The organism is Caulobacter sp. SRI_008, from assembly GCF_057586355.1.
In genome coordinates, this window is record NZ_JBYCZS010000001.1 from 224,313 (window position 1) to 335,833 (window position 111,521).

Below are 111,521 nucleotides of genomic sequence, written 5' to 3' on the forward strand. Positions count from 1 at the left end.
TCGCCAAGTTCGCCAACGCCACCGCCCAGGTGACTGGCCGCCCCGTCACCTTCCTGGCCTGCCTGGGCCTGGTGATCCTGTGGGCGGTGTCCGGGCCGGTGTTCAAGTTCTCCGAGACCTGGCAGCTGGTGATCAACACCGGCACCACGATCATCACCTTCCTGATGGTGTTCCTGATCCAGAACACCCAGAACCGCGACAGCGAGGCCGTCCAGGCCAAGCTCGACGAGCTGATCCTGACCTCGACCGCCGACAACGACTTCGTCGGCATCGAAAAGCTGTCGGAGAAGGAGCTCGACGCCTACCACGCCCAGTGCAAGGCGGCCGCCGAGCGGGCCCACGACCGGCTGGAGAAGGTCACGGCCCTGCGCGAGAAGAAGGGCAAGGCGACGCCCGCGAAGAAGCCCGCCGCCAAGGCCGCGCCCCGCAAGCGGGCGGCCGCGAAGGGATAGAGCCGTTAAGCCCCTCTCCCATAGGGAGAGGGAGGGGCCCGCCGCGAAGCGGTGGGAGGGTGAGGGGTTTCACCGCTTGCCGGCAAATCCACGCCTCACCGAAGCCGTACCTTGTCCGGAGAGAATGTAACCTCTCACCCTCCCACGCCTTCGGCGCGGGCCCCTCCCTCTCTCAAAGAGAGAGGGGTTAAAGCGCCGCGCCCTACTTCTTCTCCAGCAGCAGCGTCCCCTGCTTCTTGACCTGCCCCGTGATCTTGCCGGCGATCATCCCCAGGAACCCAGGCAGAACGACCTCGACCAGCACCACATTGGCCGCGACGTTGAGCTTCCCGGTGATGGTCTGGCCCATGATCACGGCAGAGAAATCCATCACGTCGTCGCGCCAGGCCTTGGTGACGTTGGCCAGGCCGCCGGGGATCTGGGCGCCCAGCTGCTCGAAGCCGCTCTCGATCCGCCGCTTGGCCTCGGCCACGCCGAGTTCGTGGGGGATGTTGATGGTGACCGGCTTCGACATGGGAACTCCAGAAGGACGTATTTCGCCCCAGACATAGGGACGACATGGCAGTTCGACTATACGTCCAGTTCTGACGCATCCAAGGCGCAGGTTCGGCAGCGTCCACGGAGGAAGCCATGACCGACATCGCCATGACCCAGTACTTCGACGCCCCCGTCCGCACCGCCCGCCGCGTGCGCGCCGGCCGCCCGGGACGTCCGACCGGGATCTGGGGATCGATCTCCTACGCCGGCGTGCTGCTGGTCTGGGCCGGCCTGTTCGTGATCCGCCCGCGCCTGGCCCTGCAGGTGATGGTCCAGCGCCGCGCCGACTCGCCGATCCCGCGCTTCGACAAGCGCTGATCCCTCTCGCAAAAGCGCTCGAACGGCGCCAAGCCAGGGACATGAGCCGTCTCGTCGCCGTCCGCCCCGTCAGCCACCCGCTCGCCGCCCCGTTCCGCATCTCGCGCGGGGTCAAGACCGCCGCCGAGGTCGTGGTGGTCGAGATCGCCGAGGGCGGCCACATCGGTCGCGGCGAGAGCGTGCCCTACGCCCGCTACGGCGAGACGGTCGCGGGCGTCGAGGCCCAGCTGGCCCCCGCCGCCCGCCTGATCGCCATGGGCGCTGACCTTTCCGAAGCCCTGGCCCTGCTGCCGGCCGGCGCCGCGCGCAACGTCCTCGACTGCGCCATCTGGGACCTGCGGGCCAAGACCACCGGCGTCTCGGTCACCACGAGCACCGGCCTCGCCGTTCCGCCGTCCCTGGTCACCGCTGTCACCGTCAGCCTCGATACGCCAGACGCCATGGCCGCCGCCGCCCGCAAGGTCGCCGACGCACCGCTGATCAAGATCAAGCTGTCGGCCGAAGACCCCGCCGCGCGCCTGGCCGCAGTGGCCCAGGCCGCCCCCGACGCCGCCCTGATCGTCGATCCCAACGAGGGCTGGACCTTCGAGATCCTGCGCGGCCTGGAAGACCAGCTGTCGCGCCTGAACATCGCCCTGGTCGAGCAGCCCCTGCCGGCCGGCGAGGACGCCGCGCTTGAGGGCTACACCCCGCCCTTCCCGATCTGCGCCGACGAGTCCGTGCACACCGCCGCCGACCTGCCGGCCCTGCGCGCGCGCTACCAGGCCGTGAACCTGAAGCTCGACAAGTCCGGCGGCTTGACCGAGGCGCTGTCGATGCTGCGCGCGGCCAAGGATCTCGGCTTCACCCTGATGACCGGCTGCATGGTCGCCTCGTCCCTGGCCATCGCCCCGGCCCTGCACCTGGCCGCCGACTGCGCCTTCGCCGACCTCGACGGGCCGTGGTGGCTGAAGGAAGACCACCCGGGCGGCCTGCGCGTCGAGGCCGGCCGGATCGTGCCGCCGGCCGCCGGGTTCTGGGGGGATGCGATCGACGCCGAGGGGCTTTGGCTCTGAGACGATAAACTCGTCCACCTCCCCCTTCTCTCCCGTCATTCCCGCCCTTGTGGCGGGAACCCCTGGTTCAGATCGCACGTGAAGCGCCAGCGGCGTGCCGAGCACGCCGCCCCTCCTGCCCTTGCGGCTGACAGAGGGGTTCCCGCCACAAGGGCGGGAATGACGGGAGTTTAGGATGGTCGGGAATCGCCCCCTTGACCGCCCCCGCATAACACCGTGCTCTCTGCGGCATGACCGACGCCCTCGCCGACGCGCCGCCTCCGCCCTCGCCCCCTGGCCGCAGGAACCCATTTCAGGTCTGGTTCGGGATCTCGCTGTGGAAGCGGATCCTGGCCGCCCTCGTGGTCGGGGCCGTGGTCGGCTATTTCTGGGGCGAAGGCGCCACCAGCCTCAAATGGATGGGCGAGATCTTCGTGCGGCTGATCCGCATGATGGTGGCCCCCCTGGTGTTCGTGATTATCGCCTCGGGCGTGGCCCAGCTGGGCGACGCCAAGCGGCTGGGCGGCATCGGCGTCAAGACCATCGCCATGTACGTGCTGACCACCCTGATCGCGGTGACCATCGGCCTGATCATCGCCAGCCTGCTGGGTCCCGGCGTCGGCGCCGATCTGCACAACGCCGCCCCCCAGGCGGTGGCCACGCCCAAGTCGCCGGCCGAGCTGTTCATCGGCATCGTGCCGCTCAACCCGATCAAGGCGTTGGCTGAAGGCGAGACCCTGGCGATCATCTTCTTCGCCGTGCTGGTCGGGGCCGGAGTGATCGTGGCGGGCGAGAGTGGCGAGCCGGTCGCCAAGCTGCTGGCCAGCGCCAGCGAGGTGATGCTGCGCATCGTCGGCTTCGTGATGGAGGCAGCCCCGTTCGGGGTGTTCGCCCTGATCGCCGTGGTCATGGGCACCAACGGGCCCGAGACCTTCCTGCACGTGGCCAAGCTGGGGGTCTGCGTGATCATCGGCGCGGCCATCCAGACCTTCGTCACCCACGCCGCCGTGGTGCGGCTGGGGGCCTGGCTGCCGCTGGTGCCGTTCTATCGCGGCTGCATGGACGCCATCCTGGTCGGCTTCTCCACCTCGTCCAGCTCGGCGACCCTGCCGGTGGCGATCCGGGTGGCGGAAGACAATCTGGGCATCAAGCCGTCGATCTCGTCGACCGTCCTGCCGCTGGGGGCGACCATCGGCATGGACGGCACGGCCATGTACGTGGCCATGCTGACCCTGTTCGCCGCCCAGGCCTTCGGCGTGCCCCTGACGCTTGCCGACTACGCCCTGGTGGCGGTGACGACCACCATCGTGGCCATGGGCGTGGCGCCGGTGCCGTCGGGCTCGCTGTTCGTGCTGGCGGCGGTGCTGGCCACGATCGGCATCGGCCCGACCCAGACGGCGATCATCGTCGGCTTCATCCTGCCCTTCGACCGCATCCTCGACATGATCCGCACCGTGCCGAACGTGACCTGCGACCTGTCGATCGCCACGGCCGTGGCCCGGTGGGAGAAGGAGATCGACGTGGAGGAGTATCTGTCGAAGAAGGACGTGTGAAGCCCCCTCCGGCCCTCCGGGCCACCTCCCCCAGAGGGGGAGGATCTACTTGTGCGACCTCAGATGCTCCCCCTCTGGGGGAGCTGTCGCGGAGCGACTGAGGGGGCCGGCCGTCAGGCCGGGCGCCCAATCCGCTTGATTTCCCAGTCCAGCTGGACGCCGGTCTTGGCCAGCACGTCGGCGCGGACGGTGTCGCCCAGGCCTTCCAGGTCGGCGGCCGTGGCCTCGCCGGTGTTGATCAGGAAGTTGCTGTGCAGGGGGCTGAACATCGCGCCCCCCTCCTTCCCACTTACGGAGAACAGCTTGCCGCGCCAGCCGGCCTCGTCGACCAGCTTCCACGACGAGTGACCCGGCGGGTTCTTGAAGGTCGAGCCGCCGGTCTTTTCGCGGATCGGCTGGGTGGTCTCGCGACGCGACGTGATCTCGGACATGCGGGCCTTGATCGCGGCCGGTTCGTCGACGGTTCCCTCGAACACGGCGCTCAGAACGATCAGGTCCGTGCCCTGGATCGCGCTATGCCGATAGGTGTGCTTCAGGTCGTCGTCTCCCATCAGGAAGACCTTGCCCTTGCGGTCCATCACCGTCGCGGTGGCGATGATGTTGGTGGTCTCCGAACCGTAGCAGCCGGCGTTCATGACCACCGCGCCGCCGACAGTGCCAGGAATACCGGCGAAGAACTCCAGCCCGGCGATCCCGAACTCGGCCGCCTTACGCGCCACGACCGCGTCGGGCACGGCGGCCCCCGCATGAATGCTGACGTCGTCCAGCTTGCGGACGTCGTTGAAGCCCTTGCCCAGCCGGATGATCACGCCCTCGACGCCGCCGTCGCGGACCAGCAGGTTGGAGCCGACGCCGATGGCCATGACCGGCACGGCCGGATCCAGGGCCTTCAGGAAGTCGGCCAGGTCCTGCTCGTCGGCCGGCAGGAACACCACGTCGGCCGGCCCGCCGACGCGGAACCAGGTGAACGGGGCCAGGGCCTCGTCGATCAGCAGCTTGCCGCGAACGGCGGGGAGGTTGGTCTTCCAGGTCATTGACGTTACTTCGCCAGCGCTTCCAGCTGGCCCGGCAGGGCGTAGGCCCAGGACGTGATGTCCCCGGCCCCCAGCAGCACCACAAGGTCGCCGCTCGTGGCTTCGGCCGCGATCAGGGCCGGCAGGGCCGCCGGGCTTTCCAGCGGCAGGGCGCGGCGGTGGCCGAACTTCTTGAGGCCCTCGACCAGATGGTCGCGGTCGACGCCCTCGATCGGCTGCTCGCCGGCCGTATAGACGTCGGCGACGACCACGGTGTCGGCGTCGTTGAAGCAGCTGGAGAACTCGGTCATCAGGTCGCGCAGGCGGGTGTAGCGGTGAGGCTGGACCACGGCGATCACCTTGCCCTGGCTGACCGCCCGGGCGGCCTTGAGCACGGCGGCGATCTCGACCGGGTGGTGGCCGTAGTCATCGACCACGCGGATCCCGTTGGCCACACCCGTGGTCGTGAACCGGCGCTTGACCCCGCCGAACCCGGCCAGGCCGGCGCGGATGCTGTCGGCGTCGACGCCCAGTTCGCGGGCCACGGCCACGGCGGCGGTGGCGTTGAGCACGTTGTGGTGCCCGGCCATCGGCATCTTCAGGCCCTCGTAGCGGACCTGATCGCCCTCCAGCGGCGAGATGACGATGTCGAAGCTGGCCCCCTCGGGACCCATCTCGACGTTGGAGACACGGACTTCGGCCTGCGGGTTGGTCCCGTAGGTCACCAGACGGCGGTTCTCGATCCGCGAGGTCAGGGCCTGCACTTCCGGATGGTCGGTGCAGACGGCGGCGAAGCCGTAGAACGGGATGTTCTCGATGAAGTCCTGGAAGCCGCGCTTGACCGCGTCGAAGTCGCCCCAGTGGTCCAGGTGCTCGGCGTCGATGTTGGTGACGATGGCCACCGTCGACTTCAGCTTCAGGAACGAGCCGTCGCTCTCGTCGGCCTCGACGACGATCCAGTCGCCCTCGCCGACCTTGGCGTTGGTGCCGTAGGCGTTGATGATGCCGCCGTTGACGACCGTCGGGTCCAGGCCGCCGGCGTCAAGCAGGGCCGCCACCATCGAGGTGGTCGTGGTCTTGCCGTGGGTGCCGCCCACGGCGACCGAGAACTGGAGCCGCATCAGCTCGGCCAGCATCTCGGCGCGGCGGACCAGCGGCAGGCGCTTGTCGCGGCCGGCGACCATTTCCGGGTTATCGGCCTTCACCGCCGTCGAATAGACGATGGCCGAGGCGCCTTCGACATTGGCCGCGTCATGGCCGACGAAGATGCGCGCGCCGAGCTTCTCGAGCCGCTCGGTGTTGGCGCTGGCTTTCGCATCGCTGCCCTGCACGGTGTAGCCGATGCGGATCATGATCTCGGCGATGCCGGACATGCCGATGCCGCCGATGCCGATGAAGTGCACGGGGCCGAGTTCGAAGGGGACGGGTCGTCGACGCTGGATCATCGGGTCGGATTAGACGATTTGACGCCCGCCGTGAACGGGGTCGATGACGCAAACCCGTCACGGCCCCTCGCGAAGCGGATCAAATGTGATAGACGCACGCGCATGAGCTCTACGCCCCTGGATAAAATCCGCAATTTCTCGATCGTGGCCCACATCGACCACGGCAAGTCGACGCTGTCCGATCGCCTGATCCAGACCACGGGCGGCCTGACCGCGCGGGAGATGAGCGCCCAGGTTCTCGACAACATGGACATCGAGAAGGAGCGCGGCATCACCATCAAGGCGCAGACCGTGCGCCTGAACTACAAGGCCAATGACGGCGAGACCTACGTCCTCAACCTGATGGACACGCCCGGACACGTCGACTTCGCCTATGAGGTGTCGCGCTCGCTGGCCGCCTGCGAGGGCTCGATCCTGGTCGTCGACGCCTCGCAGGGCGTGGAAGCCCAGACCCTGGCCAACGTCTACCAGGCCATCGACAACAACCACGAGATCGTTCCGGTCCTCAACAAGGTCGACCTGCCGGCCGCCGACGTCGAGCGGGTCAAGGCCCAGATCGAGGACGTCATCGGCCTGGACGCCTCGGACGCCGTCGAGTGCTCGGCCAAGACCGGCATCGGCATCCCCGACGTGCTGGAAGCCATCGTCAAGCGCCTGCCCGCCCCCAAGGGCGACCGCAACGCGCCGCTGAAGGCCCTGCTGGTCGACGCCTGGTACGACGCCTATCTCGGCGTGGTCGTGCTGGTGCGGATCTTCGACGGCACGCTGAAGGCCGGCCAGCAGGTTCGCATGATGCAGACCGGCGCCACCCACCGCATCGACAAGGTCGGGGTGTTCACCCCCAAGGCCACCGATGTCGCGGAACTGGGTCCGGGCGAGGTCGGCTTCTTCACCGCCTCGATCAAGGAAGTGGCCGACGCCGCCGTCGGCGACACCATCACCGACGAGAAGAAGCAGACGGCCGAAGCCCTGAAGGGCTTCAAGGAAGTCGTGCCGGTGGTGTTCTGCGGCCTGTTCCCGGTCGACGCCGCCGACTTCGAAGACCTGCGCGCCGCCGTCGGCAAGCTGCGCCTCAACGACGCCAGCTTCACCTACGAGATGGAAAGCAGCGCGGCGCTGGGCTTCGGCTTCCGCTGCGGCTTCCTGGGCCTGCTGCACCTGGAGATCATCCAGGAGCGCCTGTCCCGCGAGTTCGACCTCGACCTGATCGCGACCGCCCCTTCGGTGGTCTACAAGATCAAGATGCGCAGCGGCGAAGAGATCGAGCTGCACAACCCGGCCGACCTGCCGGACGTGATGCAGATCGAAGAGATCGCCGAGCCCTGGATCAAGGCGACGATCTTCACCCCGGACGAGTTCCTGGGCGGCGTCATCAAGCTCTGCCAGGACCGTCGCGGCATGCAGCGCGAGCTCAGCTACGTCGGCAGCCGCGCCATGGTCGTCTACGACCTGCCGCTGAACGAGGTGGTGTTCGACTTCTATGATCGCCTCAAGTCGATCTCGAAGGGCTACGCCAGCTTCGACTACGCGCTGGAGGACTACCGCGCCGGCGACCTGGTGAAGATGTCCATCCTAGTCAACAGCGAGCCGGTCGACGCCCTGTCGATGCTGGTCCACCGCAGCCGCGCCGAAAGCCGCGGCCGCGGCATGTGCGAGAAGATGAAGGACCTCATCCCGCAGCACATGTTCGTCATCCCGATCCAGGCGGCCATCGGCGGCCGGATCATCGCCCGCGAAACCGTCCGCGCCCTGCGCAAGGACGTGACCGCCAAGTGCTACGGCGGCGACGCCTCGCGTAAGCGCAAACTTCTGGACAAGCAGAAGGAAGGCAAGAAGCGGATGCGCCAGTTCGGCAAGGTCGAGATCCCGCAGGAAGCCTTCATCGCCGCCCTGAAGATGGACGAGGATTGATCGGCGGGAGGGCGTCGCCCTCCTCTGCCTTGTGCGAAATTTCCTATTTCGTAAGCCGCGGCCATTCGTAATGGATGAGCCGCGGCTTTCGTTTTGAAGGTCGCCCGTCCCAGCAGGAAGACGACCATGGCCTTCCCTACCAACGTCAACGATCAGATCACCGACTCGGTCAGCCAGGTGAACACCAAGGTGCTGGGCGACACGCCCGCCATGGCCATGGGCAACCTGTTTGTGGCCGTGAGCCAGGCGCTTTCGAACGCCGCGCACAACGCGACGAACAACCAGCAGCAGTCCAACGTGACGATGCAGGCCTCGACGACGCAAGGCGTCAGCACGCTGCTGTCGGTCGACACCGCCAGCGCCGGCGAGGCGACCCGGAATATCCTTGGCGCCGCCCCGCCTGCACCGCCGAGCGCCCCTTCCGAGGCGGCGCTAGAACAGGCGCTCCAAGCCGCCCGGGCGGCGGAGGAAGCGGCGATGCACGCGGCGATGGAAAAGGTCGAGCAAGCCACCGCAGCCGCCGAGGCGGCTGCCCAAGCCGCCATGGAGGCTGCGGCAGCCGCGATCGCCTCCGCAGTGGGGACCGATCCGGAAGACTAGGGCCCGCACCCAGGCTTAGGCAGGGAAAACCGTGGAGCCGTCACGAAGCTCTCGTCGGTCAGCGTACCCAGAAAGTCGACAAGCTCCGCCACCTCGTGATCCTCCAGCCGCATCGCCGCGCGATGCCGACGGATGGCCGCCTCCAGCGTCGGCGCGGAGCCGTCGTGCAGGTAGGGCGCGCTCAAGGCGACGTTGCGCAGGGATGGCGTGCGGAAGCGCCCCGTGTCGGCGGCCTTGCCGGTGACGTCGGCCAGGCCCTGGTCTCCGGCAAACGGGGCGTCAATGCGGTGGAAGCGGACCTTCTCGGCGTCTGTGAACAGAGGGCCCGCGTGGCAGCCGGCGCAGGTCGCCTTGAACAGCCGCTCGCCGCGCTGGACTTGAGCCGGCACGGCGACCGCCTCGCCCCGGCGGCGCTGGTCGTAAGGACTGTCGAACGAGACGAGCGTGCGCTGGAAGGCTGCCAGGGCCTTGGCGATCGTGGTCATGGTCACCGCCCCGCTCGCCTCCGGAAAGGCGTCGGCGAACATCCGGCGATAGCAGGCCTGGCCGGCCAGGCGCGCGGTCAGCACCGCCTCCTGGCCCGCGAAGCCCATCTCGACCGGCTTGGTCCCAGTGATGGGGATCAAAGCCTGATCCTCCAGCCGCTTCACGCCGGGATCACCCCAGGTCAGGGCGCGGAAATAGCCGACATTGGCCAGCGTCTGGATGTTGCGCCGCCCCGGATCGCCGTGGACACCGGGATGGGTGGCGTTGCCGTCGGTGAAGCCGCGCCGCTGCTCGTGGCAGGTCGCGCACGACATGGTCCCGTCGATCGACAGGTCGGCGTCGTAGAACAGCTTGCGGCCCAGGGCGACCTTGGCGTCCGACATCGGGTTGTCGGCGGGGACCGGCGGCGGGGCGACGCCCGGCGGCAGTTTCCAGTCGAAGCCCGACAGGACGGGCGGCGCGAAGGCGGCGGTCAGCAGCAGGCCGGCCGCCAGGGCCAGGACCTTGCCGCAGAGATCGAGCCGCACGCCCCGCACTCCCCGATCAGGGCTTGCGCGCGACGAGGATCGGCAGGCTCGCCTCGGCGTTGGCCGAGATCTGCACCACGTAATCGCCAGGCGTCAGGTCGAAGGTCACCATCTTGCGCACGGTCGAGCAGGCAGGGCCTCGGCCGTGAGCAGTCGAGCGCTGGGCCTGCCCGTCCTTCAGCAGGTCGATCCAGGCGCCGGCGCCCAGGGCGATGACGTAGGACCCCGCCGTCTCGACCTTCAGCGAGAACAGCCCGCCCTTGCTGACCGTGCCGCCCGGCTTTTCCGGCTGGACGACATAGGTCACCTCCGGCGTCGGCGACAGGGTGGCGGCATAGGCTTGGCCGGGAACCAGCGCCGCCTTCTGCAGATCGGCGGCCGAGGTCGCCGCAGCCAGCGGGGCCTTGGTCGGCCAGGCGGCCAGATCCGCCGGCAGGTCGGCGTCGCGGGCGGCGCAGGCCGGCTCGGCAGGCGTCTGGGCGAAGGCGGCGGGACCGGCCAGGGTCAGACCGGCGGCCAGGAGAACGACAAATTGCATCGGCATTGCTCCTTAGAACCGGACGCGCAGGTCGGCGCGGAAGTTGCGGCCTTCCTCGGGGAAGCCGTCGACCAGCTGGTACTTCTGGTCCAGCAGGTTGCGGGCCCCGACCACCACGTCGATCTTCGGCGTCACCGCCACCTGGGCCGTCAGATTGGCCAGGATGTAGTCGCCGGTGCGGTAGTAGCGGGCCGGGCTGACCAGCGAGCTGGAGGTCACCGTCCAGCGCTTGGACGCCGCCTCGACGCTGGGCGTCACGGTCAGGCGGTCGCTGAGCGTCCAGTCGGCATAGACGAACAGCTTGTGGGTCGGCACGCCCGTGGGGCGGAAGGCGGCGTTGGTCGGGTCGGTCAGCTCGCGGTGCAGATAGGTGTAGTTGCCGCCGAAGGTCAGCTTGTCGCTCGCCTTGAACGTCGCCCCGCCCTCCAGGCCGTAATACTCGCCGTCGCCGGCGTTCTTGGTCTGGTTGACCGTGCCGTAGGGCGCGCCCAGGGCCACTGGGATCAGGATCAGGGCGTCGCGCACATCGCTGTAGAACACCGCCCCCTCGATCTTCAGTAGCGGGGTGAAGTCGACGGCCGCGCCCAGCTCGTAGTTCACCGCCCGCTCGGCCTTGATGTCCGGGTTGGGCACCACCGTGCCGAAGCGCGAGCTGTAGCGCTCGAACAAGGTCGGGAAGCGGGCCCGCGACGAGACGCTGCCATGCAGCTGGACGTCGGCGATAGGCCGCCAGACCAGGGCCGCCTGGCCGTTCCAGGCCACGTCGTCGGTCAGCGGGTAGAAGACGAAGGCGCCCGAATTGTAGTCCTGGGCTTGCTTCAGGTCGCGGCGGTCGCGCGAGACGCCCACCACCAGATCGACCTTGTCGCCGAACCGCTGGGTGTCCTCCAGAGCGAGCGACGTGGTGTCCTCGGTCACCGTCTGGCGCGGCTCGACCAGGGCCGGCGCGAAGGTCTGCTGCCACTCGACGTGCTTGTCGCGACGGTAGAAGGCGGCGGCCTTCAGGGTGTTTGAGGCGGTGACGTCGACGTCCAGCTCCAGGTTCCCGCCATAGGCCAGGTCGTCATAGTAGGAGCGGAAGGCGCGCCCCAGGGTCTGGCTGTTCTGGCGGGCGTTGTCCCACGAGTAGAGGGCGTTCTCGAAGCTGTTGCGGTAGAAGCGCGTCTTCAGCCACGCATTGTCGGCGATCTTCGTCCGGGTCAGCAGGGCCAGGCTGTCGAGGTTCCAGTAGGGCCAGCTCCAGTAGCGGGTGCTGGCCGTGTCGGTGACGTGATAGGGCGCGTTCTTCTCGCCCTCCTGACGGGTGTAGGTGATCGAGTATTCGTCCGTGGCGTTGGGCGTGAAGCCGGCCTTGAGATTGACCCGCCAGTCCTCGCTTTCCGAGTGATCGCGGTTGCCGCCGTTCTCGAGCGTGGTGGCCGTGTAGTCGTCCGGCAGCTTCCAGTGGGTGCGCTCGTTCCGAGCCCCGCTGATCTGGGCGTAGAAATGATCCGAACGGCCGCCGACCCGGCCCGAGACGCTGTTGCCGTTCAGCGAGCCGTCGCCGTCGAGGCCCACGCCCAGCCGCACCTCGCCCTCGAAGGGCGCCGAGGGCTTGCGGGTGACGAGGTTGATCGCCCCACCCAGACCGCCCGGCCCGTCGAGCACCGAGACATAGCCCTTGGAGACCTGAACCTCGGAGAGGTCGGCCGTGAGAAAGCGGGCGAAGTCGATGCGGTTGTCGGCCGGCAGGAACACCCGCACGCCGTCGATCGACAGGGTGGTCTGGAAACGGTCGAAGCCGCGGATGAACACCAGGCGCTCGTTACGCGAGCCGCCGCTGTTTCCCGCCGCCGCGCCGGGGATCAGATCCAGCGCCTGATCGACGCTGGCCTTGTCGAACTTGCGCAGGTCTTCGCCCGAGACCTTGGCCCCGCCGACCGTCTCGCCAGCCGCGTTGCGCGCGGTCACCTGCACCTCGCCCAGGGCGTAGACATCCGATCCCTGGGCGTGGGCGACGCCGGCCAGCAGCGTGCCGGCGAGAAGCGCGGTTCGAAACAGCATTGAGATCCCCTCGTTATGCAGTCACGGTACATATCGATTCGAGCTCGTCCTGGCCTTGCAGATTTTCTTCCAGACGCCCCTTCGGTCGAAATGCTACCCATCGCGGCGCCGACTGAGGCCCGCATGATCGAGATCCCCATGCTGAAAATATTGGGCCGCACCTCGTCGCTGAACGTGCGCAAGGTGCTGTGGACCTGCGACGAGCTCGCCCTGCCCTACGACCGCGAGGACTGGGGGACAGGCTACGCCTCGACGCATGACCCCGCCTTCCTGGCGCTCAATCCCAACGCCCTGGTGCCGGTGATCCTCGACGAGCACGGGCCGCTGTGGGAGTCGAACACCATCTGCCGCTACCTGGCCTCGCGCCACGATATCGGCCAGGCCCTGCTGCCGGCCGAGCCGCGCGCCCGGGCCGGGGTCGAGCAGTGGATGGACTGGCAGGCCACCGAGCTCAACACCGCTTGGCGCTACGCCTTCGCGGGCCTGGTACGGCGCATGCCCGGCTTCGACGATCCCGAGCAGATCGCAGCCAGCATCCGCGCCTGGAACACCGCCATGACCGTGCTGGAACGCCAGCTGGAGCGCACCGGCGCCTTCGCGGCCGGCGAGACCTTCACCCTGGCCGACATCGTGCTGGGCGTCTCCGTCCACCGCTGGGCCGCCTCGCCCATCGAGCGCGACATGCTGCCGGCGGTCGCCGCCTACTACATCCGCCTGCGCGGCCGCCCCGCCTTCCAGCCCTGGGCGCTGGACGAGGTTCCTTAGGCCCCCCCCTCCCCTGCCCGTTTCCTGCGCAGCCCGTTCGTCCGAACGCTGCGGAACGGTGATCCGTGAAAGCATCCGCCCGCCTGGCGAACAAAGTGGGCGGCGGGAGCGGCGACGCGCCTGCTTAGCTCGGTCCCGCGAGGCCGCCCGGTCGCGGGCGGCGGCGAAGGGGATAGGGCCGTACATATGCCAGAGGGCGTCCGCTTACCGACCAGACGACAACTGCTGACCGCCATCGCCCAGGTGGGCGGAACCGCGGCGCTTTACCAGGCGATGACCAGTCTCGGCCACGCGGCCGAGACCCAGTTCCACGGACCTCCGAACCTTGCCGGCGCCAGGCCGGGGGCGTCGGTGGTGGTGCTGGGCGCGGGCCTGGCCGGCATGCTGGCGGCCTATGAGCTGACCCGGGCCGGCTACAAGGTGCGGGTGCTCGAATACCAGAACCGCCCCGGCGGCCGGAACTGGAGCCTGCGGGGCGGCGACACCTATACCGAGCTGGGCGGCGCGACCCAGAAGATCGGCTTTTCGCCCGGCAACTACCTCAACCCCGGCCCCTGGCGGATCCCGCACCATCACCGCACCCTGCTGCACTACTGCAGGCAGTTCGGCGTGGCGCTGGAGCCGTTCATCCAGTTCAACCACAACACCTGGATCCATTCCTCGACCGCGTTCGGCGGCAAGCCCGTGCGCTTCAAGGCCGCGGCGGCCGACTTCGAGGGCAATGTCGCCGAACTGCTGGCGAAATCGATCAACACCAAGGCCCTGGACGAGAGCGTCACGCTCGAGGATCGCGAGAAGCTGCTGGAGGCCCTGAAGGGCTGGGGCATGCTCGACAAGGACTACCGCTACGCCAAGAACCTGCGCAGCGCCTCCCATCGCGGCTACGACCGCCCGCCCGGCGGCGGCATAGACGGCGCGCCGATCCCGTCGGATCTCTACGCCCTGCACGACGTGCTCGACCCGCAGGTCTGGACCTCGATGGCCTTCTTCATGGGCCACGAGATGCAGACCACCATGTTCCAGCCGGTGGGCGGCATGGACATGATCGGCAAGGGCTTCGCCAAACAGGTCGAGGGGCTGATCACCTACAACGCCAAGGTCAGCAAGATCGCCCAGGACGACAAGGGCGTGGCCGTCACCTTCGCCGACACCGCCACGGGCAAGGTCGAGACGACCAAGGCAGACTGGTGCGTTTGCACGATCCCGCTGTCGATCCTGGGCCAGATCGAAAGCGAGATCAGCGACGAGCTGGCCGCCGCCATCAAGGCCGTACCCTATTCGGGCCAGGTGAAGATCGGCCTGGAGATGAAACGGCGGTTCTGGGAGGAGGACGACTCCATCTACGGCGGCCACAGCTTCACCGACCAGGAGATCGCCCTGATCTCCTATCCCAACAACAACCTGTTCGGGAACGGTCCGGCGGTGCTGCTCGGCGCCTTCGCCCGCGAGATGGGGGCCTATCGCCTGGCCGGCATGACGCCGGAGCAGCGGATCGAGGTCGCCCTACAGCAGGGCTCCGTCCTGCACCCCGGCAGCTATCGCAAGGAGTTCTCCAACGGCGCCTCGGTGGCCTGGAGCCGCGTGCCCTGGACGCTGGGCTGCTGCGCCCGCTGGACCGAGGAGACCCGCAAGGAACACTACCAGACCCTGGTGGCCATGGACCGCCGCGTCGTGCTGGCCGGCGAGCACGCTTCTTACGTCGGCTGCTGGATGGAGGGCGCCCTGCTCTCGTCGCTGGACGCCATCACCCGCCTGCACAAGCGCGCCCTGGAGGCCTGAGCATGACCCGCCTTACCCTCATCGCGGCGTCCGGCCTGGCCGCCGCCCTCGCCTGCGCCATCCCCGCCGTCGCCCAGGCCCCTGCCGGCGGCGACACCGGCGGCGGCGTCGTTCGCGTGGCCAAGCCCGTCACCGGCCAGCAGGTCTATGAAGCCGTCTGCCAGGCCTGCCACATGGCCGATGCAAAAGGGGGAAGCGGCGCGGGGACCATCCCCGCCCTCGCCGCCAACCCGAAGATGGCCGCGGCCGCCTATCCGACCATGATCGTCGTGCGCGGCCAGGGCGGCATGCCCAGCTTCGCCGGAACCCTCGACGACGCCCAGATCGCAGGGGTCGTCACCTATGTCCGCACCCACTTCGGCAACGCCTACGCCAAGCCGGTGACGGCCGCCGACGTGGCGAAGATCCCCCATCCAGACCTTTCTGGCGGGCACTGATCCTGGAGCGCGCCCGGGCGGGTTAGCCGCATACACCTAACCCTGGCGCGCTGTGATCAAGACGCGGGGCGTCGGACCGTGCTAAAGCGCGCCGATGACCGACGAGACCGACGCCCCGCCGCCGAACGAAACCCCGATGCAGCGCGCCCTGCGCCTGAAGAAGGCCGCCCAGGGTCGCCATGGCCATGGGCCCAAGGCCTCCAGCGGCAAGGTCGATCGGGCCGACGCCGTCGCCCCGACCGGCAAGTCCCGGCCCTGGATGACGCGCTAGGACCACAAGGGGAGATCAGGGCCCATGACCATCCGCCCCGAACGCCCGGAAGACATCGCCGCCATCCGCGCCGTGACCACGGCCGCCTTCGAGGGCCGGCCCTACAGCAGCCAGACCGAGGCCCTGATCGTCGACTCCCTGCGCGCGGCCGGGGCGCTTTCGCTGTCGCTGGTGGCGCAGGCCGACGACGGACAGGTGGTCGGCCACATCGCCTTCTCGCCGGTCGACATCGAGGTCTCGGACGGCGCCTGGTACGGCCTTGGCCCCGTCTCGGTGGCGCCCGACCGCCAGAAGGAAGGCCATGGCCAGGCCCTGATCCGCGAGGGGCTGGAGCGCCTGAAGGCCATGGGCGCGACCGGCTGCGTGCTGCTGGGCTCGCCGCTCTACTACGCCCGCTTCGGCTTCGAGGCGGACGAGGCCCTGACCTACGGCGGCGAGGCCTCGCCTTACCTGCAGCGCCTGGTGTTCAAGGGCCGGTCGCCGCGCGGGGCGGTGACCTATCACATGGCGTTCGGGGCTTAGGGAGGCCCCTCTCCCATAGGGAGAGGGAGGGGGCCAGGCGATAGCCTGGGAGGGTGAGGGGGTTCACCGCCGGCAGGCAAACCCCCGACGACAGCCACCCCGCCAATATCGTAGCCCGCGCTGAGCCGCCGCGCTTCACTCGGCGAGTTTGTTACCTCTCACCCTCCCACGCCTTTGGCGCGGGCCCCTCCCTCTCTCAAAGAGAGAGGGTTTCCGCCGAACCACGCCCTCAACCGCTCCACCTCGGCCGGCGTCACGGGGATCACCGCCCCGTGCTTGGGGCTCTGGAAGTTGGTCGCCTTCATCGGCGAGCCGGGGTCGTTGAAACGGCCCAGGTTCCTGTAGTGGACGAAGTCGGTCGTCTCCGAGAAGCCCATGTTGTTCGGCTTGGCCCCGAACACGTCGTACATCAGGACGTAGGCGTCGGTTCCCGTCCGCCGCCACAGGGTTGGGGCCTCGGCGGCGACGGCTTCGGGATCGATCTTGCCAGGCTCGTAGACATAGCCGCCGGTCAGGCTCTTCGACGTCGCGTGGCGGATGCCCGCCGGCTTGTCGTAGCCCACCGCGAACAGGTGGTAGGTGTCGCCCACCTTGGTGATGTCGCCGTCGATCAGGCTCTGGCTCGGATCGGGATGGGCCAGCAGCGGCCTGGGTTCGGCGGTCAGGGTGGTGAAGGCGTCATCGGCGTAGGCGTAGACGAGAGAGTTACGGCCGGCGCCGACCCGGGTCGTGAAATAGACCATCATCGCCTTGCGGGCCGGATCGTAGATCGTCTCCGGCGCCCAGGCGCAGCCGATGTCGCCCATCTGCGGGAACAGCTTGTCGACCCGCACGATGGAATGGGTCCAGTGTACCAGGTCGTACGACTTCATCAGGATCAGGCCGCGGTTGTTGCCCCAGCCATAGCCCTTCTCCGGCCGCTCCCATTTGTCTGAGCGAAGACCCTTCTCCTGGGCGAAGATGTGCAGGTCGGTCATCGCCAGATAGAAGGCCCCGTCCGGGTCACGAGCGATGTGCGGGTCGCGCAGGCCTTTCTGCTCGGCCACGTCCCGCCCCTCCAGCACCGGCGCGCCATCGTTGACGTCGGTGAAGCTGTAGCCGTCGGACGAGACGGCGAAGTGCAGGGAATGGGTCTCGTCCTTGAAATAGACGAGCAGATAGGCGGTCTGTTCCTTTACCGCCGGGGCCCTGCCGGGCTTCAGGCGCTTGACGATCTCGACCTGTTTGGCGGGAGCGGCCCAGGCGGGCGCGGCGCCCAGCAGGCCGAGCGCCAGAAGCGATGCGCAGGCTCCAAGCGAGCGGCGGCGCCAGGCGTTGAAGCCCATCTGAAATCCTCCCGTCACGCGTGGACGTTCCCACGGCGACGGGTATTTGTCTGACTTATTCCGGGAAGTGCAAGAGGGAGCGCGACGCTCGCACGTTGTGGCCAAGCCCCGCGAGGACTAGCAAGGATGCAGCTTTTTGCAGGAGTCGGCTTTGCGCCTCACCCTTTGTCTCGCCCTGCTGCTCGTCACGACGGGCTGCACGACCATCACCTACAACTGCAACGTCCCGGGCGCCTGCCCGGGCGTCGAGAAGCCCGGCGTCTCGGTCTCGGTGATCAACAAGCCGGCGCGGCCGTAGGGCCGGCCTAGACCATCCCCACCGTCTTCAGACGGGCGCGGGGGTGGATCTCGTTCTGGCTCATCACCACGGTCTGGCCGCGGAAGCGCTCGATGATCGAGCGCACATAGGGGCGGATGGCCGGGCTGGTCAGCAGCACCGGCGACTCGCCCTGCAGGGCGGCGCGCTCGAAGGTGTCGCGCACGCCGCGGATGAAGTCCTGCAGGCGCGAGGGGGCCAGGGCTAGCTGCTTGTCATCGCCGGGCCCAATCAGGGCGTCGGCGAAGGCCTGCTCCCAGTCGGCCGACAGGGTGATGATCGGCAGGGCGCCGTCGTCGCCGCGGTTGGCCCAGCACAGCTGGCGGGCCAGGCGGGCGCGGACCTGCTCGACCAGCTGGGTCACCGAGCTGGTGTGCGGGGCGGCCTCGCCGATGCCTTCCAGGATCTGCGGCAGATCGCGGATCGAGACGCGCTCCTTGAGCAGGGCCTGCAGCACGCGCTGGATCGTGGCGGCGTTGACCACGCCGGGGATCAGGTCGTCGACGAGCTTCTTCTGGTTCTCCGGCAGCTCCTTCAAGAGCTTCTGCACCTCGGCGTAGGAGAGCAGGTCGGCCATGTTCTCCTTTAGGATCTCGGTCAGGTGCGTGGTCAGCACGGTGGCCGGATCGACGACGGTGTAGCCGCGGAACGTCGCCTCTTCGCGCAGGTCGTCGGCGACCCAGGTGGCCGGCAGGCCGAAGGCAGGCTCGCGCACGTGCTCGCCGGGCAGCTCCACCTGGCCGCCGCGCGGATCCATGGCCATCAGGTGGCCCAGGCGCACTTCGCCCAGACCCGCCTCCATCTCCTTGATGCGAATGGCGTAGCCCTGGTTGGCCAGGCGCATGTTGTCGAGGATCCGCACCGGGGGCATGACGAAGCCGAACTCGGTGGCCAGGGTCTTGCGCAGGGCGCGGATCTGGTCGGTCAGGCGGCGGCCTTCCAGGTCGTTGATCAGGGTCAGCAGGCCGTAGCCCAGCTCGATCTTGACGTCGTCGATGGCCAGGGCCGCGCTGATCGGCTCCTCTTCCGGCTCGGCCGGCGCGTCGGCGGCGGCCTTTGCCGCCGCGGCCGCGGCCTCCCTGGCGGGGGCCAGCTTGGCCTGCTGGGCGCGGCGATAGGCCAGGAAACCCGCGCCGACCGCCAGGCCGGCGAACGGCAGCAGCGGCATGCCCGGGATCAGGGCGATGACGCCCGACGAGGCCGAAACCATGCCCAGGGCGACCGGGTTCATGGCTAGCTGGGTGGTCAGGGCCTTGTCGGCGCTGCCCTCGACGCCGGCCTTCGACACCACCAGACCGGCGGCGATCGAGATGATCAGGGCCGGGATCTGGCTGACCAGGCCGTCGCCGATGGTCATCAGGGTGTAGGTCGAGGCGGCCTCGCCGATCGGCACCTTGTGCTGAACGACGCCGATCAGGATGCCGCCGACGATGTTGATGCCGGTGATGATCAGGCCGGCGACGGCGTCGCCCTTCACGAACTTGCTGGCGCCGTCCATGGCGCCGAAGAAGGTGCTTTCCTGCTCAAGCTCCTTGCGGCGGATCTTGGCGGTGTCCTGGTCGATCAGGCCGGTCGACAGGTCGGCGTCGATGGCCATCTGCTTGCCGGGCATGGCGTCCAGGGTGAAGCGGGCCGCGACTTCCGCGATCCGGCCCGAACCCTTGGTGACGACCATGAAGTTCACCACCACCAGGATGATGAAGACGATCACGCCGATGACGAAGTTGCCTTGCATCATCAGGTTGCCGAAGGCGGCGATGACCGCGCCGGCCCCGTGGCCGCCCTCGTGACCATTGCCCAGGATCAGGCGGGTCGAGGCGATGTTGAGGCCAAGGCGGTAGAGCGTCGCGACCAGCAGCACGGTCGGGAACGAGGTGAATTCCAGCGGCTTCTTGATCAGCACCGCGGTCATCAGGATCAGCACCGAGCCGGTCAGCGACACGGCCAGCAGCACGTCCAGCAGGAACGGCGGCACGGGCAGGATCAGCAGGACGATGATGCCGACGACGCCGACGGCCAGGCCCATCTCGCCGCGCAGGATCCCTTCCCACAGCGACTTGGCGCTGGGGATCGAGCTTGCGGCCTTGGGGGCGGCGGCGTCAGCCATGGAAAGCCTTGCTGCTGTCTACGGGAGTGGACCGTTCCGCTTGGAGCGATTTGGAGCGGCCCGCCATCTCCTTAATCGAAATTAGCCATGTTCGGCGCCGGACCGATCGTCGCGGGCGCCGAACGGCGTTACGTACTCAAGGTTTAGGCCGCCGCGCCCACGCCGCCCTGCGGGGGCGGAACGCTGACGCCGGCATCGCCGTATTCCTTGAGCTTGTTGCGCAGGGTGCGGATCGAAATGCCCAGGATGTTGGCCGCGTGGGTGCGGTTGCCAAGGCAGTGCTCGAGCGTGTCGATGATCAGGGTCTGCTCCATCTCGGCGACCGTCTGGCCGACGAAATTGCGGGTCGCCGCCGAAGCCACGGCCTCGGCCGCCGCCATCGAGGCGCCGCGGGCCACGGCCGCGTCGGGCGCCGGGGCCAGGGGCTGGCCGTCCGGCAGGCGGATGGCGAACTCCTCGATCTCCGGACCGGTCGACAGCAGCACCGCGCGGTGCATGGCGTTTTCCAGCTCGCGCACGTTGCCCGGCCAGCGGTGGGCGATCAGACGGCGCTTGGCCTCGGCCGAGATCGGCTTCAGGTCGATGCCGTTGGCGGCCGAGTACTTCTTCACGAAGTGCTCGCACAGATTGATGATGTCGCCCGGGCGTTCGCGCAGCGGCGGCAGGGCCAGGTTCACGACGTTCAGGCGGTAGAGCAGGTCTTCGCGGAACACGCCTTCCTTGACCGCTTCGGCCAGGTTGCGGTTGCTGGTCGCGAGGATGCGGATGTCGACCTTCACCGGCTTGGTGCCGCCGACACGGTCGATCTCGCGCTCCTGGATGGCGCGCAGCAGCTTGGCCTGCAGGCGCACGTCCATTTCCGAGATTTCGTCCAGCAGCAGGGTGCCGCCGTTGGCTTCCTCGAACTTGCCGATGCGGCGGGCCAGAGCGCCGGTGAAGGCCCCCTTCTCGTGGCCGAACAGCTCGCTTTCCAGCAGGTTCTCGGGGATGGCGGCGCAGTTGACGCTGATGAACGGCGCCTTGGCCCGACGCGACTTGGCGTGGACGTGGCGGGCCATCACTTCCTTACCCGAGCCGCTCTCGCCGGTGATCAGGATCGAGGCGTCCGACGGCGCGACCTGGTCGGCCAGCTTGATCACCTGCTCCATGTTGGGGTCGCGGGCGATCATCGGACGGTTGTCGTCGGTCACCGCGGCCAGGACGGCGGCGATCAGCTCGGCGTCCGGCGGCAGCGGGATGAATTCCTTGGCCCCGGCCTTGATGGCCCCGGCCGCGCGCATCGGGTCGGCGTCGACGCCGCAGGCCACCACCGGCACCCGGATCCGCTCGCTCTCGTTGGCGGCGATCAGGCCGGCGATGTCGAGGCCGTAGTCGACCATCATCAGGTCGGCGCCCTGCCCGGCCCGCAGCGCGTTGGTCGCCTGCTCCGTCGTCTCGACGTGCGAAACCTTGGCCCCGGCGTTCATCGCCATCTTCACGGCGACCGAGAGCTGACCGTTCAGTTTACCAACGACCAAGAGGCGCATCGTATTCTCTCCGGGCGGCCCTTCCGGACCGATCTTCTACTGCTTCGCCCCTTTTTCGAAGGGGCGCGGACTACTGGGGACGTTCGAAACCGAAGGCTCAGCCCGCGGCGTCGCCGTCCTTGATGATTTCCGTCATGGTCACGCCCAGGCGCTCGTCGACGACGACGACCTCGCCCCGGGCCACCAGGCGGTTGTTGACGTAGATGTCGATCGCCTCGCCGACCTTGCGGTCGAGTTCGAGGATCGAGCCGGCCTGCAGCTGCAGCAGCTGGGCGACCGACATGTTGGAGCGGCCGAGCACGGCGGAGATGTTGACGGGAACGTCGAACACCGGCGCCAGGTCGGAGGCGATCTTGTCGCTCAGCTCGACCGGGATCTCCGAGGCGAGCATGCCGCCGTTGAAATCGTTGAGGGTCAGGTCGTCGGACATGGCTGTCAGCCTTCGCTAGGAAGCAGGGGTTCGGCGTGCAGCCCTTCGGCCGCGATGGCGGCGTCCAGGGCTTCGGCGACGCGTTGCGCCGCCTCGTCCGGATTGAATTCGGCCCGGCCGTCGCCCCAGTCGAGGACGAAGGCGGCGGGCGGCTGGTTGGGGTCGGCGCGGGCGACGATCATGCCCGGATAGCCGACGGCGTGGGCCGTCTGCTCCAGGGCCGCCTGGGTGCGCTCCACCAGGTGGGGCGCGACCCGGACGCTGAGCTTGGGCGAAGCCTCGACCTCGCGGGCCAGGGCGATCAGGGCCGCCGAGGCCGGAGCCTCGGGGAACTGGTCCAGCGCCGCGTCGGCGATCTTGTTGGCGCAGGCCAGGGCCAGGCGCGCCGAGCCCTCGCGGTGCTCGTGGGCGACGGCGGCCAGGGTCGACATCGCGCCGTGCACGGCGTGGGCGATGGCGTTCAGGGCCTGGGTCGCCTCCTGCTCGGCGCGGGCCACGGCCGAACGCTCGCCCTGCGCGAAGGCCTCGGCCTTGGCGGCCTCGACTTCCTCGGGGGTGAAGCTCTTCTTCACCTTGGGGGCCTCGTAGGCCACCCCGCCACGGTCGTCGAAGACCGTGTCGAAGGCGAAGCGCTGATAGGTTCCGTTGGTCATCCCGCGCGCCTCAGTAGATCAGCTCGTCGTCGCTGCCCGAACCGGCCAGCATGATCTCGCCCTTGGCGGCGAGATCCTTGGCGATCTGGACCATGGCGACCTGGGCCTGGTCGACGTCCTTCAGACGCACCGGACCCATGCTTTCCATGTCCTCGCGCATGATCTTCGAAGCGCGTTCGGACATGTTGGAGAAGAACATCTCGCGCAGCTTGTCCGAGGCGCCCTTCAGGGCCAGGGCCAGCTGTTCCTTGCCGGTGGCGCGCAGCAGGGTCTGCACGCCGCCCGGATCCAGCTTCGACAGGTCCTCGAACACGAACATCAGGGCCCGGATGCGCTCGGCCGCCTCGCGGTTGCGCTCTTCCAGGGCGGCGATGAAGCGCGCTTCGGTCTGGCGATCGAAGTTGTTGAAGATCTCGGCCATCATCTCGTGGCTGTCGCGCTTGGAGGTGCGCGCCAGGTTCGACATGAACTCGATCCGCAGGGTCTGCTCGATCTTGTCGAGGATCTCGCGCTGCACCGGCTCCATGCGCAGCATGCGGGTGACGCATTCCAGCGCGAAGTCTTCCGGCAGGCAGGCCAGCACGCGGGCGGCGTGGTCGCTCTTCACCTTCGACAGCACGACGGCGACGGTCTGCGGGTATTCGTTCTTCAGGTAGTTGGCGAGCACGGCCTCATTCACGTTGCCGAGCTTGTCCCACATGGTTCGACCCGCCGGACCGCGGATCTCTTCCATCAGGGCGTCGACCTTCTCGGGCGGCATGAACGACTGCAGCAGACGCTGGGTCTGCTCGTACGAGCCCATGATCGCGCCGGTCGAGCTCATGCCCGAGACGAACTCGACCAGCAGCTCTTCCACGACGCTGGCCGAGACCGTGCCGAGGCTGGCCATGGCCTGCGAGACTTCCTTGATCTCCTCGTCGTCGAGAGCTTCCCAGATCTTGGTGTGCTCTTCGCCGAGGGCGAGCAGGACGATGGCGGCCTTTTCGGGCCCGGCCAGCTTGGAGATGTCGTTGACGGCGGCCTTCATTCCGTCACTCCGACTCGTGCAGCCAGTTGCGCAGGATCGCGACCGACTCTTCGGGGTGGCGCTCGACGAACTCCGAGACGCGCTTGATCGACGACGCCTTCACCTGGCCTTCGATCTTGGCGATGTCGATGCGCTGATCGATGTCGCTGGTCGGGCCGGCGATGGCGATCGGCTCGCCCGACTGGTCGACGACGACCTGCTGGGTGGTGCCGTCCGACAGGGTGACCAGGCGGGTCACGGCCGGCGAGCCGTCGTGGCCCAAGGCCATCTGGATCGGGTGACCGCCGGCCGGCTGGCTCAGGCTCTTCAGGAACGGACGCACCGCGAACAGCAGGATCAGCAGGGCGACGATGGCCAGGACGCCGATCTCGGCGATGCGCATCAGGTCGTTCTTGTCGAAACCCGACATCAGGCCGCCTTCGGTCAGCCCCTGGTCCTCGGCCGTGGGGAAGCGGATGTTGGTGACCTTGACCTGGTCGCCGCGGGCGGCGTCGTAGCCGATGGCGGTCTTCACCAGTTCTTCGATCTGGGCGATCTCCTCGGCGGTGCGCGGGGTGTAGGCGCCCGGCTTGCCGTCCTTGCCCGGGGCGGCGGTGACGCCGTCCACGGCCACAGCCACGGCCAGCTTCTTCATGGCGCCTGGCTCGACGACCTCGGTGCGGACCGACTCGGAGATCTCGTAGTTGGTGGTGGTTTCGTTGCCGCCCGAGGTCGAGCCGATCGGCTGCGCGCCGCCGGGCTGGCCGCCGGGGATGTTCTGGGTGGCGGTGACGCCGCTGTTGTCTTCGTTCTTGGTCTCGGAGGCGTTGTTGGCGCTGGTGCTTTCCGAGCGCACGACCTGACCGTCCGGATCGTACTTCTTTTCCTGGGTGGTGACGCGGTTCAGGTCGATGTCGGCGGTGACCGTGACGCGGGCCTTGCCCGGGCCGAGGACGCCGTCGAGCATTTCCTTGACGCTCTTGCCGATGCGGGCTTCGGCTTCCGACTTGCGGTCCTGGGCCAGCTTGCCGGCCAGACTCTCGTCGCCGCCGGCCGACAGGGTCTTGCCCCGTTCGTCGATGACGTTGACGCGCTCGCCCTTCATGCCCGGGACGGAGCCGGCGATCAGGTTCTGGATGGCCGAAACCATGTCGGAGGAGGCTTCGCGGCCGGCGGTGCCGATGGTGACGGCGGCCGACGGTTGCTCGGCGTCTTCCTCGAACAGCTGGCGCTTGGGCAGCACCAGGTGGACGCGAACGTCGCGCACGCCCTGCCAGCCGCGGATGGTGCGTTCCAGCTCGCCCTGCAGGGCGCGCTGGCGGTTCAGCTGCTGGACGAAGTCGGTCTGGCCCAGCGCTGTGGAATTGTCGAAGATCTCGTAGCCGATCGAGCCCGAGGTCACGAGGCCCTTGCCCGAAACCAGCAGGCGGGCGGAATTGACCTTGTCGCGGGCGACCATGATGGTCGAGCCGTCGCCCTTGGTCTCGTACTTGATGCCGGCCTGATCCAGCGCCTGGGTGACCGACGAAGCTTCCTTGAGGTCGAGGTTCGAGTACAGCAGCTCGCTCGGCTGCTTGCCCAGCATCATGACGACCGCGGCCAGCACGGCGATGGAGCCGACGGCGACGCCCGCCAGGGCGGCCAGTCGACCGACGCCGAACCTTTGAATCGCGCTCAGGAATTTATCCACTGGGCCTGTCCCTCAAACTGCGTCCGAACGGGGCGCATGCGAGACAGACCGGAGCCCGCCGTCGCTAGGCAGGATTTACCCAGTCGATGGTTAACGCCGACTTTAGATTTGAGGCGGGATGAAGATGACGAAGGCGCCAAATGGTCGCGGCCGCGTCCTGGGGGACGCGGCCGCTGAACAGACCGTTCGGGCGCTTTGCGGAGCATAACCCCTCGCGCCCTATCAGTTTTTCCGCCGTTTAGCGGTACTGCTGAAGCCGGGTGGTCCGAAGACCCGCCAGGCCATGCCGGTCGATAGACTGCTGCCAGGCGAGGAATTCCTCGTTGGTCAGCTTGTAACGATCGCACGCCTCGTCGAGCGAGAGGAGACCACCGCGAACGGCGGCCACCACCTCGGCCTTACGCCGGATCACCCAACGCTGGGTTTCCGGAGGCGGCAGATCCGACAGGGTAAGAGGCGCACCGGTCGGACCGATGACGTACTTTTCACCCCGGCTGTTCGTGCGCTGCTGCTGCAACATGGCTTTACGCCTTTCCCACAACCATCACTGTTGATGAGGAATATAGGCGCCGGGAAATAACAGCGGCTTAATTCCAGTAGTAAAGAAAGACCTAAACATCGGACTTCCCCAGGCTATCAAAGTGTATCGATGTGACACACTCTGATTAAAAGCGGTTAATACCTATGATCAGCGCTTAATGCTCAGAAGTTCTTCCAGCATCTGATCAGCGGTGGTGATGATTTTCGACGACGCCGAGTAGGCGCGTTGCGTAGTGATGAGGCCGGTGAACTCAGTCGACAGGTCGACAGTCGAAGCTTCCAGCGTCGAAGGAGCCAGAGAACCGGCGCCGCCCGAGCCCGGGGTCTTCAGGCTGTAGGTGCCGCTTTCATTGGTGACGCGGTAGGCGTTGCCGTTGACGCCCTTCAGGCCGTTCGGATTCGAGAAGGTCGCGACCGCCACCTGGGCGATGCGGCGGGTGACGCCGTTGTCGAAGATCGCCGAGACGTAGCCGTCTTCATCGACTTCGATGTTGGTCAGGTTGCCGAACGCGGTGCCGTTGGTGTTCACCGACTGCACGACCGACTGGCTGTTGTACTGGGTCAGGCCGCCGGCGGCGTTGGCCAGGTCGATCTGCACCGACTGGCTGTCGATGCCCAGGCTGTCGGCCCAGCGCGGACCCGTGCCGGTGGCGGTGGGGTCCGAGGCGTCGATGGTGATCGAGGTCGGGTTGGTCGTGCCGAACAGCGTGCCGGTCGAAGACAGCTTGCCGTCGGTGGTGAAGGTGATCTTGCCCGAGCTGATCAGGCCGTTGGCGTTGTTGTCCAGGTCGCCCGGCTTGGCGCGCAGTTCGGCGTACCACTCGTTCGGGCCCGGACCCTTGAGCAGCGACAGGGTGACGTTGCGCTGGCCGCCCTTGGAGTCCGAGATCGGAACCTGGATCTCGAAGTCCGGCTTCACGCCGGTGGTGCTGTCGAGCGCGTAGTCCGACATCGAGTTGCTGGCCGGGTCATAGACGCCGCCGGCCGCCACTTCGGTCTTGGTGTTGACGCCCAGCGAGGCGAACGAGACCGTCGTGCCGCCGCCGATGTCGATGGCCGCCGACGGCGTGGTGGTGCCGGCCGGGGTGTAGGTGGTCAGGGCGCCGGTGGTCGGGTCGTAGGCGGCCGTGCCGCTGGAGACCAGGTTCGTGCCTTCGTACAGCTTGACGTCATAGGTGTTGCCCGTGCCCGTCGGGGAATAGGCGACCGTGTAGTTGTGCGCGGCGCCGGCGCTGTCGGTCACGGACTTGACGCCCGTGGTGAAGCTGGCCGAGGCCGAGACCGGCTGTTCCGAACGCAGGTTGGCGTTGACGCCGACGCGGGTGGTCTTCTCGGCGGTGCCGCCGACGCTGCCGACGTTGATCGACGACAGCTGGGTCAAGTCCGACGGGTCGGGCGTGATCGCGCCGGTGACCGGGTCGGCCAGCCAGCCCTGCAGGTAGAGACCGGCGTCGTTCTTCAGGTAGCCGAGGTTGTCCAGCTGGAACGAACCGGCGCGGGTGAACGAGCGGGTGTCGGTGGCGGTCAGGCCTTCCGGCTTCTCGGTGGTGACGAAGAAGCCCGAACCCGAGATCGACAGGTCGAGGTTCGAGGTCGTCGACTGGGTCAGGCCCTGCTGGCTGATGAACTGGTGCGTCAGCGCCTTCACGCCGCCGGCGCTGTAGGTGCTGTTCTTGCTCTGCGAGGTGACCAGGGTCGAGAAGTTGGCCGACGAACGCTTGTAGCCGACGGTGTTGACGTTGGCGATGTTGTCCGAGATGGCGGCCAGGGCCGAGGAGTTGGCGACCAGACCGGAAACGCCGGCGAGCATGGCGCTGTTGATGGACATGACTGAATTCCTGCTCGTGAAGTTTGTGTCGAGGGGTTCAGCGCTGTTTGCGTTTGGGTCCGGATCGGCCGTCTGGCTCGGGGGGACCGCGTCGGCGTCTTTCTGACGCCCGGTTCATTCGGTAGAGGCCGGCGGGGCCTTAGCTGGTGGTGGTCGCCGGCGGGTTGGTGACGCCGATCACCGAACTGATCGGGACCTTGACCCCGTCGATGGTGACCATGTTCTGGCCGCTCTCGTTGGTCACCGCGGTCACGATGCCTTCGATCCGGCCCTTGGAGCTGGTGGTGATGTTCGCGCCATCGGCGTTGATGGCGGTGATCTTCAGGGTGTATTCGCCGCCCTCGGCCTGGGCCGTGCCCTCGTCGGACTTGCCGTCCCAGGTGAAGGTGTGGTCGCCCTTGGACATGTCGTCCGGGTACTTGGTGGCGATGGTCGCGCCGTACTTGTCGAGGACCTCGATCTTCACCGAGGTGCCGGCCTGGGCCTGGGTGTAGCTCCAGTCGGCCTTGCTGTTCTTGATGGTGGCCTTGGTGGTCTCGGCCGTGGCCAGCTTGTCCATCATGCCCAGGGCGTTGGTCAGGCCGCCGTCGTTCATGCCGACCAGGGCCGCCAGCAGGTCGTTGGTGACCAGCTGCTGCTCGACGCCCGTCATCTGGACGATCTGGCCGGTGAAGGCGTTGGAATCCATCGGCGACAACGGATCCTGGTTCTTCATCTGGGTCGTCAGCAGCTTCAGGAAGGTCTCTTCGCTGCTGGCGAGCGAGTTCTTGGAGTTGTTGATCTTGTCGAGCACCGAGGTGCTGCTGGACGTCGCGGTCGTGGTGGCCATGACGCTTGCTCCTAGATTTTGACGTCGACGCCGCTGGTTTCCGCACCGCGGTAACCAGGGATCAGCGACGAAGCCGAAACGGTGGGGATGTCCTCGACGGCGGCGCCCGCGAAGGCGCGGCCGGCGAAGGCGCGGCGGCCGTGGTCGCCGCCTTGGAAGTCGAAGAAGGCGTTCTGCTGCTGGCCCTGGCCGCTGTTGCCGCCCTGGCTCGACACGTCGAACTTCAGGGCGTTGTCGGCGACGTCGAAGCCGGCCTGGCTCAAGGCCTGGCGCAGCTCGCCGGCGCGGTGGCGCAGGTCGGCGGCCGCTTGCGGATTGTCGAAGGCCAGGGTCGCGGTCAGCTTGCCCTCGGCGCCGATGCGCACCTGCACGTCGACCTTGCCCAGGCCTTCCGGCGTCAGGACGATGTCGAAGCGGGTCGACTTGGCGTCGAGCTTCTTGCTGATCTCGGCCGACAGGGCCGCGACCGTCTCGGGCGAGCCGCGGACGATGGTCTCGGCCGGAGCCTGGGCCGTTTGCGCGGCCTGGGTCTGGACGGTCGGGGTGAAGGTCGCGTCGATCTTGGCGGCGGGCGCGTCGGTCGAGACGGTGTCGGTCGCCATCTTGGCGAAGGCGTCGGCGCCGCTCTTGTCGCCGTCGCTGTTGGTCGCGGCGTCCTGGGCGGCCTGGTCGGCGGCCACGGCCTGGGCGGTGACCACGGCCTCGCCCTTGGCGGCGACCTCGGTCTTGCCGGCCTGCGGCGCGACCGGAACGGTCTCGGCGGGCTTGGCGGCCTGGGTCAGGGCGGCCGACGCGGCGACTTCGGTGGTTTCGACGGCCTGGGCGTCGGTCGCGGCGGGGGCCACGTCCTCGGCGGCCGTCTGAACGGCGGTCAGGCTGGCGATCTCGTCGCCCAGCGAGACGGCGGCCGGCTGGGCGGCGGCCGGCTGGGCGGCGGCCGGCTTGGCGGCGTCGGTCGTGGACTTGGCCTCGGCGGCGACGGGCTTGTCGGTCGTCTTGGCGGTCTGGTTGGCCAGGGCGGCCTGCTCGGCCAGCTTGGTCAGGTCGGCGGAAGCCGGCCCCTGCTCGCTCGGCGACAGGGTTTGCAGCGCCGACAGGTCGACGGTCGCGACCGGAGGGGCCGGAGCGGCCTCGCCTTCGGTCGTCGGCGCGGCGGCGACAGCGTCGGAGGTCAGGTCGGCGGCGGCGGCGACGGCCGTGGCCGCGGCGGCGACGGGAGCCGCGCCGGCCAGCTTGGCGACGCCGGCGACGGTCTCGGCCACGTCGCCGATCAGGTCGGCGGCCTTGGCCAGCAGGCCTTCGCCCGCATCGGCGCCCTGAACAGCCGATTGGGCGGCCGACTGAGCAGCCGATTGGGCGGCGGTCTCGGTGGAAGCAGCGGCGGCGGCCGTGGCGTCATCGCCCTGGGCCGGCTTGGCCGGTTGTTGTTGAACGGTCATGGCGGCGACCACGGCCGCGCCCACCTGGGCGGCGGCGGCGTCCTGGCCCGCGGAGGCGTCTTCACCATCCTTGCGGTCGCTGGCGGCCTTGGTCGTCGGCTTGGCCTGCGACTTGCCCGTCGGACGGGCTTCGGCCTGGTCGGACCCGCCTTCGTCGCCCGACGCGGCCAGCAGCGCGCCGAACACGTCGCCGGCGCTAGAAGCGTCGGAAACGCCGGCGGCGCCCGAGGCGGGCGTCGGAAGCGGAAGAGAGGCGGCGATCGCGGTCATGCGGGTCGGTACGCTCGGGCTGGATGACGGCTCGGATGGAGCACGCCTTGATCCGCCGTTCCCTGAGCAATCACCGGGCCAACCCGGAAATTTCTTACAAGCCTTTGATTTTGCAGATTTTAACTCCTGATTTACCCTTTTATTTCGACAGGTTGCGGCGCTTTTTGCCGGGCGGAAACGGAAAGAATGACCCCTCGCTTGCCGCGTCGGCGCGTCGCAGCCGGGCCAGGACCGAGGTTGGCGCCATCCTTGCGCTCACCTTTTCGTCGTCCGCACGGCGCATGGAACCCAACGCCTTGTATTTCAACGGTTTGCACATCTGTAACGAGACGCTCTCGACCCGGACCCGGCAAGTTTCGCCGGGCAAGGTCGCGTCGCGTGGTTCGTGCTTTGCCGGGCGGACAGGAGACCTCTGATGTCCCTCAACACCATCCTGAACACCGCGACTTCGGGGATGATGGCCGCCCAGACGGGCCTGCGCGTCGTCTCCGACAACATCGCCAACGTCAACACCGCCGGCTACGTCCGCAAGACCGTCAGCCAGTCGAACCTCGTGTCGAACGGCATGGGGGTGGGCGTCAATATCGACGCGATCAAGCGCGCGACCGACCGCTTCCTGCAGTCGGCCAGCCTGAACGCCGCGTCGGACTCGGGCCGGGCCTCGGCGCTGTCCAGCGCGCTCGACAACGCCCAGAAGCTGTTCGGCGACCCCAGCGCCAGCACCAACTTCTTCTCGATGCTCGACGACGTCTATTCGTCGTTCTCGCAGGCCGCCGACGAGCCGTCCTCGTCGCTGCTGCGCACCCAGGCCCTGACCAAGGTCGAGGACTTCCTCGGCGAGTCCAGCCGCATCACCGCCGGCCTGTCGAACCTGGGCAAGGACGCCGACACCAAGATCTCGGCCGATGTTGACCGGGTGAACGTGCTGCTCAAGCAGATCGACGAGCTGAACACCGACATCACCCGCGCCAAGACCACCGGCGTCGACTCGACCGGCTCGGAGAACATCCAGAGCGGCCTGATCGACGAACTGTCGGGCCTGATGAACGTGCAGGTCAGCCAGCGCGCCAACGGCGGCGTGCTGATCCGTTCGACCGAAGGCCTCAGCCTGGCCGGCGACGGCGCGGCCACCGTCAAGTACGAGCAGTCGCCCACCGCCAACGGCTACCTGACCGTCACCCTGCCCAACAGCGGCGGCCAGCCCAGCCCGCTGTACATCAGCAGCGGCGAGCTCAAGGGCCTGATGGAGCTGCGCAACACCGAGCTGCCGGCCCTGCAGGACCAGCTGGGCGAGTTCGTCAGCCGCGCCACCGAAGAGCTGAACCGCGCCTCCAACGCCAACTCGGCGGTCCCCGCCCCCACCAGCCTGACCGGCCGCAACACCGGCCTGGACGCCACGACCGCCTTCTCGGGCTTCACCGGCAAGACGACGATCGCCCTGACCGACTCCAGCGGCGTCATCCAGCGCCGCATCGACGTCGACTTCACCGCCGGCACGATGACCGTCGACGGCGCCGCCGGCCCGTCGTTCACGCCCGGCAACTTCCTGACCCAGTTGAACAGCGCCCTGGGAACCGACGGCCAGGCCACCTTCTCGGACGGCGCGCTCAGCCTGTCGGCCAACGGCGGCCTGGGCGTGGCCGTCGCCGACGACGCGACCACCCCGTCGACCAAGGCCGGCAAGGGCTTCAGCCACTATTTCGGCCTCAACGACATCGTCCGCTCGACCGGCTACTCGCCGTACGAGACGGGCATGACCACGGCCTCGCAGCACGGCTTCACCGCCGGCGACACCATCACCCTGCGCCTGACCGACGTCGAAGGCGGCCGCATCCGCGACGTGAAGGTCACCGTCCCGCCGGGCGGCACCATGCAGGACCTGCTGACCGCCATGAACTCGCGCAGCGACGGCGCGGGCCAGTACGGGACCTTCTCGCTCGACTCCAAGGGCGCGCTGAACTTCAGCTCCAACAGCGCCTCGCCGGTCACCCTGTCGGTGGTCGAGGACAACACCGAGCGCGGCACCGGCGGTCCGACGCTGAGCCAGCTGTTCGGCCTGGGCCCGTCCGAGCGCAGCACCCGCGCCTCGAGCTACGCGGTCGACGCCACCCTGGATTCCAACCCCAGCCGTCTGGCCTTCGCCAAGCTGGACCTGACCGCCGCGGCGGGGACCTCGTCCCTGGCCGTCGGCGACGCCCGCGGCGCCCTGGCCCTGGCCAAGGCCGGCGACAGCACGGTCAACTTCTCGGCCGCCGGCGGCGTCGGCGCGGCGACCAGCAGCGTCCTGCGCTACGCCGCCGACTTCTCCGGCTCGATCGCCCGCAAGGCGGCCGCCGCCGAGTCCCGGAAGGACGCCACCGCTTCGGTCAAGACCGAGGTCGACACCCAGCGCCAGTCGCAAGAGGGCGTCAATCTCGACGAAGAGCTCATCAATCTGACGACGTACCAGCAGGCGTTCAACGCCTCCGCCCGCCTGATCCAGGCGAGCAAGGACATGTACGACGTTCTGACCAACCTCATCTGAGGCCGCCCATGACCCGTGTCTCCACTTCCAGCAACTTCGGCGTGATGACCTCCAATCTCATGCTGGCGCAGGTGCGCCAGAACGAGATCGGCGAACAGGTCTCCAGCCAGAAGATCGCCAGCGACCTGAAGGGCTACGCCAAGAACGCCGAGATGCTGACGGCGATGAAGAGCGCCCAGGCCAAGATCGACGGCTTCCTGGACCAGACCAAGCTGGTCTCCAACCGCCTCGACATGCAGGACACCGGCATCGGCCAGGTCGCCGACGCGGCCGGCGACGCCCGCGAGGCGATCGCCAACGCCCTGGCGGCCGGCAACGCCACCACCCTGATGGAGCAGCTCCAGAACGCCTTCGGCGACGCGGTGCGCGGCCTGAACACCAAGTCCAACGGCTACTACGTGTTCTCGGGCGCCAAGACCGACACGCCCACGACCACGGCCACCAGCATGGCCGACCTGACGGCCGCGCCCAGCACGGCCTCGCTGTTCCAGAACGACCAGTACGTCACAACCAACCGCATCGACGAGTCGACGACGGTGAAGACCGGCGTGCTAGGCGACGCTTTGGGCACGGACCTGTTCGACGCCTTCAAGCAGATCCAGGCCTATGTCGACGCCAACGGCGCCTTCAGCGGCAACCTGACCGAGGCCCAGACCACCTTCCTCAAGGGCACGCTGTCGTCGTTCGACACCGCCCAGAAGGGCCTGACCACGGCCCAGGGCAAGAACGGCCTGAACCAGAGCCGCTTCGAGGACGCCCAGACCGCGCTGCAAAACCAGTCCGACAGCCTGACGGTGATGATCGGCGGCGTCGTCGACGTCGACATGGCCGAGGCCGTCACCCGTCTTCAAGCCGCCCAGCTGGCGGTCCAGGCCTCGGCCCAGGTGTTCTCGACGCTGCAAAGCTCGTCGCTGCTGAACGTGCTGAAGTAGGGCCTCGTCTAGGCGTCTGGACCTGGGATGACCGCCGTGTGGAGGCGGCCCTCGAACCGCCAGCCGAGCGCCTCATAGAGCGCCCGCCCCTCGACCGTGGCGGCCAGGACGCCCTCCTCCGCCCCGCGAACGACAGCCTCGGCGCCGAGGCGCGTCATCACGGCCCTGCCGAGACCTCGCCTCTGGTGGGCCGGATCCGTGACGATCTTGTCGAACACCGCGAACGATCCGGTCAGCGCCGCGCGCCCGGAGGCCGCCAGCGTCCCGTCCGGGGCCGTCGCGGCGATGACCAGCACCGCGCCTTCGAGGGTCGTCGACAGGCGATAGGCGGGATCGGGCTCGACCGCCGGGGCGCCATCCAGGGCCGCCGCCATCAGGTCGGCGCAGCTTTCCAGCCGCCAGCGCTCGTCGAGGGCCGCGATCAGCGCCTCGGGCGGGCAGAACGCCTTCAGGAACACGCCCGGCTGATCGATCCCCCGCCCCAGCCGATTAAGGGCGACCGCGTCGAGCGCGGGAAAGACGTAGCGCGCCAGATGCCCCGGCTCGCTCACCGTCAGATGAAAGCCGCCCGCGATCCGCTCAGGCCTGGCCACGCCGCGCGACAGCGCCCAGCCGTCTACCCAGGCCTCGACCAGTCTCGGATCCGCCGCGCGATCGTCCGCCGCCATCGCCTCTCCCCTCGCCCGAACGCCCCGGATAACCCGCCCAGCCGCCGCCCTTTGTCAGCATGATTGCAAGCCGCCGCGACCTGCGACGCTGCTCAGCCTCGCAAAACCGTCGCTCAGGGCCTAAATAGCCGCGATGGACGCCGACCTCGCCCGTTTCGACCCCGCCCACGCCCCCGTCGCCGAGGGCGACGCCCTGATCGCGCAGGCCGCGCAGGCGGTGAAGCAGGCCGTCGGTCTTCCCGAGGGAACCCGGATCGTCGCGGCCATGTCCGGCGGCGTGGACTCGACCGTCACCGCCGCCCTGCTGGCCCGCGCCGGCTACGACGTGGTGGGCGTGACCCTGCAGCTCTACGACCACGGCGCGGCGATCTCGAAGAAGGGCGCCTGCTGCGCCGGCCAGGACATCATGGACGCCCGCATGGCGGCCGAGCGGATCGGCATCCCGCACTACGTGCTGGACTACGAAAGCCGCTTCAAGGAACAGGTCATCGAGGAGTTCGCCGACGCCTATCTGCGCGGCGAGACGCCGATCCCCTGCGTGCGCTGCAACCAGACCGTCAAGTTCCGCGACCTGCTGGACGTGGCCCGCGACCTGGGCGCCGAGGCCATGGCGACCGGCCACTACGTGCAGCGCGGCTTTGTCGGCGGCGGCAACCGCCCGCAGCTGCGCCGCGCGGCCGACCCGGGCAAGGACCAGTCCTACTTCCTGTTCGCCACCACGCGCGAGCAGCTCGACTTCCTGCGCTTCCCGCTGGGCGGCTTCGCCAAGCCGCAGGTCCGCGCCGTCGCGGCCGCCCTGGGCCTGTCGGTGGCCGACAAGCCCGACAGCCAGGACATCTGCTTCGTGCCCGAGGGCAAGTACACCACGGTGATCGACCGGATTCGTCCGCAGGGCGCGGTGGCTGGCGACATCGTGCACCTGGACGGCAAGGTGCTGGGCCGCCACGAGGGCGTCACCCGCTACACGATCGGCCAGCGTCGCGGGCTGAATGTCGGCGGCGGCACGGGCGAGCCGCTGTTCGTGGTGCGCATCGACGCCGAAAAGCGCCACGTCGTGGTTGGTCCGCGCGAGGCCCTGCTGACCAAGTCGCTGACCCTGAAGGAAGACAACTGGCTGGGCGGCGAGGACGACCTGATCGAGGCCGCCAAGGCCCAGGCGCCGGTCCTGGCCCGCGTGCGCTCGACCCGCGAGCCGGTCGCCGGACGCCTGTCGCTGGAAGACGGCGGCGTGCGGCTGGTGTTCGACGGCCTGGAAGAAGGCGTCGCCCCCGGCCAGGCCTGCGTGCTCTACGACCCCGCCGATCCGGAACGCGTGCTCGGCGGCGGATTCATCGCGACCACGGTCAGGGCGATGGACTGACCCCCTCTCCCCTTGCGGGAGAGGGTGGCCTCCCGGAGGGAGGTCGGGTGAGGGGTCGCACGAACAGAAACGCCGCGAAAGCCGATCAGCTTTCGCGGCGTTTGACGTCTGAGAGACCCCTCATCCGTCAGCTTCGCTGACACCTTCTCCCGCAAGGGCAGAAGGACCAGGATCCTTAGTCCAGGGCGCCGATGTAGGGCAGGCCGCGGCTCTTGCCTTCGTCGTCGAGGCCGTAGCCGACGAGGTAGCGGGCCGGAGCTTCCCAGGCCACGAAGTCGGGCTCCATGCCGCGCGAGGTCGGCCAGGGCTTGCGGGCGAAGACGGCGGTCAGCACTTCGCTGGCGCCGGCGTCCTTCACCAGGCGGGCGGCTTCCGACAGCGACAGGCCGGTGTCGAACACGTCGTCGACCACCAGGGCGCGGCGACCGACCAGCGGGCGCTGCAGGTCGGCGCGCACTTCGCAGCGACCGGTGCTCTTGCGCTCGTCATGGTACGAGGCCAGCCACAGGGCGTCGAAGCGGACGTTGCGGCCGGCCTTCCACAGGGCGCGGGTCAGGTCGGCGGCGAACCACAGGCCGCCGGTCAGCAGGCAGACGGCGACGGTGTCGTCGTCGATGCGCGGCGCGATCTGACGGGCCAGGGCCTCGACCCGCTCGGCGATTTCTTGCTCTGAAATGAGCACTTCGGGGCGGGCGGGATCGGTCATGTCAGGGGATCTTGGTCAATGATGCTCGGCGGGAGCCGCTTCGGCCGCTCCGGTCTCATGACCAGGGGCGTCATGTCCAGCCCCTTCGGCCGCGGAATCCTCCGTATGCCCCTCGGCGGCGGCATGATCCTCGGTCGGCGTGTCCTGGGCGCCGCGCAGTTCCGGCTCGCCGTGGCCGCCCTCGGCCGCGTGCAGACCGGTCTTCACCGCGTGGCCCGCGCCCTTCTCGACCGCGAAGGCGATCTCCAGCACCTGGGCGCTGGACGGCGGGTTCAGCAGGACGACCGAGAAGTGGCGGGTCTGGCCTGGCGGGATGGTCGGGTCGGCGGCGGCGGCCAGCTGGCCGGCCACGCGCTTCTGGGCCTTGTTGAGCAGGGCGATGCGCAGCGGCGGCGCCTGCACCGGCTTTTCGGTGATGTTGCGGATGACGCCGGTGATGGTCAGGGCGGCGCGGCCGTCCTGCATCGTCGGCTCGGCCCGGATGCTGTTTTCCTCGACGATCAGGCCGATGGTGTTGATCGGCGCGCCGACCATGGCGTAGGCGCCGGCCGTGCTCGGCCAGAGCTTGCCGATGTTGAGGCGGAACACCCCGGCCCCGACCAGCACCACCACCATCACCGCGACCATGCCGCCCCAGACAATGCCGGTGGTCTTGGCCTCCTTCAGGCGCCGTTCGGCGTCGGCGCGGGCGCGGAACACCTTGGGCAGTTCCTCGCCCGGCAGGGCGCTGACCGGCGGCTCGGGTTCGGGCGTGTCGTCGAGGGCGTGCAGGGGATCCAGCGCCGCGGCCGCGGCGGCCCCGTCGTTGGCCGGCCCCGGGGGTGTCCCGACGGTCGGCGGCGCATCGAACAGCTCTTCGTCGGCGGCGTTTTCGTTACGCGCGGTCCAGCGCGCGCCACACGAGGCGCAACGCACGACACGACCGGTCGCACCGACCTTGGCGTCGTCGACGAAATAGCGGCTGGCGCACTCCGGACAGGTCAGTATCATGGCCGCGAATCGGTCATCCCCGCTTTACAGCATTGGAGGTCGCCGATTTTAACCCTGATGTCCAGAAACCCCATCGACACACCCGTGCGGACCGGCGCAGATCAGGACCTCGACGCCGTTCCCGTGGTCCGTTTCGAAGGCGTGTCGATGCGCTACGGACGGGGTCCCGAAACCCTGCGCGACGTCGGCTTTTCCCTTGCCCCCGGGTCGTTTCACTTCCTCACCGGCGCCTCGGGCGCGGGCAAGAGCTCGCTGCTCAAGCTGATCTATCTGGCGCATCGTGCGTCACGGGGTCGCGTCGAGCTGTTCGGACGCGACATCAGCCTGGTCCACGCCGGCGACCTGCCGTTCCTGCGCCGCCGCATCGGCGTGGTGTTCCAGGAATTCCGCCTGCTCGAGCACCTGTCGGTGTTCGACAACGCAGCCCTCCCCCTGCGCATCGCCGGTCGCAAGCCGGCCACCTATCGCGACGACGTCGCCGAGCTGCTGCACTGGGTGGGCCTGGGCGAGCGCATGCACGCCCTGCCGGCCACCCTGTCGGGCGGCGAGAAGCAGCGCCTGGCCATCGCCCGCGCCGTGGTCGACCGGCCCGACGTGCTGCTGGCCGACGAACCGACCGGCAATGTCGATCCGGCGATGTCGCTGCGCCTGCTGCGGCTGTTCGTTGAGCTCAACCGCCTGGGCACCACGGTGCTGATCGCCACCCACGACGAGGAGCTAGTCGCCCGCGCCGCCCGCCCCGTGCTGCACCTGGAGCACGGCCGCCTGATCGAGCCGGGCGAGGCGTGATGAGCGGTCCTTTCGACATCAACCGCTGGAAGCCCGGCCCGCTGCTGCCGCCGCGCGACGCCCGCGACGGAGCGCTGGTCTTCGTCGTCGCCGTGCTGTGCTTCCTGGCCTGCCTGACCGCCCTGGCCGCTCTCGCCGCCAACCGCGCCGCCGAGGGCTGGAGCGCCCAGCTGACCGGCTCGGCCACCGTCGTCGTCCGCGCCAAGGCCGGCGAAACGCCCGACAGCGCCGCCGCCCGCGCCGCCGAGACCCTGGCCGGGGTCAATGGCGTCACCCAGGCGCAAGCGCTCACGAAGGACAAGGCCGAGGCCCTGCTGGAGCCGTGGATCGGCCGCGACGCCCTGGTCGCCGACCTGCCGACCCCGCGCCTCGTCACCCTCGACCTCGACCCCAAGGCTCCGGCCTCCGCCGAGACCCTGACCAAGGCCCTGCGCGAGGCCGCCGTGGACGCCATCGTCGACGACCACAGCCGCTGGATCGCCGACATCGAGCGCGGCGCGGGCCTGGCCCGCTGGGCGGCGCTGGGCGTCTTCGCCCTGATCGCCGCCGCCGCCGCCGCCGTCATCACCTTCGCCACCCGGGCGGGCCTGGCTGCGCGGCACGAGGTGATCGAGGTGCTGCACCTTTCCGGGGCCGAGGCCGGCTTCATCGCCAGGCTGTTCCAGAACCGTTTCGCGGCCATGGCCGCCAGCGCGGGCTTGCTCGGCGGCGCGGCCGCGGTCATCGTCGGGGTGACGGCGCGGCTGGCGGGGGGCGGCACGGGCCTCACGCCGGTGCTGCCGCTGGCGTGGATCGACCTTCTGGCGCCCCTGCCCTGCCCGCTGATCGCCGCGCTGGTCGCGGGGCTGGCCGCGCGCGCCGCGGCCCTCCGCCTGCTGAAGGACATGCCGTGAAGAGCATCGCCGCCTTTCTGATCGTGGTGATGATCTGGACCCTGGGCCTGCTGGCCTTCACCTCGCGGGTGGAGCGCTCGACCCCGGCGGCCGATCCCCCCGTCTCCGACGGCGTCGTGGTGCTGACCGGCGCCTCGAACCTGCGCCTGGAGGCGGCCACCAAGCTGCTGGAGGCCGGCAAGGGCAAGCGCCTGCTGATCTCGGGCGTCAACCGCGAGGCCACCCGCGCCGACGTCCAGGACGTCACCAAGGCCGTCAAGCCGATCTACGACTGCTGCGTGGACCTGGGCTTCGCCGCCGCCGACACCGTCGGCAACGCTCGCGAGACGGCCGAATGGGCCAAGGCGCGCGGCTATGAGAGCCTGATCGTCGTCACCGCCGACTACCACATGCCGCGCTCGATGCTGGAGCTGCACGCCACCATGCCGGACGTCGAGTTGCACGCCTATCCGGTGGCCACCGAAAGCCTCAACGCCCGCCGCTGGTGGAAGCGCAGCCACACCGCCCGGCGGATGATCGTGGAATACTGCAAGTACCTGGCGATCCTGGGGCGCGAGGCGTTCCTGAACCTTGGTCCGAAAGACAAGACCGCCGAGACGTCGGCGAAGGAAAAAGACACTTGATCTACCTGCGCTCGTTCCTGTTCCAGCTGTTCTTCTGGCTGTGGTCGGCCACCCTGGCCACGCTGATGCTGGTGACCCTGCTGATGCCGCGCGCGGCCAACCGCGCCGTGCTGCGCTTCTGGTCCCAGGGCGTGATCCTGGCCCTGCGCGTGTTGGCGGGGGTGAAGGTCGAGGTGCGCGGCAAGGAATACGTTCCCACCGGTCCGGCGCTGGTGGCGGCCAAGCACCAGTCGATGTTCGACGTCTTCAGCCAGTTCGCCATCCTGCCCGACGCCTGCTTCGTGATGAAGAAAGAGCTCCTGATGGTGCCGCTGTTCGGGTGGCACGGCCTGAAGGCCAAGATGATCGTCGTCGATCGCAAGGGCCACTCGACGGCCCTGAAGAAGCTGGTCCGCGACTCCATCGACCGCATGAAGGAGACCCGCCAGGTCGTGATCTTCCCCGAAGGCACGCGCGGCAAGGTCGGCGAGCCCGGCGACTACAAGCCCGGCATCGCCGCGCTCTATCGCGAGCTGGAGCTGCCGGTGACCCCGCTGGCCCTCAACTGCGGCCAGCACTGGAAGCACAAGAGCCTGCTGGTCGAGCCCGGCGTCATCGTCTTCGAATACCTGCCGCCCATCCCCGCCGGCCTCAAGCGCGGCGAGTTCATGCGCGAGCTGCAGACGCGGATCGACACCGCGACCAAGGCGCTGGAGGACGAGCACATCTGACGCCTGCGGCGTCCCCCTCAGTCGCTCCGCGACAGCTCCCCCAGAGGGGGAGCATCTTGGCGCCATAAATCCTCCCCCTCTGGGGGAGGTGGCCCGGAGGGCCGGAGGGGGCCGCCCGCCAGGGCGGCTCAGCCCTCCCTAGCCTCGACCATCTTCAGCAACGCCTCCATCGCGTGATCGCGCACGCCGTCCTCGCGCAGGTGCCCGACCAGATCGCGCAGATAGTCGATGTTCGGCCCCGACAGCCCGCGCGCCCCCGCGATCAATTCCGCCTGCTGCTCGAGCGTCAGCGCGCCCGCCCACTGGCCGTGCTTGCGGTCGGACAGGAAAACCAGGGCCGGGACCTCGCCGTTGCCGTCGATCTTCAGCTTCGACCAGGCCTCGAAATAGGTCTCGGTCGGCTGCTCGCGTTCGCGCAGGTAGGCGTAGACCTCGGGCCAGGCGGCCTCGGCCACCCGATAGGCCACGCCCCGCACAGCCCCGCCCGGAGCCAGGCCCAGCACCAGGCCAGGCCGCTCGTACGTCCCCCGGTGATGCACCGAATAGATGCAGAAGGCGCGCCTGCGCCCATGGAGGACCGCCGTTCTTCGGTCTATGAACGGGAACCCGGGCCGCCACATCAGCGATCCGTAACCGAACACCCAACGATCGCCGCCCCGCGGCTGCTCGCTCGACACGCCTGACACCCTCACCGACCGGAACAGCCCCTTCGCCCATGACCCATAGCGACCCGACGCCGTCCCGCAAGCCCCGCCGTCGCGGCCTGGTCCTGCCTTTCGTCCTCGCGGCCCTGGTCTGCATCGTCTGGAGCGTCGGCTGGTTCTGGCTGCGCAACGAGATGGTCACGCGGATGGACGCCACCGCCGCCCACCTGAAGGCCGAGGGCTACGACCTCTCCTGGACCCGTCGCGAGGTCACCGGCTTCCCCTTCCGCCTCGACGTGCGGCTGGAAAACGCCCGTGTCGCCGAGCCCTCGGGCTGGGCCGTTCGCGCGCCGCAGCTGAAGGGCGAGGCGATGATCTACGGCGTCGGCCACTGGATGATCGTCGCCCCGGCCGGCGTGGTGCTGACCCGTCCGGAGAAGGGCGACGTGGTCGTTACCGGGCAGGCCCTGCGCGCCAGCCTGGCCGGCTTCGACCAGTATCCGCCGCGTATCTCGATCGAGGGCGCCAAGCTGGTGTTCACCACGGCCGCCGATGTCGAGCCCTTCCCGATCAGCTCGACCGACGCCCTGCAGCTGCACCTGCGCGCCGGACCGGACGACCAGGCCGCGATCTTGTTCAAGGCCGACGGCGCCAAGGTGGCCTTCACCGGCCTGCTGGGGCGCATCGCCCAAGACCGCACCGCCTCGCTCTATTGGGACTCGCGCCTGTCGAAGGCCTCGACCCTGCGCGGCGAAAACTGGACCGACGCGGTGCGCGACTGGACCGCCGCCGGCGGCGCCATCAGCGTCGAGAGCGGCAAGCTGACCGCCGGCGACGCCCTGATCGAGGCCAAGTCCGGCGCCCTGACCGTCGATCCGAACGGCCGCCTGCGCGGCGCCCTCGACGTCACCGTGCGCGAGAAGCCCAGCCCCGCCGAGGCGATCACCGACGTCCGCTCGGCCGCCGCCGCGATCGCCGCGGCCGCCGGCCAGGACCCGACCCTCAGCGCCACCCTGGACTTCCAGAACGGCCGCACGCGTCTGGGCCCGTTCGACACGGGGCCGTCGCCGCAGGTGTACGTGCCGCGCTGACCCAAACCCTCTCTCTTTGAGAGAGGGATCTTAGACCAACGCAATTTCCTTCCCCGGCGATGCGGCTATTGCGCCCTTCGCGGCAAAGTCTATGTTCCGGCCCTCATTTTCGGGGATAGACATGGGTCGCGACGCGGACGAGACGCCGCCCTCGCTGGACGAGGTCCGATGGCGCATCGACGCCATCGATAGCCAACTGCTCGCGCTGATCGACGAGCGGGCCGGCCTGTCGCGCGCCGTCGCCACGGCCAAGCGCGCCGCCGGCGACACCGGTTTTGGCCTGCGCCCCGGCCGCGAGGCTCTGATCGTCCGCAAGCTGCTGGACGCGCCGCGCAACGAAGCCTCCGACGCCCTGCTGATCCGCATCTGGCGCGAGCTGATGGCCGACAGCCTGTCGCGCCAGGGCCCGTTCCACCTCACCGTCTGGGGCGACGGCCGCACGGTCGAGCTGGCCCGCTCGCGCTTCGGCGCCGCCCCGCCGATGGCCGTGGTCGCCGCCGAGAAGGACGCCCTGGCCGCCGCCAAAACGCCGTGGGGCGTGGCGGTGCTGGGCCTGCAACCAGGCAGCGCCTGGTGGGGCCGCCTGCTGGCCGAGCCGACTCTCAACATCTTCGCCGCCCTGCCCTGCCTGACCCGCTGGGGTCCGCAGGCCGCCTTCGCGGTCGCCGAGGTCGAGGTCGAGCCCACTGGCGGCGACCAGACCTTCTGGGTCACCGATAGCGTCAAGAGCGCATCCGCCATCGTCGAGGCCCTGGGCGCCGACGGCGTCGCCGCCGAGCCGGTGGCCGAGGCCGGCGGCCTGAAGCTGTTCTCGCTGTCGGGCTTCTACCAGCGCGACGACGAGCGCCTCGCCCGCGCGCCGGGCCAGCTGTCGGGCGTGGTCGGGGCTGCCCCCGTTCCCTTCGACGTGTAAGTAGGGCCGCGCCTCTTCCAGGCGCCCGCCGAGACCCGTGATGACCGCTTCCGACCGCTCCGCCTCGCCCCGTCCGCTGCCCAAGCCGGGGATTCTCGACATCGCCGCCTATGTGGGCGGCAAGTCGAAGATCGAGGGGATCGCCCATCCGGTGAAGCTGTCGAGCAACGAGAACGTCCTGGGCTGCAGCGAGCAGGCCAAGGCCGCCTATCGCGACGCGGCCGACCGCCTGCACGTCTATCCGGACGGCAAGGCCATGGCCTTGCGCGCCGCCGTCGCTGAACGCTACGGCCTGGAGCCCGAGCGCCTGACCTTCGGCGACGGCAGCGACGAGATCTTCGCCCTGCTGTGCCAGGCCTATCTCGAACCCGGCGACAACATAGTCCAGGGCGAGCACGGCTTCGCCGCCTACGCGATCGGGGCGCGCGCCTGCCAGGCGCAAGTCCGCTTCGCCGCCGAGCCGAACCGTCGCATCGACATCGACGAAACGCTCAAGCAGGTCGATGACCGCACCCGCATCGTCTTCGTCGCCAACCCAGCCAACCCCACGGGCACATGGCTGACGGGCGAAGAGATCCGCGACCTGCACGCGGCCCTGCCGCCGTCGGTGATCCTGGTGCTGGACGGCGCCTATGCCGAGTTCTGCACCGATCCGCGCTTCGAGGACGGCCTGGCTTTGGCGCGCGAGGCCCGGAACGTCGTCGTCACCCGCACCTTCTCGAAGATCCACGGCCTGGCCGCCCTGCGGGTCGGCTGGGGCTATGCGGACGCCGACATCATTGATCCGATCGAGCGCATCCGGCCGCCGTTCAACACCTCGGTCCCGGCCCAGGAAGCGGCGATCGCCGCCCTGGCCGACCGCGCCTTCGAGGCCGCCTCGGTGGCCCTGGTCGAGCAGTGGCGGCCGTGGCTGGCCCAGCAGTTGGGCGGCCTTGGCCTGACCGTCACGCCCTCGGCAGCCAATTTCGTGCTGGTCGACTTTCCGACGACGCCGGGCAAGACCGCCCTCGACGCCGAGGCCTTCCTTGCCAGCAAGGGCTATCTGGTTCGCGCCGTCGCCAACTACGGCCTGCCCAATTCACTGCGCATCACCATCGGCCGCGAGGAACACAACCGCGCGGTCGTCGATCTTCTAGCCGAGTTCGTGGGGCGGTAGGAAACCTCCCTTCCCCCTCGATGGGGGAAGGGTCGGGGATGGGGGTGACCCCCGCCGCTCCGCCGCACTACGATCGACCGCCGCATCACCCCCACCCAACCCTCCCCCATCGAGGGGGAGGGCTTATAAGAACAAAGCCATGTCACCCACCGGCCTGCTCTATCCCAAGATGACCGTCGTCGGCGCCGGCCTGATCGGCGGCTCGGTGATCCTGGCCGCGCGCGCCCACGGCGTGGTCGGCGAGGTCACCATCGTCGACGCCAGCGAGGCCCACCGCGCCCGCGCGATCGAGATCGGCCTGGCCGACCACGTCACCGGCGATCTGGCGGAAGCGGTCAAGGACGCCGACCTGGTGGTTATCGCCACCCCGGTGCTGTCGATCGGCGAGGTGGCCGCCGCCGTCGCCCCCCACCTGAAGCCCGGCGCCACCCTGACCGACGTCGGCTCGACCAAGGCCACCATCGCCGAGGCCTTCCGCGCCCCGGAACTGGCCAAGGTGTTCCCGATCCCCGGCCACCCGATCGCCGGCACCGAGCAGTCGGGGCCCGACGCCGGCTTCGCCGAGCTGTTCGAAGGCCGCTGGACCATTCTGACCCCGCTGGCCGACCGCGACGACGAGGCCTACGCCGCCGCCGTCGCCAAGCTGTCGGCCTTCTGGCGCTCGTTCGGCGCCCAGGTCGAGCTGATGGAGGAGAAGCACCACGACCTCGTCCTGGCCGTCGTCTCCCACCTGCCCCACCTGATCGCCTACACCATCGTCGGCAGCGCCGCCGACCTCGAGAACGTCACCGAGAACGAAGTGATCAAGTACTCGGCCTCGGGCTTCCGCGACTTCACCCGCATCGCCGCCAGCGACCCGACCATGTGGCGCGACATCTTCGTGGCCAACAAGGACGCGGTGCTGGAGATGCTGGGCCGCTTCACCGAGGACCTGCAGGCCATGAGCCGCGCCATCCGCTGGGGCGACGCCGACACCCTGCACGCCCACTTCACCCGCACCCGGGCGATCCGCCGGGGCATCGTCGCGGCCGGCCAGGAAAGCGCCGAGCCGAACTTCGGGCGCGATCGCGGGAAGCACTAGTTCCTGATCCCTCTCTCTTTGAGAGAGGGAGGGGCCCGCGCCGCAAGGCGTGGGAGGGTGAGAGGTTTCACCGCCGGCAGGTGGAACCTCCAGGCCCGCGCCTAAGCCCGACAGTTTGAAACCCCTCACCCTCCCACTGCTTCGCAGCGGCCCCCCCCTCTCCCTATGGGAGAGGTTTCTCCGCTCGCCGCTGGACTATTTTACACTCGTATAGCAACCTCTCTCCCAGACGCCTCCTGGGGAGAGAGACGATGACCGACACCCGCGACGCCGTGATCATCGGCGGAGGCCATAACGGCCTCGTCTGCGCCTTCTACCTAGCCCGGGCGGGCATGAAGGTCACCGTCTGCGAGGCCCGGGGCGTGGTCGGCGGGGCGGCCGTGACCGAGGAGTTCCACCCGGGTTTTCGCAACTCCGTGGCCAGCTACACGGTCAGCCTGCTCAATCCGCGGGTCATCGCCGACATGGACCTGCACGGGTTCGGCCTGACCTTCCTGGAGCGGCCGATCTCCAACTTCCTGCCGATCTCCGACAACAAATACATCAAGCTCGGCGGCGGCCTGGAGCGCACCCAGGAACAGTTCCGCAAGTTCAGCCGCCGCGACGCCGAGGTGCTGCCGGCATATTACGCCATGCTCGACGAGATCGGCGACGTGCTGCGCGACCTGGCCCAGGAGACCCCGCCCAATCTCGGCGACGGCCTGCCGGGCGTCCTGCGGGCCCTGCGCCAGGGCGGGCGGCTGGCCATGCTGTCGCGGGAGCGCAAGCGCGACCTGCTCGACCTCTTCACCAAGAGCGCCCGGGATTTCCTGAACGGCTGGTTCGAGAGCGAACCGGTCAAGGCCGCCTTCGGCTTCGACGCCGTGGTCGGCAACTACGCCAGCCCCGACACCCCCGGCTCGGCCTATGTGCTGCTGCACCACACCTTCGGCGAGGTGAACGGCAAGAAGGGCGCCTGGGGCCACGCCGTCGGCGGCATGGGCGCGATCACCCAGGCCATGGCGAAGGCCTGCGAGAAGGCCGGGGTCGAGATCCTGCTGAACGCGCCGGTCGAGGGCGTGCACGTCGAAAACGCCCCTGGGGGCGGAAAGGCCGTAGGCGTACAGCTGGTCGACGGCCGCCAGATCATGGCCCCGATCGTCAGCGCCAACGTCAATCCGGCCCTGCTCTACAAGAAACTGGTCGCCCCCTCGGCCCTGCCGGCCGATTTCCGCAAGGCGATCGACGGCTACAAGAACGGCTCGGGCACCTTCCGCATGAACGTGGCGCTGTCGGAGCTGCCGGACTTCACCGCCCTGCCCGGCAAGGCCACGGCCGAGCATCACCAGAGCGGGATCGTCATCGCCCCCAGCCTCGACTACATGGATGCCGCCTATCGCGACGCCAAGGCTGGCGGCATGAGCAAGGCCCCGATCGTCGAGATCCTGATCCCCTCGACCATCGACCCCACCCTGGCCCCGCCCGGCCAGCACGTGGCCAGCCTGTTCTGCCAGCAGTTCGCCCCGACCCTGCCCGACGAACGGTCCTGGGACGCCGAGCGCGAGGCGGCCGCCGACCTGATCATCGACACGGTCGACAGGTGGGCGCCGAACTTCAAGGCCTCGGTGCTGGGCCGGATGATCCTGTCGCCGCTGGACCTGGAGCGGAAGTTCGGCCTGGTCGGCGGCGACATCATGCACGGCAACATGTCGCTGGATCAGCTGTGGGCCGCCCGTCCGCTGCTGGGCCACGCCAGCCACCGGGCGCCGATCAAGGGCCTCTACATGTGCGGGGCGGGCACGCACCCCGGCGGCGGGGTGTCGGGCAATCCGGGCCGCAACGCCGCCCGCGAGATCCTGCGCGACAAGGATTTCACCACGGCGGTGAAGCTGGCCGTGGTGGGGCGGTGATGGGCCGCGCGCTTCTCCCTTCCCCCTCGATGGGGGAAGGGCCGGGGATGGGGGTGACCACGGCGGCGGCCGTCGCACAGGCCGCGCCTCTTTCGGACACGCTGTCACCCCCACCCCTGCCCCTCCCCCATCAAAGGGGGAGGGATCGCGCTTTCTTCGGAGAGGTTCCGCGATGAACATGATCTCCAATCACGACCCCCAATCCGACTGGGGCCTGCCCGGCTGGATCTACGGCTCGGAGCGGTTCTTCCGCGAGGAGCAGGACAAGGTCTTTCGGCCGTCGTGGCAGATCGTCTGCCACCTCAACGACATCCCGAAAGCCGGCGACTTCCACACCTTCGACTTCGTGGGCGAGAGCCTGGTGGTGGTGCGCGGCAAGGACGGCGGGGCCAGGGCCTTCGCCAATGTCTGCCGCCACAGGGGCGCGCGGCTGCTGGACGGGCCGACCGGCCGCTGCGGCCGCATCGTCTGCCCCTACCACGCCTGGACCTACGACCTGGAGGGCCGGCTGATCGGCGTGCCGATGCGCGACGACTATCCGGCGCTGGAGATGGACAAGCAGGGCCTGGCCAGGCTGGACCTGGAGATCTGGCGCGGCTTCGTCTTCGTGCGGCTGGAGGGAGACGGCCCCAGCGTCGCCGACATGATGGCCCCCTACGAGGCCGAGGTCGCCCACTACCGGTTCGAGGAGCTGCAGCCGTTCGGCCGCGTCACCCTGCGGCCGCGCGACGTCAACTGGAAGAACATCAGCGACAACTACTCCGACGGCCTGCACATCCCGATCGCCCACCCGGGCCTGACCCGGCTGTTCGGCAAGGGCTATGGCGTCGAAGCCGAAACTTGGGTCGACAAGATGTGGGGCCAGCTGATCGACGAGCCGTCAGGCAATCCGTCCGAGCGCCTCTATCAGGACATCTTGCCCGACGTTCCGCACCTGCCGGACGACCGCAAGCGCCTCTGGACCTATTTCAAGCTCTGGCCGAACTTCGCCTTCGACATCTATCCCGACCAGGTGGACTTCATGCAGTTCATCCCCGTCTCGGCCACGACCACCATGATCCGCGAGATCGCCTACGCCCTGCCCGACGAGCGGCGCGAGATGAAGGCGGCGCGCTATCTCAACTGGCGCATCAACCGCCAGGTCAACGCCGAGGACACCGAGCTGGTGGCGCGGGTGCAGCAGGGCATGGCCTCGCGCACCTTCACGGCAGGGCCGCTGGCGACCAGCGAGGTGTCGTTGCGCAGCTTCGGCCGCAAGCTGCGGGCGCTGATCCCGGAAAGCCGCCTGCCTCGGCCGCCGGAGGGATGGTGAAGGCCTCTTCCCCAAACCAAGCCCGTCATCCCGGCCGCAGCGCAGCGAAGAGCCGGGACCCAGGGGCCGCCGCATCGCGCCGGCGACCGGGAGGGCGGCTAACCCAACCTCGGCGCCCAGTCCCCTGGGTCCCGGATAGCCGCTGCGCGGCTTCCGGGATGACGAGCATTTTTGGGTCTTGAGACCATGACCCGCGCACCCTTCACCCGCGAAACCCCCGACGTCCGCCGCCAAGCCCTGGTCGCCGCCGCCGAGGCCGTGCTGGCCCGCGAAGGCGTGGCCGGAACCTCGGTGCGGACCATCTGCGCCGAGGCCGGCGTCTCGCCCGGCCTGCTGCGGCACTATTTCGAAGGCGTGGACGAGCTGATCGCCGCCGCCTACGAGGCCGTGGACCAGCGGATCGACGCGGCGCTGGAGGCGGCCGTGGCGGCGGCGGATCGCGATCCCCGCGCGCGGCTCTCGGCCTATCTGGGGGCCAGCTTCACACCGCCAGTGCTGGACGCCGACCTGCTGGCCGCCTGGATCGGCTTCTGGAGCCTGGTCAAGACCAAGCCCCGCATCGCCGCCATCCACGCGGCCTCCTACGCCGCCTACCGGGCGCGGCTGGAGACCCTGCTGGCCGACTGCGGCGCGCGCGACCGCAGGCTAGCGGCGATCGGCCTGACGGCGATGGTCGACGGGCTGTGGCTGGAGCTTTGCCTGGACCCCAGCACCTTCTCGCCGGTCGAGGCGGTGCGGGCGCTGGAGACGGCCGCCGGCGCGTGGCTAGGCTGAAGAAAGACTGGCTCCCATTGGCGTTGACCAAACACCTCCCCCGTAGCGAAGCGTGCGGGGGAGGTGGCGCGGCGCCATCGGCGCCGTGACGGAGGGGGCGACCGCGCGCTCAGCGCCCAGTCTCGCCCCCTCCACCACTTCGTGGTCCCCCTCCCCCGCAAGCGGGGGAGGAGCAGGCACGCCAACCTTCTGAAACAGCCCAAGAAAAAGCCGCCCCGACGGCGTCGGAGCGGCTTGGAAGTCAGCCTAGATTGAAAAATTCGGGATCAGGCCGCGGCGGCGGCCGCGCCGGCCAGGCCCTTGCGGCCCCAGGTCGGACGGCGGGCTTCCGGCTCGGCGATGTGAACCTCGGCGTAGCGGCCCTGGCTGGTCATGTGGCGGGCCAGAAGCTGGGCCAGGGCCACGGCTTCGTGCTGGCTCGGGCAGGAGCTGATCAGCTCGGGCGAGTCGTTCCAGGTCACGTGCCAGACGCCGGCGACCGGACGGACGTAGTAGTGGTTCGAGTCGGCCATGGGGAGGCTCCTTGATCGAGGCTGACGCCAGCCTCCCCCCACGGGCGGCTTCGCGACAGCTGTATCAATGCTGCACAGCAACATCGAGTTGCAGCGCACAATGCACACGCCGCGCCAGGTCTCAAGCGGTTAATTTTTTGGCGCCAAGGGAACCCTAATCTTTGTAGACGACCCCGCCCTTCATCACCTTGGCCACGTCCTGCAGCACCCCGACATCGGCCAGCGGATCGCCGGCCACCGCGATCAGATCGGCGTAGCAGCCGGCTTGGTCGCAGCCGACGTCCTTGTCCTCGCCCATCAGGGCCGCGGCGCTGGTCGTCGCCGACTGGATCGCCTGCATCGGCGTCATGCCGTAGCGGACCATGTAGGGCAGCTGGCGGGCGTTCCAGCCGTGGGGGTAGACGCCGGCGTCGGTGCCGTAGGCGATCTTGACCCCGGCCTTCACCGCCTTGCGGAAGCCGTCCCGCTGGGCGTCGGTGGTCTCGCGGTTCTTGCGCAGGGTCTCGGCCGGCCAGCCGTTCTTCGTGCCGATCTCGTCGATATAGTCGCCGTTGTAGATGTCGGCGACCAGCCAGGTTCCCCGGGCCTTCATCAGGGCGATGCCCTCGTCGTCGATCAGCGAGCCGTGCTCGATCGAGCGCACCCCGGCCCGCACCGCCACCTTGATCCCCTCGGCCCCGTGGGCGTGGGCGGTGGCGTAGGTTCCACGCTTGGCGGCCTCTTCGACGGCGGCCTCGATCTCTTCCTTGGATAGCTCCAGCTGGCCGGGCTCGGTGCCGACGGTCAGGACCGCGCCGGTGGCGATCAGCTTCAGGAAGTCGGCGCCGTGCACCAGGATGTCGCGGGTCTTGCGATGGGTGTCGGCCACGTCTTCCACGACGCCCCGGCGCATCTCGGCGGGGATGATCACGTCGGCGGCGATGCCGGTCACCTCCCCGCCCCCGCCGGGCGTCGTCACATAGGCCCCGGCCACCGACATGCGCGGTCCCGGGACCAGGCCCTTGTCGATGGCGTCCCTCAGCGCCACGTCGCCGAAGGCCCGCCAGGTGCCGACGTCGCGCACGCTGGTGAAGCCGGCCATCAGGGTCGTGCGGGCGTGGGCCGCGCCGATATAGGCCTGCTCGGCGGCCGTGGTCAGCAGCGGCTCGGCGATGTTCTCGGTCTGCTCCTGGTCGACGATGTGGGTGTGCATGTCGATCAGGCCGGGCAGCACGGTCAGGGCCGACCAGTCCAGCACCGGACCGTCGGTCGGGGCGCCGCTCCAGGCGGTGACGGCGACGATGCGCTCGCCCTCGATGCGGATCAGCCGGTCGGTCAGCACCTTGCCGGCGACGGGATCGATCAGCCGCCCGGCGTGGACGTAAGACACCTTGGGCGCCTCGGCCGCCAGAACCGGAACAGCCGTCAACGCCGCCAGGGCGACGGCCAGGGTCGAACGCAGCATCATGCGATGAGCCTCACGCACGCGCCGCACGGCGCATCAGCAGATGGACGGGAACGCCGGCGGCCAGCAGCACCAGGCCCCACAGCACCGCTTCCTTGCCGGCGCCGAACAGGGTGAACACCGCATAGAGTCCAGCCAGCACGGCGACGACGGTCAGCAGCCGCGAGCCCGGCACGCGGCCGGCGTGCTGCAGCTTCAGCGCCGCCAGGGCGCAGGCCAGATAGGTGAACAGCGAGGCCGTGGTCGCCAGCAGGGCGATGAAGGTGAAGAGGTCGGCCATCGACTTGGCGTAGTTGATGCCCACCAGCACGCTCAGGAACAGGCCCGAGACCAGGTGCGCCCGCACCGGCGTCCCCCGGCTGGACGACTTGCCGAGGAAGGCGGGGAACACCCCGCCCCGGGCCATGGCGTAGGGCATCTCGCCCTGCAGCAGCACCCAGCCGTTCAGGGCCCCGAAGGCGCTGATGGCGGCGAAGGCGGCCACGGCCATGGCCGCGCCGCTCCCCCAGAACCGACCGATGAACTCGGCCATCGGGGCGTTGGAGGCCTTCAGCGCGTCGGGCGGCGACAGCAGCACCACCGCCGAGCAGACCAGCAGGTAGACGCCCCCGGTGAAGGCCGCGCCGAACAGGGTGGCGCGCGGGATGGTGCGGGCCGGGTCCTTGACCTTGTCGGCCGGCACCGTGGCCGACTCCAGGCCAAGCAGGGCCCACAGGGTCAGGGCCGAGGCGGCGACCAGGCCCGGGCCGCCCAGGTCGGAGACCCGCAACGGCGCGGAGACGGCGGTCGATCCGGCCTGGGTCAGCAGCCAGGCCGACAGGCCCAGCACGGCGGCCAGCGGCAGCAGCTTGAGGACGGTGGTCACCACCTGCACCTCGCCGGCCAGCTTGGCGCCGAAGCAGTTCACGCCGATCAGCCCCCAGATCAGGCTCAGGGTGACCAGGGCGTGCAGGCCAGGAACCTTGGCGATGGCCGGGACCAGCACTGACAGATAACTCACGGCTCCCGTGGCGATGGCGGCGTTGCCGACCCACAGCGAGATCCAGTAGGCCCAGGCGACGATGAAGCCCGCCGCCGGCCCGAAGGCTTCCTGGGTATAGGCGTAGGGGCCGCCCTCGCGCGGCAGGGCCGCCGCCAGCCGGGCGAAGACGAAGGCCAGGCACAGGCCGCCGGCGATGGTGACGATCCAGCCCAGCACCCCGTTCCAGCCGTACGGGGCCAGCGAGGCCGGCAGCATGAAGACGCCCGAGCCGATCATGTTGCCGACGACCAGGGCGCTGCACATCCAGAAGCCGAGGGCCTTGGGCGCGGGCGTACTCATAAGGTCATGCTTTCACCAGCACGAGGAACGCGCAACCGCCTCCGTCCCGAAGGACGGAGGCGGCGCATGCGACGTCCGCGATCAGAACTTCTGGCCGAACTTCAGGCCCATCGTTCGTGGCTGGTTGGGGATCACATAGACGTTGTCGCCGCACACCGCCTCGGCGCACTGGACGAAGCGGTTGTTGCTGGCCCGCTTGTCGGCGACGTTGGTGATGTAGGCCGACAACGACCAGGTGTCGCGGCTGAGACCCGCCGACAGGTCGAAGGTGACGAAGCCGCCGCCCGTCCCCAGGATGCCGGACTCGTAGTCCCGCAGGTCGGAGAAGACGTCCGACTGGCCGACCCCCGAGCCCTGGACGAAGGCCCTGAACGAACCGGCGTCGAACTCGTAGCGGGCCGTGACGTTGGCCTTGTACTTGGGCGTCACCGGCAGGCGCGTGCCCGACGGCGCCTCCGGCGTGGCGCAGGTGGTCACCGGATTGCCGGCGCTGTCGGTGAAGCCGCAGTAGTTCTCGGCCAGCCGGGCGTCGGTATAGGCGGCCGCGGCGTTGATCGTCAGACCATGGATGACGGCCCAGGTGATGTCGGACTCCAGGCCCTTGATCTCGGCCGCGCCGGCGTTGCGGATCTCGGTCAGGCCATTGGGGCCGAGGATCGAGAACTGGAACTTATCCCACTTCTCGAAATAGGCCGCGCCGTTCCAGCGGAAGCGGTTCTGGGCCCAGCTGGTCTTCCAGCCGAACTCGTAGTTCTTCAGGTAGTCCGACAGGTACGGCGCCAGGGTGCCGCGCCGGTTGATGCCGCCCGGCCGGAAGCCTTCCGAGTAGGTGACGTAGACCAGCTTGTCGTCGTCGACCTTGTAGGTGAGGTTGAACTTGGGCGTGTTGCCCGTCTCCTTCACCCGCTTGTCGAGGTTGGTGCAGGGCGAGCCGGCGACGACCGGCCCCTTGAAGCACGCCCCTACGCCCGTGGTGCTGCTATAGCCCGATCCATAGCCGTAGAAGCCGACCAGCGAGTTGTCGGCCTTGAAGAAGCGGATGCCCGCCGTCGCCGTCAGCTTGGGCAGGATGTCGAACGACACCTCGCCGAAGGCGGCGCTGTCGCGGTCGACGCGCTTCTGCTCGGTCAGCCAGATGGTGCCCGGATGCCCCTCCACCGACAGCGACTCGCCCAGGGCGTCGATCTTGTAGTCCTGATGGATGCCGTGGGTCTGGCGCTGGTAGAACAGGCCCGCGACGAAGCGCAGGCGGTTCTCCTGCGGCGAGGACACGCGCAGCTCGTGGCTGACCTTGGAATAGCGGTCCTTGCCGTTGATGTACTGCGAGGGATCGACCGGATTGCCGGCGTCGTCGGTCCAGTAGGCGCCGTAGCCGTACAGCGTGTCGTAGAAGTAGGAATAGTCGGTGTAGTCCTGCTCGGTCAGCACCGTGCGTTCCAGGTAGGAGCCGGCATAGACGATGTCGAGGTTGCTGATCTTGCCCTCGACGGTCAGGGCCGCCTGCACCCAGCGGTCGTCGGCGCTTTCCGGATAGTAGTGGCTGATCTCCAGGTCGCCGACCTCGGGATCGTAGCCGGCGAAGCCGTTCGACTTCTGCACCTGGCCCATGACCTGGGGCGTGATCGACCAGTTGTCGCCAATATCGACCTTCACCGCCGCGCGGGCGCCGTAGGTCTCGGTGTCGTTGTAGTCCTTCTTGGCCACGCCATCGTTGTCGATGGTGACGCCCGAGGTCGGATAGGTGCGGGTCGACGGCACGTTGTCGATGTAGCCGCCGGTGCGCTTGCTCCAGCCGACCAGGCGCACGGCGACCGTGTCCGACAGCGGCTGGTTGACGAAGCCCTCGGCGACATAGCCCGCATCGCCGCCAGCGATCGTGTTGACCTCCAGGTCGTAGCCGGCCTTGAAGCTGGCGGTGCTGGGCTTGTTGGTGATGATGCGGATGGTGCCGGCCTGCGAGCTGGCGCCGTACAGCGTGCCCTGCGGTCCGGCCAGGGCCTCGACCCGGGCGATGTCGTAGACGTGGATGTCGAGCGCGCCCTGGATCGTGGTGATCGGCTGCTCGTCCAGATAGATGCCGACGCTGGGCAGCGAGCCCGAGTGGTTGCCGTCGCCACCGCTGGCCACGCCGCGCATATAGACCTGGTTGAAGCCCGAGCCCGAGCCGGTGAACGACACGCTGGGCAGGAACTTCACATAGTCGGCGAAATTGGTGACCTGCAGCTGCTGCAGCTTGGTCTCGCCCAGCGCCTGAATGCTGACCGGCACGTCCTGCAGGTTTTCCGAACGCTTCTGGGCGGTGACCACCACCTCTTCCAGCGCCACCCCGCCGTCCTGCGCCAGAGCCGCTCCCCCGAGCGCGCTTGACGACATCAGGGCCGTGACCAGCAGGCCCGACCTCATTGTTTTTGAACGCATAATCGGCACGTGTTCACTCCTTGGCCCCAAGGAGAACAACGTTCTTTCAGTTAATCTGAGGTCGCAAGCAGCAAAGCTTCACGTCGGCGCAATTCATGAGACTGTTGCAAAAACGGCAGTCTCGGAGCCCGGTGGTCAAATAACGGGCGCGGCGGGATAGGCGGTCAAAACCGGCCCGAGGGCCGCCTTCAGCGGATCCAGCCACGGTTCATAGTTGCGCCACTGATCGACGCCGTCCTTGAAAATCGGCTGGCGCACCTGCTCGGAGCTGGCGGTGCGCACGGCGCGGTCGTTCTGGTGGAAATTCAGGCATGCGTCCTCGAACGGCAGGCCGCAATGGACGAGCAGCCGCCGGATCTCGGCCTCCGGCGACTCGACCATCTCCTCGTAGATCACCCGGTGCACGCGCCCCGGCAGCACGGCGTCGAAATGGGCCATCAGGTCCACATAGTCGGCGTAGTAGCGGCCGATGTCGGTCAGGCCGTAGCTGAAGGTCTGGCCCCGCGCGAAGTGCTGCTTGAACCCCGAGAAGCAGCAGCCCAGCGGATGGCGCCGGGCGTCGATGATCCTGGCGTTCGGCAGCATCAGGTGGATCAGCCCGGCGTGCGCGAAGTTGTTGGGCATCTTGTCGACGAAGAACGGCCGGTCGGTCTTTCGCTGCACCCGGGTGCGTTCGAGATACTCCTCGCCCAGCGCCTTCAGCGCCTCGGCGTCGAGGCCGGCCAGGGCCTCGGGATAGGCGCTCGCCCCGCCGTTCCCCGGCTTGCCCCCCAATCTCTTGGCGATGGCGATCACATCGGGCAGCTCCATCGTGCCCTCGACCTGGGAGTGGCTGGCCAGGATCTGCTCGATCAGGGTCGAGCCCGAGCGCGGCAGGCCGACGACGAAGATCGGATCGGGCGCAGCGCAACCCTGCCCCGCTCGCTCGGCGAAAAAGGACGGCGTGAACAGCGCCTTGCTGCGCGCCGCATGGGCCGTGGTCTCGTCGGCGTCGTAGCGGATCTGCACCCGGCGCAACTCCGCGCCCCTGGCGTAGTGGCCAAAGCTCTCCTCGTAACGGCCGGCGTCCTCGAGCGCCTTGCCCAGGGCGTAGTGCAGGTGGAAGCGGTCCTCGTCGACCAGGTCGGCGACCGCCAGCTGGCCTTCCATCGTGGCTAGGTCGGCGTCGGAGAAGCGCAGGGTCTTGAGGTTGGCCAGGCTCCACCAGGCCTCGCCCAGCATCGGCGCCTGCTCGACGGCCTTGCGATAGGCGGCCTCGCACTCGGCGCGGCGGCCCAGGGTCTTCAGCGCGTGGCCGTAGCTCATCCAGCCCTTGGGCTGATGCGGATGCCGGGCCAGCACGTCGCGATAGATGCCGACAGCCGCCTCATACTCGCCGATCCGCACCAGGGCCGCGGCGCGCAGGTTGGCGTAGGCCGGATGGCGCGGGTCAGCCGCCTGCAGCAGGTCGAGCTCGGCCAGCGCTTCCAGGGTCTTGTTCTGGCGATAGAGCAAGGTCGCCAGGTTGTGGCGGGCGGCGGTGAAGCCGGGCGTGAAGGCCAGGGTCTGGGTCAGGATCCGCTCGGCGTCCTCGTAGCGGCCCAGGCGCGCGGCCACCTCGGCCAGCATGCGCAGGGCGGCCGGCTCGTCGGGCCTGGCCGCCAGATAGGTTCGCAGGCCATGCTCGGCCTCCGCCAGCCGTCCCTCGACCAGGGCCGAGGCCGCGGCGATCAGGGCCGGATCGCGCACCGAGGCCTGGATCTGGCGGTCGCCGGCGTCCTGCGCGCCAGCCATGTCGCCCAGCACGGTCAGCCCCACCGACAGCGCCCGCCAGGCCTCGCCGAGGCCAGGGTTCAGCGTCGTCGCCCGCCGCAGCGCCGCCACCGCCTCCTGGGTGCGGCCAAGATCCAGCAGCACGAGACCGTGCTCCAGCTGCACCTCGGGGGCCTGTGACAGCGCGCGCGACAGCGGGTCGATCACCGGCAGGGCGGCGGCCGCGTCGCCCGACAGCCGCAGGGCCGCGGCCAGGATCAGGATCGCGCCGGGATGACGGGGCGCGGCCTCCAGGATCGCCAGGGCCTGCTCACGCGCCAGTTCGGGATCATGCGAAAGCAGCCGCGCCGCGTGGGCGAGCGCCGTGGCCAGACTGCCCGTCGGCTCCGAAACCTGCCCCTGCATCTCACCCCGCCACGCTTCGTAACCAGGGTATCGGAGGGCGACGCTGGTCGGGTGTCAATCAGGCCGACGGCCAACGGCGCGAGGCGAAGGCGATTGCCCGGCGCGCGGGCCTAGGCGGGGTCCGGGGAAGCAGGCGCGCCGAACACCGGCAGAATGATCGGCCGGCTCAGGTTGCGGCCCCGCACGCCGCTTTCGAGAAAGGCCTCGCATTGCGGAAAGAGCCCGGCCAGCCGCCGGGGCAGCCTGGCCGAGGCCTTCGCCGACCAGAAGCGGTTGGGCGCCAGCCAGGGCTTGCCCCAGAAATGATAGTACTTGCCCTTGCGCGGCACGAGATTGGCCTGGTCGAACGGCCTCTGCTCGCCGGCCCGCTCCCGCTCGACGGCCACCTGGAACCGCGAACCCCGATACTTGTCGAACTGGATAGTGACCGACTTGAACAGGCCCTGCTCGGCCTTCTCCAGACGGATCTCCAGACCGCTGACCACGCGGCCGCGATCCCCGCATTCGAGGGTCACGGGAACATAGCCCGCATCGAGAAACCTCTGGAGAAACACCGTCTCCACCTGTTCGGCCAAGCCGCCGGTCCTGGGCCCGCACAGCCGGACCCATTTGGCGAACCGCTTGGGGCGCTGATAGGCCAGGGTCATGAGGAGTTCCCGGAGGCAGGGCTGGCGGTCAGGCCCCGGTCTCGTCCACGGCGATGATCACCGGCTTGCCGCGCGACCAGGGCTCCCACCCCGCCGCCACGGCCGAGGCGATGGCCTTGCCCACCAGCTTGACGGGGATCTGCTCGGGCTTCAGCTGCGGCGCGCCGTAGCGGGGCTGCTCGCCCGGCGGAAACTCGATCACGACCTCGCGCTTGCCTTCCTTATGGTGCACGCAGATCGCCATGCCGTGCCGCTCGACGGGATCCTTCGACCAATGGGGCGTGCGCTGCAGCCGCCAGACATAGGTCTCGCCGTCGACGTCGATCTCGAATTCGGGGTTCAGCTTGGTTCGCGCCATGTGGGGGTTGTTAGCCCGACGAACGCGTCCAGGCCAGCCCGTCCCGACCCGCGCTTGACTCATTTCGATGTTTAGCTAATCATCACATCATGAGCCAGGTGTTCAGAGCCCTTTCCGATCCCACCCGCCGCAAGGTGCTGCTGCTCCTGCGCGAGGGCCCCTTGAGCGCCGGCGAACTGGCCGACCAGTTCGACGTCTCCAAGCCAACCATGTCGGCCCATTTCGCAGTGCTGAAGGAAGCCGACCTGGTGCACGCCGAGAAGGCCGGCAAGTCCGTCATCTACCACCTGAAGCTCTCGGTGCTCGAAGAGGCGCTGCTGGGCTTCGTCCAATCGTTCGGCCTCGGCGAAGACGCGCCGGCGCCCCCGTCGATCAAGCAGGAGATCGCACGATGAGCACGATGAAGAAGGACATGATCGCCGACCTCGCCTGGGGAGTCGGCATCGTCGTGCTGGCCCTGGCCGCGAGCTTCGCGCGCAAGCTGGGCTATATCGACACCGACACCGTCAACAGGCTGGTCATGGGCGCCATCGGCCTGATGGTCGCCTGGTTCGGCAACCGCATGCCCAAGCGGTTCGTGCCCAGCGCCTGGGCCCGCAAGGCCAACCGGGTCGGCGGATGGTCGATGGCGCTGAGCGGGCTGGTCTATGCCGGACTGTGGGCCTTCGCGCCGCCGCAGATCGCGGTGCTGGGCGGCTGCGGCGCGATCCTGGCGGGGCTGGCGGTGACGATCGGCTACTGCCTGTCGCTGCGGGCCAAGGCGAAGGCCGCCTGACCCGGACGCGTCCCTAGAGGCGGTCGCGCAGCGCATACCAGGACAGCCCCGCCACCGTCAGCGGCCAGCGCAGCAGCCGCCCGCCGGGAAACGGCGGGGTCGGCAGGCGCGACAGCAGCTCCACCCCGCCCGTCTCGCCCAGGGCCGCGTCGGCCAGCAGCTTGCCGAACCACGGCGCCAGCATCACCCCCTGCCCCGAATAGCCGGCCGCGACCCGCACGCCCGGCGCCAGCTCGCGCACGAACGGCGCGCGGTGGACGGTGATCCCCAGCGTCCCGCCCCAGGCGTGGGTGACCTTCACGTCGGCCAGGTCGGGATAGATCTTCAGCATGTGGCGGCGCACGAAGCGCGGCAGGTCCGGCGGGAAGCCCGGCCGGTAGTTCTCGCCGCCGCCGAACAGCAGCCGGCCGTCGGGGGTCTTGCGGAAGTAGTTCACGACGAAGCGGCTGTCGGCCACGGCGGCGTTTGAGCGGATGATCGTCTCGGCGCGATCTCCCAAGGGTTCGGTGGCCAGGACGAAGTTGTTGATCGGCATCACCCGCGCGCGAGCCTGCGGGCCTGCCAGTTCGTCCAGATAGCCGTCGCCGGTCAGGATCAGCTGGTCGCACAGTACGCGGCCGGCGGCCGTCTCGACCACGATCTTGCCGCCCTCGCGGCGCCCCCCTTCCTTGCGCCAGGCCCGCGCGCGGCTGCGCTCGTGGATCACCGCGCCCCTGGCCAGCGCCGCCCGCGCCAGGCCCAGCGCCAGGTTCAGCGGATGCAGGTGGCCGCCGCCGTTGTCGCGGGTTCCGCCGTGATAGACGCTCGTGCCCAGCTCCTCGGCCAGGGCGTCCTCGTCGATCAACTCCAGCTCGTGATAGCCGTATCGGGCGGCCATGAACTCGATGTGGTCGAGGTCCTCGCCCTCCCCGCCGCTCTTGTGGCGGGCGTGGATCATGCCCGGCGTGAAGTCGCAGGCGATGGCGTGCTCGGCGATCAGGGCCGACAGGTGCGAGCGGGCGTCCAGCGACATCTTCCATAGCGCCAGGGCGTCGTCGCGGCCGACCGTCTTCTCCAGCCAGGCCTGGTCGTTGCGCTGCCCCGCATGCACCTGCCCGCCGTTGCGCCCCGAGGCGCCGGACCCCACCTGGGCGGCCTCCAGCACGACGACCGAGACCCCGCGCGACGCCAGCTCCAGCGCCGCGCCCAGGCCGGTGTAGCCCGCGCCGACCACGCAGACGTCGGCCGTGGTCTCGCCATCGAGGGCGGGGAGCGGCGGCAGGGCGTGCGCCGTGGCGGCGTACCAGGAGGCGCTCGGGTGGCCGGTGTTCATCATGCTCAGACGCCACCTCTCCCGTAGGGAGAGGGTGAACAAAGGCGACCGCCCCTAAACATTCAGCAGCAGGAACTCCCGCTCCCACGGACTGATGGTGCGCATGAAGGTCTCGTACTCGGCCTGCTTCACCCGGACATAGGCGCTGCAGAAGGTGGTCCCGAGGATCTCGACGAGCGGCTTGGCGTCCTCGAACAGGGTCACCGACTCCAGCAGGCTGCGCGGCAGCTCGATCCCCCGGGCGCTGGCGTCGATCTCGACCGGCGCGGTGGGCGCCAGGTTCTGGGTCATGCCCAGATAGCCGCAGGCCAGCACCGCGGCGATGGCCAGGTACGGATTGGCGTCCGACGAAGGGATGCGGTTTTCGACCCGGCGGTTGGCCGGATCCGACGGCGGCACCCGCAGGCCGCAGGTGCGGTTGTCGTAGCCCCACTGGGTGTTGACCGGCGCGCCGCTGTCGCGGGCGATGCGGCGGTAGCTGTTCACGTAAGGCGCCAGGATCGCCATGATCGCCGGCAGGTAGCGCTGCTGGCCGGCGATGAAGGCGTAGAAGGCCGGCGTCGCCTCGCCCGTCTTGGGGTCGGAGAACAGGTTGTCGCCGTCCTCGGTCAGGATCGACTGGTGGATGTGCATGGCGCTGCCGGGCTCGCCGGCCATCGGCTTGGCCATGAAGGTGGCGTAGATGTCGTGCTCCAGCGCCGCCTCGCGGATGGTGCGCTTGAACATGAACACCTGGTCGGCCAGCTCCAGCGGCGTGCCGTGGCGCAGGTTGATCTCCATCTGGGCCACGCCGCTCTCGTGGATCAGGGTGTCGATCTCCAGACCCTGGCGCTCCGAGTACTCGTACATGTCCTCGAACAGGGCGTCGAACTCGTTGACCGCGCTGATCGAATAGCCCTGGCGACCGCTCTCGGGCCGGCCCGAGCGGCCGATCGGAGGCTTCAGCGGATAGTCCCAGTCGATGTTCTTTTCGACGAGATAGAACTCGATTTCCGGCGCCACGATCGGGCTCCAGCCCTTCTCGCGATAGAGCGACAGCACCCGGCGCAGCACCTGGCGCGGGCTTTCCTCGACAGGCCGGCCGTCGGGATGGAAGGCGTCGTGGATCACCTGGGCGGTCGGGTCCTGGGCCCAGGGCACGGTGGCCAGGGTCGCCAGGTCGGGGGTCAGGAAGATGTCGGTGTCCGACTGCACCGCGTTCACCGCCCCCTCGAACTCGGGGAAGTCGCCGGTGATGGTCTGGTAGAACACCGCCAGCGGCAGGTTCATCGAGGGTGTCCCCAGGAACTTGCGCACCGGCATGATCTTGCCGCGCGCGACGCCGGCCAGATCGGGCACGACGCACTCGATCTCCTCGATGTTCTGGCTCCGGAACCAGGCCTGGGCCTCGTCCAGCGTCTTGACCCCCCGGGTGATCTTCGGACCGTCGTGGTTCTTCTTGTGCTTGGGCTTCATAGGGGCGCTCCTCGCGCTTGCTGAAGTTTGGGCTGATTGTTGAGGGTTGTCGTTCGGCGTCGGCTCGCTCAGGCTGTGTCCATGATAGGCTGCGGCATGACCCAGTCCGATACCGATGCGGAATCCGACGAAGACGCCGAACGCCGCTTGGCGGCCGAAGCCGATATCGAGGCCGGCCGCTGCGTCCCGCACGAGCGGGTGCGCGAGTGGCTCAAGACGCTAGGCACGCCCGACCAGACCCCCACACCGTACTCCTGGCGAAAGTAGGCCTGGGCTTTGCTCACCCCTCGCCCTCCTTCGGCTTCAACGCCCGCAGCACCGGCTCGGCCTCGTCCAGCGACTTGCGGATGATGCCCACCAGTTCGTTGATCTGCGCCTTGGTGATGATCAGCGGCGGGCAGCAGACGATGCTGTCGCGGATGGCGCGGACCATCAGGCCGTTCTTGATGCAGAGGTCGCGCACGATCGGGCCGGCCTCGCCTTCCTTGTCGAGGAAGCGATGGTTCGTGCCCTTCTCGCGCACGATCTCGACCGCGCCGATCAGGCCCAGCGACCGGGTCTCGCCCACCAGCGGATGGTCGTTCAACGAGGTCAGGGCCTGGGCCAGATAGGGGCCGGTCTCGTCGCGGGTGCGCTCGACCAGGCCCTCGCGCTCCATGATCTCGATATTCTTCAGCGCCACGGCGGCGGCGGTCGGGTGGCCCGAATAGGTGAAGCCGTGGATGAAATCGCCGCCCTTTTCGCGCAGTTCGGCGACGATATGATCGGCCACGCCCACGGCGCTGATCGGCAGGTAGCCGGACGACAGGCCCTTGGCCATGGCGATCAGGTCGGGCTTGATGCCGTAGTGCTGGTGGCCGAACCATTGGCCCAGGCGCCCAAAGCCGCAGATCACCTCGTCGCAGACCAGCAGGATTCCGTACTTGCGGCACAGCGCCTCGACGGCGGGCCAGTAGCCGTCCGGCGGGATGATCACCCCGCCCGCGCCCTGCACCGGCTCGCCGATGAAGGCGGCGACATTCTCGGGGCCGACCTCGAGGATCTTGTCCTCGATGGCCTTGACCGCCCGGTCGCGGAAGGCGGCCGGATCCTCGCCGAAGCCGTCGCCGAATGGATAGGGCTGCATCACGTGCTCGACGCCGGCGATCGGCAGGTCGCCCTGCTTGTGCATGTGCTTCATGCCGCCCAGCGAGACGCCGGCCACGGTCGAGCCGTGATAGGCGTTCCAGCGGCTGATGAAGACGGTGCGGCTGGGCTCACCCTTGAGCTTCCAGTAATGGCGCACCAGGCGGAAGACCGTGTCGTTGGCCTCGGATCCCGACGAATTATAGAAGACGTGGGTCAGATGCCCGCCCATCTTCTCCGCGATCTTGGCCGCCAACTCGATCGGCGGCGGCGTCGCGGTCTTGAAGAAGGTGTTGTAGTACGGCAGCTCCAGCATCTGGTCGTAGGCGGCCTTGGCCAGCTCTTCGCGACCGTAGCCGACGTTCACGCACCACAGCCCGGCCATGCCGTCGAGGATCTGGTGGCCTTCGCCGTCATGGATGTAGACGCCCTCGGCCCGGGTGATGATCCGGCTGCCGCCCTGCTCGGCGATGACCTTGTGATCGGCCTGGGCCGGCAGGTGGTGGGCCAGATCCAGGCGCTTGAGCTCGGCGATGTCGTGGTTGCGGAGGGGGGCGGTCATGGAACGAACTCCTGGACGATCTTTTGTTTTCTCCCTTCCCCCTTTGATGGGGGAAGGGTCGGGGATGGGGGTGACAGCCTGTCAGGTCATGGCGCGGGCCGAACCGCCGCGGTCACCCCCACCCCTGCCCCTCCCCCATCGAGGGGGCGGGGAAATTCCTTGCGCAGCGCCTGGCCGAACAGCTGGAAGAACGTCCGGCTCTGGGCGTTCTCCTCCGGCTTCCATTCCGGATGCCATTGCACGGCCAGCACCGGCGCGCCGTTGACGCTGGCCGACACCGCCTCGACGACGCCGTCCTGCGCCCGAGCCTCCACCGACAGGCCTTCGCCCAGCCGGTCGACGCCCTGGTAGTGCACCGAATTGACCACCGCCCGCTCGACCCCGAAGGCCGTGGCCAGCACCCCGCCGGGGGTCAGGTCGACCGGGTGGCGATGGTCGAACATGCCGTTGAAATCGACCTCGTCGGGCGCGTGGTGGGCGATCAGCTCGGCGCTGGTCGCCATGTCGCGCCGCAGGGATCCCCCGAAGGCGACGTTGATCTCCTGGAAGCCCCGGCACACCCCGAACACCGGCCGGCCGAGGTCCAGCATCACCTCGATCAGGTCGCGGGTCATGGCGTCGCGATCGTGGTCGAACGGCCCCGGCGCGTCCTCCACCGCCTCGTCATAGAAGGTGGGATCGAGGTTCGACGGGCTGCCGGTCAGCAAGAGGCCATCCAGCCGCGCGGCGACCTCCGAGGCCTTCATCAGCCCCGGCATCGACGGCACCAGCAGGGCCGCCGCGTCGGCGTACTTCATGGCGCCGGCGACATAGCGGTTCATCACCGCCTGGGCCGGTTCGATCCCGACGGTGCGGGTGCAGCAGATGACGCCGGCGACGGGTCTCATGGGATCACGACAGCAGCACCGCCGGCGAGCAGGCATGCCAGGCGATCCACACCGCCTCGCCCAGCCGGAAGTCCTCCTGGTCCCAGCGGGTCAGGTTGGGCCGCTGTACCTTCACGCGACGCCCTCCCGCGATTTCCACCTCGTAGGTCGAGATGCCGCCCAGATAGGCCTCGTGCTTGATGACCCCGGCCACGGCGTTGGCGCCCTTGGGCGCGTCGCCCATGTTCGGCGGCTCGCCGTCGTCGGGGCGCTTGTGCAGCTCGATCTTCTCGGGGCGGATCGCCGCCCACACCGTGCCGCCGCGCGGACCGGTGACGCCGTGGTCGAGGAAGATGTCGGTGGGCAGGCCTTCGGACTTGATCACCGCATGGCTCGGTTCGTCCACTGCCAGCACGCCCTCGAACAGGTTCACGCTGCCGATGAAGTCGGCCACCAGGCGGCTGTTGGGAAACTCGTAGAGGTCGTTGGGCGTGGCCACCTGCTGCAGCAGGCCCTTGCTCATCACCGCGCAGCGGCTGGCCAGCGCCAGCGCCTCGTCCTGGTCGTGGGTGACCATGATGAAGGTGATACCGACCTTCTCCTGCAGGGTGCATAGCTCGGTGCGCATCTGCTCGCGCAGCTTGGCGTCCAGGGCCGACAGCGGCTCGTCCAGGAGCAAGACACGCGGCCGCTTGACCAGCGCCCGGGCCAGGGCCACGCGCTGCCGCTGCCCGCCCGACAGCTGGTCGGGCTTGCGATGGCCAAGGCCGCCCAGCTGCACCAGCTCCAGCGCCTCCTCGACCCGGCGGTCGCGCTCGGCCTTGCCGACGCGGTCGACCTTCAGGCCGTAGGCGACGTTGTCGGCCACGGTCATGTGCGGGAACACGGCGTAGGACTGGAACACCATGTTCACCGGCCGCTTGTTCGGCGGCACGTTGGAGATGTCCTGGCCGTCGATCAGGATCCGCCCCTCGGTCGGCGTCTCGAACCCGGCCAGCATCCGCAGCAGGGTGGTCTTGCCGCAGCCCGACGGCCCGAGCAGGGCGAAGAACTCGCCCTCCCTGATGCTCAGCGAGACGTTGTCCACCGCCGCCAGCTTGCCGAAGCGCTTGGTGACGTTCTCGAAGGTGATGATGGGTTTGGGTTCGGTCACTTGCTCATTCCCCCCGAAAACTTCAGCGCCCAAGGCCCCCTCCGGCCCTCCGGGCCACCTCCCCCAGAGGGGGAGGATCTATGCCGAGCAGATGCTCCCCCTCTGGGGGAGCTGTCGGCGAAGCCGACTGAGGGGGCTTCCCGCACGAACCTCATGCCTTCTCCCCCCCATGCGCCCCGGCCGTCGCCGCCGGATCGCCCTGCAGCTTCAGCGCCACGGCGGTCAGGATCACGGTCAGCACGATCAGGATGGTCGAGGCCGCGTTGACCTCGGGCGTCACCGAGAAGCGCACCATCGAATAGACCTTCACCGGGAAGGTCACGGTGTCGGGCCCCGCCGTGAAGAAGGTGATGACGAAGTCGTCGAGGCTCAGCGTGAAGGCCAGCAGCGCCCCCGCCACCAGCGACGGCGTCATGTGCGGCAGGATCACGTCCTTGATGGTGCGGAACTCGCCGGCCCCGAGATCCCGGGCGGCCTCCTCCAGTTCGCGGTTGAAGCTGGCCATGCGCGCGCGCACCACCACCGCCACGAACGGGAACGAGAAGGTCACGTGGGCGATGATGATCGCCCCCAGGTTCAGCGGCCAGATCATCCCCTGCGGCCAGGGCAGCACCTTGGCGAAGAACACCAGCATGCCCACGCCCATGCAGATCTCGGGCACCACGATCGGCAGGGCCAGACCCCCGTCCACCACCGTCTTGCCCGGGAAGCGGAACCGCCAAAGGGCCAGGGCGACCATGGCCCCGAGCACGACGCTGAGCACGGTCGAGACCGCCGCGATGGTCAGGCTGTTGGCGAAGGCCTCGATCAGGCCGTCATTGTTGAAGGCCTTCTCGTAGTATTTGAGGGTGAAGCCCTTCCAGACGATGTTGCGCCGGCTGTCGTTGAAGCTGAAGGCCATCAGGGCCACCAGCGGCGCGTAGAGAAAGATCCCCACGCCCGCCAGCCACAGCCGGATCGGCCAGCGGCGCAGGTATTCGAGCGGACCGGGCGGCGAACGCTTGGTCATCCCACGCCCTCCTTCTTCTTGCCGCGCGACAACAGGGCCTGCACGGCGATGGCGATGAAGGTCAGGTACATCAGCAGGAACGACAGGGCCGCGCCGAACGGCCAGTCGTTGGCGCGCTTGAACTGACGCTCGATGACGTTGGCGATCATCTGGCTGTCGGGGCCGCCCAGCAGGTCGGGCGTCAGATAGGCGCCCAGGGCCGGAATGAAGGTGATCAGGATGCCCGAGGCGATGCCCGGCAGGGCCAGCGGCACGACGATGCGGAACAGGGTGCGCAGGTGCCCGGCGCCGAGGTCGAGGCTGGCCTCCAGCAGCGACTTGTCCAGCCGGTCCAGCGCCGAATAGAGCGGCAGCACCATGAACGGCAGGTGCACGTAGACGAGGCCCAGGATCACCGCGAAATTGTTGTGCAGCAGCTCCAGCGGCTGGAACGCCCCCAGCGGCGCGATCTTGGACGCCAGGGTCCAGATCCACTCGTAGCCCTGGTTGATGTAGCCCTCGGTGCGCAGCACGGCGATCAGCGCGTAGGTGCGGATCAGCAGGTTCGTCCAGAACGGCAGCATGACCAGCAGCAGCAGCCAGGTCTTGGCCTTCTGCGAGGCGAAGGTGATGGCAAGGGCCACCGGGAAGCCGATCACCAGGCACAGGGCCGTCGTCAGCGCCGCCACCCAGGCCGACTTGACGAAGATCTTCAGATACAGCGGCTCCAGCGCCCGGGCGTAGTTGGCGATCGTGCCGGTGAACGAGATCTCGGTCAGCCCGACATTGTGGCCGAAGCTGTAGGCCCAGACGATCGCCATCGGCGCGACGAAGAACACCACCAGCCAGACCAGCGGCGGTCCCAGCGCGGCGGCGAACACCGCCTTGGCCTTCTTCCAGCTCTGTTCCATTGAGCGCTCCAAGATCCTCCCCCTCTGGGGGAGGTGTCGGCGAAGCCGACGGAGGGGGGTGTGGCCGCGAGGGCGAGACGCTCAGCGGAAGCTGAAAACGTCCCCCCCTCCGGCCCTCCGGGCCACCTGCCCCAGAGGGGGAGGATCGCCGGCCTTAAGCCGCCCGCACGCGGGTGATGATCTCCTCGTAGAGGCTGGCCTTTTCCGCCCCTTCGAAGGCCCCGTATTCGCACTTGGACATGATGTCGGCGGGCGGGAAGATCACCTTGTTGTTCTTGTAGTCCTCCGGCATCAGCGCCTTGGCCGCGGCGTTGGGCGTCGGATAGAGGATGGTCTTGCTGATCGCGGCGCCGGCCTGGGCGTCGAGCAGATAGTTGATGAACTTGTGCGCGTTGTTCGGACGCGGCGCGCCCTTGGGGATGCACAGGGTGTCGGAGTTGATCAGCGAGCCTTCCTTGGGCACGACGAAGTCGATGTCGTCGTCGTCCTTCATCGCCTGAGCGATGTCGCCGTTGTACTCGAGCACCACGTCCACCTCGCCCGACAGCAGCAGGTCCTGGCCGTTGTCGTCGTGGAAGGCCTTCACGAACGGCTTCTGCTTGATCAGCATCTGCTCGATCTTCGGCAGCAGGTCGGCTGGGATGGCGTTGACCGAGTGGCCCAGGTACTTGGCCGACAGGCGCACCAGGTCGGCGCTTTCCGACAGCAGGCCGATCTTGCCGGCGTACTGGTTGCTGTCGAACAGCCACTTCCAGCTGTCGGGGACGCCCTTCACCTTGCTCTTGCGATAGCCGATGCCCAGCACCAGCCAAGTGTAGGGCATCGAGAACTTGCGGCCCTTGTCGTAGTCCGGGTCCATGAAGGCCGGGTCGATGTTCTTGATGTTCGGGATCTTGGCGTGGTCCAGCGGCTCCAGCATGCCGGCCTCGGCCATGCGGGTGACGAATTCGTTGGACGGCACGATCACGTCGAAGCCCGGATTGCCCGCCTTCAGCTTGGCGAACAGTTCGTCGTTGGTGGCGAACAGGCTCATATTGACGTCGACGCCCGTGGCCTTCTTGAAGTCGCCCAGGGTCGTCTCGCCGATATAGGTGTCCCAGTTGTAGAAATTCAGCTTGTTCTCTTCGCCGCCGGCCTCGCCGGGCTTTGGCTTCTCGCCGCAGGCGGTGAACGACAGGCCGATAGCCGCCGCCCCGAAGGCGGTCAGCAGAGAGCGGCGCGACGCGCCCAGAATACGATTGCTCATGGCCTCGAAACTCCCTCTTTCGTTCGCATGAAGCGGACGAGGCCCCTTCCCCGCCGCCGGTTCAACCCAAAGCCTTACTTCCAACGCCCACGGTCAGGCGTTGCGCAGATACCAGTCATAGTCGAGCTGCGTGATCACCTCGAAGAACCGCGCCTGTTCGGTGCGCTTGACCGAGACGAACATCTCCACGAACCGCGCGCCCAGATAGTCGGCCAGCACCTCGGACTTCTCGAAGAGGTCGACGGCGGCGAACCAGTTGGACGGCAGGCGCACGTTCTCCTTGGCCGCGGCGGCGTAGCCGTCGCCGACCACCGCCGCTCCCGGATCGATCTTGTTGGTGATGCCGTGGTGAGCGGCCGCCAGCAGCGTCGCCATCACCAGGTACGGATTGCCGTCGGCGCCCGCCACGCGGTGCTCGACGTGGCGCGTCGGCGCCGGGCCGGCCGGCACGCGCAGTGAAACCGTGCGGTTGTTGACGCCCCAGGTCGGCGCGACCGGCGCATAGCTGTTGGCCTTGAAGCGGCGATAGCTGTTGGCGTTGGGCGCCAGGATGGCCATGCCCTCGCCCAGCAGCTGCTTCATGCCGCCGATGGCGTGCTTGAGCAGGTCGGAGCCTTCCGGATCCTCGGCGGCGCACAGGTTGTTCCCGTCCGCGTCGTTGAAACTGACATGCACGTGGAAGCCGTTGCCCGCGCGGTCGACCCAGGGCTTGGCCATGAAGGTCGCCTCGCAGCCGTGGCGCAGAGCCACGCCCTTGGCGGCGCGCTTGTAGAGCACCGCGTCGTCGGCGGCGCGCAAGGCGTCGGGCTTGTGCTTGAGGGTCAGCTCCACCTGGGCCGGGGCGAATTCCGAGATCGCGCCTTCCAGAGGCACCCCGATCGTGTCGGCCGTGTCCCACAGCTCGCGCAGGAACGGGGCGTTGGCCTCCAGTTCGGGCAGGCCGTAGACCTGGATACCGGTCGGCCGCTGGCCGGTCAGCACCGACTTGGCGGGCAAGAGCTCGCCGTTCGGGCCGCGCTCGATGTCGACGAGATAGTATTCCAGCTCGCAGGCCGCGACCGGCGTCAGGCCGTCGGCGGCGTAGCGATCGAGCACCCGTTGCAGCACGTGGCGCGGGTCCAGATCGTTGGGCGTGCCGTCCAGCTCGTACAGCGACAGCATCACCTGGGCGACGTCGGGACCCAGCCACGGCGCGAGCGTCAGCGTCCCCGGCACGGGCCGCGCGCGGCGGTCGGCGTCGCCGTCCTCCCAGACCAGGCCCGTGTCCTCGCAGTCGGCCCCGACGGTGTCGACCACCAGGATCGAGCCCGGCAGAAACCGGCCATAGTCGTAGATCGCCTGCAGCTCGTGCACCCGCAGGCGCTTGCCGCGCGGCACCCCGGTCATCGAGGTGAAGAACACCTCGACATATTTCACCTGCGGATGGGCGGCGAGGAAGTCGCGGCACTCCTGCGGATCGGCGACGGCGCTCATGCTTGCAACTCCCCGACAGCCGCCGCGAATCCGTCGATCGCCGCGACCAGCCGGTCCACCGCCGCGTCGTCGGTGACGGGCGAGACCAGCATCATGTTGTGGAAGGGCGCGATCAGCGCCCCTCGGTTGATCAGCCACAGATGCAGCGCTTCCACCGCATCGTGGTCCAGAACTTTCCGCATCGCCGCGGCGTCGCGCGGCGGCGGGTCGGCGAAGACCAGTTCCACCCGCGCCCCGACGTGCACCACCGACCACGGCAGGCCCCGCGCCGCGATGACGCCGCGCAGGCCGGCCACCAGCCGCTCCGCGCCGGCCAACATCTTGGCATAGGCCGAGTCGGTCATCACTTCGGACAGCATGGCCCGCATCGCCGCCATGGCCAGGGCGGCGCCCGACAGCGTCGTGCCGATCCCCGACTGGCCCGGTCCGACGCGCGCCTGGGCCTCGTCCATCCGCGCCGAAAGCTCGGCCGTCACGCCCCAGACGGCGGCCGGCACGCCGCCGGCCACGGCCTTGCCCAGCACGAAGACGTCGGGCTCCAGGCCATGCGCCCTGGTGTAGCCGCCAGGGCCGGTCGAGATGGTGTGGGTCTCGTCGATGATCAGCAGGGTCCCGGCCTCGCGGGTCAGCTTGCGCAGAGCGTCGTGGAAGCCGGGATCGGGCAGGATCATCCCGCAATTGGTCATCACCGGCTCGGCCAGCACGGCGGCGACGTCGCCGGGAGCCAGGGCCGCTTCCAGCGCCGCCAGATCGTTGAACGGCGCGACGCGGGTGGTCGCCGTCAGGTCCTGCACCTGGCCCAGCAGGCCGGGCTTCATGACCGCCGCGCCATCCTTCAGCACCACGAAGGCGTCCTCGACCATGCCGTGGTAGCAGCCGTCGAACACCAGCACGACCGGTCGCTGCGTCACCGCCCGCGCCCAACGAATCGCCGCGCGGTTGGCGTCGCTGGCCGTGGTCGCCGCCTGCCATAGCGGCAGGCCGAAGCGTTCGGCCAGCAGCTTGCCGACGATCACCGCCGAGGCGGTCGGCAGCATGAACCCCGCCCCGCGTTTGGCTTGGTCGGCGACGGCGGCGGCCACCGAGGCGTCGCCATGGCCGAACATCGACGGCGTGTCGCCCAGGCAGAAGTCGTCGTAGAGCTTGCCGTCGACATCGGTGACCTGCGCCCCGACGCCCTGGGCGGCGAAGATGGGGCTGGGGCAGGCCCAGTCGCCCATCCAGTGCATAGGCACGCCCCCGCGCCACACCTGCGCAGCCGCCTTGGCCATCGCCACGCTGCGCGGATGCTCGGCCAGGAACCGCGCGCGCTCGGCTGCGATCAGGTCGGCGAGGGTTCTGGCCTTAGCGAGCGCGACTGTCACCAGTCACCTCCGCCAACCCAAACTCCCGTCATTCCCGCCCTTGTGGCGGGAAACCCTGGTTCAGCTCGCACGTGAAGCGCCTTGGCGGGCCAGCCCGCCACATCCCTGCCCTTGCGGCGGACAGAGGGGTTCCCGCCACAAGGGCGGGAATGACGGGAGGATAGGAAATGGCGGCGCGACGACGTCATCCCACCCCGCCGAAGCACAGGTACTTGGTCTCGAAATACTCATCGAGGCCCTCGGACGAACCCTCGCGGCCCAGGCCCGATTCCTTGACCCCGCCGAACGGCGCCACCTCGGTCGAGATAAGGCCTTCGTTGATCCCGACCATGCCGGCCTCGATGGCCTCGGCCACGCGCCAGCAGCGGCCGACGTCGCGGCTGTAGAAATAGGCCGCCAGGCCGAACGGCGTGGCGTTGGCCAGGGAGACCGCCTCGTCCTCGGTGTGGAACTTCACGATCGGCGCGACGGGGCCGAAGATCTCCTCGTTGAACAGCCGCATGTCCGGCGTGACGTCGATCAGGACCGTCGGCGAGAAGAAGCGCTCGGGGTTATAGGGATCTTCGCCGCCGCCGGTAGTGGCTTGCGCCCCAGCCAGAAGGGCCTCGTTAACGAGGCCGCCGATCTTGCGCATGGCCTTTGCATTGATGACCGGGCCGATCTGCACGCCTTCGGTCATGCCGTTACCGACCTTCAGGGCCGCCACCTTCTCGGTCAGCCGCGCGACGAAGGCGTCGTGGATGCCGGCCTGGACGATCAGGCGGTTGGCGCAGACGCAGGTCTGGCCGGTGTTGCGGTATTTGCTGGCGATCGCCCCATCGACGGCGGCCTCAAGATCGGCGTCGTCGAAGACGATGAAGGGCGCGTTGCCGCCCAGCTCGAGGGAGAGCTTCTTCATCGTGCCGGCGCACTGGCCGTAGAGCACCTTGCCCACCGGGGTCGAGCCGGTGAACGACAGCTTGCGCACCCGGCCGTCCTCGCACAGGGCCTTGCCGATGGCCGAAGCGTCGGTGCCGGTGACGACGTTGAGCACGCCCGCCGGCACGCCCGCCTCCACGGCCAGACGGGCGATGGCCAGGGCGCACAGCGGCGTCTCGGCCGCCGGCTTGACCACCACGGTGCAGCCGGCCGCCAGGGCCGGGCCGACCTTGCGGGTGATCATGGCGATCGGGAAGTTCCACGGCGCGATGGCCGCGCACACCCCGATCGGCTGCTTGATCGAGGCCAGGCGCTTCTTGGGATCGGGCGTCGGGATGGTGTGGCCGTAGCCGCGCTTGGCCTCCTCGGCGAACCAGTCGATGAACGACGCGCCATAGGCCACCTCGCCCTTTGACTCCGCCAGCGGCTTGCCCTGCTCGGCCGTCATCAGCCGGGCCAGGTCGTCGGCGTGGGCGAGCATCAGGTCGCTCCACCGGCGCAGGATCGCCCCCCGCTCCTTGGCCGTCCTGGCCGCCCAGCCCGGAAACGCCCGGTGCGCGGCCTCGATGGCGATCCGCGTCTCGGCCGCGCCCAGTTCGGCGACCTGCGCGATCGTCTCGCCGTCGGCCGGGTTGGTGACGGCGAAGGTCGCGTCGCCTTCGATCCACAGGCCGTCGATCAGGGCGGCGGTTTCGACAAGGTTCAGGGCGGTCATGTGGGGCTACCTCAGCGTCACGGACACCGACTTCAGGTCGGCGTACTTGTGCAACGCATGAAGGCTGCGGTCACGGCCGAAGCCCGACTGCTTGAAGCCCCCGAATGGCATGGTGATGTCGCAGGCGTCCCAGCCGTTGACCCAGACCAGCCCCGCCTTCAGCTTCCGCGCGCCCTTCAGCCCGCGATTGATGTCGCTGGTCCACAGGCCGGCGGCGAGGCCGTAGACCGTATCGTTGGCCAGGGCGAAGGCCTCTTCCTCGCCCGTGAAGCTCAGCACGCCCAGCACCGGGCCGAACACCTCCTCCTTGGCCAGGCGGTGCTCCGGCTTCACGCCGTCGAAGATGGTGGGCTCGACATAGAAGCCGCCGGTCTCCGTGCGCACCTGGTTCCCGCCGAGCACGGGATCGCCGCCCTCCTCGCGGGCCTTGTCGATATAGGAAAGCGCGGTCTTCATCTGCCGCTCGCTGACCATGGCTCCGAAGCCGGTCTCCGGATCCAGCGGATCGCCGACCTGGATGGTGCGAGCGACCGCGACCACCTTCTCAAGGAATTCGTCCTTGATCGAGGCCTCGACCAGCAGGCGCGAGGCGGCGGTGCAGACCTCGCCCTGGTTATAGAACACGCCCCAGGCCGCCGCTTGCGCCGCCGCATCCAGGTCCGGGCAGTCGGCGAAGACGATCTGGGGCGACTTGCCGCCCAGCTCCAGCGACACGCGCTTGAGATTGCTCTGGGCCGCATATTCCATCAGCCGCCGGCCGGTGGGACCCGATCCGGTGAAGGCGATCATGTCGACGTCCATCGACCGCGCCAGGGCCTGGCCGGCGATCGCCCCGAAACCGGGGATCACGTTCAGAACCCCTGCCGGGAGGCCAGCTTCGAGGGCCAGCTCGCCCAGCTTCAGCGCCGTCAGCGGCGACTGCTCGGCGGGCTTGAGAACCACCGAATTGCCCATGGCCAGGGCCGGAGCGACCTTCCACATCGCCATGTGCAGCGGGAAGTTCCACGGCACGATCGCCCCGATCACGCCCAGCGGCTCGTGAGTGGCGAAGCTCAGGCGATCGGCCGGCGAGGCGCCGACCTCGCCATAGACCTTGTCCAGCGCCTCGGCGTACCAGCGGGTGGTGTTGATCGCGAGCGGGATGTCGACGTTGCGGGCGTCGCGGATCGGCTTGCCGACGTCCAGGCTCTCCAGCAGGGCCAGCTCCTCGGCGTCGCGCTCCATCAGCTCGGCCAGGCGGAACAGCACCTTCTTCTTCTGGCGCGGATGCAGGTCGCGCCAGCGGCCGTCCTCGAAGGCGGCGCGGGCGGCGGCCACGGCGCGATCGACATCGGCCATGTCGCAGGCGGCCACCCGGTTCAGCACCCTGCCGTCGCGCGGCCCGACATTGGGGAAGGTCCCGCCCGAGGCCGCCTCGACCAGGGCGCCGTCGATCACCGCCCGCCCGGGAAGGGCCAGGCGACGCAGCTGTTCGGAGATGGACGCGGGAACGGTCACGCGAAGAGCCTCATCGAATTGTGATCACAGTTTGCGCCGCCATCGACCCTGTCAAGCCGGACTCGGCGCCGACCGCCGCCCGCATCTTGTCCATGCCTTCGGACAGGTCAGCGGCGATGGCGCGGCGGGCGCCGTCGGCGTCGCGGGCCTTCAGGGCGTCCATGGCCTCGGCGTGACGGTCGGCGGGCAGGCTGCCGGTGCCGACCCGGCCGAACACCACCCGCATGAACGGCCCGATCTGCAGCCACAGCCCGCCGGCCATGGCCAGCAGCACCTCGGCCCCGGCCCGCTGGTAGATGGCGAAGTGAAAGGCGTGGTTGGCGACCATGTAGCCGTCGACGTCGCCGACGCGAAGCGCGTCTTCCAGCTGCTGATCAATAAGCTTCAGCTTGCGCACCAAGGCTTCGTCGGCCCTGGGCGCGGCGCGAGCGGCCAGTTCCGGCTCGATCCATTGCCGCGCCAGCTCCAGCTGCTCCAGCCGCTCGGCCGACAGCGAGGGCACCGAAAGGCGCTTGTTGGCCGGGTTGATCGCCAGGGCCCGCTCGGCGACGAGGCGGCGCACAGCGTCGCGCACCGGCATGGGACTGACCCCCAGCTCGGCCGCCAGGCTGCGCAAGCTGACCCCGACGCCCGGGGCGATCTTGCCGGTGATCAAAGCCTGGCGGATGGAGTCATAGACCTGGTCATGCACCGCCGTGGAATCGGCCAGGGGACGGCGCGTTTTCGGCTCGGCCATGTCCCCTCCTCTCCGTGACGCATTCCAGGGCTTGCCAGCTAGCCGATAATTGCGATCACAATGCAAGGTCTCGCGAAGGACCTTCCCCATGCCCGACTTCGGCGCCAACGACCTCGACGCCTACTGGATGCCGTTCACGCCCAACCGGCGGTTCAAGGCCAATCCGCGCCTGCTCGCCAGCGCCAAGGGCATGCACTACGCCACGCCCGACGGCCGCCAGATCCTCGACGCCACCTCGGGCCTGTGGTGCGTCAACGCCGGCCACGGGCGCGAGCAGATCACCGAGGCCATCCGCAAGCAGGCCGGCGAGCTGGACTATGCGCCGAGCTTCAATCTCGGCCACCCGCTGGCCTTTTCCTTCGCCTCGCGCCTGGCCCAGGTGACGCCGAAGGGCCTCGACCGGATCTTCTTCACCAACAGCGGCTCGGAGTCGGTCGACACCGCCCTGAAGATCGCGCTGGCCTATCACCGCGCCCGCGGCAAGGGGACCAAGACCCGGCTGATCGGCCGCGAGCGCGGCTATCACGGCGTCGGCTTCGGCGGCATCTCGGTGGGCGGCATCCCCAAGAACCGGATGTATTTCGGCTCCCTGCTCACCGGCGTCGACCACCTGCCCCACACCCATGGCGTCCCCGAGAACCTGTTCAGCCAGGGCCAGCCCAAGCACGGCGCGCATCTGGCCGACGATCTGGAACGCATCGTCGCCCTGCACGACGCCTCCAACATCGCCGCCGTCATCGTCGAGCCGGTCGCGGGCTCGACCGGCGTGCTCGTGCCGCCCGAGGGCTATCTGCAGAAACTGCGGGCGATCTGCGACCGGCACAACATTCTGCTGATCTTCGACGAGGTGATCACCGGCTTCGGGCGGGTCGGCGCGCCCTTCGCCGCCGACCGCTTCGGCGTGACGCCAGACCTGCTGTGCATGGCCAAGGGCCTGACCAACGCCGCTGTCCCGGCCGGCGCCGTGGCCGCCAGCACCGCCATCTACGAGGCCATGCTCGACGGCGCCGACAGCCCCATCGAGCTCTTCCACGGCTACACCTATTCGGGCCATCCGCTGGCCTGCGCGGCGGGCCTGGCGACGCTGGAAATCTACCAAAGCGAGGGCCTGTTCGAGCGCGCCCTGGCCATCGAGCCCTACTGGCGCACGGCCATCCATTCGCTGGCCGACGCCAAGCACGTGATCGACATCCGCGACTTTGGCCTGATCGCCGGCATCGAGCTTTCGCCCCGTCCCGGCGCCCCGACGGCCCGGGCCATGGAGGCCTTCGAAGCCGCCTTCGACCAGGGCCTGCTGATCCGCGTCACCGGCGACATCATCGCCCTGTCGCCGCCGCTGATCATCGAGGAGGCCCAAATCGACCGCGTGGTGGAAACGATCCGAAAAGTGCTTGCCGCCGTCGACTGAACGGCGCGAGCATCCGGGCGCTCTCGGAGTCTCCGCACATGCTGCCCGCTCTCGTCGCCGCCTGGCTGCTGGCCGGCGGCTCGCCCTCGGAGATGACCGTCCCGCCGCCGCCGACCTACGTCTCGGCGGAGCATGGCCTGACGTTCCGAACGCCTCCGGGCGTCTTCAACTGCCGTCTCCCGGCCGATTGGACCGGGGCCGATCACGGCGTGACGCTGTTCCTGAAGCCGGTTTCCTGCGCCGTCGCCGTCGGCGACGCCGAGCCGCCCAGGGACCTGGCGTTCATCGCGGTCTATTACGGCTACGCCGTGGGCGAGGACGCGCCGCCCGAGCCGCCCCTGCGACAAGGTCGCCGTGATGCGCCTGTTCGACACCGACCAGCCGGTGTGCCGCCGGACCGACGCGACCGGCGTGACCTCATACGCCATCGAAACCACCTATCGCGGCGGAGACGGCGCCCGCGACCTCGTTCTCTCCCTGACCACCACCCCAGAGCGCCTGCGAGGCGACCTCGAGACGCTCCGCGTTATGGCCGCCTCGTTGCGGACCTGCACCATGAGCTGGCGCAACGGCCGCAAGACCTTCACCATCGGCGCCGGCCCCGCCTGCCCCAAGACCGGGCGGTACTGAGGGACCACTCCTCCGTAAAATCCACGCTTTCGCGGGGATTTTACGGATTGGCGGAGGACACCCGCGCCAGCGGATCCCTAGGCCTTCAGCCGCAGCACGTTGTCCACCGACCGCTCGGCCACCGGCAGCGGCGTGTCCACGGCCTGGCGCTGCACCAGGCAGCCGTACCAGCCCAGGCCCTTGTAGGTCTCGTACCCCGGCGTCAGGGCGTAGCCGATCGTGCGGTCGCCTTCGGCGTAGCTGCCCATCGAGCCATGCGAGGTATTGAGCTTGAAGGTTTCCACCAGCACGCCCTGCCCGTCCGAGGCGGCCAGCACCCGGTGGTTCTGGTCGAGCAGCAGCACGCGCGAGCGGCTCTTTTCCTCGTCGGTCATGCGCACACCGTCGACGATGGCCTGGGCCTGCGGGCGCCAGTCGAAGTGAACGCCCAGCACGCCAATCACCTTGCCCTTGGCCTCGCCGCCCTCGCGGATGGCCGTGGCGTAGGTGGCGACAGGGGCGTCGTCGAGCAGGCGCTGGCGGGCGATGTCGGCCACGGCGAAGTCATCGCCGCTCTTGGTGCGCATGGCTTCCTGGAACCACGAGTCGTTGGCGACCGACGCGCCCTGCACGCCACGGTACTTGTCGGGCCGGCCGCTGGCGATCACCCGCCCGGCCGCGTCGCAGATCCACAGGTCCAGATAGACGGTGTAGGCGTCGAGAATGACGCGCAGGCGCTGGCTGGCGTAGTCGGCGGCCTCGCGCGACGGGGCCATGGCGCAGTCGACAACAGCGCTGTCGGTCGCCCACCAGCGCACGTCGCAGGTGCGCTCATAGAGGTTGCGGTCGATGATCTCGATGGCGTTCAGGGCCAGGTCCGCCAGCCGCTGGCCGCGCAGGTGCGACAGGATCGCCCCGCCGATGGCGGTCAGTTCGTCGAGGTCGGCGCGCACCTGGCTTTCCAGGGCCCCGGCCACCTCGTCGATCTGGGTGGAGATCTTCTTGAACTCCTCGGCGACGATGGCGAAGCCCTTGCCGGCCTCGCCCGCGCGGGCCGCCACGATCAGGGCGTTGATGGCCAGCATCTTGGCCGCGCGATTGACGGTCGAAATCTCGCCGATCTTCTGGCCGGCGACGATGCTCAGCCGCTCGGACAGGTCGAGGATGCGCTCCGGGCGGAGGGTGGATTCTTCGACGGACATGGATGCTCCCCCCCGGGAACGCGAATCGAAAGCTCCGGTAAGGTTGACACCAGCGTCAGGTTTCCACCGCCCATTTCAGAAGGAAACTTCGCGTGGCGAGGGAACGGGCGAACAGCGGCCCCCAAATCGCACAGCTTTCGAGCAGAGATTGCTCAAACAATCCGCATAACAGCGTTATCTGTCAACCAAGCGTCACAAGGTGCTTGGCGGCCACACCTTATGACACCGGTGGACATTTCTCGGCGAGGCGGGCAGGGTCGCCTCGCCAGGACGAGACGCGATCGACGCTCGCCGGCCTTCGGGGAGAGATACGCCGCCATGACCATCCGCCCTATCCTCCCGCGCCTGCTCGCCGGCGCCGCGGCGCTCGCCCTGCTCAGCGGCGCGACGGCGGCCATGAGCCAGACCCTGGCCTTCCCCGGCGCCGAGGGCGCGGGCCGGCTGTCGCAGGGCGGCCGCGGCGGGGCGGTGATCAAGGTCACCAACCTGGAGGATTCAGGCCCCGGCTCGCTGCGCGCCGCCGTCGAGGCCAAGGGGCCGCGCACCGTGGTCTTCGACGTGGCCGGCACCATCCAGCTGAAATCGGACCTGAAGATCAGCGAGCCGCGCATCACCATCGCCGGCCAGACCGCGCCGGGCGGCGGGATCACCGTGCGCGACCACACCCTGGTCGTCGCCGCCGACGACGTGGTCATCCGCTTCGTCCGCTCGCGCCTGGGCGACGAGAGCAAGACCGAGAGCGACGCCATCTGGATCAACAAGGGCCGGCGGATCATCCTCGACCACGTCTCGGCCAGTTGGTCGGTGGACGAGACCCTGTCGGCCTCGGCCCGCTACGGCGAGGAGGGCCAGGGCTTCTTCGACCTGACCGTCCAGTGGTCGATCATCGCCGAGTCCATGGCCCATTCGCTGCACGCCAAGGGCGACCACGGCTATGGCAGCCTGATCCGTGGCGGCATGGGCTCGAGGATCAGCTTCCACCACAATCTGTGGGCCAGCCACATGGCCCGCATGCCCCGCCCCGGCAACTACGACGGGCCCGACAAGGATCCGGTCGGCGCGCTCTTCGATTTCCGGTCGAACGTCTTCTACAACTGGGGCAAGGGCTATGCCGGCTACGACGCCGACAAGGCGGCCCTGGCGGCCTACAACTTCGTCGACAACGCCTATGCGCCCGGTCCGAGCAGCGGCAAGCCGGTGGCGTTCCAGGAGAGCAACACGCTGGCCCGCGCCTATTTCGCCGGCAACAGCATGGCCGGGGAGGTTCCGGCCGATCCCTGGAGCCTGGTGACCTTCACCATCCCCGAGCCCGCCGGCTATCGCCAGGCCGCGCCGATCGAGGTCGCGCCGGTGACGCCCGAGCCGGCCGACAAGGCCTATGCGCGCGTGCTGGCCGACGCCGGGGCCTCGGTGTTCCGCGACAGCGTCGACGCCCGGATCGTGGCCGGGGTGCGCGACCGCACCGGTACGGTGATCAACAGCCAGAAGGACGTCGGCGGCTGGCCCGCCCTGCCCGCCGGCAAGCCCGCGCCCGACACCGACGGCGACGGCATGCCCGACGCCTGGGAAAAGACCCACGGCCTGAACCCCAAGACGGCCGCCGACGGCCCAGCCCTGGCCAAGGACGGTTCGGGCTACACCCACCTGGAGCTCTATCTGGCCGACGCCGCGCGCCGGCGCGGTTGACGCACGGATCGCGCCCGGGCGAGCTAGCGGCTCAACGCGAGGGCGAACCATGCTCAAATACCTGGATACCGTTCGAGAACTGCTGATCGTCTATGTGGTCATGCTGCTGGCGGCCGCGGGATCCTACGCCTTCTTCGAGGGCAAGACCTATCTCGACGGGATCTGGTGGGCCTGCGTCACCGCCACGACGGTCGGCTATGGCGACATGTATCCGGCCACGCTGGGCGGGCGCATCACGGCCGTGGCGCTGATGCACGTGACCCTGCTGCTGATCCTGCCCCTGCTGATCGGCAACATCTGCTCGCGCTGCATCAAGGACGCCAACGAGTTCAGCCACGCCGAGCAGGAGGAGCTGAAGGCGACCCTGGCCCGGCTGGAGGCAAAGCTCGACGGGAAGATTTAGCCGGCCTCCAGGCACGCCTCGCGCAGCCGGGCCAGGGCTTTGGGCGTGTCCTTGCGCAGGCCCGCGCGCAGCAGGGCCTTGGGGATCACCCAGTCCACGGCCAGGCGGTTCTCGTAGAACACCCGCGTGCCCGCGCCGCCGGCCAGGGACTGCAGCCGCCACTCGCCCTCCTCGGCCTTCAGGTCGCCCTCGACCAGCCGAAAGCGGATGCGCCGCCGCCCCTCGTAGTCCGAGCGGAAGACGATGCGCATGCGGGGAAAGAACAGGCTCTTGCGGGTGACGTGCTCGCGGACGTCCCAGCCGCGCTTCTGGTCGCCCGACAGCACCGCGCAACGTTCGAGATTGGTGATCATCCGCGCCGCGCTGGCGCAGTCGGTCAGCACGGCCCAGACGTGGTCGGGCGAAGCGGCGATGTCGATCACCCCGCGCACCTGGCCGCCGGTCGCCCCGGCCGGATCGGGCGAGACCTCGGCATGGGCCTCGCCGCGCGCCAGGCTGGCCCGCGCTTCCGGCGACAGCTCGAAGGCGCTCGCCGGGCCGGCGACGACAAAGGCCAGAACCAGGATCGATATCGTCCGCAACGGCGTCTCCAGGCTCGTCCCCGAAGACAGTTACGTATCCGCCAGGCGATCAGATGCGGGTCAGCCGACCCGCTTCATGCCGAGGATCTGGACCGGCGCCTTGAGCATCTCGTCCTTCATCGCCTCGGTGTAGGCCGGACCGCCCGTGGGCATGGCCAGGATCTTCTTCACAATCGGCAGGCCCTCGACCACGGTTCCGAAGGCCGCGAAGCCGAGGTTGTCGCCTTTGGCGCCCGGATGGGCGTCGAGATAGGGCATGGCGCTGGCGCAGATGAAGAAGTCGCAGGTGGCCGTGCCCGGCGCGTTGCGGGCCAGCGAGATCGTGCCCGGCTTGTGGCGCAGGCCGGTCTTGGGCGTGCTCTCGTGGGCGATGGGGGCGAAGCGCCGCGCGCGCTGCGGCGGCGCGCCCTGGATCGAGCCCGCGCCCTTGACGCCCTTGGTCCGCGAAGCGCGATAGAAGGTCCCGCCGTCGTACTTCTTGGCGTCGACATAGCGCAGGAAGTTGGCCGCCGTGATCGGGGCCTTCTTGTCCTCCAGCTCGACCACGATCAGGCCGGCGCTGGTCTGGATGGCCACCTTCGGCTTGCCGGCCGCCAGGGCCAGGCCCGGCGTGGCGACCACCAGGCCGGCGGCGCCGATCAGGGTGCGGCGGGCGATGTCGGTCATGGGGCCTCCTGGTGGGTGGTGCGTGATCCTCGTCCTTCGACAAGCTCAGGATGAGGATCAAGGCAAGCGGTGTGAGCCGCAAAAAACGAAGCCGGCATTAGAAACCTCACCCTGAGCCTGTCGAAGGGCGAGGTTTCGCCGCTCAAACAGTGCCCCAGCCCCCGCCGCCGGGCGTCTCGATGACCACGCGGTCGCCGGCCGCGACCTGCGCCTCGTCGGTCGCCGCCAGGGGCTGAACCGTCCCGTCCGCCCGCTCGATCCGCGCCAGGCCCAGCGCCCCGCTGGCCCCGCCGTACAGGCCGAACGGCGGCACGCGGCGGCGGTTGGACAGTAGGGTGACGGTCATCGGCTCGCGGAAGCCGATGGTGCGCACCACCCCGTCGCCGCCACGATGCTCGCCGGCGCCGCCCGATCCGCGCCTGATCGAGAAGGCCTCGACACGCACCGGATAGCGGGTCTCCAGCACCTCGGGATCGGTCAGGCGGCTGTTGGTCATGTGGGTCTGCACCGCGTCGGCGCCGTCGAAATCCGGCCCCGCCCCGGCCCCGCCGCAGATGGTCTCGTAATACTGCCGCCGCTCGTCGCCGAAGGTGAAGTTGTTCATCGTGCCCTGGGCGGCCGCCATGACGCCCAGCGCGCCATAGAGGGCGTCGACCACCACCTGGCTGGTCTCGACGTTTCCGGCCACCACCGCCGCCGGATAGCGGGGTTTGAGCATCGAGCCCTCGGGAATGACCAGCTCGACCGGCCGCAGGCAGCCGTCGTTCATCGGGATTTCGTCGTCCACCAGGGTGCGGAAGACGTAAAGCGCCGCCGCCCGGCAGATCGAGGCCGGAGCATTGAAGTTGGTCGGGACCTGGTCGCTGGTGCCAGTGAAGTCGACGCGGGCGGTCCGCGCGGCCTGGTCCACGGTGATCGCCACCTTCACCACGCTGCCGTCGTCGAGTTCGTAGGCGAAGGCGCCGTCCTCGAGCTTCGCCAGCACCCGGCGCACGGCCTCCTCGGCGTTGTCCTGCACGTGGGCCATGTAGGCTTCGACGACCTCCTGGCCGAACTCGGCGACGAGGCCCGTCAGGCTCTCTGCCCCGCGCGCGCAGGCGGCGACCTGGGCCTTGAGGTCGCCGATGTTCTGGTCGGGATTGCGGGCCGGCCACTTGCCCGAGGCGAGCAGGGCGCGGGTCTCGGCCTCCAGGAACCGTCCGCCCTCGACCAGCAGGAAGTTCTCGATCAGCACCCCCTCCTCCTCGACCGTCCGGCTGCCCGGCGGCATCGAGCCCGGCGTGATGCCGCCGATGTCGCCCTGGTGACCGCGCGCGGCGACGTAGAAAAGCAAGGCCCCCGCCGTATCGAACACCGGCATGACCACCGTCACGTCCGGCAGGTGGGTGCCGCCGGCGTAAGGCGCGTTCAGCATGTAGACGTCGCCGGGCTTCATGCCCCGGCCGTCATGGCTGCGGCCGTCGCGGATGGCCCGCACGCTGTCGCCCATCGAGCCCAGGTGCACCGGCATGTGCGGGGCGTTGGCGATCAGGTTGCCGTCGCGGTCGAACAGAGCGCAGGAGAAGTCCAGCCGCTCCTTGATGTTCACCGAATAGGCGGTGTTCTGCAGGGCGAACCCCATCTCCTCAGCCACGGCCATGAAGAGGTTGTTGAACACCTCCAGCATCACCGGATCGGCTTCCGTGCCGGCGGCGCGGCGCGGGGCCAGGGCCTCGACGCGGTCGAGGATCAGGTTCAGGTGCGCATCGACCTTGGCCCGCCAGCCGGGCTCGACGACGGTGGTCCCGGTAGCCTCGCGGATGATGGCGGGACCCGACACCTCGGAGCCCTCGGCCAGCCGCTCGCGATCGAAGACGGGCGTCGCGTGGACCTCGCCGGCCATGCGGATATCGGCCGTGGTCAGGGCGACCGGATCGCCCTTGGAAGCGCCGGACTCAAAATCCGGTTCCGAACCGGCGTCGGCATGGCCGATCGCTTCGACGCTCAAGGTCTCCACCACCAGCGGCGTCGCCGGCGAGACGAAGCCGAAGCGGCGCTGGTGCAGGGTCTCGAAGGCGGTTTTCACGCCTTCAGCGTCAGTCAGCGGCACGCGCAGCGGCGTATCCGTGCCGGCGTACTTCACCAGCAGAGCCGCCTCGGTTTCGACCGTCACCAGCGGCGCGTCCTGGGCGCGCAGGGCGGCCTCGGCGTCGGCCGCCAGGGCGGCGGCGCGGGCCGGCAGGGTGGCGGCGGCTTCGTCGAGACGCTGCTCGACCGTGGTCTCGCGCAGCAGGCGGAGATCCGCCAGGCCCATGCCGTAGGCGCTGAGCACCCCGGCGAATGGGTGGATCATCACCGTTTTCATGCCCAGGGCGTCGGCCACCAGGCAGGCATGCTGGCCGCCCGCCCCGCCAAAGCAGGCCAGGACGTAGCGGGTGACGTCGTAGCCGCGCTGGATCGAGATCTGCCGCACGGCCTTGGCCATGTTCTCGACGGCGATCGTCAGGAAGCCTTCGGCGATCTCGGCGGGGGTCATGGCGCGGCCTGTGGCGGCGGCGATCTCGGCGGCCAGGACTTCGAAGCGCTCGACGACCACGTCGCGGTCCAGCGGCTGGTCGGCGTTGGGACCGAAGACGTGCGGGAAGAACTCGGGCTGCAGCTTGCCCAGCATGACGTTGCAGTCGGTCACCGTCAGCGGCCCGCCGCGCCGGTAGCAGGCCGGACCCGGATTGGCCCCGGCCGAGGCCGGTCCCACCCGCAGCCGCGCCCCGTCGAACGAGCAGATCGAGCCGCCGCCGGCCGCCACGGTGTGAATGTTCATCATCGGGGCGCGCATCCGCACACCGGCCACCACCGTCTCGTAGGCCCGCTCGTACTCCCCGGCATAGTGGCAGACGTCGGTCGAGGTGCCGCCCATGTCGAAGCCGATGACGCGGGTGAAGCCCGCCTCGGCCGCCGTCTTGGCCATGCCCACCACGCCGCCGGCCGGGCCCGACAGGATGGCGTCCTTGCCCCGGAAGGCGCGGGCGTCGGTCAGGCCGCCGTTCGACTGCATGAAGAAGAGCCGAGTCTCCTCGCCCAGCCGCGAGGCCACCTGGTCGACATAGCGGCGCAGGATCGGCGACAGATAGGCGTCGACCACCGCCGTGTCGCCCCGCCCGACCAGCTTCATCAGCGGGCTGACCTCGTGGCTGGCCGAGACCTGGGTGAAGCCGATCTCGCGGGCGATCGTCGCGACGCGCCCCTCGTGGTCGGTGAAGCGGAAGCCGTGCAGCAGCACGATGGCCACGGCCCGGAAGCCGGTGCCGTAGGCGGCCTGCAAACCCTCGCGAGCGGCGGCTTCGTCCAACGGCCGCACCACCTCGCCGTCGACGCCGATGCGCTCGTCGATCTCGACGACGCGGGTGTAGAGGGCCTCGGGCTTTATGATCTTGCGGTCGAACAGCTTGGGCCGGGCCTGCTGGCCGATGCGCAGGGCGTCGGCGTGGCCTTTCGTGATCGCCAGCAGCGTCGGCTCGCCCTTGCGTTCGAGCAGGGCGTTGGTGGCCACCGTGGTGCCCATCTTCACCGCCTCGACGCTCCCGCCGCCGCCCTGTTCCAAGAGAGCGCGAACGCCAGCGACAGCGGCGTCCTCGTACTGCTCGGGATTTTCCGACAGCAGCTTGTGGGTGACCAGCCGCCCGTCCGGCCGGCGGGCGACGATATCGGTGAAGGTGCCGCCGCGATCGATCCAGAATTCCCAACCGGTCGCGCGCGGGTCTTCGAGGGTCATGGGGCGGGGGCTCCGGAACGTTCGTCCCGTGCATAGCTCCCGCCCCCGCCTACGTCATTACTTGAAGAGCCCCAGCAGCGTCGCGACGCCCCACAGGCCCAGGCCGAGGAAGATCAGCGCCGCGCCGATGCGCACATACTTCAGCGGCACGATCTTGGTCGCCGCCTCGCCCAGATAGACGGCCGGCACGTTGGCCAGCATCATGCCCAGGGTGGTGCCGGCGGCCACCAGCGGCACGTTGTGGAACTGGGCCCCCAGGGCCACCGTGGCGATCTGGGTCTTGTCGCCCATCTCGACCAGGAAGAAGGCGACGGCCGTGGTCAGGAACACGCCGTAGCGGCCCACCGCGCCGCCATCCTCGTCGTCGGCCTTGTCGGGGATCAGCGCCCAGCCGGCCATGGCGATGAACGACAGGGCGATCACCCACTGGAACCAGGCGCCTTGCAGATATTGCGCGACCAGCGAACCGGCGAGCGCCGCCAGGGCGTGGTTCAGCAGGGTGGCGACCAGAATGCCGAGGATGATCGGGATCGGCTTCTTGAAGCGCGTGGCCAGGATGATGGCCAGAAGCTGGGTCTTGTCGCCGATTTCGGCCACGGCCACGACCAGGGTCGAGACGAGCAGGGATTCCATTGAAACACCGTTGCGGGGGCCGAGCGCAGACAAGACGACAGCGACCGTTTCCCCGCCCAGCCCGGACGGGAAACGACGCCGTTGGTCTCGCCAAGAAAGCTGTCGGTGCTTCCTTCACCCGCGCCATGGTCCCGAAAGACCAAGTATGTTGACGACGGGCCCCGCTGATAGGCGCGGGCGGCTACTCCCCAAAGGGTGAGGGGCGTTTAGCCGGAGCCGCCCGCCGGATCAAGCAGAGAGCCATTCGCAAGTTGGAGGATGGTCGGCTGGCGGGCGTTCCCAAACCCTCTCTCTCAGAGAGAGGGATTTGGTTAGACCGCCCCCGGCGCCTCGAACCGCAGCAGCTGGATCGCCACCCGCACCTTGCCGCCGACGAAGCTGCCGCCGGCCGCGGTGATCACCACCGGCGTGTCGGCGTAGAAGGCGGTCGGCCCCACGACGCCGATGTTGCTGGCGTTCAGGGCCACGCCCAGCGAACTGCCGAACTTGCCGGTCTCGCCGGCGACGCCGCAGCTGTAGGAGACCGCGCCGGTGATGGCGGCGCTGGTGCGGGTCGAGACGCCCAGCACGATCGAGCGGGCCGGGATCACGGCGGCCGTGGTCACCGCGGCGCCGCTGAGGGTCGCCTCGACCTCGCGGATCTCGACGCGAACGTCGGCGCCGAACGGCGAGCGGGCGGCGGTCAGGCTGGTGAAGGTGGACGACAGCGCGACCCAGGCCGAGCCGGTGAACACGGCCGCCTGGCCCTCGTCGGCGATCCAGGCGGTGAAGCCGGCGGAAGGGGCGATCGCCTCCCAGGCCCCGGCCTCGAAACGCATCAGGCTGTGGGCGGGGGCCGCCGCCCAGTCGGCGCCGGTCGCGGCGGCGGGGCGGATCCACAGGGCGCCGTCGGCGGGCGCGGACGGCTGGGCCGCGACCGTGCGGCTGACCACGCAGGGCTGGACGAGGCCGTCGAGGCGCGCGAGGCCTTCGTTGACGGTGACGTGCTTCTGGGCTTGCCCCGCGGCCACGTAGGGCAGCGAAAGACGGGGCGTGGCGGCGTCGGACATGAGGCGCTCCTGGCGGGTTTCGAACCCGCCTAGGATCACCCGGCCGGAGTCGCCGGGGACAAAGTCGCCTTCGTCCCCGGCGCGATCCCCGTCCTACTCGGCGGCGAAAGCCAGGCGGTTGCCGGCCGTGAGCGCGGTCTTGGCCGCCAGTTCGGCCTTCGCGTCCTCATATTCCTCCGCCAGCTTGGCGATGCGTTCGGCGACCGGAAGCACTTCCTTGATGGCGCCGATGCCCTGGCCCGAGCCCCAGATGTCGCGCCAGGCCTTGGCGTCCTGGTTGCCGCCCGAGCCGAAGCTCATCTTCGACGGATCGCTTTCCGGCAGGTTGTCGGGATCCAGGCCCGCGGCGACGATCGACTGGCGCAGATAGTTGCCGTGCACGCCGGTGAAGAGATTCGAATAGACGATGTCGCTGGCGTTGGCCTCGGTGATCGTCCGCTTGTAGGCCTCGGGCGCATTGGCCTCTTCGGTCGCGATGAAGGCCGAGCCGATATAGGCCAGGTCCGCGCCCATGGCCTGGGCCGACAGGATCGAGCGGCCGCTGGCGATGGCGCCCGACAGGGCCACCGGGCCGTCGAACCAGGTGCGGATCTCCTGCACCAGAGCGAAGGGCGAGATCGCGCCGGCGTGGCCGCCGGCCCCGGCCGCCACCGGAATCAGGCCGTCGGCCCCCTTCTCGATGGCCTTGCGGGCGAAGCGGTCGTTGATGACGTCGTGCAGGGTGATGCCGCCGTACGAGTGGATCGCCTGGTTCAGGTCCTCGCGCGCGCCCAGCGAGGTGATCACCACCGGCACCTTGTATTTCACGCACAGCTCGATGTCCTGCTCGAGCCGATTGTTGGTCTTGTGGACGATCTGGTTCACAGCGAACGGGGCCGACGGCAGGTCCGGATGGGCCTTGTCCCAGGCGGCCAGCTCCTCGGTGATGCGGGCCAGCCATTCGTCCAGCTGCGACAGCGGGCGGGCGTTCAGCGACGGGAACGAACCGACGATGCCGGCCTTGCACTCGGCGATCACGAGATCCGGATTGCTGATGATGAACAGCGGCGAGGCGATCACCGGCAGGCGCAGACGGTCACGCAGAATGGGCGGCAGAGCCATGGGACGGGGGTCTCCTCGTTCCGCGACGTCACGCGCCGCGCATGTTAACAGCGTTAGCTTAAACGCTCGTTCATGGGACTTGCAAGCGCTTGACCTCCGTGACGGCAGGCGCGCAACTGGGCGTCAAAACCAGAAATTGCCGCACCGCAGGAGAAACCCGTCGTGAGCGAGGCCCCCGCTCTTTTGGCCGCCGACTTCGGTCCGCCCGACGAGAATCTGGCGCAAGCCAGGTGGCTGAAACTGGTCGAGAAGACCCTGAAGGGGGCCGATTTCGACGAGACCCTGACGCGCGCCACGCCGGACGGGATCACCATCCGCCCGCTCTATACCGCCGAGGACGCCGTCACCGTGGCCCGCGACCTGCGCCCGCGCGACGTCGATCGCCCCTGGGACCTGCGCACCCGCATCGCCCATCCCGATCCCAGGCACGCCAGCGGCGAGATCCTGAAGGACCTGGAGAACGGCGCGGCCTCGGTGCTGCTGGCGCTGGATCCGCAGGGCCTCAACGGCGTCGCCGTCGGCTCGCGCGAAGACCTGGCCCGCGTGCTGGACGGCGTGCTGCTGGATCTCGCCCCCGTGGCGCTGGACGCCGGGTTCCTCGGCCCCAAGGCCGCCGACTGGCTGGGCGCCCTGGCCAAGGCCGCGCCCAATGCGCCGCTGGCCTTCCACATGGATCCGCTGACCGCCTGGATGCAGGCCGGCGTCAGTCCCGGTCCGATCGAGAGCCACGTCTTCAGCGCCGCCACGGTCGGCGCGCGCCTGGCGCAAACCTACGCCACGGCCAGCCTGTTCCTGGCCACCGGCCGCGCCGTGCACGAAGCCGGCGGCTCCAACGCCGAAGAGCTGGCGGTGATGGCCGCCGCCGCCGTGGCCTACGCCAAGGCCCTGGTCCGCTCGGGCCTCTCCATGGACGAGGCCTGGTCGCGCATCGTGCTGGGCGTCAGCCTGGACGGCGAATACTTCACGGGCGTGGCCAAGGTGCGCGCCGTCCGCACCCTCTGGGACCAGCTGACCAAGGCCTGCGGCGTCGAGGTTCCGGCCCGGATCGAGGCCCGCTCCTCAGGGCGGATGCTGGCCAAGGCCGACGCCTGGACCAACCTGCTGCGCCTGACCGCCGCCGGCTTCGCGGGCGCGGTGGGCGGGGCCGACACGGTGGTGCTCGGAAACTTCACCGACGCCGTCGGCCTGCCGACCGCCTTCGCCCGCCGCCAGGCCCGCAACACCCAGCTCGTTTTGATGGAAGAAAGCCACCTGGGCCGCGTCGCCGACCCGGCCGGCGGGGCCTGGTACCTCGACACCCTGACCGACCAGCTGGCCCGCGCCGCCTGGGGCGGCTTCCAGGCCATCGAGGCCGACGGCGGGATCGTCAAGGCGCTGGAAAGCGGCCTGATCGCCGACATCGTCGCCGAGACGCGCGAAGGCCAGGAGGCGTCCTTCGCCGACAAGAGCCGCAAGATCCTGGGCGTCACCGTCTTCCCCAACGCCGACGACAAGACGCCCGAAGTCGAGACGCCCGACCCGGCCGCCTTCGCCGTCGACGGCCCCGATCCCCGCCTCCCCGGCCCCGACAGCCGTTGTCCGGCCCTGACGCCCATCCGCTTCGCCGCCGCCTTCGAGGGAGCCTGAGCCATGAGCAAGTTCCCCAACTTCGCCGACGTCGCCTTCGAGACGCCCGAGCCCGCCGCCGCGCCCGAGACCGGCAAGGCCTGGAGCACGCCCGAGGGCGTCGACGTCGCGCCCGCCTTCACCGCCGAGGACGCGGCGGGGCTGGACTTCACCGACGGCCGCCCCGGCGTCGCGCCGTTCGTGCGCGGCCCCTACCCGACCATGTACGTCACCAATCCGTGGACGATCCGGCAGTACGCGGGCTTCTCCACGGCCGAGGACAGCAACGCCTTCTATCGCCGCAACCTGGCGGCCGGTCAGATGGGCCTGTCGGTGGCCTTCGATCTGGCCACCCATCGCGGCTATGACTCAGACCACGAGCGGGTGAAGGGCGACGTCGGCATGGCGGGCGTCGCCATCGACTCGATCCTCGACATGCGCACCCTCTTTTCCGGCATCCCGCTCGACAAGATGAGCGTGTCGATGACCATGAACGGCGCGGTGCTGCCGATCCTGGCGCTCTACATCGTCGCCGCCGAGGAACAGGGCGTCACGCCCGACAAGCTGTCGGGCACGATCCAGAACGACATCCTCAAAGAGTTCATGGTGCGGAACACCTACATCTATCCGCCCGCGCCCTCGATGCGGATCATCTCGGATATCTTCGCCTTCACCTCGGCGAACATGCCCAAGTTCAACTCGATCTCGATCAGCGGCTACCACATGCAGGAGGCCGGAGCCTCGGCCGACCTGGAGCTGGCCTACACCCTGGCCGACGGCATCGAATACGCCCGGGCGGGTGTCGCGGCCGGCATGAGCATCGACGCCTTCGCGCCGCGCCTGAGCTTCTTCTGGGCCATCGGCATGAACTACTTCATGGAGGTCGCGAAGATGCGCGCGGCCCGCCTGCTGTGGGCCCGGCTGATGAAGCGCGAGTTCGAGCCGAAGGACGACCGCTCGCTGTCCCTGCGCACCCACAGCCAGACTTCCGGCTGGTCGCTGGCGGCGCAGGACGTGTTCAACAACGTCTCGCGCACCTGCGTGGAGGCCATGGCCGCCGTCAACGGCCAGACCCAGAGCCTGCACACCAACGCCCTGGACGAAGCCCTGGCCCTGCCCACCGATTTTTCGGCCCGCATCGCCCGCAACACCCAGCTCTTCCTGCAGATGGAAAGCGGCACGACCCGCGTCGCCGACCCCTGGGGCGGTTCGTACTATGTCGAGCGGCTGACCCATGACCTGGCGGTCAAGGCCCTGGCCCACATCGAGGAGGTCGAGGCCGCCGGCGGCATGGCCAAGGCCATCGAGCAGGGCATCCCCAAGCTGCGCATCGAGGAAGCCGCCGCCAAGACCCAGGCCCGCATCGACTCCAATCGCCAGAGCGTGGTGGGCGTCAATCGCTACAAGCCCGAGGTGGCCGACGTCATCCCGATGCTGAAGGTCGACAACAGCTCGGTGCGCAACCAGCAACTCGAAAAGCTGGCCCGGCTGAAGGCCGAGCGCGATCCGGCGGCCACGGAGACCGCACTGAAGGCGCTGGAGGACGGCGCGCGCGGGACGGGCAACCTGTTGGCCCTGGCCGTCGACGCGGCCCGCGCCAAGGCCACTGTCGGCGAGATCAGCGACGCCCTGGAGCGGGTGTTCGGCCGCCACCGGGCCGAGATCAAGTCGATCCAGGGGGTCTACATGAAGGAAGCCGGCTCCGACCCCACCACCGCCCGCGCCAAGGCGATGGTCGAGGCCTTCGCCCAGGCCGACGGCCGCCGCCCGCGCATCCTGGTCGCCAAGATGGGCCAGGACGGCCACGACCGCGGCCAGAAGGTGATCGCCACCGCCTTCGCCGACCTCGGCTTCGACGTCGACATCGGCCCGCTGTTCCAGACCCCGGCAGAGGCCGCCCGCCAGGCGGTCGAGAACGACGTCCACATCGTCGGGGCGTCGTCACTGGCGGCCGGACACCTGACGCTAGCGCCGGAACTGAAGGCCGAGCTCGGCAAGCAGGGCCGCGCCGACATCATGATGGTGGTCGGCGGCGTGATCCCGCCGCAGGACTTCCAGGCCCTGCGCGACGCCGGCGCCGCGGCGATCTTCCCGCCCGGCACGGTGATCGCCGAGGCGGTGATCGAGCTGCTCGACAAGCTGAACAAGCAGCTCGGCTACACCCAGGGCGAGGCGGCGTGACGGTCACGGCCGACGACCTGCCGCATCCGTCCAGGTTCACGAGCTTCCATCCCTTCCTGAAGGGCGTGTTCAGCCAGTGGCACGTCACGCCCTTCACGCTGGAGGGTCTGGACTTCGCCACCGCCGAGCAATGGATGATGTACGGCAAGGCCCGCCTGTTCGGCGACGAGGCCGTCGCGACCGCCATCCTGGCCACGCCGGATCCCTCTGTGCAGAAGCGTCTCGGCCAGACCGTCGCCGGCTTCGAGCAGGAGACCTGGGACGCCTGGAAGGTCGACATCGTCCATCGCGGCAACCTGACCAAGTTCGGCCAGAACGACGGCGCGCGCCGCCAGCTGCTGGCCACCGGCGAAGCGATGCTGGTCGAGGCCAATCCCCGCGACTGGAACTGGGGGATCGGCCTGTCCGCCGACGATCCCGCCGTGCAGCGGCCGGAAGACTGGAAGGGCGAGAACCTGCTCGGCCGGATCCTGACTGACGTGAGAACGCGCTTGGCCGATTAACCGGCGCCTGCACCGCTTCTCCATCGCGGGCGCCAAAGCGGCTGCATCCGTGCGCAGTCCAATGGCCTGACAGCCATGGACAGGAGGCGGGCGTGAGACGGGCAAAAGCGCGGACGACTATGCTGCGGGTGATCGCGGGGGCGCTGTTCTGCCACCTCGCGCCATCGCTGACCTTGGGCGCCGTGTATGGCCTGTTCGTTCCCGGCGGCGACCAGATCGACGGGGAGCCCTTCAACGCCATGCTGGCCGCGCCGATGTTCGGCCTGCTGCTCGGCTGGCCCTATCTGGTCGCCGGACTGGCCGCCTGGGCGATACTGGACCAGATCGAGCACCATCATCCGTGGGCGGCCGCCCTGGTCGGCCTCGCCGTCGGGGCGGGCGTGGCGTGGTTCTCGTTCCGCGACGGCCTCTTCTTCGGGATCCAGGGCGCCTGGCCGCTCTGCATCGGCGTTGGCCTGCTGACCAGCCTCGGCGTCTGGTGGATCGCCTATGGCCGGCAGTGGCTGCTGAAGCCCGTGACCCCGCCGCCGCGCAGCCGGCTCGTGCTCTGAGCGCACGCCGTTACGCCTCGCCCGCGCCGTGCTATCGTCCTGCCCATGAACGCCCTGGCCCGCGCGCTCGAAACCTCCGAACCGCACCGGTTCACGCTGGAAGACGTCCTGCGCATGCAGGACGCCGGCATCCTCGACGCCGACGCCAGGGTTGAGCTGATCGACGGGGGGCTGGTCGAGATGCCTTCGGAAGGCGCGGAGCACACGCGCGCGAAAATGCAGATCGCCAGGGCGTTCCTCGCCCAGGCCGGACAGGCGATCCAGGTCATCATCGACTCGACGCTTCGGCTGTCGCCAACCTATGCGCCCGACCCCGACCTCTACGCCTATGACGCCCGCCTGCCGCTGGACACCGTGGACGGCCGCAATGTCGGCCTCGTCGTCGAGGTCGCCCAGAGCACGGTGGCCAAGGACCTTTCGGTGAAGGCCGAGGTCTACGCCGAGCATGGCGTGCGCGACTATTGGGTCGTCGACGTCAACAGCGCCGAGATCGTCGTGCACCGAACCCTCAGCGGCGGCGTCTATCGCGACGTCGTCCGCTACTCAGCGCGCGACACGGTGACTTCACTGGTACTGCCGCAGCTCAGCCTGTGCCTCGCCGACCTGCCGCCGATCCGCTGAGCGCACGCCGTTACGCCTCGCCGAGGCCATGTTATCGTCCAGCTCATGAACGTTCCGGGCCGCCCCGCAGAGACCGTCACGCCCTACCGCTTCACGTATGACGACGTGCTGCGCATGGTCGAGGCCGGCATCCTTGCGGAAGACGCGCACGTGGAGCTGATCGAGGGGGAGCTGATCGCGGTGTCGCCGGAAAGCGTGCCTCACGTCCGCTGCCGGCGGTGGCTGACCCAGTTCTTCACCCGCCGCCTCGCCGAGGGGCAGTGGGAAGTCAATTCCGACGCTCCGGCCCGCCTCGACGACCTGACCGCGCCCGAGCCCGATCTCGCGATCTTCCCGAGCCGCCTGCACGACCGCGACGTGCGCGGGCACGACATCGTGCTGGCGATCGAGGTTTCGGTTTCCAGCCAGGCGTTCGACCTGGGCCGCAAGGCCGAGCTCTACGCCCAGAGCGGCATCCGCGAATACTGGGTGGTCGACGTGCCTGGCCGCCAAATCGTCGTGCATCGCGAACCGGCGGCGGGCGGCTATCGGGCGGTGCAGGAGATCGGAGCGCGAGGATCCGTCGCGCCAAAAGCGTTCCCGCACCTGGAGATCAAGGTCGCCGACCTGCCGCTCGACGACTGAGCGCTCAACGCTTCCCGGCCTTGGCCTTCACCTTCCTGCGCCGTTTCACATCGACGTCGTCGGGCAGGCCGTGGCGGGACTCGATGTCTTTCTGCAGGGCCTTGGCGGCCATCAGGTGGCCGGGGAACAGGGTGTCGACCGCCCAGCCCAGCACCGGCACGGTGTCGGAGAGGTTGTCGGCGGCCAGATAGGCCAGCATGCGCGCCATGGTCGCCGCGCCCGCCTTGGCCTGCACGGCGTGGAACATCAGCAGCGCGCCGGCCCCCAGGCCGTAGGCCAGGCCCGCGCCCGGCACCCAGGCCAGCACGCCGTCGAGGCCGATGCCGACGGGACCCAGGCCAATCAGCCGGTCGGACAGCCGCTTGATGGTCTCGGCGTTGCGCCAGGCCTTGTGCGCCCGGCGCCGGTGGCCGGCGGGGCCTTCATCGATCACTTCGCCATGCAGGGCGGCTTCGTCGGTCATGTCGTCTCAACGCCTCGACGCAAGCTTGGTTGTCAGCCCAGGAACACCACCCGGCGCTTTTCCTTGCCCGAGCGGATGCGCTCCAGCAGGTCGCGATATTCGGCCGTGCCCTGCGCGTCCTTGCGCGAGCCCTCGAAATAGATGGTGTCGTCCATGTGCTTGATCAGCATGCCGCCGGCCCACTTCTGGCCGGTGAACAGGGTGTCGGCCACCGCGCCCAGGCCCGGCGGGCCCAGCGGCAGCAGGGCGTCGATCAGCAGCACGGCGGTCATCTGGATCAGCACCATGGGTGCGGCCCGGGCCCGCACGCCGTCGAACAGCAGCACCCCGCCCGCGCCCAGCGAGTAGAGCGAGCCCGCCCCGCCGAACCAGGCGAGAATGCCGTCCAGGCCGATGCCGACCGGCCCGACGCCGACGATATTGTCGGACAGCTTGACCGTGCGTTCGACACTGCCCCGGATGTTGTGCAGGTCGAGATGCGATTTGGCGAAGAACAACGGCCAGCCCCCCAGCGTAAGCGGGGGGCAATCTGCCTCAAGGCCAGGCTTCCCGGAAGCCGGTTTCCCGCCAGAGGCGAAACTTCGCTCCACGACCTGCACGCGATCGGGGAGCCCCTCGCGGCGCTCGCCATTTATGCTTAACTATGCGCCATCGATCGAAGGACCGCCGCAGATGCTGATCTCGACCACCCCGTTCATCGAGGGCCGTCCGGTCCAGGAGTACAAGGGCGCGGTCTATTCCCAGGCGATCCTGGGGGCCAACGTGGTGCTCGACCTGCTGGCCTCGATCCGCGACTTCATCGGCGGCCGCTCCAGTTCCTACGAGCGGGTGCTGGAACGGGCCCGCGAGGACGCCCTCAAGGGCCTGGTCAAGGAAGCCCAGAAGGTCGGCGCCAACGCCATCCTGGCGGTCGACCTCGACTACAACACCGTCGGCCCCAACGGGCAGATGATGATGGTTTCGGTTTCCGGCACCGCCGTCGTCCTCTAAATCCGGCGGGGTGAGCCCGCCCGTTCTCGACATCGCCGATCTGGCCGACCGCCTCGTCGCCGGCGAGCGCGCGGCCCTGGCCCGCGCCATCACCCTGGTCGAGAGCCGCCGCGCCGATCACCAGGCCGCCGCACGCGACCTGCTGCAACGCCTGATGCCGCGCACCGGCAAGGCCCAGCGGGTCGGGATCACCGGCGTGCCGGGCGCAGGCAAGTCGACCACCATCGAAAGCCTCGGCTGCGCCCTGACCGCCGCCGGCCATCGCGTGGCGGTGCTGGCGGTCGATCCGTCGTCCGGTCGCCACGGCGGCTCGATCCTCGGCGACAAGACGCGGATGGAACGGCTGAGCGTCGATCCCGACGCCTTCATCCGCCCCTCCCCGTCCGGCGGCGCCCTGGGCGGCGTGGCGCGCAAGACCCGCGAGGCCATGCTGCTGTGCGAGGCCGCCGGCTTCGACGTGGTGATCGTCGAGACCGTGGGCGTGGGCCAGTCCGAGACCGTTGTCGCCGACATGGTCGACATCTTCGTGGCCCTGCTGATCCCCGGCGGCGGCGACGAGCTGCAGGGCATCAAGAAGGGCCTGATCGAGCTGGCCGACCTGCTGGTCATCAACAAGGCCGACGCCGATCCGGCCAGGGCCGAGCGCTCGGCCCGCGACTATCGCAACGCCCTGCATATCCTGACGCCCGCCCATCGCGACTGGACGCCGCCGGTGCTGACCGTCTCGGGCCTGACCGGCGCCGGCCTCGACCTGCTGTGGGGTCAGGTCGAGCGCCATCGCGAGGTGATGACCGCCAACGGCGCCCGGGCCGCCCGCCGCGCCGACCAGGACGGCCGCTGGATGTGGGCGATGGTCAACGACCGCCTGGCCGAGGCCTTCCGCGCCGCCCCGGCCGTGGCGGCCCTGGTCGGCGAGACCGAAGCCGCCGTCCGCGCCGGCGACCTCCCCGCCTCGGCGGCGGCGGATCGGCTGCTGAAGGCGTTCGGGCTGTAAAAACCCCCTCAGTCGCTCCGCGACAGCTCCCCCAGAGGGGGAGCATCTGCTTAGCTAGATCCTCCCCCTCTGGGGGAGGTGGCCCAAAGGGCCGGAGGGGGCCTCTCCGCAGGAGAGGACCAAACGGAGGAAACCACCGCATGGCGCTGATCCTGCACGCCCACCCGCTCTCGTCGTTCTGCCACAAGGCGCTGATCGCCCTCTACGAGTTCGGCCTGCCCTTCGAGCAGCGGATGGTCGACTTCGGCGACCCGACCTCGGCGGCGGCGTTCCGGGCGCTGTGGCCCATGGCGAGGATGCCGGTGCTGGAGGACGCCGGGCGCGGCCGGGTCGTGCCCGAAAGCTCGATCCTGATCGAATATCTGCAGATCCATCATCCGGTCGCCGTGCGCCTGATCCCCGAGGATCCGGACGCCGCCCTGGACGTGCGCGCCAAGGACCGGTTCTTCGACCTATCGGTGCACGTGCCGATGCAGAAGGTGGTGGCCGACCGCATCCGCCCGGCCGACGCCAAGGACCCGCACGGCCTGGCCGCGGCCCGCGCCGATCTGGCCCGCGGCCTCGACATCGTCGAGCGCGAGATGGCCGACCGCGCCTGGGCCGCCGGCGAGGCCTTCAGCCTGGCCGACTGCGCCGCCGCCCCGGCCCTGTTCTATGCCGACAAGATCATGCCGCTGGCGGCCGACCGGCCCTACGCGGCCGCCTATCTGGCGCGGCTGAAGGCCCGCCCCTCCTACGCGCGGACGCTGGAGGAAGCCGGGCCCTACCTGCACATGTTCCCGGAAGCCTAGGCCTCGGCTTCCCAGGCCAGGAACTCCGGCGTCTCCAGCAGGCGCTCGCAATAGGCCCCCGCCGTGCCGACGTCGCCGTAGTCGGACAGGTGGACGCCATAGGTGCGGAAGCGGGTGGCGACCGGGGTGTAGAAGGCGTCGGCGATCGACCATTCGCCCAGCAGGAACGGCCCGCCCGAGCGCTTCAGGAGCTGGTTCCAGCGCTCGACGATCTTGCGGATGTCCTTCTGGGTGGCCTCCGAGAGGTCGGCGTGCTTGATGACGCCCAGGTCCATCGGGCACTCGCCGCGCAGCGAGGTGAAGCCCGAATGCATCTCAGCCGCCGCCGAGCGGGCCAGGGCGCGCAGTTCCGGATCGGCCGGCCACAGCTTTGCCTCGGGATACTTCTCCGCCAGATATTCGCAGATCGCCAGCGAGTCCCAGACCGTCAGGTCGCCGTCCTTGAGCACCGGGATCAGCTTGCTGGGCGAGTGCTTGGCGATCTCGGCGTCGGTGACCTCGGCCTGGCGCAGCGGGATCACCGTCTCCCTGAACGAGACGCCGGCGCGCTTGAGCACCAGCCAGGGGCGCAGCGACCAGGTCGACCACTTCTTGGTGCCGATGACGAGTTCCATGAGGGTCTCCTGTGCGATGCCGTCTGGTCTTCTCGCTTACCCCGCGTCTACAGTCGCCTCAACGATTAGAACAACTGTTCGAGGAGGAACGCCCATGGCGGAGACGGCGACCCCGTCACCGGTGATCGCGCCCGTGTCGAGCGGCTATCGCCGCTACGCCCTCTGGGTGCTGCTGATCATCTACACGCTGAACTTCCTCGACCGGCAGGTGGTCAATATCCTAGCCGAGCCGATCAAGCGCGACCTGGGCCTGGCCGACTGGCAGCTGGGCATGATGACGGGCCTGGCCTTCGCGATCTTCTACACGGTGCTGGGCATACCGATCGCGCGGCTGGCCGAGCGCCGGAACCGGCCGCGGATCATCGCCGTCTCGATCCTGGCCTGGAGCGCCTTCACCCTGCTGTGCGGCCTGGCCCAGAATGTCTGGCAGCTGATCGCGGCCCGCATTGGGGTGGGCGTCGGCGAGGCCGGCTGCACCCCGCCGGCCCACTCGCTGATCACCGACTACGTGCCCAAGGAAAAGCGGGCCAGCGCCATCGCCTTCTATTCGATCGGCACGCCGCTGGGCACCCTGGCCGGCATGGCCATGGGCGGTCTGGTCGCCGACGCCTACGGCTGGCGCGTGGCTTTCATGATCGCCGGCGCGCCGGGCGTGGTCTTCGCCCTGATCGCGGCCTTCACCCTGGTCGAGCCCCGCAAGCGCCTGGCCCAGGACCTGGCCGCCCGCGCCGCCCAGCCGATCGGCTTCGGCGCGGCCCTGGCGGTGCTGATGGCCAAGAAGACCTTCTGGCTGGTGGCCTTCGCCGCCTCGGTGAAGGCCTTCGTCGGCTACGGCCAGGCGCCGTTCATCGCCTCCTACTTCTTCCGCGTGCACGGGGCCGACATCGCAGCCCTGGCCGCTCAGTTCGGCCTGAAGTCGGCGGGTTTCCTGGGGCTCTCGCTCGGCCTGATCGGCGGCACGGCCGGCGTCATCGGCGCCTGGCTGGGCGGACAGCTGGCCGACCGCCTGGGGGCCAAGGACGTGCGGGCCTACGTCACCGTGCCGGCCATCGCCTCGCTCGCCACCCTGCCCTTCTACATCGCCGTGGTCAGCCTGAACGCCGTGGGCGCGGCGATCCTGATCCTGGCCGTGCCGATGCTGCTGGGCACGCTGTGGTACGGACCGGTCTATGCGACCACCCAGAGCATCGTGCCGCCGGCCATGCGGGCCACGGCCTCGGCCGTGCTGCTGTTCGTGATCAACCTGATCGGCCTTGGCCTCGGCCCCGTCGCCGTCGGCGCGCTCAGCGACATCCTGGCCGGCCCGGTCGGCCTGGGCGAAGCCCAGGGCGTGCGCTGGGCGCTGATCGTCTCGACGATGTTCGGCCTAGCGGCCTTCGCCCTGTTCTGGGCGGCGCGAAAGACGATCCGCGAGGACATGGTGGGGTAGATCCCCAAATCCTCCCCCTCTGGGAGAGGTGGCCCGAAGGGCCGGAGGGGGGCCGTTTTCAGCTTCCGCTGAGCCGGCCTTCCTCCCGTAAAATCCCCGCGAAAGCGGAACACCTGATCCCTCTCCCCTTGCGGGAGAGGGTGGCCTCCCGGAGGGAGGTCGGGTGAGGGGTCTCTCAGATCTCAAAGCCGCGTGCAGCGGTCAGGCCGGGCGCGATGTCGGATGTCTGAGAGACCCCTCATCCGTCGGCCTTCGGCCGCCACCTTCTCCCGCAAGGGGAGAAGGGTCTTTCAGGACCGCGGGAAGCAGTAGGCGAAGGGATACGGATCGGCGGGCACGCTCGTGTCCCAGCGCTCGAGGGCCCGCATCGAACGGGCGTGGTTGAACTCGGCCAGGGAGATGAGCTTGGCCGAAGGGACGGGCGTTTCCTGACGGATCGGGCGGGCGGCTTGCATGGGAGACCTCCGACGCGGCGGCCGTTCGAGCGGCCTTGTGTGACCCGAGTAGGCGCTCGCCTTCCTGAACGTCCCCGCTCCCCGTTCGTTGTCTGGGGTTCATCCCCGCGCCGCAAAGCCGCCACCATTCCGAAGCTTCGAAAAGAGGGTGGCGCTCGTCCTGCCGTTGGGTCACAGTCCTCGCAAATAGAACAAACGTTTGAAGGGAGAGAGTCAGGATGGGCCAGGCGCGTGCGCCAGGCGGCGAGACGCCGCCCTATTCCAAGGGCTACGGCGAGGCGCCGCTCTATTCCAAGGGCTACAAGGCCTCGGTGCTGGCGCTGCTGCTGGCGACCTACACCTTCAACTTCATCGACCGCACGATCATCGCCACCATCGGCCAGGCCATCAAGGTCGACCTGCACCTCTCCGACACCCAGCTGGGCCTTCTGGGCGGGCTCTATTTCGCCCTGCTCTACACCATCCTCGGTATTCCGATCGCCCGCCTGGCCGAGCGCTGGAACCGGGTGTCGATCATCTCGCTCTCGCTGGTCATCTGGTCGGGCTTCACCGCGCTGTGCGGCAGCGCGGCCAGCTTCGCCCAGCTGGCGCTCTACCGCTTCGGGGTCGGCGTCGGCGAGGCCGGCTGCTCGCCGCCCAGCCACTCGCTGATCAGCGACTATTACGAGCCCAAGAGCCGCGCCTCGGCCCTGTCGATCTATTCGTTCGGCATTCCGCTGGGCACGATGTTCGGCGCCATCCTCGGCGGCTGGCTGGCCCAGACCTTCAGCTGGCGGGTGGCCTTCGTCATCGTCGGCCTGCCCGGCATCCTGCTGGCCCTGCTGGTCAAGCTGATCGTCAAGGAGCCGCCGCGCGGCCATTCTGAGATCAAGGAACGGCCGCTCGAAGCCGAAGACGTCGTGGTGGAGCCGGCCAAGCCGCCCTTCTCCCTGGCCGGCGAATTCCGGGAACTGGGCGCGGTGATGGCCGTGCTGTTCGGCAAGTGGCCCGTCCTGCACATGATGCTGGGCGTCACCCTGGCCTCGTTCGGCTCCTATGGCTCCGGCGCGTTCCTGCCGCCCTATCTGGTGCGCGGCTTCGGGCTGAACCTGGCGCAGGTGGGTCTGATCGTCGGCCTGATCGCCGGCTTCTCGGCCGGCATCGGCACCCTGGTCGGCGGCTTCCTGACCGACTGGGCGGGCAGGAGGAGCGCCAAGTGGTACGCCCTGGTCCCGGCCATCGGCCTGCTGGTCGCCACCCCGATCTACATCGTCGCCTACCTGCAGCCCGACTGGAAGACGATGGCGCTGATCCTGCTGGTCCCCGGCATCTTCCACTACACCTACCTGGCCCCGACCTTCGGGGTGGTGCAGAACTCGGTGGAGCCCCGCCGGCGGGCCACGGCCACGGCCCTGCTGTTCTTCTTCCTCAACCTGATCGCCCTGGGCGGCGGCCCGGTGTTCACCGGCTGGCTGATCGACCACCTGGCCGGCTTCCACTTCAACCATCCGCAGGCCGGCGGCATCTTCGGCGCCCTCGGCGGCATGTTCTCGCCCGGCGCCATCGACTTCGCGAACGCCTGCCCTGGCGGGATCGCGCCCAAGGGCGCACCGATCGAGGCCGCCAAGGCCTGCGGCGCGGCCATGGCCCGCGCCACCCAGCAGGGGATCATCGTCACCCTGTGCTTCTACGCCTGGGCCGGCGTGCACTACGCCCTGGCGGCGATCGGCATGGTCAAGCACATGAAGTCGCGGGGCTAGAAACGATCCTTCTCCCCTTGCGGGAGAGGGTGTCGACGAAGTCGACGGATGAGGGGTCTCTCAGATCTCGGCCGCCGCACCCGGTCGTTCGGCTTTCGCGGCCGATAGGTTTGAGAGACCCCTCGCCCGACCTGCTTCGCAGGCCGCCCTCTCGCGCAAGGGGAGAGGGACGCTGGACCTAAGTAATAACCCGCTTCCCTTGACTCCGCGGCCCCACGCGACGAAACCCCGGCCCCATGATCAGCCGCTACGCCCGCCCCGAAGCCGCCGCCATCTGGTCCAGCCAGACCAAGTACAAGATCTGGTTCGAGATCGAGGCCCATGCCGCCGACGCCATGGCCGAACTGGGGGTCATCCCCAAGCTCGCCGCCGAGACGATCTGGGAAAAGGGCCGCAACGCGGTCTGGGACAGCGACCGCATCGACGAGATCGAGCGCGTCACCAAGCATGACGTCATCGCCTTCCTGACCCACGTGTCGGAAATCGTCGGCCCCGAGGCCCGCTTCCTGCACCAGGGCATGACCAGCTCGGACGTGCTGGACACCTGTTTCGCCGTGCAGCTGTCGCGCGCCACCGACCTGCTGCTGGACGGCGTCGACCTCGTTCTCGCCGCCCTCAAGCGCCGCGCGCTCGAGCACAAGATGACCGTCTGCGTCGGCCGCAGCCACGGCATCCACGCCGAGCCGATCACCTTCGGCCTGAAGCTGGCCGGCTACTACGCCGAGTTCCAGCGCGCCAAGGAGCGCCTGGCGATGGCCAAGTTCGAGATCGCCACCTGCGCGATCTCGGGCGCCGTCGGCACCTTCGCCAATGTCGACCCGCGCGTCGAACAGCACGTGGCCGACAAGATGGGCCTGGCCGTCGAGCCGGTCTCGACCCAGGTGATCCCGCGCGACCGTCACGCCGCCTATTTCGCCGCCCTCGGCGTCGTGGCCTCGTCGATCGAGCGCCTGGCCACCGAGATCCGTCACCTGCAGCGCACCGAAGTGCTCGAAGCCGAAGAGCCGTTCGATCCGGGCCAGAAGGGCTCGTCGGCCATGCCGCACAAGCGCAACCCGATCCTGACCGAGAACCTGACGGGCCTGGCTCGCCTGGTCCGCTCGGCCGTGGTGCCGGCCATGGAGAACGTCGCCCTCTGGCACGAGCGCGACATCAGCCACTCGTCGGTCGAGCGCGGCATCGGTCCGGACGCCACCATCCACCTCGACTTCGCCCTGCGCCGCCTGGCCGGCGTGATCGAGCGCTTCAACATCTATCCCGACAACATGGCCAAGAACCTCGACAAGCTCGGGGGCCTGGTGTTCTCGCAGCGGGTCATGCTGGCCCTGACGCACAAGGACGTGTCGCGCGAAGACGCCTACGCCGCCGTGCAGGGCAACGCCATGAAGGTGTGGCGCGGCGAAGGCCGCTTCCTCGACTTCCTCAAGGCCGACCCGGTGGTCTCCAAGGCCCTGACCGACGCCGAACTCGAGGAGCTGTTCGACTTCGGCTACCACACCAAGAACGTCGACGTGATCTTCAAGCGCGTCTTCGGCGAACAGGCCTGAACCGTTTGAGCGAGCCGCCGATCCTTCGTCTGAACCCGGCGCTGGATCCGGCGGCCTTCGCGGCCGCCTATGCTCGCGACGGCGTGGTGCGGATCCCCGGCATCTTCGAGCCGGCCACGGCCGACGTCCTGGCGCGCATGCTCGAACAAGGCATGAACTGGGACGTCATCTGCTCCACCGAGACCGGCAAGGCCGAGGTGCTGGACCGGGCGACGATCCAGAGGCTGGGCGCGGCCGGGGTCGGCGAGAAGCTGAAGGCCGCCACCCTGCGGGCCCGCAACGGCTTCGCCTATGTCTATCTCGGCTATCCGATGATCAGCGCCTATCTGAACGGGCGCGACAAGGGTCACCCGATCCACGACCTGACCGACTTCCTCAACAGCCCCGAGATGATCGCCTTCGGGGCGGCGGTGATCGGCGAGACCGGCATCACCAAGCTCGACGCCCAGGCCACGCTCTACCGCCCCGGTGACTTTCTCACGCGTCACGACGACACCGGCGAGGGCGACCGGCGGGCGGCCTACACCATCAGCCTGACGCGCGAATGGCGCAGCGACTGGGGCGGCCAGCTGCTGTTCCACGACGCCGAGGGCGACATCGAGCGCGGCTTCGCCCCGGCCTTCAACGTGATGACCATCTTCAAGGTGCCCCGCCAGCATTCGGTGGCCCCCGTCGCGCCCTATGCCGGCGCGCCGCGGCTGATGGTGACCGGCTGGCTGAAGGACAGCCCGCCGTCGGGCGCGCCTCGGGCGGGGTGACGCAAGCGCCCTCCCCCGGCGAACGCAAGCGCGGCTTTCCGCCGGTCGTCGATCCCGATGTGCGCCTGCTGGTGCTAGGCAGCCTGCCCGGCGACGCCTCGCTGGCGGCCGCGCAATACTACGGCCATCCCCGCAACGGCTTCTGGCGGCTGATCGGCGCGGCGATCGACCGCGACCTCGCTTCCCTGCCCTATGACGAGCGCCTCGCGACCCTGCTGGCGGCGGGCGTGGGCCTTTGGGACGTCCATGCCGAGGCGGTGCGGCCAGGCAGCCTGGACGCCGCGATCAAGGACGCCGCCAACAACGACCTGCTGGGCCTTGTGGCCAGCCTGCCCCGCCTGCGGGCCGTGGCCTTCAACGGCGGGACGGCGGCCAAGGCGGGGGAGCGTTTACTGGCCGGATCGGGCCTGGCCCTGGTCCCCCTGCCCTCGTCCAGTCCGGCCTATGCGGCGATGGGGTTCGAGGCAAAGCGCGAGGCCTGGCTGGGCCTGAGGGCGTGGCTCTAGAACCCTCCCCCTGAAGGGGGAGGTGTCGGCGCAGCCGACGGAGGGGGAAACCGTTGCGATATCGGCAGCGCTTCGGAAGCTGAAAACGCCCCCCTCCGGCGCTTCGCGCCACCTCCCCCACAGGGGGAGGATCTTGGACGCCTACCCCTCGACCTTCACGGGCACGTTCTGGACGTGGGTCTGGAGGTAGTCGAACCGGCCCGTCCCGCTCCAGTCGTCGCCGACCGACAGCACGGCGGTGAAATCGGCCGGCGGCTGGCCGGCGGGCGTGAACTGGCCGCTCAGCGAGATCTGCCGGCCCTGCTCGGCCGGGCCGACCTCGCCCGCCACCTCGAACCGATGCCGGCCGCCGATCACCGCCTGATTGATCTCGGCCACGCCATTGACGCCGGCGCCGTCGATCTGCAGCTCCAGCCGCAGGATCGGCGCGCCGGGCATGCCCAGCCGCCCGACGACCAGTTGGACCGCAACCGCCGCTTCGCCGCACACCTCGACGTCGTCCGCCATTTCGTTTCCCCCGAACGCGTGCGGCGGCCCCTGCCCCGCCCCGACGTTCGGCCGCGAACCTATGGCCGCATCACCGGACGCGCCGTGCGATTTCGCACAACGCCGGTCCACGAATAGAAAAGGCCCGGCCGGCGCAACGCCGGACCGGGCCTCGTCTCATCGCCGACCTCAGCCGACGTTCTTCACCGGCACGTTGTCGACGTGGGTGTTGAGGTAGTCGAAGCCGCCGTGGCCGTTCCAGCTCTTGTCGACCACGAGGCCGGCGCGGAACTGCACCAGGAACGCGCCGATGGCGGGCGGCGGCACGCTGGCCACGAACTGGCCGTGCAGCGCGACCAGCAGCTGATCCTGACCGAGGCCCGTGTGGTAGATGTTGCCCTGCACCGGGAAGCGGTGCTGGCCGCCGATGATCGCCTGGTTGATCTCGGCGATGCCGCTGACATGGCCCGAGGGCGCGTCGACGGTCAGGGCCAAGCTGACGATCGGGGCGCCGGGCGTGCCGACGTTACCGACCACGAGCTTGACCAGATAAAGCCCGACCGGGCTGATTTCGGTGGTTTGGGAGTGCAGGTTGCCGACGTCGTCAGCCATGTGTCGTCCTCCGGGTTAGCGGGACGGTCGCTTGGTCGCCGCCCCGTCTTTCGACGATGCGCCTGACGGGCGAATTCACTGCCCGATAAAGCCTGAGGACGATTTCAGATTTTCGACAACCTTAAGGTGTTCATTTTCACAGAACGGCGATAGCGCAAAAGAAAAGGCCCGGCCGGTGCGAACCGGGCCGGGCCTCTTCGTTTTTGCTCGCCCCGGGTTTTTCGCCCCGGAAGGCGGCGCGGCTTATTCGCCCGAGCGGATCTGCTCGCGGGCGAAGGCCAGCAGCTCGGCCATCTTCATGCGGACTTCGCCTTCGGACACGGCCACGCCCGAGCCCTTCAGGTCTTCGAAGACCTTGCGGACCACGTCGTCGTCGCCCGGCTGTTCGAAGTCGGACTTCACCACGGCGCGGGCGTATTCCTCGACCGTGGCGAGGCCCATCAGGCCGGCGGCCCATTCGCCGACCAGGCGGTTACGGCGGGCGGTGGCCTTGAACTCCAGCTCCTGGTCGTTCGCGAACTTGCGTTCGAAAGCCTGCTCGCGGTCGTCGAAGGTCGTCATGAAAGCCCCAAGTTTTCCGAAACGCCTCCGCCGATGGGTTGCAACCCAGGGCGGTAGAGCGGCGATCCAGTGTAAGAGAGTAGATCGGTTTCGTCCCGTGCGAACATAGGGTGTCCGCGAGGCGAAGTGGTTCTTGTGGCGGCTCCATATCCCGTGGCGAGGCGGGGGGCAATCGCCCGCGTCGCCGCAGGGCGAAGGTTTACCACGATGGCAGGCCACGTTTGCGCCAAAGGCCGCGTTCGAGTAGGTTCCAACAGACATTTTTCAGTGAGCGGCCTTGAGTCGAACGCCGCGCGCAGCTATCCGCCGCGCGCGCTTTTCGTTTCTCCAGGAGTCCTTACCGGGCTAGGGCGGCGCGCTTATTCGCAGGAAGGGCCTCGACGAGAGCCATGACCCGTCGCAAGAAGATCTACGAAGGCAAGGCCAAGATCCTGTACGAGGGCCCCGAGCCCGGCACGCTGATCCAGTACTTCAAGGACGACGCCACCGCCTTCAACGGCGAGAAGAAGGCCCAGCTCGAAGGCAAGGGCGTCATCAACAACCGGATCAGCGAGTACGTCATGACTCGCCTGAATTCGATCGGCGTGCAGAACCACTTCATCCGCCGCCTGAACCTGCGCGAGCAGCTGATCAAGGAAGTCGAGATCATTCCGCTGGAAGTCGTCGTGCGCAACATCGCCGCCGGCTCGATCGCCACGCGCCTGGGCCTGACCGAGGGCCAGCCGCTGCCGCGCTCGATCATCGAGTTCTACTACAAGGAAGACAAGCTCAACGACCCGATGGTGTCGGAAGAGCACATCACCGCGTTCAACTGGGCCGCCACCCAGGAGATCGACGACATGATGGCCATGGCCCTGCGGGTGAACGACTACCTGTCGGGCCTGTTCAGCGGCGTCGGCATCACGCTGGTGGACTTCAAGATCGAATTCGGCCGCATCTATGAGGGCGACTTCTCGCGGATCATCCTGGCCGACGAGATCAGCCCCGACAGCTGCCGCCTGTGGGACGCCGCCACCAACGAGAAGCTGGACAAGGACCGCTTCCGTCGCGACCTCGGCAACGTCATCGAGAGCTATACCGAAGTGGCCCGCCGCCTCGGCATCATGAAGGAAATGCCCACCGTCATCCAAGGCGGCGTGCACTAAATCAGTCAGGACGCCTCCCTGACGGGAGGCGTCGCGGCGCCGGGCGCCGCTGGGGAGATTTTGCGTTGAAAGCCACTGTCCACGTGTTCCTGAAGCCCGGCGTGCTCGACGTCCAAGGCAAGGCCGTCGAGAACGCCCTGCATGGCCTGGGCTGGCCGTCGGTGAAGGACGCCCGCGTCGGCCGCGTCATCGAGTTCGACCTCGATGCGACCGACGCCGAGGCCGCCAAGACCGAGGTCAAGGCCATGTGCGAGAAGCTGCTGGCCAACACGGTCATCGAAAGCTACCGCATAGACATCGCCTGAGGCCTGGGCCTTAAGCGAATGCAATTGGAAAGGGGCGGCTGATCCAGCCGCCCCTTTTTCTTGTCTCCAAGACAGACCGACATTCAGCCGTTCGCGATCTTCAAATCCGAGCATCCCCGCGAAGGCGGGGATCCAAGCTGGCTGTCAGGAAGAGGCCCGGCCGTGGATCACCCGCAGGCTCGGTTTGGGTCCCCGCCTTCGCGGGGATGCTCGGTGGAAAATGAGCCAAGGCCGGTGAATGCCGACCCTGCCTACACCTTCGCCGAGGCCCACGGCCCCGAGATCGCCACCGTGATCCCCGGGTTCTGGATGTTGACGAACAGCGTGGTCCCGTCGGGCGAGAAGCAGGCGCCGGCCAGTTCGGAATTGCCCGGGAAGACGTTGCGGCCCAGCGTGTAGACCTTGCCCTCGGGGGTCACGCCGCGCAGGTGATTGCGCAGGGTCTCCGAATAGCGGTCCTCGCAGACGATGACGTGGCCCCACGGGGCGACCACCAGGTTGTCGGCGTAGTCGAGCACGCGGCCGTTGCCACTTTCCACGAAGAGCTGCAGGCGGCCCGGCTGGTCCTTCTCGCCGGCCTGGCCCTCGAGGGCGCTGGGTACGTAGCGGAACAGCTGTCCCGCCCCGATCGGCCCGCCCGAGGTGCAGGCGAAATAGAGCTCGCCCTGGCCGAAATAGAGCCCCTCGCCCCGGCAGAAGATCGCCGCGCCCGCCTTGTGGCCCCGGCGGCGGATGTCGTCGTGCGGATTGTCGACGCCGTCGAGGTCGATCCAGCGCACGGTCTTCCAGCTACGCGGCGGATACGACTTCTCAACCTGGTTGCGGGTGTCGCCGCCTTCGGGAGCCTCGACCAGGCCCAGGGCCTGGAGACGCCCGCCGGCCGCAAGGTTCCTGCGGTCGTTGGGCAGGAAGCGGTAGAACAGGCCGTCGGCCACGTCCTCGGTCATGTAGACCACGCCGGTGCGCGGATCGATGCAGGCGGCCTCGTGCTGGAAGCGGCCCATGGCGGTCAGGGCCACCGGCTCGACCAGGCCGAGATGGGCGCTGGGCACCTCGAAGACGTAGCCGTGGCTCTTGCCGACCTCGAGGCCGGCGTCGAGCGTGGTCTCCTCGCAGCTCAGCCACGAGCCCCAGGGCGTGACGCCGCCGCAGCAGTTGATGATCGTGCCGGCCAGGCTCAGGTGCTGGCGCTCGGTCTGGCCGGTCCGCAGATTGTAGAGCTGGGTGGTCGTGCCGCCGGCCAGCGGCAGGTCGCCGTTGTGGAAGTCCCAGACCTTGCTGCGATCCACCTTGTCGACGTAGCGCATGCCCAGGCCGTAGGGGCCACAGTCGTGGTCGGTGACCGAAAGCTCGTGGTTGCGCACCAGCAGCACCCGATCGGCGTCGACGCCGAAGCAGCCCATGCCGTCGCCCTTGCCCGGCACCAGCAGGCCGTCGCTCATGGTCTCGCCGACCTGGGCGATGACGCGGTAGCGGAAGCCCTTGGGCAGGTCGAGCATGCCCTTGGGATCGGGGATCAGCGGGCCGTAGCCCTCGACCTGGTTGAGATAGGTCTCCAGCTCCGGCGCCTCGTCCTGGGCGCGCGCGGAAAAGCCGGAGAAGGCCAGGCTGGTGGCGGCCGCGCCGAGGAAGAGCCTGCGGGAAAGAGCCATGGGAACCACCTCGTCGAGTCCGCGAGCGGACTATCTTTCATGTTTCGATGACGCCGCCGCGACGGCGGGTCGGCCTTTGCGGAGCTTTGGAGATCGGCCCGCCGGACGGGAGGCGTCCGGCGGGCCTGGTTCCAGGCGTCTGGGGAACGGCGACGCCTGGAAGGTCTTGTCGCCTAGAAGGTCTTCTTGAAGGTCAGCAGGGTGGTGCGGCCGGAGTCGACCACGTCCGACAGGGCCAGGCTGTGCTCGCCGATGTGCGACCAGTAGCTGTAGTCCTTCAGCAGGTTGGCCACCGACAGATCGACCTTGAAGCCGTTGTCGAAGGCGTAGCCGACGTGCAGGTCGACGCTGCGTAGCGGACGGACCCACAGGTTGTCCCACTGGCCGGCCTGATCGAGCACGTCGTACGAGGCGAGGTACGCGCCGGTGTAGTGGTAGATCAGGTCCACGCTCAGGCCGCCGCGCTGGTAGAACAGTTGGGCGTCGGCCAGCCAGTCGGGGGCGTTCTGGATGCGGTTGTCGATCCCGTCGCCCAGGTCGACGCTGGTCCACTGGCGGGTGACGTTGACGCCGGCGCCCAGGCCGCTGAGCAGGCCCGGCAGGTCGGTGAACTTCTGGCGCAGTTGCAGTTCCAGGCCGTAGACGTCGCCGTCGCCGCCGTTGGTCGGCTGGCTGATGGTGGTCTTGCCCTCGGTGTAGGTGTCGGAGTTCACCGAGCTGGAGCCGTTGTCGTACATGTAGTCCGACAGGCGCTTGTAGAAGGCGCCGACCATGGCGTAGCCGCCCTTGCCGCTGCTCCATTCCCCCGACAGGTCGAGGTTGATGGCGCGGATCGGCTTCAGGTCGGGATTGCCCCGGGTGATGGTGACGTTGCCGTCGTCGCCGACCTGGCGGCGCTCGCCGCCGGCCAGTTGGACGAAGGCCGGGCGGGTGTAGGACGTCCACACCGAGCCGCGATAGACGCTCGCGTCACTGGGGCGCCAGGTGACGAACACGCTGGGCAGCACCTCGTTGTACTCGGTGCTGTTGAAGCCCCACGAACCAGTCTGCTCGCCGGCGCTGGTGGTCGGGATCACCCAGTAGGTGTTGTCGATCTTGGTGTGCTCGTAGCGCAGGCCCGGAACCACCTCGACGTCGCCGAAGCGGTAGTTGGCCATGGCATAGACCGAGGCCACCGCCTCGTCGCCCTTCTGGGTGTTGCAGTTCATGTTGTTGACGAAGTTCGACCCGCAGGTGTCGAAGCTGGCGGCCGTCTTGTACTTGTAGAAGTAGTCGACCAGCGCCTGGTGGTTCACCTTCGGCACGCGCCAAGCGTACTCACCCGGGAACACCTGGTCGTAATAGCCGGTGGCGATGCCCAGGCTGGCCCAGGTGACGCCGGCCTGGCCCAGCAGGTTGGCGAAGTGGTCGTTGGTCCAGTCGCGGTTGGTCACCCGGCGGTGGCTGTCGACGTACTTGCCGCCCAGCTTGATCCACTGCAGCGCGCCGCCCTCGAACACCCGCTTGGCGTCGAACTTGAAGCCGTACTTCTCCTGGCCGCTGTACTGCTCGGTCAGCTGGCCGGCGCGGCGCGCGAGAAGCGCGGTGTTGGCGTTGTTGAGGGTGTCATAGATGGCCTGGGTGAACAGCGGCTGGGGCAGGTTGTCGGAATAGCCCATCGACAGGCCGCCATAGGCCAGGTTGGAGCCGCTGTTGTACTTGTCGCTCTGGTTGATGCGGACCGAGGCCTCGATGTGGTCGGGGCGGTCGTTGTCGCCCTCGCTGTAGAAGACCTGCGGCGACAGGGTCCAGGCGCCCAGGGTCTTGTCGAAGCCCAGCTGCACCGTGCCGAGGTCGGCCTCTTCGGGGTTGGTCTCGTACCAGACGCGGGTCGAGATCGCGTCGACGCTGAGATTGTAGCGGCCGCTGCCGGCGACGGTTTCCTTGTAGCTCTTGCTGGCGCTGACGAACTGGCTGAGCGTGGAGTTCTGCTCGGTCTTGGCGAAGGCGTAGGAGCCGCGCAGATAGGCCTTCAGCGTGTCGTCCGGACGCCATTCCAGCGTGAAGTTGCCGCCCCAGCGCTCGGTGTAGCCGTTGGAGACGCCGACGTTCAGGCCGGTCTG

Annotated in this window: 107 protein-coding genes (2 of these 107 cut by a window edge); 50 read left to right on the top strand and 57 right to left on the bottom strand. The window is 68.8% G+C overall.

The genetic code is table 11. The annotated features are described in order from the left end of the window. A protein-coding gene (locus tag AC2YHT_RS01030; RefSeq protein ID WP_487287746.1) for a low affinity iron permease family protein crosses the window boundary here: on the top strand, nt 1-452 show its 3' portion. The gene continues 13 nt to the left of window position 1, outside the view; only the last 452 of its 465 coding nucleotides appear in the window; the start codon falls outside the window, past its left edge; it ends in the stop codon at nt 450-452. A gap of 202 nt (nt 453-654) precedes the next feature. Here the strand turns inward: AC2YHT_RS01030 and AC2YHT_RS01035 are convergent, their stop codons facing one another. After that, complete coding sequence (locus AC2YHT_RS01035) at nt 655-966, bottom strand: polyhydroxyalkanoic acid system family protein (RefSeq protein WP_110117994.1); 312 nt, start codon at nt 964-966, stop codon at nt 655-657. A 116-nt stretch (nt 967-1,082) separates the two neighbouring features. On the opposite strand from AC2YHT_RS01035, the gene didA reads away from it, so the two are divergent. From didA to AC2YHT_RS01050, 3 genes are all read left to right on the top strand, one after another. Beyond that, complete coding sequence (gene didA / locus AC2YHT_RS01040; RefSeq protein ID WP_487287747.1) at nt 1,083-1,307, top strand: DNA damage-induced SOS-independent cell division inhibitor A; 225 nt, start codon at nt 1,083-1,085, stop codon at nt 1,305-1,307. A 41-nt stretch (nt 1,308-1,348) separates the two neighbouring features. Then, nucleotides 1,349-2,362, top strand: a complete 1,014-nt coding sequence (gene dgcA / locus AC2YHT_RS01045) for an N-acetyl-D-Glu racemase DgcA (RefSeq protein WP_487287748.1) — start codon at nt 1,349-1,351, stop codon at nt 2,360-2,362. Between the two features lie 230 nt (nt 2,363-2,592). Further along, nucleotides 2,593-3,894, top strand: a complete 1,302-nt coding sequence (locus tag AC2YHT_RS01050; protein ID WP_487287749.1) for a dicarboxylate/amino acid:cation symporter — start codon at nt 2,593-2,595, stop codon at nt 3,892-3,894. A gap of 113 nt (nt 3,895-4,007) precedes the next feature. Here the strand turns inward: AC2YHT_RS01050 and murB are convergent, their stop codons facing one another. Beyond that, a complete protein-coding gene (gene murB / locus AC2YHT_RS01055) occupies nt 4,008-4,928 on the bottom strand; it encodes a UDP-N-acetylmuramate dehydrogenase (protein ID WP_487287750.1) in 921 nt (306 codons plus the stop codon). 5 nt (nt 4,929-4,933) lie between these two features. Beyond that, nucleotides 4,934-6,352 carry a UDP-N-acetylmuramate--L-alanine ligase gene (murC, locus tag AC2YHT_RS01060; protein WP_487287751.1) on the bottom strand — a complete coding sequence of 473 codons (1,419 nt, stop codon included), beginning with the start codon at nt 6,350-6,352 and terminating at the stop codon, nt 4,934-4,936. Between the two features lie 102 nt (nt 6,353-6,454). Between murC and lepA the strand changes: the two genes are divergently transcribed. Both lepA and AC2YHT_RS01070 read left to right on the top strand, forming a co-directional pair. After that, nucleotides 6,455-8,263 (top strand): translation elongation factor 4, encoded by a 1,809-nt coding sequence (gene lepA / locus AC2YHT_RS01065; protein WP_487287752.1) that lies wholly within the window; start codon nt 6,455-6,457, stop codon nt 8,261-8,263. Between the two features lie 126 nt (nt 8,264-8,389). Beyond that, on the top strand, nt 8,390-8,863 hold the full coding sequence (locus tag AC2YHT_RS01070; protein ID WP_487287753.1) for a RebB family R body protein: 474 nt from the start codon (nt 8,390-8,392) through the stop codon (nt 8,861-8,863). On the opposite strand, the gene AC2YHT_RS01075 is transcribed toward AC2YHT_RS01070, so the two are convergent. Genes AC2YHT_RS01075 through AC2YHT_RS01085 form a run of 3 tightly spaced genes read right to left on the bottom strand, consistent with a single transcriptional unit; the run spans nt 8,860 to nt 12,457 of the window. Continuing rightward, a complete protein-coding gene (locus AC2YHT_RS01075) occupies nt 8,860-9,876 on the bottom strand; it encodes a cytochrome-c peroxidase (RefSeq protein ID WP_487287754.1) in 1,017 nt (338 codons plus the stop codon). The genes AC2YHT_RS01070 and AC2YHT_RS01075 overlap by 4 nt on opposite strands. A gap of 16 nt (nt 9,877-9,892) precedes the next feature. Next, nucleotides 9,893-10,414, bottom strand: coding sequence for a homogentisate 1,2-dioxygenase (locus AC2YHT_RS01080; RefSeq protein ID WP_487287755.1), 522 nt, complete (start codon nt 10,412-10,414; stop codon nt 9,893-9,895). A 12-nt stretch (nt 10,415-10,426) separates the two neighbouring features. After that, nucleotides 10,427-12,457, bottom strand: a complete 2,031-nt coding sequence (locus tag AC2YHT_RS01085; RefSeq protein WP_487287756.1) for a TonB-dependent receptor plug domain-containing protein — start codon at nt 12,455-12,457, stop codon at nt 10,427-10,429. A 123-nt stretch (nt 12,458-12,580) separates the two neighbouring features. On the opposite strand from AC2YHT_RS01085, the gene AC2YHT_RS01090 reads away from it, so the two are divergent. The 5 genes from AC2YHT_RS01090 (at nt 12,581) to AC2YHT_RS01110 (ending at nt 16,231) form a co-directional block, all read left to right on the top strand. Continuing rightward, nucleotides 12,581-13,222: a glutathione S-transferase family protein gene (locus AC2YHT_RS01090; RefSeq protein WP_487287757.1), complete on the top strand. Its 642-nt coding sequence runs from the start codon at nt 12,581-12,583 to the stop codon at nt 13,220-13,222. A gap of 186 nt (nt 13,223-13,408) precedes the next feature. Further along, entirely contained in the window at nt 13,409-15,001 is a 1,593-nt protein-coding gene (locus AC2YHT_RS01095) for a flavin monoamine oxidase family protein (RefSeq protein ID WP_487287758.1), read from the top strand. Between the two features lie 2 nt (nt 15,002-15,003). Continuing rightward, nucleotides 15,004-15,438 (top strand): c-type cytochrome, encoded by a 435-nt coding sequence (locus AC2YHT_RS01100; protein ID WP_487287759.1) that lies wholly within the window; start codon nt 15,004-15,006, stop codon nt 15,436-15,438. A 94-nt stretch (nt 15,439-15,532) separates the two neighbouring features. Then, nucleotides 15,533-15,709, top strand: coding sequence for a hypothetical protein (locus AC2YHT_RS01105; RefSeq protein WP_487287760.1), 177 nt, complete (start codon nt 15,533-15,535; stop codon nt 15,707-15,709). A 24-nt stretch (nt 15,710-15,733) separates the two neighbouring features. Further along, nucleotides 15,734-16,231, top strand: coding sequence for a GNAT family N-acetyltransferase (locus AC2YHT_RS01110; protein WP_487287761.1), 498 nt, complete (start codon nt 15,734-15,736; stop codon nt 16,229-16,231). 158 nt (nt 16,232-16,389) lie between these two features. Here AC2YHT_RS01110 and AC2YHT_RS01115 read toward each other — a convergent pair whose 3' ends face one another. Further along, nucleotides 16,390-17,556 (bottom strand): glycoside hydrolase family 43 protein, encoded by a 1,167-nt coding sequence (locus tag AC2YHT_RS01115; protein ID WP_487287762.1) that lies wholly within the window; start codon nt 17,554-17,556, stop codon nt 16,390-16,392. 151 nt (nt 17,557-17,707) lie between these two features. Between AC2YHT_RS01115 and AC2YHT_RS01120 the strand changes: the two genes are divergently transcribed. Then, nucleotides 17,708-17,854, top strand: a complete 147-nt coding sequence (locus tag AC2YHT_RS01120) for a hypothetical protein (RefSeq protein ID WP_158285962.1) — start codon at nt 17,708-17,710, stop codon at nt 17,852-17,854. Nucleotides 17,855-17,861: 7 nt separating this feature from the next. On the opposite strand, the gene flhA is transcribed toward AC2YHT_RS01120, so the two are convergent. The 10 genes from flhA to AC2YHT_RS01170 all read right to left on the bottom strand — a co-directional run bounded on the left by flhA (nt 17,862) and on the right by AC2YHT_RS01170 (nt 30,190). Next, nucleotides 17,862-19,979, bottom strand: a complete 2,118-nt coding sequence (gene flhA, locus AC2YHT_RS01125) for a flagellar biosynthesis protein FlhA (protein ID WP_110118010.1) — start codon at nt 19,977-19,979, stop codon at nt 17,862-17,864. A gap of 143 nt (nt 19,980-20,122) precedes the next feature. Then, a complete protein-coding gene (flbD, locus tag AC2YHT_RS01130) occupies nt 20,123-21,505 on the bottom strand; it encodes a sigma-54-dependent transcriptional regulator FlbD (RefSeq protein WP_110133308.1) in 1,383 nt (460 codons plus the stop codon). Between the two features lie 97 nt (nt 21,506-21,602). Further along, nucleotides 21,603-21,935 (bottom strand): flagellar motor switch protein FliN, encoded by a 333-nt coding sequence (gene fliN, locus AC2YHT_RS01135; protein WP_058346608.1) that lies wholly within the window; start codon nt 21,933-21,935, stop codon nt 21,603-21,605. A 5-nt stretch (nt 21,936-21,940) separates the two neighbouring features. Beyond that, a complete protein-coding gene (locus AC2YHT_RS01140) occupies nt 21,941-22,588 on the bottom strand; it encodes a FliH/SctL family protein (RefSeq protein WP_487287763.1) in 648 nt (215 codons plus the stop codon). Nucleotides 22,589-22,598: 10 nt separating this feature from the next. After that, nucleotides 22,599-23,615, bottom strand: coding sequence for a flagellar motor switch protein FliG (fliG, locus tag AC2YHT_RS01145; RefSeq protein ID WP_487287764.1), 1,017 nt, complete (start codon nt 23,613-23,615; stop codon nt 22,599-22,601). A gap of 4 nt (nt 23,616-23,619) precedes the next feature. Beyond that, the gene (fliF, locus tag AC2YHT_RS01150) at nt 23,620-25,284 is read right to left on the bottom strand and encodes a flagellar basal-body MS-ring/collar protein FliF (RefSeq protein ID WP_487287765.1); all 1,665 of its coding nucleotides are present in this window, start codon (nt 25,282-25,284) and stop codon (nt 23,620-23,622) included. A 238-nt stretch (nt 25,285-25,522) separates the two neighbouring features. Beyond that, nucleotides 25,523-25,804 carry a CtrA inhibitor SciP gene (sciP, locus tag AC2YHT_RS01155; RefSeq protein ID WP_007675208.1) on the bottom strand — a complete coding sequence of 94 codons (282 nt, stop codon included), beginning with the start codon at nt 25,802-25,804 and terminating at the stop codon, nt 25,523-25,525. 168 nt (nt 25,805-25,972) lie between these two features. After that, complete coding sequence (gene flgE / locus AC2YHT_RS01160) at nt 25,973-27,652, bottom strand: flagellar hook protein FlgE (RefSeq protein ID WP_487287766.1); 1,680 nt, start codon at nt 27,650-27,652, stop codon at nt 25,973-25,975. A 139-nt stretch (nt 27,653-27,791) separates the two neighbouring features. Then, nucleotides 27,792-28,481, bottom strand: coding sequence for a flagellar hook assembly protein FlgD (locus tag AC2YHT_RS01165; RefSeq protein ID WP_487287767.1), 690 nt, complete (start codon nt 28,479-28,481; stop codon nt 27,792-27,794). A gap of 11 nt (nt 28,482-28,492) precedes the next feature. Next, a complete protein-coding gene (locus tag AC2YHT_RS01170; RefSeq protein ID WP_487287768.1) occupies nt 28,493-30,190 on the bottom strand; it encodes a flagellar hook-length control protein FliK in 1,698 nt (565 codons plus the stop codon). Nucleotides 30,191-30,237: 47 nt separating this feature from the next. On the opposite strand from AC2YHT_RS01170, the gene AC2YHT_RS01175 reads away from it, so the two are divergent. The 3 genes from AC2YHT_RS01175 to AC2YHT_RS01185 are packed head-to-tail and all read left to right on the top strand — an operon-like array spanning nt 30,238 to nt 33,646. Next, the gene (locus AC2YHT_RS01175; RefSeq protein WP_487287769.1) at nt 30,238-30,606 is read left to right on the top strand and encodes a hypothetical protein; all 369 of its coding nucleotides are present in this window, start codon (nt 30,238-30,240) and stop codon (nt 30,604-30,606) included. Beyond that, nucleotides 30,606-32,714, top strand: coding sequence for a flagellar hook-associated protein FlgK (gene flgK / locus AC2YHT_RS01180; RefSeq protein ID WP_487287770.1), 2,109 nt, complete (start codon nt 30,606-30,608; stop codon nt 32,712-32,714). The genes AC2YHT_RS01175 and flgK overlap by 1 nt, the downstream gene beginning before the upstream one ends. An 8-nt stretch (nt 32,715-32,722) precedes the next feature. Next, nucleotides 32,723-33,646, top strand: a complete 924-nt coding sequence (locus AC2YHT_RS01185) for a flagellin (protein WP_487287771.1) — start codon at nt 32,723-32,725, stop codon at nt 33,644-33,646. 8 nt (nt 33,647-33,654) lie between these two features. On the opposite strand, the gene AC2YHT_RS01190 is transcribed toward AC2YHT_RS01185, so the two are convergent. Beyond that, entirely contained in the window at nt 33,655-34,314 is a 660-nt protein-coding gene (locus AC2YHT_RS01190; RefSeq protein WP_487287772.1) for a GNAT family N-acetyltransferase, read from the bottom strand. Between the two features lie 133 nt (nt 34,315-34,447). Between AC2YHT_RS01190 and mnmA the strand changes: the two genes are divergently transcribed. After that, complete coding sequence (mnmA, locus tag AC2YHT_RS01195) at nt 34,448-35,674, top strand: tRNA 2-thiouridine(34) synthase MnmA (RefSeq protein WP_487287773.1); 1,227 nt, start codon at nt 34,448-34,450, stop codon at nt 35,672-35,674. Between the two features lie 175 nt (nt 35,675-35,849). Here mnmA and AC2YHT_RS01200 read toward each other — a convergent pair whose 3' ends face one another. Both AC2YHT_RS01200 and AC2YHT_RS01205 read right to left on the bottom strand, forming a co-directional pair. Then, nucleotides 35,850-36,380 (bottom strand): phosphoribosyltransferase, encoded by a 531-nt coding sequence (locus tag AC2YHT_RS01200; RefSeq protein ID WP_110118024.1) that lies wholly within the window; start codon nt 36,378-36,380, stop codon nt 35,850-35,852. Between the two features lie 15 nt (nt 36,381-36,395). After that, nucleotides 36,396-37,370 carry an MJ0042-type zinc finger domain-containing protein gene (locus tag AC2YHT_RS01205; RefSeq protein WP_487287774.1) on the bottom strand — a complete coding sequence of 325 codons (975 nt, stop codon included), beginning with the start codon at nt 37,368-37,370 and terminating at the stop codon, nt 36,396-36,398. Nucleotides 37,371-37,427: 57 nt separating this feature from the next. Between AC2YHT_RS01205 and ftsE the strand changes: the two genes are divergently transcribed. The 4 genes from ftsE to AC2YHT_RS01225 are packed head-to-tail and all read left to right on the top strand — an operon-like array spanning nt 37,428 to nt 40,385. Further along, a complete protein-coding gene (ftsE, locus tag AC2YHT_RS01210) occupies nt 37,428-38,159 on the top strand; it encodes a cell division ATP-binding protein FtsE (protein WP_487287775.1) in 732 nt (243 codons plus the stop codon). Next, nucleotides 38,159-39,052, top strand: a complete 894-nt coding sequence (locus AC2YHT_RS01215) for a cell division protein FtsX (protein WP_487287776.1) — start codon at nt 38,159-38,161, stop codon at nt 39,050-39,052. The genes ftsE and AC2YHT_RS01215 overlap by 1 nt, the downstream gene beginning before the upstream one ends. After that, nucleotides 39,049-39,675 carry a YdcF family protein gene (locus AC2YHT_RS01220; RefSeq protein WP_487287777.1) on the top strand — a complete coding sequence of 209 codons (627 nt, stop codon included), beginning with the start codon at nt 39,049-39,051 and terminating at the stop codon, nt 39,673-39,675. Before AC2YHT_RS01215 ends, AC2YHT_RS01220 begins: the two co-directional genes overlap by 4 nt. Next, nucleotides 39,672-40,385, top strand: a complete 714-nt coding sequence (locus AC2YHT_RS01225) for a lysophospholipid acyltransferase family protein (protein WP_487287778.1) — start codon at nt 39,672-39,674, stop codon at nt 40,383-40,385. Before AC2YHT_RS01220 ends, AC2YHT_RS01225 begins: the two co-directional genes overlap by 4 nt. A 128-nt stretch (nt 40,386-40,513) precedes the next feature. Here the strand turns inward: AC2YHT_RS01225 and AC2YHT_RS01230 are convergent, their stop codons facing one another. Continuing rightward, on the bottom strand, nt 40,514-41,062 hold the full coding sequence (locus AC2YHT_RS01230; protein WP_487287779.1) for a gamma-glutamylcyclotransferase: 549 nt from the start codon (nt 41,060-41,062) through the stop codon (nt 40,514-40,516). 38 nt (nt 41,063-41,100) lie between these two features. Between AC2YHT_RS01230 and AC2YHT_RS01235 the strand changes: the two genes are divergently transcribed. The 7 genes from AC2YHT_RS01235 to AC2YHT_RS01265 all read left to right on the top strand — a co-directional run bounded on the left by AC2YHT_RS01235 (nt 41,101) and on the right by AC2YHT_RS01265 (nt 49,245). Beyond that, a complete protein-coding gene (locus tag AC2YHT_RS01235; protein ID WP_487287780.1) occupies nt 41,101-42,120 on the top strand; it encodes a DUF2125 domain-containing protein in 1,020 nt (339 codons plus the stop codon). A gap of 121 nt (nt 42,121-42,241) precedes the next feature. Beyond that, nucleotides 42,242-43,033, top strand: coding sequence for a chorismate mutase (locus AC2YHT_RS01240; protein WP_487287781.1), 792 nt, complete (start codon nt 42,242-42,244; stop codon nt 43,031-43,033). A 40-nt stretch (nt 43,034-43,073) separates the two neighbouring features. Beyond that, nucleotides 43,074-44,189, top strand: coding sequence for a histidinol-phosphate transaminase (gene hisC, locus AC2YHT_RS01245; protein WP_487287782.1), 1,116 nt, complete (start codon nt 43,074-43,076; stop codon nt 44,187-44,189). 139 nt (nt 44,190-44,328) lie between these two features. Continuing rightward, on the top strand, nt 44,329-45,270 hold the full coding sequence (locus AC2YHT_RS01250; RefSeq protein ID WP_487287783.1) for a prephenate/arogenate dehydrogenase family protein: 942 nt from the start codon (nt 44,329-44,331) through the stop codon (nt 45,268-45,270). 251 nt (nt 45,271-45,521) lie between these two features. Then, entirely contained in the window at nt 45,522-47,159 is a 1,638-nt protein-coding gene (locus AC2YHT_RS01255; protein ID WP_487287784.1) for a phytoene desaturase family protein, read from the top strand. Between the two features lie 172 nt (nt 47,160-47,331). Then, nucleotides 47,332-48,471: an aromatic ring-hydroxylating oxygenase subunit alpha gene (locus AC2YHT_RS01260; protein ID WP_487287785.1), complete on the top strand. Its 1,140-nt coding sequence runs from the start codon at nt 47,332-47,334 to the stop codon at nt 48,469-48,471. Nucleotides 48,472-48,657: 186 nt separating this feature from the next. Next, nucleotides 48,658-49,245, top strand: a complete 588-nt coding sequence (locus tag AC2YHT_RS01265) for a TetR/AcrR family transcriptional regulator (protein ID WP_487287786.1) — start codon at nt 48,658-48,660, stop codon at nt 49,243-49,245. A 266-nt stretch (nt 49,246-49,511) separates the two neighbouring features. Here AC2YHT_RS01265 and AC2YHT_RS01270 read toward each other — a convergent pair whose 3' ends face one another. From AC2YHT_RS01270 to AC2YHT_RS01300, 7 genes are all read right to left on the bottom strand, one after another. Beyond that, on the bottom strand, nt 49,512-49,757 hold the full coding sequence (locus AC2YHT_RS01270) for a hypothetical protein (protein ID WP_487287787.1): 246 nt from the start codon (nt 49,755-49,757) through the stop codon (nt 49,512-49,514). 154 nt (nt 49,758-49,911) lie between these two features. Next, nucleotides 49,912-51,204: a Xaa-Pro dipeptidase gene (locus AC2YHT_RS01275; RefSeq protein ID WP_487287788.1), complete on the bottom strand. Its 1,293-nt coding sequence runs from the start codon at nt 51,202-51,204 to the stop codon at nt 49,912-49,914. A 10-nt stretch (nt 51,205-51,214) separates the two neighbouring features. After that, nucleotides 51,215-52,522, bottom strand: coding sequence for an APC family permease (locus AC2YHT_RS01280; protein WP_487287789.1), 1,308 nt, complete (start codon nt 52,520-52,522; stop codon nt 51,215-51,217). An 81-nt stretch (nt 52,523-52,603) separates the two neighbouring features. Further along, nucleotides 52,604-54,940, bottom strand: a complete 2,337-nt coding sequence (locus AC2YHT_RS01285) for a TonB-dependent receptor (protein WP_487287790.1) — start codon at nt 54,938-54,940, stop codon at nt 52,604-52,606. Nucleotides 54,941-55,075: 135 nt separating this feature from the next. Continuing rightward, a complete protein-coding gene (locus tag AC2YHT_RS01290; RefSeq protein WP_487287791.1) occupies nt 55,076-57,097 on the bottom strand; it encodes a tetratricopeptide repeat-containing sulfotransferase family protein in 2,022 nt (673 codons plus the stop codon). Nucleotides 57,098-57,207: 110 nt separating this feature from the next. Next, the gene (locus tag AC2YHT_RS01295) at nt 57,208-57,744 is read right to left on the bottom strand and encodes a hypothetical protein (RefSeq protein ID WP_487287792.1); all 537 of its coding nucleotides are present in this window, start codon (nt 57,742-57,744) and stop codon (nt 57,208-57,210) included. A 28-nt stretch (nt 57,745-57,772) separates the two neighbouring features. Next, nucleotides 57,773-58,102, bottom strand: coding sequence for a hypothetical protein (locus AC2YHT_RS01300; RefSeq protein ID WP_487287793.1), 330 nt, complete (start codon nt 58,100-58,102; stop codon nt 57,773-57,775). Between the two features lie 89 nt (nt 58,103-58,191). Here AC2YHT_RS01300 and AC2YHT_RS01305 point away from each other — a divergent pair, with 89 nt between their 5' ends. Next, entirely contained in the window at nt 58,192-58,497 is a 306-nt protein-coding gene (locus AC2YHT_RS01305) for an autorepressor SdpR family transcription factor (protein ID WP_487287794.1), read from the top strand. After that, nucleotides 58,494-58,877 carry an SdpI family protein gene (locus AC2YHT_RS01310; RefSeq protein WP_487287795.1) on the top strand — a complete coding sequence of 128 codons (384 nt, stop codon included), beginning with the start codon at nt 58,494-58,496 and terminating at the stop codon, nt 58,875-58,877. Before AC2YHT_RS01305 ends, AC2YHT_RS01310 begins: the two co-directional genes overlap by 4 nt. A 13-nt stretch (nt 58,878-58,890) precedes the next feature. Here AC2YHT_RS01310 and AC2YHT_RS01315 read toward each other — a convergent pair whose 3' ends face one another. After that, on the bottom strand, nt 58,891-60,192 hold the full coding sequence (locus AC2YHT_RS01315; protein WP_487287796.1) for an NAD(P)/FAD-dependent oxidoreductase: 1,302 nt from the start codon (nt 60,190-60,192) through the stop codon (nt 58,891-58,893). A gap of 51 nt (nt 60,193-60,243) precedes the next feature. Continuing rightward, a complete protein-coding gene (locus tag AC2YHT_RS01320) occupies nt 60,244-61,644 on the bottom strand; it encodes a glutamine synthetase family protein (RefSeq protein ID WP_110121895.1) in 1,401 nt (466 codons plus the stop codon). Between the two features lie 96 nt (nt 61,645-61,740). Here AC2YHT_RS01320 and AC2YHT_RS01325 point away from each other — a divergent pair, with 96 nt between their 5' ends. Next, on the top strand, nt 61,741-61,911 hold the full coding sequence (locus AC2YHT_RS01325) for an antitoxin (RefSeq protein WP_487287797.1): 171 nt from the start codon (nt 61,741-61,743) through the stop codon (nt 61,909-61,911). A 13-nt stretch (nt 61,912-61,924) separates the two neighbouring features. On the opposite strand, the gene AC2YHT_RS01330 is transcribed toward AC2YHT_RS01325, so the two are convergent. From AC2YHT_RS01330 to AC2YHT_RS01380, 11 genes are all read right to left on the bottom strand, one after another. Then, nucleotides 61,925-63,331: an aspartate aminotransferase family protein gene (locus AC2YHT_RS01330; protein WP_487287798.1), complete on the bottom strand. Its 1,407-nt coding sequence runs from the start codon at nt 63,329-63,331 to the stop codon at nt 61,925-61,927. An 86-nt stretch (nt 63,332-63,417) separates the two neighbouring features. After that, nucleotides 63,418-64,218 carry a gamma-glutamyl-gamma-aminobutyrate hydrolase family protein gene (locus tag AC2YHT_RS01335; protein ID WP_487287799.1) on the bottom strand — a complete coding sequence of 267 codons (801 nt, stop codon included), beginning with the start codon at nt 64,216-64,218 and terminating at the stop codon, nt 63,418-63,420. A 4-nt stretch (nt 64,219-64,222) separates the two neighbouring features. Further along, entirely contained in the window at nt 64,223-65,350 is a 1,128-nt protein-coding gene (locus AC2YHT_RS01340; protein ID WP_487287800.1) for an ABC transporter ATP-binding protein, read from the bottom strand. Between the two features lie 151 nt (nt 65,351-65,501). Beyond that, the gene (locus tag AC2YHT_RS01345) at nt 65,502-66,359 is read right to left on the bottom strand and encodes an ABC transporter permease (protein ID WP_487287801.1); all 858 of its coding nucleotides are present in this window, start codon (nt 66,357-66,359) and stop codon (nt 65,502-65,504) included. Beyond that, nucleotides 66,356-67,261, bottom strand: a complete 906-nt coding sequence (locus AC2YHT_RS01350) for an ABC transporter permease (RefSeq protein WP_487287802.1) — start codon at nt 67,259-67,261, stop codon at nt 66,356-66,358. The genes AC2YHT_RS01345 and AC2YHT_RS01350 overlap by 4 nt, the downstream gene beginning before the upstream one ends. A gap of 142 nt (nt 67,262-67,403) precedes the next feature. Beyond that, on the bottom strand, nt 67,404-68,495 hold the full coding sequence (locus AC2YHT_RS01355) for an ABC transporter substrate-binding protein (RefSeq protein ID WP_487287803.1): 1,092 nt from the start codon (nt 68,493-68,495) through the stop codon (nt 67,404-67,406). Nucleotides 68,496-68,588: 93 nt separating this feature from the next. Continuing rightward, the gene (locus tag AC2YHT_RS01360) at nt 68,589-69,968 is read right to left on the bottom strand and encodes a glutamine synthetase family protein (protein ID WP_487287804.1); all 1,380 of its coding nucleotides are present in this window, start codon (nt 69,966-69,968) and stop codon (nt 68,589-68,591) included. Then, nucleotides 69,965-71,332 (bottom strand): aspartate aminotransferase family protein, encoded by a 1,368-nt coding sequence (locus AC2YHT_RS01365; protein ID WP_487287805.1) that lies wholly within the window; start codon nt 71,330-71,332, stop codon nt 69,965-69,967. Before AC2YHT_RS01365 ends, AC2YHT_RS01360 begins: the two co-directional genes overlap by 4 nt. Before the next feature lie 184 nt (nt 71,333-71,516). Then, the gene (locus tag AC2YHT_RS01370; RefSeq protein ID WP_487287806.1) at nt 71,517-72,965 is read right to left on the bottom strand and encodes an NAD-dependent succinate-semialdehyde dehydrogenase; all 1,449 of its coding nucleotides are present in this window, start codon (nt 72,963-72,965) and stop codon (nt 71,517-71,519) included. Nucleotides 72,966-72,971: 6 nt separating this feature from the next. Continuing rightward, entirely contained in the window at nt 72,972-74,462 is a 1,491-nt protein-coding gene (locus AC2YHT_RS01375) for an aldehyde dehydrogenase (RefSeq protein WP_487287807.1), read from the bottom strand. A 10-nt stretch (nt 74,463-74,472) separates the two neighbouring features. Continuing rightward, nucleotides 74,473-75,198 (bottom strand): GntR family transcriptional regulator, encoded by a 726-nt coding sequence (locus AC2YHT_RS01380; RefSeq protein ID WP_487287808.1) that lies wholly within the window; start codon nt 75,196-75,198, stop codon nt 74,473-74,475. A gap of 88 nt (nt 75,199-75,286) precedes the next feature. Here AC2YHT_RS01380 and aptA point away from each other — a divergent pair, with 88 nt between their 5' ends. Together aptA and AC2YHT_RS01390 are read left to right on the top strand one after the other, a co-directional pair. Next, nucleotides 75,287-76,606, top strand: a complete 1,320-nt coding sequence (gene aptA / locus AC2YHT_RS01385) for an omega-aminotransferase AptA (protein ID WP_487287809.1) — start codon at nt 75,287-75,289, stop codon at nt 76,604-76,606. A gap of 357 nt (nt 76,607-76,963) precedes the next feature. Beyond that, nucleotides 76,964-77,236 carry a hypothetical protein gene (locus tag AC2YHT_RS01390; protein WP_487287810.1) on the top strand — a complete coding sequence of 91 codons (273 nt, stop codon included), beginning with the start codon at nt 76,964-76,966 and terminating at the stop codon, nt 77,234-77,236. Between the two features lie 77 nt (nt 77,237-77,313). Here the strand turns inward: AC2YHT_RS01390 and AC2YHT_RS01395 are convergent, their stop codons facing one another. Beyond that, nucleotides 77,314-78,417 carry a methyl-accepting chemotaxis protein gene (locus AC2YHT_RS01395; RefSeq protein WP_487287811.1) on the bottom strand — a complete coding sequence of 368 codons (1,104 nt, stop codon included), beginning with the start codon at nt 78,415-78,417 and terminating at the stop codon, nt 77,314-77,316. 318 nt (nt 78,418-78,735) lie between these two features. Between AC2YHT_RS01395 and AC2YHT_RS01400 the strand changes: the two genes are divergently transcribed. After that, nucleotides 78,736-80,103 (top strand): pectate lyase, encoded by a 1,368-nt coding sequence (locus AC2YHT_RS01400; protein ID WP_487287812.1) that lies wholly within the window; start codon nt 78,736-78,738, stop codon nt 80,101-80,103. 49 nt (nt 80,104-80,152) lie between these two features. Continuing rightward, nucleotides 80,153-80,506, top strand: coding sequence for a potassium channel family protein (locus tag AC2YHT_RS01405; RefSeq protein ID WP_487287813.1), 354 nt, complete (start codon nt 80,153-80,155; stop codon nt 80,504-80,506). On the opposite strand, the gene AC2YHT_RS01410 is transcribed toward AC2YHT_RS01405, so the two are convergent. The 6 genes from AC2YHT_RS01410 to AC2YHT_RS01435 form a co-directional block, all read right to left on the bottom strand. Further along, nucleotides 80,503-81,087 carry an SRPBCC family protein gene (locus AC2YHT_RS01410; RefSeq protein WP_487287814.1) on the bottom strand — a complete coding sequence of 195 codons (585 nt, stop codon included), beginning with the start codon at nt 81,085-81,087 and terminating at the stop codon, nt 80,503-80,505. The two genes, AC2YHT_RS01405 and AC2YHT_RS01410, sit on opposite strands and share 4 nt — an antisense overlap. Nucleotides 81,088-81,147: 60 nt before the next feature. Beyond that, nucleotides 81,148-81,753, bottom strand: a complete 606-nt coding sequence (locus tag AC2YHT_RS01415) for a peptidylprolyl isomerase (protein WP_487287815.1) — start codon at nt 81,751-81,753, stop codon at nt 81,148-81,150. 142 nt (nt 81,754-81,895) lie between these two features. Continuing rightward, nucleotides 81,896-85,504, bottom strand: coding sequence for a hydantoinase B/oxoprolinase family protein (locus tag AC2YHT_RS01420; RefSeq protein WP_487287816.1), 3,609 nt, complete (start codon nt 85,502-85,504; stop codon nt 81,896-81,898). A 57-nt stretch (nt 85,505-85,561) separates the two neighbouring features. Beyond that, complete coding sequence (locus tag AC2YHT_RS01425) at nt 85,562-86,137, bottom strand: TMEM165/GDT1 family protein (RefSeq protein WP_487287817.1); 576 nt, start codon at nt 86,135-86,137, stop codon at nt 85,562-85,564. Nucleotides 86,138-86,448: 311 nt separating this feature from the next. Beyond that, nucleotides 86,449-87,186, bottom strand: coding sequence for a DUF2793 domain-containing protein (locus AC2YHT_RS01430; protein WP_487287818.1), 738 nt, complete (start codon nt 87,184-87,186; stop codon nt 86,449-86,451). Nucleotides 87,187-87,279: 93 nt separating this feature from the next. Further along, nucleotides 87,280-88,287, bottom strand: a complete 1,008-nt coding sequence (locus AC2YHT_RS01435) for an NAD(P)H-dependent flavin oxidoreductase (RefSeq protein WP_487287819.1) — start codon at nt 88,285-88,287, stop codon at nt 87,280-87,282. Between the two features lie 183 nt (nt 88,288-88,470). Between AC2YHT_RS01435 and AC2YHT_RS01440 the strand changes: the two genes are divergently transcribed. The 6 genes from AC2YHT_RS01440 to AC2YHT_RS01465 all read left to right on the top strand — a co-directional run bounded on the left by AC2YHT_RS01440 (nt 88,471) and on the right by AC2YHT_RS01465 (nt 94,372). Beyond that, nucleotides 88,471-89,913 (top strand): methylmalonyl-CoA mutase family protein, encoded by a 1,443-nt coding sequence (locus tag AC2YHT_RS01440; protein WP_487287938.1) that lies wholly within the window; start codon nt 88,471-88,473, stop codon nt 89,911-89,913. 3 nt (nt 89,914-89,916) lie between these two features. Continuing rightward, the gene (gene scpA, locus AC2YHT_RS01445) at nt 89,917-92,073 is read left to right on the top strand and encodes a methylmalonyl-CoA mutase (RefSeq protein WP_487287820.1); all 2,157 of its coding nucleotides are present in this window, start codon (nt 89,917-89,919) and stop codon (nt 92,071-92,073) included. Further along, a complete protein-coding gene (gene ybiA / locus AC2YHT_RS01450; RefSeq protein ID WP_487287821.1) occupies nt 92,070-92,576 on the top strand; it encodes a riboflavin biosynthesis intermediates N-glycosidase in 507 nt (168 codons plus the stop codon). Before scpA ends, ybiA begins: the two co-directional genes overlap by 4 nt. 92 nt (nt 92,577-92,668) lie before the next feature. After that, nucleotides 92,669-93,127, top strand: a complete 459-nt coding sequence (locus tag AC2YHT_RS01455) for a hypothetical protein (RefSeq protein WP_487287822.1) — start codon at nt 92,669-92,671, stop codon at nt 93,125-93,127. Nucleotides 93,128-93,172: 45 nt separating this feature from the next. Further along, nucleotides 93,173-93,748, top strand: coding sequence for a Uma2 family endonuclease (locus AC2YHT_RS01460; protein ID WP_487287823.1), 576 nt, complete (start codon nt 93,173-93,175; stop codon nt 93,746-93,748). Between the two features lie 45 nt (nt 93,749-93,793). Then, nucleotides 93,794-94,372, top strand: a complete 579-nt coding sequence (locus AC2YHT_RS01465) for a Uma2 family endonuclease (protein WP_487287824.1) — start codon at nt 93,794-93,796, stop codon at nt 94,370-94,372. Between the two features lie 4 nt (nt 94,373-94,376). Here AC2YHT_RS01465 and AC2YHT_RS01470 read toward each other — a convergent pair whose 3' ends face one another. Both AC2YHT_RS01470 and AC2YHT_RS01475 read right to left on the bottom strand, forming a co-directional pair. Further along, on the bottom strand, nt 94,377-94,835 hold the full coding sequence (locus AC2YHT_RS01470) for a DUF4112 domain-containing protein (protein WP_487287825.1): 459 nt from the start codon (nt 94,833-94,835) through the stop codon (nt 94,377-94,379). A 32-nt stretch (nt 94,836-94,867) separates the two neighbouring features. Continuing rightward, nucleotides 94,868-95,332 carry a DUF4112 domain-containing protein gene (locus tag AC2YHT_RS01475; protein WP_101712668.1) on the bottom strand — a complete coding sequence of 155 codons (465 nt, stop codon included), beginning with the start codon at nt 95,330-95,332 and terminating at the stop codon, nt 94,868-94,870. Nucleotides 95,333-95,507: 175 nt separating this feature from the next. Between AC2YHT_RS01475 and AC2YHT_RS01480 the strand changes: the two genes are divergently transcribed. The 3 genes from AC2YHT_RS01480 (at nt 95,508) to AC2YHT_RS01490 (ending at nt 97,610) form a co-directional block, all read left to right on the top strand. Next, nucleotides 95,508-95,825 (top strand): heavy metal-binding domain-containing protein, encoded by a 318-nt coding sequence (locus tag AC2YHT_RS01480; RefSeq protein ID WP_110121463.1) that lies wholly within the window; start codon nt 95,508-95,510, stop codon nt 95,823-95,825. Nucleotides 95,826-95,835: 10 nt separating this feature from the next. Next, nucleotides 95,836-96,819 carry a methylmalonyl Co-A mutase-associated GTPase MeaB gene (gene meaB, locus AC2YHT_RS01485; protein ID WP_487287826.1) on the top strand — a complete coding sequence of 328 codons (984 nt, stop codon included), beginning with the start codon at nt 95,836-95,838 and terminating at the stop codon, nt 96,817-96,819. A gap of 140 nt (nt 96,820-96,959) precedes the next feature. After that, nucleotides 96,960-97,610 (top strand): glutathione S-transferase family protein, encoded by a 651-nt coding sequence (locus AC2YHT_RS01490; protein ID WP_487287827.1) that lies wholly within the window; start codon nt 96,960-96,962, stop codon nt 97,608-97,610. Here AC2YHT_RS01490 and AC2YHT_RS01495 read toward each other — a convergent pair. Then, the gene (locus AC2YHT_RS01495) at nt 97,607-98,224 is read right to left on the bottom strand and encodes a glutathione S-transferase family protein (protein ID WP_487287828.1); all 618 of its coding nucleotides are present in this window, start codon (nt 98,222-98,224) and stop codon (nt 97,607-97,609) included. The two genes, AC2YHT_RS01490 and AC2YHT_RS01495, sit on opposite strands and share 4 nt — an antisense overlap. 94 nt (nt 98,225-98,318) lie before the next feature. Between AC2YHT_RS01495 and AC2YHT_RS01500 the strand changes: the two genes are divergently transcribed. Further along, a complete protein-coding gene (locus AC2YHT_RS01500; protein ID WP_487287829.1) occupies nt 98,319-99,653 on the top strand; it encodes a spinster family MFS transporter in 1,335 nt (444 codons plus the stop codon). A 290-nt stretch (nt 99,654-99,943) separates the two neighbouring features. Here the strand turns inward: AC2YHT_RS01500 and AC2YHT_RS01505 are convergent, their stop codons facing one another. Further along, nucleotides 99,944-100,108: a hypothetical protein gene (locus AC2YHT_RS01505; protein WP_487287830.1), complete on the bottom strand. Its 165-nt coding sequence runs from the start codon at nt 100,106-100,108 to the stop codon at nt 99,944-99,946. A gap of 218 nt (nt 100,109-100,326) precedes the next feature. Between AC2YHT_RS01505 and AC2YHT_RS01510 the strand changes: the two genes are divergently transcribed. From AC2YHT_RS01510 to AC2YHT_RS01525, 4 genes are all read left to right on the top strand, one after another. Beyond that, a complete protein-coding gene (locus AC2YHT_RS01510; RefSeq protein ID WP_487287831.1) occupies nt 100,327-101,847 on the top strand; it encodes a spinster family MFS transporter in 1,521 nt (506 codons plus the stop codon). A 236-nt stretch (nt 101,848-102,083) separates the two neighbouring features. After that, the gene (gene purB / locus AC2YHT_RS01515) at nt 102,084-103,394 is read left to right on the top strand and encodes an adenylosuccinate lyase (protein ID WP_487287832.1); all 1,311 of its coding nucleotides are present in this window, start codon (nt 102,084-102,086) and stop codon (nt 103,392-103,394) included. Between the two features lie 5 nt (nt 103,395-103,399). Then, nucleotides 103,400-104,152 (top strand): 2OG-Fe(II) oxygenase, encoded by a 753-nt coding sequence (locus tag AC2YHT_RS01520; protein WP_487287833.1) that lies wholly within the window; start codon nt 103,400-103,402, stop codon nt 104,150-104,152. Continuing rightward, nucleotides 104,149-104,658: a DNA-deoxyinosine glycosylase gene (locus tag AC2YHT_RS01525; protein WP_487287834.1), complete on the top strand. Its 510-nt coding sequence runs from the start codon at nt 104,149-104,151 to the stop codon at nt 104,656-104,658. The genes AC2YHT_RS01520 and AC2YHT_RS01525 overlap by 4 nt, the downstream gene beginning before the upstream one ends. Nucleotides 104,659-104,799: 141 nt before the next feature. On the opposite strand, the gene AC2YHT_RS01530 is transcribed toward AC2YHT_RS01525, so the two are convergent. From AC2YHT_RS01530 to AC2YHT_RS01540, 3 genes are all read right to left on the bottom strand, one after another. Then, nucleotides 104,800-105,165 carry a DUF1842 domain-containing protein gene (locus AC2YHT_RS01530; protein ID WP_487287835.1) on the bottom strand — a complete coding sequence of 122 codons (366 nt, stop codon included), beginning with the start codon at nt 105,163-105,165 and terminating at the stop codon, nt 104,800-104,802. Nucleotides 105,166-105,333: 168 nt separating this feature from the next. Then, the gene (locus tag AC2YHT_RS01535; RefSeq protein ID WP_487287836.1) at nt 105,334-105,756 is read right to left on the bottom strand and encodes a DUF1842 domain-containing protein; all 423 of its coding nucleotides are present in this window, start codon (nt 105,754-105,756) and stop codon (nt 105,334-105,336) included. A 243-nt stretch (nt 105,757-105,999) separates the two neighbouring features. After that, nucleotides 106,000-106,317, bottom strand: coding sequence for a DUF1476 domain-containing protein (locus tag AC2YHT_RS01540; RefSeq protein WP_110121474.1), 318 nt, complete (start codon nt 106,315-106,317; stop codon nt 106,000-106,002). A gap of 389 nt (nt 106,318-106,706) precedes the next feature. On the opposite strand from AC2YHT_RS01540, the gene purC reads away from it, so the two are divergent. Both purC and purS read left to right on the top strand, forming a co-directional pair. Then, nucleotides 106,707-107,462, top strand: coding sequence for a phosphoribosylaminoimidazolesuccinocarboxamide synthase (gene purC, locus AC2YHT_RS01545; protein ID WP_110121475.1), 756 nt, complete (start codon nt 106,707-106,709; stop codon nt 107,460-107,462). A 65-nt stretch (nt 107,463-107,527) separates the two neighbouring features. Continuing rightward, nucleotides 107,528-107,767, top strand: coding sequence for a phosphoribosylformylglycinamidine synthase subunit PurS (gene purS, locus AC2YHT_RS01550; protein ID WP_110121476.1), 240 nt, complete (start codon nt 107,528-107,530; stop codon nt 107,765-107,767). Nucleotides 107,768-108,018: 251 nt separating this feature from the next. On the opposite strand, the gene AC2YHT_RS01555 is transcribed toward purS, so the two are convergent. Both AC2YHT_RS01555 and AC2YHT_RS01560 read right to left on the bottom strand, forming a co-directional pair. Further along, nucleotides 108,019-109,419: an alkaline phosphatase PhoX gene (locus AC2YHT_RS01555; RefSeq protein WP_487287837.1), complete on the bottom strand. Its 1,401-nt coding sequence runs from the start codon at nt 109,417-109,419 to the stop codon at nt 108,019-108,021. A 173-nt stretch (nt 109,420-109,592) separates the two neighbouring features. Then, nucleotides 109,593-111,521, bottom strand: the 3' portion of a protein-coding gene (locus AC2YHT_RS01560; RefSeq protein WP_487287838.1) for a TonB-dependent receptor. 864 nt of this gene lie beyond the right edge of the window; 1,929 of the gene's 2,793 nt are visible here — the last part of the coding sequence; its start codon lies beyond the right edge, outside the window; the stop codon is at nt 109,593-109,595.

Coding starts and splice junctions, on each gene's coding strand:
- AC2YHT_RS01555 (WP_487287837.1), bottom strand. CDS start 109,419: ATGGCTCTTTCCCGCAGGCTCTTCCTCGGCGCGGCCGCCACCAGCCTG.
- AC2YHT_RS01435 (WP_487287819.1), bottom strand. CDS start 88,287: ATGGCTCTGCCGCCCATTCTGCGTGACCGTCTGCGCCTGCCGGTGATC.
- flbD (WP_110133308.1), bottom strand. CDS start 21,505: ATGCGCCTCTTGGTCGTTGGTAAACTGAACGGTCAGCTCTCGGTCGCC.
- AC2YHT_RS01190 (WP_487287772.1), bottom strand. CDS start 34,314: ATGGCGGCGGACGATCGCGCGGCGGATCCGAGACTGGTCGAGGCCTGG.
- purC (WP_110121475.1), top strand. CDS start 106,707: ATGACCCGTCGCAAGAAGATCTACGAAGGCAAGGCCAAGATCCTGTAC.
- AC2YHT_RS01170 (WP_487287768.1), bottom strand. CDS start 30,190: ATGACCGCGATCGCCGCCTCTCTTCCGCTTCCGACGCCCGCCTCGGGC.
- AC2YHT_RS01085 (WP_487287756.1), bottom strand. CDS start 12,457: ATGCTGTTTCGAACCGCGCTTCTCGCCGGCACGCTGCTGGCCGGCGTC.
- AC2YHT_RS01430 (WP_487287818.1), bottom strand. CDS start 87,186: ATGTCCGACGCCGCCACGCCCCGTCTTTCGCTGCCCTACGTGGCCGCG.
- murB (WP_487287750.1), bottom strand. CDS start 4,928: ATGACCTGGAAGACCAACCTCCCCGCCGTTCGCGGCAAGCTGCTGATC.
- purB (WP_487287832.1), top strand. CDS start 102,084: ATGATCAGCCGCTACGCCCGCCCCGAAGCCGCCGCCATCTGGTCCAGC.
- AC2YHT_RS01420 (WP_487287816.1), bottom strand. CDS start 85,504: ATGACCCTCGAAGACCCGCGCGCGACCGGTTGGGAATTCTGGATCGAT.
- AC2YHT_RS01425 (WP_487287817.1), bottom strand. CDS start 86,137: ATGGAATCCCTGCTCGTCTCGACCCTGGTCGTGGCCGTGGCCGAAATC.
- AC2YHT_RS01510 (WP_487287831.1), top strand. CDS start 100,327: ATGGGCCAGGCGCGTGCGCCAGGCGGCGAGACGCCGCCCTATTCCAAG.
- AC2YHT_RS01295 (WP_487287792.1), bottom strand. CDS start 57,744: ATGACCCTGGCCTATCAGCGCCCCAAGCGGTTCGCCAAATGGGTCCGG.
- AC2YHT_RS01255 (WP_487287784.1), top strand. CDS start 45,522: ATGACCGACACCCGCGACGCCGTGATCATCGGCGGAGGCCATAACGGC.
- AC2YHT_RS01165 (WP_487287767.1), bottom strand. CDS start 28,481: ATGGCCACCACGACCGCGACGTCCAGCAGCACCTCGGTGCTCGACAAG.
- AC2YHT_RS01495 (WP_487287828.1), bottom strand. CDS start 98,224: ATGGAACTCGTCATCGGCACCAAGAAGTGGTCGACCTGGTCGCTGCGC.
- AC2YHT_RS01200 (WP_110118024.1), bottom strand. CDS start 36,380: ATGACCGATCCCGCCCGCCCCGAAGTGCTCATTTCAGAGCAAGAAATC.
- AC2YHT_RS01380 (WP_487287808.1), bottom strand. CDS start 75,198: ATGGCCGAGCCGAAAACGCGCCGTCCCCTGGCCGATTCCACGGCGGTG.
- AC2YHT_RS01535 (WP_487287836.1), bottom strand. CDS start 105,756: ATGGCTGACGACGTCGGCAACCTGCACTCCCAAACCACCGAAATCAGC.
- AC2YHT_RS01310 (WP_487287795.1), top strand. CDS start 58,494: ATGAGCACGATGAAGAAGGACATGATCGCCGACCTCGCCTGGGGAGTC.
- hisC (WP_487287782.1), top strand. CDS start 43,074: ATGACCGCTTCCGACCGCTCCGCCTCGCCCCGTCCGCTGCCCAAGCCG.
- flgE (WP_487287766.1), bottom strand. CDS start 27,652: ATGTCCATCAACAGCGCCATGCTCGCCGGCGTTTCCGGTCTGGTCGCC.
- AC2YHT_RS01105 (WP_487287760.1), top strand. CDS start 15,533: ATGACCGACGAGACCGACGCCCCGCCGCCGAACGAAACCCCGATGCAG.
- AC2YHT_RS01235 (WP_487287780.1), top strand. CDS start 41,101: ATGACCCATAGCGACCCGACGCCGTCCCGCAAGCCCCGCCGTCGCGGC.
- flhA (WP_110118010.1), bottom strand. CDS start 19,979: ATGGCTGACGCCGCCGCCCCCAAGGCCGCAAGCTCGATCCCCAGCGCC.
- AC2YHT_RS01185 (WP_487287771.1), top strand. CDS start 32,723: ATGACCCGTGTCTCCACTTCCAGCAACTTCGGCGTGATGACCTCCAAT.
- AC2YHT_RS01140 (WP_487287763.1), bottom strand. CDS start 22,588: ATGACCAACGGAACCTATCAGCGCTTCGCCTTCGACACGGTCTTCGAC.
- fliN (WP_058346608.1), bottom strand. CDS start 21,935: ATGTCCGACGACCTGACCCTCAACGATTTCAACGGCGGCATGCTCGCC.
- AC2YHT_RS01470 (WP_487287825.1), bottom strand. CDS start 94,835: ATGACCGACGAAGCCGCCCTGCATGGCGAAGTGATCGATGAAGGCCCC.
- AC2YHT_RS01460 (WP_487287823.1), top strand. CDS start 93,173: ATGAACGCCCTGGCCCGCGCGCTCGAAACCTCCGAACCGCACCGGTTC.
- didA (WP_487287747.1), top strand. CDS start 1,083: ATGACCGACATCGCCATGACCCAGTACTTCGACGCCCCCGTCCGCACC.
- AC2YHT_RS01080 (WP_487287755.1), bottom strand. CDS start 10,414: ATGCAATTTGTCGTTCTCCTGGCCGCCGGTCTGACCCTGGCCGGTCCC.
- dgcA (WP_487287748.1), top strand. CDS start 1,349: ATGAGCCGTCTCGTCGCCGTCCGCCCCGTCAGCCACCCGCTCGCCGCC.
- AC2YHT_RS01315 (WP_487287796.1), bottom strand. CDS start 60,192: ATGATGAACACCGGCCACCCGAGCGCCTCCTGGTACGCCGCCACGGCG.
- AC2YHT_RS01345 (WP_487287801.1), bottom strand. CDS start 66,359: ATGACCAAGCGTTCGCCGCCCGGTCCGCTCGAATACCTGCGCCGCTGG.
- AC2YHT_RS01505 (WP_487287830.1), bottom strand. CDS start 100,108: ATGCAAGCCGCCCGCCCGATCCGTCAGGAAACGCCCGTCCCTTCGGCC.
- AC2YHT_RS01400 (WP_487287812.1), top strand. CDS start 78,736: ATGACCATCCGCCCTATCCTCCCGCGCCTGCTCGCCGGCGCCGCGGCG.
- AC2YHT_RS01215 (WP_487287776.1), top strand. CDS start 38,159: ATGAGCGGTCCTTTCGACATCAACCGCTGGAAGCCCGGCCCGCTGCTG.
- AC2YHT_RS01335 (WP_487287799.1), bottom strand. CDS start 64,218: ATGAGACCCGTCGCCGGCGTCATCTGCTGCACCCGCACCGTCGGGATC.
- AC2YHT_RS01250 (WP_487287783.1), top strand. CDS start 44,329: ATGTCACCCACCGGCCTGCTCTATCCCAAGATGACCGTCGTCGGCGCC.
- AC2YHT_RS01035 (WP_110117994.1), bottom strand. CDS start 966: ATGTCGAAGCCGGTCACCATCAACATCCCCCACGAACTCGGCGTGGCC.
- AC2YHT_RS01405 (WP_487287813.1), top strand. CDS start 80,153: ATGCTCAAATACCTGGATACCGTTCGAGAACTGCTGATCGTCTATGTG.
- AC2YHT_RS01395 (WP_487287811.1), bottom strand. CDS start 78,417: ATGTCCGTCGAAGAATCCACCCTCCGCCCGGAGCGCATCCTCGACCTG.
- AC2YHT_RS01260 (WP_487287785.1), top strand. CDS start 47,332: ATGAACATGATCTCCAATCACGACCCCCAATCCGACTGGGGCCTGCCC.
- AC2YHT_RS01355 (WP_487287803.1), bottom strand. CDS start 68,495: ATGAGCAATCGTATTCTGGGCGCGTCGCGCCGCTCTCTGCTGACCGCC.
- scpA (WP_487287820.1), top strand. CDS start 89,917: ATGAGCAAGTTCCCCAACTTCGCCGACGTCGCCTTCGAGACGCCCGAG.
- lepA (WP_487287752.1), top strand. CDS start 6,455: ATGAGCTCTACGCCCCTGGATAAAATCCGCAATTTCTCGATCGTGGCC.
- aptA (WP_487287809.1), top strand. CDS start 75,287: ATGCCCGACTTCGGCGCCAACGACCTCGACGCCTACTGGATGCCGTTC.
- AC2YHT_RS01290 (WP_487287791.1), bottom strand. CDS start 57,097: ATGCAGGGGCAGGTTTCGGAGCCGACGGGCAGTCTGGCCACGGCGCTC.
- mnmA (WP_487287773.1), top strand. CDS start 34,448: ATGGACGCCGACCTCGCCCGTTTCGACCCCGCCCACGCCCCCGTCGCC.
- AC2YHT_RS01240 (WP_487287781.1), top strand. CDS start 42,242: ATGGGTCGCGACGCGGACGAGACGCCGCCCTCGCTGGACGAGGTCCGA.
- flgK (WP_487287770.1), top strand. CDS start 30,606: ATGTCCCTCAACACCATCCTGAACACCGCGACTTCGGGGATGATGGCC.
- AC2YHT_RS01320 (WP_110121895.1), bottom strand. CDS start 61,644: ATGAAGCCCAAGCACAAGAAGAACCACGACGGTCCGAAGATCACCCGG.
- AC2YHT_RS01205 (WP_487287774.1), bottom strand. CDS start 37,370: ATGATACTGACCTGTCCGGAGTGCGCCAGCCGCTATTTCGTCGACGAC.
- murC (WP_487287751.1), bottom strand. CDS start 6,352: ATGATCCAGCGTCGACGACCCGTCCCCTTCGAACTCGGCCCCGTGCAC.
- AC2YHT_RS01500 (WP_487287829.1), top strand. CDS start 98,319: ATGGCGGAGACGGCGACCCCGTCACCGGTGATCGCGCCCGTGTCGAGC.
- AC2YHT_RS01490 (WP_487287827.1), top strand. CDS start 96,960: ATGGCGCTGATCCTGCACGCCCACCCGCTCTCGTCGTTCTGCCACAAG.
- AC2YHT_RS01300 (WP_487287793.1), bottom strand. CDS start 58,102: ATGGCGCGAACCAAGCTGAACCCCGAATTCGAGATCGACGTCGACGGC.
- ftsE (WP_487287775.1), top strand. CDS start 37,428: ATGTCCAGAAACCCCATCGACACACCCGTGCGGACCGGCGCAGATCAG.
- AC2YHT_RS01415 (WP_487287815.1), bottom strand. CDS start 81,753: ATGACCGACATCGCCCGCCGCACCCTGATCGGCGCCGCCGGCCTGGTG.
- AC2YHT_RS01390 (WP_487287810.1), top strand. CDS start 76,964: ATGCGCCTGTTCGACACCGACCAGCCGGTGTGCCGCCGGACCGACGCG.
- AC2YHT_RS01265 (WP_487287786.1), top strand. CDS start 48,658: ATGACCCGCGCACCCTTCACCCGCGAAACCCCCGACGTCCGCCGCCAA.
- AC2YHT_RS01480 (WP_110121463.1), top strand. CDS start 95,508: ATGCTGATCTCGACCACCCCGTTCATCGAGGGCCGTCCGGTCCAGGAG.
- sciP (WP_007675208.1), bottom strand. CDS start 25,804: ATGTTGCAGCAGCAGCGCACGAACAGCCGGGGTGAAAAGTACGTCATC.
- AC2YHT_RS01050 (WP_487287749.1), top strand. CDS start 2,593: ATGACCGACGCCCTCGCCGACGCGCCGCCTCCGCCCTCGCCCCCTGGC.
- AC2YHT_RS01370 (WP_487287806.1), bottom strand. CDS start 72,965: ATGACCGCCCTGAACCTTGTCGAAACCGCCGCCCTGATCGACGGCCTG.
- AC2YHT_RS01465 (WP_487287824.1), top strand. CDS start 93,794: ATGAACGTTCCGGGCCGCCCCGCAGAGACCGTCACGCCCTACCGCTTC.
- AC2YHT_RS01285 (WP_487287790.1), bottom strand. CDS start 54,940: ATGCGTTCAAAAACAATGAGGTCGGGCCTGCTGGTCACGGCCCTGATG.
- AC2YHT_RS01325 (WP_487287797.1), top strand. CDS start 61,741: ATGACCCAGTCCGATACCGATGCGGAATCCGACGAAGACGCCGAACGC.
- AC2YHT_RS01280 (WP_487287789.1), bottom strand. CDS start 52,522: ATGAGTACGCCCGCGCCCAAGGCCCTCGGCTTCTGGATGTGCAGCGCC.
- AC2YHT_RS01115 (WP_487287762.1), bottom strand. CDS start 17,556: ATGGGCTTCAACGCCTGGCGCCGCCGCTCGCTTGGAGCCTGCGCATCG.
- AC2YHT_RS01330 (WP_487287798.1), bottom strand. CDS start 63,331: ATGACCGCCCCCCTCCGCAACCACGACATCGCCGAGCTCAAGCGCCTG.
- AC2YHT_RS01110 (WP_487287761.1), top strand. CDS start 15,734: ATGACCATCCGCCCCGAACGCCCGGAAGACATCGCCGCCATCCGCGCC.
- AC2YHT_RS01275 (WP_487287788.1), bottom strand. CDS start 51,204: ATGATGCTGCGTTCGACCCTGGCCGTCGCCCTGGCGGCGTTGACGGCT.
- AC2YHT_RS01270 (WP_487287787.1), bottom strand. CDS start 49,757: ATGGCCGACTCGAACCACTACTACGTCCGTCCGGTCGCCGGCGTCTGG.
- AC2YHT_RS01530 (WP_487287835.1), bottom strand. CDS start 105,165: ATGGCGGACGACGTCGAGGTGTGCGGCGAAGCGGCGGTTGCGGTCCAA.
- AC2YHT_RS01305 (WP_487287794.1), top strand. CDS start 58,192: ATGAGCCAGGTGTTCAGAGCCCTTTCCGATCCCACCCGCCGCAAGGTG.
- AC2YHT_RS01360 (WP_487287804.1), bottom strand. CDS start 69,968: ATGAGCGCCGTCGCCGATCCGCAGGAGTGCCGCGACTTCCTCGCCGCC.
- AC2YHT_RS01100 (WP_487287759.1), top strand. CDS start 15,004: ATGACCCGCCTTACCCTCATCGCGGCGTCCGGCCTGGCCGCCGCCCTC.
- AC2YHT_RS01095 (WP_487287758.1), top strand. CDS start 13,409: ATGCCAGAGGGCGTCCGCTTACCGACCAGACGACAACTGCTGACCGCC.
- AC2YHT_RS01540 (WP_110121474.1), bottom strand. CDS start 106,317: ATGACGACCTTCGACGACCGCGAGCAGGCTTTCGAACGCAAGTTCGCG.
- AC2YHT_RS01090 (WP_487287757.1), top strand. CDS start 12,581: ATGATCGAGATCCCCATGCTGAAAATATTGGGCCGCACCTCGTCGCTG.
- AC2YHT_RS01070 (WP_487287753.1), top strand. CDS start 8,390: ATGGCCTTCCCTACCAACGTCAACGATCAGATCACCGACTCGGTCAGC.
- fliG (WP_487287764.1), bottom strand. CDS start 23,615: ATGAAGGCCGCCGTCAACGACATCTCCAAGCTGGCCGGGCCCGAAAAG.